The sequence below is a fragment of the Siccirubricoccus soli genome (assembly GCF_024178315.1).
Classification (GTDB): Bacteria; Pseudomonadota; Alphaproteobacteria; order Acetobacterales; family Acetobacteraceae; genus Siccirubricoccus; species Siccirubricoccus soli.
Genome location: NZ_JAMZIK010000067.1, coordinates 1 through 105353, shown reverse-complemented (window position 1 = coordinate 105353; position 105353 = coordinate 1). Strand labels below are relative to the sequence as shown.

87 protein-coding genes, 3 tRNA genes and 2 pseudogenes are annotated in these 105353 nt (G+C 71.0%); 58 read left to right on the top strand and 34 right to left on the bottom strand.

The window, feature by feature from the left end; translation table 11 throughout:
- Nucleotides 1–244: 244 nt before the first annotated feature.
- The 5 genes from trpC to NJ376_RS11455 form a co-directional block, all read right to left on the bottom strand.
- Nucleotides 245–1075, bottom strand: a complete 831-nt coding sequence (trpC, locus tag NJ376_RS11475; RefSeq protein ID WP_252953397.1) for an indole-3-glycerol phosphate synthase TrpC — start codon at nucleotides 1073–1075, stop codon at nucleotides 245–247.
- Nucleotides 1072–2082 carry an anthranilate phosphoribosyltransferase gene (gene trpD, locus NJ376_RS11470; protein WP_252953396.1) on the bottom strand — a complete coding sequence of 337 codons (1011 nt, stop codon included), beginning with the start codon at nucleotides 2080–2082 and terminating at the stop codon, nucleotides 1072–1074. Before trpD ends, trpC begins: the two co-directional genes overlap by 4 nt.
- Nucleotides 2079–2666: an anthranilate synthase component II gene (locus tag NJ376_RS11465; RefSeq protein WP_252953395.1), complete on the bottom strand. Its 588-nt coding sequence runs from the start codon at nucleotides 2664–2666 to the stop codon at nucleotides 2079–2081. Before NJ376_RS11465 ends, trpD begins: the two co-directional genes overlap by 4 nt.
- On the bottom strand, nucleotides 2663–2818 hold the full coding sequence (locus tag NJ376_RS11460; RefSeq protein ID WP_252953394.1) for a hypothetical protein: 156 nt from the start codon (nucleotides 2816–2818) through the stop codon (nucleotides 2663–2665). Before NJ376_RS11460 ends, NJ376_RS11465 begins: the two co-directional genes overlap by 4 nt.
- Before the next feature lie 212 nt (nucleotides 2819–3030).
- The gene (locus tag NJ376_RS11455) at nucleotides 3031–4617 is read right to left on the bottom strand and encodes a hypothetical protein (protein WP_252953393.1); all 1587 of its coding nucleotides are present in this window, start codon (nucleotides 4615–4617) and stop codon (nucleotides 3031–3033) included.
- A 168-nt stretch (nucleotides 4618–4785) separates the two neighbouring features.
- Here NJ376_RS11455 and NJ376_RS11450 point away from each other — a divergent pair, with 168 nt between their 5' ends.
- Nucleotides 4786–5490, top strand: coding sequence for a vWA domain-containing protein (locus NJ376_RS11450; RefSeq protein ID WP_252953392.1), 705 nt, complete (start codon nucleotides 4786–4788; stop codon nucleotides 5488–5490).
- Between the two features lie 9 nt (nucleotides 5491–5499).
- Nucleotides 5500–6198: a J domain-containing protein gene (locus NJ376_RS11445; protein WP_252953391.1), complete on the top strand. Its 699-nt coding sequence runs from the start codon at nucleotides 5500–5502 to the stop codon at nucleotides 6196–6198.
- 210 nt (nucleotides 6199–6408) lie between these two features.
- Here the strand turns inward: NJ376_RS11445 and NJ376_RS11440 are convergent, their stop codons facing one another.
- Together NJ376_RS11440 and NJ376_RS11435 are read right to left on the bottom strand one after the other, a co-directional pair.
- Nucleotides 6409–7746, bottom strand: a complete 1338-nt coding sequence (locus tag NJ376_RS11440; protein WP_252953390.1) for an MmgE/PrpD family protein — start codon at nucleotides 7744–7746, stop codon at nucleotides 6409–6411.
- Nucleotides 7747–7934: 188 nt separating this feature from the next.
- Nucleotides 7935–8900, bottom strand: coding sequence for a tripartite tricarboxylate transporter substrate-binding protein (locus NJ376_RS11435; protein WP_305879976.1), 966 nt, complete (start codon nucleotides 8898–8900; stop codon nucleotides 7935–7937).
- 226 nt (nucleotides 8901–9126) lie between these two features.
- Between NJ376_RS11435 and NJ376_RS11430 the strand changes: the two genes are divergently transcribed.
- The 6 genes from NJ376_RS11430 to NJ376_RS11405 all read left to right on the top strand — a co-directional run bounded on the left by NJ376_RS11430 (nucleotide 9127) and on the right by NJ376_RS11405 (nucleotide 13898).
- On the top strand, nucleotides 9127–9906 hold the full coding sequence (locus tag NJ376_RS11430) for an SDR family oxidoreductase (RefSeq protein ID WP_252953389.1): 780 nt from the start codon (nucleotides 9127–9129) through the stop codon (nucleotides 9904–9906).
- 13 nt (nucleotides 9907–9919) lie between these two features.
- The gene (locus tag NJ376_RS11425; RefSeq protein ID WP_252953388.1) at nucleotides 9920–10885 is read left to right on the top strand and encodes a Bug family tripartite tricarboxylate transporter substrate binding protein; all 966 of its coding nucleotides are present in this window, start codon (nucleotides 9920–9922) and stop codon (nucleotides 10883–10885) included.
- A 108-nt stretch (nucleotides 10886–10993) separates the two neighbouring features.
- On the top strand, nucleotides 10994–11707 hold the full coding sequence (locus tag NJ376_RS11420) for a class I SAM-dependent methyltransferase (RefSeq protein ID WP_252953387.1): 714 nt from the start codon (nucleotides 10994–10996) through the stop codon (nucleotides 11705–11707).
- A gap of 81 nt (nucleotides 11708–11788) precedes the next feature.
- Entirely contained in the window at nucleotides 11789–11986 is a 198-nt protein-coding gene (locus tag NJ376_RS11415) for a hypothetical protein (protein WP_252953386.1), read from the top strand.
- Between the two features lie 197 nt (nucleotides 11987–12183).
- Nucleotides 12184–13461, top strand: a complete 1278-nt coding sequence (eno, locus tag NJ376_RS11410) for a phosphopyruvate hydratase (protein WP_252953385.1) — start codon at nucleotides 12184–12186, stop codon at nucleotides 13459–13461.
- Between the two features lie 107 nt (nucleotides 13462–13568).
- Entirely contained in the window at nucleotides 13569–13898 is a 330-nt protein-coding gene (locus NJ376_RS11405; protein ID WP_252953384.1) for an FtsB family cell division protein, read from the top strand.
- A gap of 152 nt (nucleotides 13899–14050) precedes the next feature.
- On the opposite strand, the gene dps is transcribed toward NJ376_RS11405, so the two are convergent.
- Together dps and recG are read right to left on the bottom strand one after the other, a co-directional pair.
- Nucleotides 14051–14566 carry a DNA starvation/stationary phase protection protein Dps gene (dps, locus tag NJ376_RS11400; RefSeq protein ID WP_252953383.1) on the bottom strand — a complete coding sequence of 172 codons (516 nt, stop codon included), beginning with the start codon at nucleotides 14564–14566 and terminating at the stop codon, nucleotides 14051–14053.
- Between the two features lie 219 nt (nucleotides 14567–14785).
- Entirely contained in the window at nucleotides 14786–16882 is a 2097-nt protein-coding gene (gene recG, locus NJ376_RS11395; RefSeq protein ID WP_252953382.1) for an ATP-dependent DNA helicase RecG, read from the bottom strand.
- An 84-nt stretch (nucleotides 16883–16966) separates the two neighbouring features.
- Between recG and NJ376_RS11390 the strand changes: the two genes are divergently transcribed.
- Entirely contained in the window at nucleotides 16967–17320 is a 354-nt protein-coding gene (locus NJ376_RS11390) for a succinate dehydrogenase assembly factor 2 (RefSeq protein ID WP_252953381.1), read from the top strand.
- Entirely contained in the window at nucleotides 17317–20811 is a 3495-nt protein-coding gene (mfd, locus tag NJ376_RS11385; protein WP_252953380.1) for a transcription-repair coupling factor, read from the top strand. Before NJ376_RS11390 ends, mfd begins: the two co-directional genes overlap by 4 nt.
- 301 nt (nucleotides 20812–21112) lie before the next feature.
- Here mfd and upp read toward each other — a convergent pair whose 3' ends face one another.
- The 3 genes from upp to NJ376_RS11370 form a co-directional block, all read right to left on the bottom strand.
- On the bottom strand, nucleotides 21113–21742 hold the full coding sequence (gene upp, locus NJ376_RS11380; protein ID WP_252953379.1) for a uracil phosphoribosyltransferase: 630 nt from the start codon (nucleotides 21740–21742) through the stop codon (nucleotides 21113–21115).
- A 99-nt stretch (nucleotides 21743–21841) separates the two neighbouring features.
- The gene (locus NJ376_RS11375) at nucleotides 21842–23050 is read right to left on the bottom strand and encodes a URC4/urg3 family protein (protein ID WP_252953378.1); all 1209 of its coding nucleotides are present in this window, start codon (nucleotides 23048–23050) and stop codon (nucleotides 21842–21844) included.
- A complete protein-coding gene (locus NJ376_RS11370) occupies nucleotides 23047–24288 on the bottom strand; it encodes a GTP cyclohydrolase II (RefSeq protein WP_252953377.1) in 1242 nt (413 codons plus the stop codon). The genes NJ376_RS11375 and NJ376_RS11370 overlap by 4 nt, the downstream gene beginning before the upstream one ends.
- 126 nt (nucleotides 24289–24414) lie before the next feature.
- Here NJ376_RS11370 and NJ376_RS11365 point away from each other — a divergent pair, with 126 nt between their 5' ends.
- The 7 genes from NJ376_RS11365 (at nucleotide 24415) to NJ376_RS11335 (ending at nucleotide 38484) form a co-directional block, all read left to right on the top strand.
- Nucleotides 24415–25410 (top strand): Bug family tripartite tricarboxylate transporter substrate binding protein, encoded by a 996-nt coding sequence (locus tag NJ376_RS11365; RefSeq protein WP_252953376.1) that lies wholly within the window; start codon nucleotides 24415–24417, stop codon nucleotides 25408–25410.
- A gap of 227 nt (nucleotides 25411–25637) precedes the next feature.
- A complete protein-coding gene (locus NJ376_RS11360; protein ID WP_252953375.1) occupies nucleotides 25638–28094 on the top strand; it encodes a glycogen/starch/alpha-glucan phosphorylase in 2457 nt (818 codons plus the stop codon).
- Between the two features lie 260 nt (nucleotides 28095–28354).
- The gene (gene glgC, locus NJ376_RS11355) at nucleotides 28355–29623 is read left to right on the top strand and encodes a glucose-1-phosphate adenylyltransferase (protein WP_252953374.1); all 1269 of its coding nucleotides are present in this window, start codon (nucleotides 28355–28357) and stop codon (nucleotides 29621–29623) included.
- A 5-nt stretch (nucleotides 29624–29628) separates the two neighbouring features.
- A complete protein-coding gene (gene glgA, locus NJ376_RS11350; RefSeq protein WP_252953400.1) occupies nucleotides 29629–31071 on the top strand; it encodes a glycogen synthase GlgA in 1443 nt (480 codons plus the stop codon).
- A gap of 171 nt (nucleotides 31072–31242) precedes the next feature.
- A complete protein-coding gene (gene glgX, locus NJ376_RS11345; RefSeq protein ID WP_252953373.1) occupies nucleotides 31243–35229 on the top strand; it encodes a glycogen debranching protein GlgX in 3987 nt (1328 codons plus the stop codon).
- A gap of 151 nt (nucleotides 35230–35380) precedes the next feature.
- Nucleotides 35381–38158 carry a phosphoenolpyruvate carboxylase gene (locus NJ376_RS11340; protein WP_252953372.1) on the top strand — a complete coding sequence of 926 codons (2778 nt, stop codon included), beginning with the start codon at nucleotides 35381–35383 and terminating at the stop codon, nucleotides 38156–38158.
- Between the two features lie 110 nt (nucleotides 38159–38268).
- On the top strand, nucleotides 38269–38484 hold the full coding sequence (locus tag NJ376_RS11335) for a hypothetical protein (protein ID WP_252953371.1): 216 nt from the start codon (nucleotides 38269–38271) through the stop codon (nucleotides 38482–38484).
- 148 nt (nucleotides 38485–38632) lie between these two features.
- Here NJ376_RS11335 and NJ376_RS29295 read toward each other — a convergent pair whose 3' ends face one another.
- A complete protein-coding gene (locus tag NJ376_RS29295; protein WP_370288185.1) occupies nucleotides 38633–38848 on the bottom strand; it encodes a YodC family protein in 216 nt (71 codons plus the stop codon).
- Nucleotides 38849–39039: 191 nt separating this feature from the next.
- Complete coding sequence (locus NJ376_RS11330; protein ID WP_252953370.1) at nucleotides 39040–40500, bottom strand: ATP-binding protein; 1461 nt, start codon at nucleotides 40498–40500, stop codon at nucleotides 39040–39042.
- Between the two features lie 145 nt (nucleotides 40501–40645).
- On the opposite strand from NJ376_RS11330, the gene NJ376_RS11325 reads away from it, so the two are divergent.
- The 4 genes from NJ376_RS11325 (at nucleotide 40646) to NJ376_RS11310 (ending at nucleotide 44681) form a co-directional block, all read left to right on the top strand.
- A complete protein-coding gene (locus NJ376_RS11325; RefSeq protein WP_252953369.1) occupies nucleotides 40646–41263 on the top strand; it encodes a protein phosphatase CheZ in 618 nt (205 codons plus the stop codon).
- Between the two features lie 53 nt (nucleotides 41264–41316).
- Nucleotides 41317–41745 carry a nuclear transport factor 2 family protein gene (locus NJ376_RS11320; RefSeq protein ID WP_252953368.1) on the top strand — a complete coding sequence of 143 codons (429 nt, stop codon included), beginning with the start codon at nucleotides 41317–41319 and terminating at the stop codon, nucleotides 41743–41745.
- On the top strand, nucleotides 41742–42716 hold the full coding sequence (locus tag NJ376_RS11315) for a Bug family tripartite tricarboxylate transporter substrate binding protein (protein WP_252953367.1): 975 nt from the start codon (nucleotides 41742–41744) through the stop codon (nucleotides 42714–42716). The genes NJ376_RS11320 and NJ376_RS11315 overlap by 4 nt, the downstream gene beginning before the upstream one ends.
- A gap of 255 nt (nucleotides 42717–42971) precedes the next feature.
- A complete protein-coding gene (locus tag NJ376_RS11310) occupies nucleotides 42972–44681 on the top strand; it encodes a methyl-accepting chemotaxis protein (RefSeq protein WP_252953366.1) in 1710 nt (569 codons plus the stop codon).
- 248 nt (nucleotides 44682–44929) lie between these two features.
- Here the strand turns inward: NJ376_RS11310 and NJ376_RS11305 are convergent, their stop codons facing one another.
- The 8 genes from NJ376_RS11305 to NJ376_RS11270 all read right to left on the bottom strand — a co-directional run bounded on the left by NJ376_RS11305 (nucleotide 44930) and on the right by NJ376_RS11270 (nucleotide 52539).
- Nucleotides 44930–46348, bottom strand: a complete 1419-nt coding sequence (locus tag NJ376_RS11305; RefSeq protein ID WP_252953365.1) for an MATE family efflux transporter — start codon at nucleotides 46346–46348, stop codon at nucleotides 44930–44932.
- Nucleotides 46345–46884: a winged helix-turn-helix transcriptional regulator gene (locus NJ376_RS11300; RefSeq protein ID WP_252953364.1), complete on the bottom strand. Its 540-nt coding sequence runs from the start codon at nucleotides 46882–46884 to the stop codon at nucleotides 46345–46347. The genes NJ376_RS11305 and NJ376_RS11300 overlap by 4 nt, the downstream gene beginning before the upstream one ends.
- Before the next feature lie 422 nt (nucleotides 46885–47306).
- Complete coding sequence (locus NJ376_RS11295) at nucleotides 47307–47591, bottom strand: hypothetical protein (RefSeq protein WP_252953363.1); 285 nt, start codon at nucleotides 47589–47591, stop codon at nucleotides 47307–47309.
- Between the two features lie 32 nt (nucleotides 47592–47623).
- Nucleotides 47624–48073 carry a DUF2569 family protein gene (locus tag NJ376_RS11290; RefSeq protein WP_252953362.1) on the bottom strand — a complete coding sequence of 150 codons (450 nt, stop codon included), beginning with the start codon at nucleotides 48071–48073 and terminating at the stop codon, nucleotides 47624–47626.
- The gene (locus NJ376_RS11285) at nucleotides 48066–48956 is read right to left on the bottom strand and encodes a polyphosphate kinase 2 family protein (protein ID WP_252953361.1); all 891 of its coding nucleotides are present in this window, start codon (nucleotides 48954–48956) and stop codon (nucleotides 48066–48068) included. Before NJ376_RS11285 ends, NJ376_RS11290 begins: the two co-directional genes overlap by 8 nt.
- Nucleotides 48956–50203 (bottom strand): MFS transporter, encoded by a 1248-nt coding sequence (locus tag NJ376_RS11280; protein WP_252953360.1) that lies wholly within the window; start codon nucleotides 50201–50203, stop codon nucleotides 48956–48958. The genes NJ376_RS11285 and NJ376_RS11280 overlap by 1 nt, the downstream gene beginning before the upstream one ends.
- 72 nt (nucleotides 50204–50275) lie before the next feature.
- Nucleotides 50276–51385, bottom strand: coding sequence for a Bug family tripartite tricarboxylate transporter substrate binding protein (locus NJ376_RS11275; protein WP_252953359.1), 1110 nt, complete (start codon nucleotides 51383–51385; stop codon nucleotides 50276–50278).
- Complete coding sequence (locus NJ376_RS11270; protein WP_252953358.1) at nucleotides 51382–52539, bottom strand: NADH:flavin oxidoreductase/NADH oxidase; 1158 nt, start codon at nucleotides 52537–52539, stop codon at nucleotides 51382–51384. Before NJ376_RS11270 ends, NJ376_RS11275 begins: the two co-directional genes overlap by 4 nt.
- A gap of 104 nt (nucleotides 52540–52643) precedes the next feature.
- Between NJ376_RS11270 and NJ376_RS11265 the strand changes: the two genes are divergently transcribed.
- A complete protein-coding gene (locus NJ376_RS11265) occupies nucleotides 52644–53351 on the top strand; it encodes an SDR family oxidoreductase (RefSeq protein ID WP_252953357.1) in 708 nt (235 codons plus the stop codon).
- 115 nt (nucleotides 53352–53466) lie between these two features.
- Here the strand turns inward: NJ376_RS11265 and NJ376_RS11260 are convergent, their stop codons facing one another.
- The 9 genes from NJ376_RS11260 to NJ376_RS11220 all read right to left on the bottom strand — a co-directional run bounded on the left by NJ376_RS11260 (nucleotide 53467) and on the right by NJ376_RS11220 (nucleotide 62394).
- Nucleotides 53467–53868, bottom strand: a complete 402-nt coding sequence (locus NJ376_RS11260; RefSeq protein ID WP_252953356.1) for a hypothetical protein — start codon at nucleotides 53866–53868, stop codon at nucleotides 53467–53469.
- Nucleotides 53869–54019: 151 nt separating this feature from the next.
- Nucleotides 54020–54601: a DUF882 domain-containing protein gene (locus NJ376_RS11255; RefSeq protein WP_252953355.1), complete on the bottom strand. Its 582-nt coding sequence runs from the start codon at nucleotides 54599–54601 to the stop codon at nucleotides 54020–54022.
- On the bottom strand, nucleotides 54598–56103 hold the full coding sequence (locus NJ376_RS11250) for a L,D-transpeptidase family protein (RefSeq protein ID WP_252953354.1): 1506 nt from the start codon (nucleotides 56101–56103) through the stop codon (nucleotides 54598–54600). The genes NJ376_RS11255 and NJ376_RS11250 overlap by 4 nt, the downstream gene beginning before the upstream one ends.
- Nucleotides 56104–56505: 402 nt before the next feature.
- Complete coding sequence (modD, locus tag NJ376_RS11245) at nucleotides 56506–57360, bottom strand: ModD protein (RefSeq protein ID WP_252953353.1); 855 nt, start codon at nucleotides 57358–57360, stop codon at nucleotides 56506–56508.
- 16 nt (nucleotides 57361–57376) lie between these two features.
- Nucleotides 57377–58183 (bottom strand): molybdate ABC transporter substrate-binding protein, encoded by an 807-nt coding sequence (gene modA / locus NJ376_RS11240; protein WP_252953352.1) that lies wholly within the window; start codon nucleotides 58181–58183, stop codon nucleotides 57377–57379.
- A gap of 651 nt (nucleotides 58184–58834) precedes the next feature.
- Nucleotides 58835–59200 carry a winged helix-turn-helix domain-containing protein gene (locus NJ376_RS11235; protein ID WP_252953351.1) on the bottom strand — a complete coding sequence of 122 codons (366 nt, stop codon included), beginning with the start codon at nucleotides 59198–59200 and terminating at the stop codon, nucleotides 58835–58837.
- 226 nt (nucleotides 59201–59426) lie between these two features.
- On the bottom strand, nucleotides 59427–60464 hold the full coding sequence (locus tag NJ376_RS11230) for a response regulator (protein WP_252953350.1): 1038 nt from the start codon (nucleotides 60462–60464) through the stop codon (nucleotides 59427–59429).
- Complete coding sequence (locus NJ376_RS11225; protein WP_252953349.1) at nucleotides 60461–60895, bottom strand: response regulator; 435 nt, start codon at nucleotides 60893–60895, stop codon at nucleotides 60461–60463. Before NJ376_RS11225 ends, NJ376_RS11230 begins: the two co-directional genes overlap by 4 nt.
- A complete protein-coding gene (locus NJ376_RS11220) occupies nucleotides 60892–62394 on the bottom strand; it encodes a sensor histidine kinase (protein ID WP_252953348.1) in 1503 nt (500 codons plus the stop codon). The genes NJ376_RS11225 and NJ376_RS11220 overlap by 4 nt, the downstream gene beginning before the upstream one ends.
- 247 nt (nucleotides 62395–62641) lie before the next feature.
- Here NJ376_RS11220 and NJ376_RS11215 point away from each other — a divergent pair, with 247 nt between their 5' ends.
- The 31 genes and pseudogenes from NJ376_RS11215 (at nucleotide 62642) to NJ376_RS11065 (ending at nucleotide 95148) form a co-directional block, all read left to right on the top strand.
- Nucleotides 62642–65056: a 1-deoxy-D-xylulose-5-phosphate synthase N-terminal domain-containing protein gene (locus NJ376_RS11215; RefSeq protein ID WP_456309243.1), complete on the top strand. Its 2415-nt coding sequence runs from the start codon at nucleotides 62642–62644 to the stop codon at nucleotides 65054–65056.
- A gap of 267 nt (nucleotides 65057–65323) precedes the next feature.
- Nucleotides 65324–65408, top strand: a tRNA-Leu gene (locus tag NJ376_RS11210).
- 18 nt (nucleotides 65409–65426) lie between these two features.
- Nucleotides 65427–65870 (top strand): annotated as a pseudogene (locus tag NJ376_RS11205) (trigger factor); the annotation flags it as partial.
- Nucleotides 65871–66500: 630 nt separating this feature from the next.
- A pseudogene (gene tig / locus NJ376_RS11200) lies at nucleotides 66501–67292 on the top strand (trigger factor); the annotation flags it as partial.
- Between the two features lie 259 nt (nucleotides 67293–67551).
- Nucleotides 67552–68196 carry an ATP-dependent Clp endopeptidase proteolytic subunit ClpP gene (clpP, locus tag NJ376_RS11195; protein ID WP_252953347.1) on the top strand — a complete coding sequence of 215 codons (645 nt, stop codon included), beginning with the start codon at nucleotides 67552–67554 and terminating at the stop codon, nucleotides 68194–68196.
- A gap of 211 nt (nucleotides 68197–68407) precedes the next feature.
- On the top strand, nucleotides 68408–69664 hold the full coding sequence (gene clpX, locus NJ376_RS11190; RefSeq protein ID WP_252953346.1) for an ATP-dependent Clp protease ATP-binding subunit ClpX: 1257 nt from the start codon (nucleotides 68408–68410) through the stop codon (nucleotides 69662–69664).
- A gap of 162 nt (nucleotides 69665–69826) precedes the next feature.
- The gene (gene lon / locus NJ376_RS11185) at nucleotides 69827–72241 is read left to right on the top strand and encodes an endopeptidase La (protein WP_252953345.1); all 2415 of its coding nucleotides are present in this window, start codon (nucleotides 69827–69829) and stop codon (nucleotides 72239–72241) included.
- Nucleotides 72242–72438: 197 nt separating this feature from the next.
- Nucleotides 72439–72714 (top strand): HU family DNA-binding protein, encoded by a 276-nt coding sequence (locus tag NJ376_RS11180; protein WP_149537351.1) that lies wholly within the window; start codon nucleotides 72439–72441, stop codon nucleotides 72712–72714.
- 200 nt (nucleotides 72715–72914) lie between these two features.
- A tRNA-Val gene (locus NJ376_RS11175) sits at nucleotides 72915–72986 on the top strand.
- A 69-nt stretch (nucleotides 72987–73055) separates the two neighbouring features.
- A tRNA-Asp gene (locus NJ376_RS11170) sits at nucleotides 73056–73132 on the top strand.
- Between the two features lie 323 nt (nucleotides 73133–73455).
- Entirely contained in the window at nucleotides 73456–73824 is a 369-nt protein-coding gene (locus NJ376_RS11165) for an NADH-quinone oxidoreductase subunit A (protein ID WP_252953344.1), read from the top strand.
- A gap of 28 nt (nucleotides 73825–73852) precedes the next feature.
- Nucleotides 73853–74410, top strand: a complete 558-nt coding sequence (locus NJ376_RS11160) for a NuoB/complex I 20 kDa subunit family protein (protein WP_252953343.1) — start codon at nucleotides 73853–73855, stop codon at nucleotides 74408–74410.
- A 1-nt stretch (nucleotide 74411) separates the two neighbouring features.
- Entirely contained in the window at nucleotides 74412–75047 is a 636-nt protein-coding gene (locus NJ376_RS11155; protein WP_252953398.1) for an NADH-quinone oxidoreductase subunit C, read from the top strand.
- Nucleotides 75044–76324, top strand: a complete 1281-nt coding sequence (locus tag NJ376_RS11150) for an NADH-quinone oxidoreductase subunit D (protein ID WP_252953342.1) — start codon at nucleotides 75044–75046, stop codon at nucleotides 76322–76324. Before NJ376_RS11155 ends, NJ376_RS11150 begins: the two co-directional genes overlap by 4 nt.
- Nucleotides 76321–76953: a complex I 24 kDa subunit family protein gene (locus tag NJ376_RS11145; protein WP_252953341.1), complete on the top strand. Its 633-nt coding sequence runs from the start codon at nucleotides 76321–76323 to the stop codon at nucleotides 76951–76953. The genes NJ376_RS11150 and NJ376_RS11145 overlap by 4 nt, the downstream gene beginning before the upstream one ends.
- A gap of 4 nt (nucleotides 76954–76957) precedes the next feature.
- Nucleotides 76958–78271, top strand: coding sequence for an NADH-quinone oxidoreductase subunit NuoF (nuoF, locus tag NJ376_RS11140; protein WP_252953340.1), 1314 nt, complete (start codon nucleotides 76958–76960; stop codon nucleotides 78269–78271).
- Nucleotides 78272–78277: 6 nt separating this feature from the next.
- Nucleotides 78278–80302 carry an NADH-quinone oxidoreductase subunit NuoG gene (gene nuoG / locus NJ376_RS11135; protein WP_252953339.1) on the top strand — a complete coding sequence of 675 codons (2025 nt, stop codon included), beginning with the start codon at nucleotides 78278–78280 and terminating at the stop codon, nucleotides 80300–80302.
- A gap of 6 nt (nucleotides 80303–80308) precedes the next feature.
- Nucleotides 80309–81319 carry an NADH-quinone oxidoreductase subunit NuoH gene (gene nuoH / locus NJ376_RS11130; RefSeq protein WP_252953338.1) on the top strand — a complete coding sequence of 337 codons (1011 nt, stop codon included), beginning with the start codon at nucleotides 80309–80311 and terminating at the stop codon, nucleotides 81317–81319.
- Between the two features lie 8 nt (nucleotides 81320–81327).
- Entirely contained in the window at nucleotides 81328–81816 is a 489-nt protein-coding gene (gene nuoI / locus NJ376_RS11125; RefSeq protein WP_252953337.1) for an NADH-quinone oxidoreductase subunit NuoI, read from the top strand.
- Between the two features lie 12 nt (nucleotides 81817–81828).
- Nucleotides 81829–82515: an NADH-quinone oxidoreductase subunit J gene (locus tag NJ376_RS11120; protein WP_252953336.1), complete on the top strand. Its 687-nt coding sequence runs from the start codon at nucleotides 81829–81831 to the stop codon at nucleotides 82513–82515.
- A 1-nt stretch (nucleotide 82516) separates the two neighbouring features.
- Nucleotides 82517–82825, top strand: coding sequence for an NADH-quinone oxidoreductase subunit NuoK (gene nuoK / locus NJ376_RS11115; protein ID WP_252953335.1), 309 nt, complete (start codon nucleotides 82517–82519; stop codon nucleotides 82823–82825).
- A 5-nt stretch (nucleotides 82826–82830) separates the two neighbouring features.
- Nucleotides 82831–84741: an NADH-quinone oxidoreductase subunit L gene (gene nuoL / locus NJ376_RS11110; protein WP_252953334.1), complete on the top strand. Its 1911-nt coding sequence runs from the start codon at nucleotides 82831–82833 to the stop codon at nucleotides 84739–84741.
- A gap of 2 nt (nucleotides 84742–84743) precedes the next feature.
- Nucleotides 84744–86255 (top strand): NADH-quinone oxidoreductase subunit M, encoded by a 1512-nt coding sequence (locus tag NJ376_RS11105; RefSeq protein ID WP_252953333.1) that lies wholly within the window; start codon nucleotides 84744–84746, stop codon nucleotides 86253–86255.
- Nucleotides 86256–86259: 4 nt separating this feature from the next.
- Nucleotides 86260–87681, top strand: coding sequence for an NADH-quinone oxidoreductase subunit NuoN (nuoN, locus tag NJ376_RS11100; protein WP_252953331.1), 1422 nt, complete (start codon nucleotides 86260–86262; stop codon nucleotides 87679–87681).
- Nucleotides 87682–87728: 47 nt separating this feature from the next.
- The gene (locus tag NJ376_RS11095; protein WP_252953329.1) at nucleotides 87729–88424 is read left to right on the top strand and encodes a biotin--[acetyl-CoA-carboxylase] ligase; all 696 of its coding nucleotides are present in this window, start codon (nucleotides 87729–87731) and stop codon (nucleotides 88422–88424) included.
- A gap of 4 nt (nucleotides 88425–88428) precedes the next feature.
- The gene (locus NJ376_RS11090; RefSeq protein WP_252953327.1) at nucleotides 88429–89226 is read left to right on the top strand and encodes a type III pantothenate kinase; all 798 of its coding nucleotides are present in this window, start codon (nucleotides 88429–88431) and stop codon (nucleotides 89224–89226) included.
- Nucleotides 89227–89315: 89 nt separating this feature from the next.
- Nucleotides 89316–90986, top strand: a complete 1671-nt coding sequence (locus tag NJ376_RS11085; protein WP_252953326.1) for a ribonuclease J — start codon at nucleotides 89316–89318, stop codon at nucleotides 90984–90986.
- Nucleotides 90987–90992: 6 nt separating this feature from the next.
- Nucleotides 90993–91253, top strand: a complete 261-nt coding sequence (locus NJ376_RS11080) for a DUF1467 family protein (protein WP_252953324.1) — start codon at nucleotides 90993–90995, stop codon at nucleotides 91251–91253.
- 503 nt (nucleotides 91254–91756) lie between these two features.
- Nucleotides 91757–93067 (top strand): proline--tRNA ligase, encoded by a 1311-nt coding sequence (gene proS, locus NJ376_RS11075; RefSeq protein ID WP_252953323.1) that lies wholly within the window; start codon nucleotides 91757–91759, stop codon nucleotides 93065–93067.
- Nucleotides 93068–93176: 109 nt separating this feature from the next.
- Nucleotides 93177–94430 (top strand): lipoprotein-releasing ABC transporter permease subunit, encoded by a 1254-nt coding sequence (locus tag NJ376_RS11070; RefSeq protein WP_252953321.1) that lies wholly within the window; start codon nucleotides 93177–93179, stop codon nucleotides 94428–94430.
- Nucleotides 94423–95148, top strand: a complete 726-nt coding sequence (locus NJ376_RS11065) for an ABC transporter ATP-binding protein (RefSeq protein WP_252953320.1) — start codon at nucleotides 94423–94425, stop codon at nucleotides 95146–95148. The genes NJ376_RS11070 and NJ376_RS11065 overlap by 8 nt, the downstream gene beginning before the upstream one ends.
- On the opposite strand, the gene NJ376_RS11060 is transcribed toward NJ376_RS11065, so the two are convergent.
- On the bottom strand, nucleotides 95149–95562 hold the full coding sequence (locus NJ376_RS11060; protein ID WP_252953319.1) for a hypothetical protein: 414 nt from the start codon (nucleotides 95560–95562) through the stop codon (nucleotides 95149–95151).
- A gap of 209 nt (nucleotides 95563–95771) precedes the next feature.
- On the opposite strand from NJ376_RS11060, the gene dnaE reads away from it, so the two are divergent.
- Entirely contained in the window at nucleotides 95772–99212 is a 3441-nt protein-coding gene (dnaE, locus tag NJ376_RS11055; RefSeq protein WP_252953318.1) for a DNA polymerase III subunit alpha, read from the top strand.
- A 147-nt stretch (nucleotides 99213–99359) separates the two neighbouring features.
- On the opposite strand, the gene NJ376_RS11050 is transcribed toward dnaE, so the two are convergent.
- Both NJ376_RS11050 and NJ376_RS11045 read right to left on the bottom strand, forming a co-directional pair.
- Entirely contained in the window at nucleotides 99360–100124 is a 765-nt protein-coding gene (locus NJ376_RS11050) for an SDR family NAD(P)-dependent oxidoreductase (protein WP_252953316.1), read from the bottom strand.
- A gap of 219 nt (nucleotides 100125–100343) precedes the next feature.
- Nucleotides 100344–101678, bottom strand: a complete 1335-nt coding sequence (locus NJ376_RS11045) for an NAD(P)H-dependent oxidoreductase (RefSeq protein WP_252953315.1) — start codon at nucleotides 101676–101678, stop codon at nucleotides 100344–100346.
- Nucleotides 101679–102208: 530 nt separating this feature from the next.
- On the opposite strand from NJ376_RS11045, the gene ltnD reads away from it, so the two are divergent.
- The 4 genes from ltnD (at nucleotide 102209) to NJ376_RS11025 (ending at nucleotide 105167) form a co-directional block, all read left to right on the top strand.
- Entirely contained in the window at nucleotides 102209–103102 is an 894-nt protein-coding gene (gene ltnD, locus NJ376_RS11040) for an L-threonate dehydrogenase (protein WP_252953314.1), read from the top strand.
- 99 nt (nucleotides 103103–103201) lie between these two features.
- Complete coding sequence (locus NJ376_RS11035; protein WP_252953313.1) at nucleotides 103202–103381, top strand: hypothetical protein; 180 nt, start codon at nucleotides 103202–103204, stop codon at nucleotides 103379–103381.
- Between the two features lie 413 nt (nucleotides 103382–103794).
- Nucleotides 103795–104625, top strand: coding sequence for a flagellin (locus NJ376_RS11030; protein ID WP_252953312.1), 831 nt, complete (start codon nucleotides 103795–103797; stop codon nucleotides 104623–104625).
- A gap of 158 nt (nucleotides 104626–104783) precedes the next feature.
- The gene (locus NJ376_RS11025) at nucleotides 104784–105167 is read left to right on the top strand and encodes a flagellar biosynthesis regulator FlaF (protein ID WP_252953311.1); all 384 of its coding nucleotides are present in this window, start codon (nucleotides 104784–104786) and stop codon (nucleotides 105165–105167) included.
- The last annotated feature ends 186 nt before the right edge of the window (nucleotides 105168–105353 follow it).

The following is a 105353-nucleotide window of genomic DNA, read 5'->3' as shown; positions in this document are numbered from 1 at the left end:
TCGTCCTTGGCGGAGACATCCACCATGGCAGCGCGGCCGGCATCGTCGAAATGGGTCAGCTTGGGCATGGGGCCTTCCTTCGGGCCGAGAGGGGCGCCGCCCCTCTCGGGCTCACCCCGCCAAAGGCCGAAGGGCCTTTGGAAACCATGAGTTTGGGCGTGACGCTTCGAACAGCGGACTCAAGGGTTCGAAGGGCCTTTCAGCCCTCTGCAGAGAGTTTGAGAGGGGCAGCGCCCCTCTCAGATCACAGCGCGTGAACGAGGGCGCTTGCCGCCGCCGTCACATCCTGCTGCCGCATCAGATGCTCGCCTACCAGGATGCAGCGGGCGCCGGCCACCGCCATGCGCCGCACATCCTCGGGCGTGCGGATGCCGCTCTCCGCCACCGGGATGCGGTCCGCGGGCACCAGCGGGGCCAGCTTCTCCGTGGTGGCGATATCGGTCTTCAGCGTCTTGAGGTTGCGGTTGTTGATGCCGATCAGCCGGCTGTTCAGCCCGAGCGCCCGCTCCAGCTCCCGCTCGTCATGCACCTCCACCAGCACCGCCATGTCGAGGCTGTGGGCCAGGTCCTCCAGCTCCTTCGCCTGGGTATCGGCGAGCGCGGCCATGATGAGCAGCACGCAATCCGCGCCCATCGCCCGGGATTCGTAGATCTGCCAGGGATGCACCATGAAGTCCTTGCGCAGCACCGGCAGTTCGCAGGCGGCGCGGGCGGCTTTCAGATCCTCCGGCCTGCCCTGGAAATAGGGGGCGTCGGTCAGGACGGAGAGGCAGGTGGCGCCGCCCTCGGCATAGGCCTCCGCCAGGGCGGGCGGGTCGAAGGGGTCGCGGATCAGCCCGCCGGAGGGCGAGGCGCGCTTGATCTCGGCAATCAGCCCGACCCGGCCATCGGCGACGGCGCTGCAGAGAGCGCGGATGAAGCCGCGCGGCGGCGGCACGTCCCGCGCTGCCCGCTCCAGCTCCGATTGCGGCTGAACCTCGGCGCGCTGCCGCACCTCCTCGTACTTGTCGGCCAGGATCCGGGCCAGGGTGTCCGGCACCTCGAGTTCGGGAAAGGCAAGGTTGGGGGCGTTCATGGGGCGGTGGCGTCCTTCAGGCGGCCCAGTACGGCAGAAGCGGCGCCGCTGTCGATGGCCCGCGCGGCCAGCGCGGCGCCGGCGCGGAGGCTCTCGGCGCGCCCGGCCACGATGAGGGCGGCGGCGGCGTTGAGCAGCACGATGTCACGATAGGGGCCGGGGGCACCCTCCAGCAACGCCAGCAGGGCGGCGGCGTTCTCCGCCGGCTCACCGCCGCGGATCGCCTCGGGCGGGGCGCGCTCCAGCCCGGCATCTTCCGGCGCCACGGTGAATTCGCGGATGGTGCCGCCTTCCAGCGCCGCCACCTGGGTCTCGCCGCAGAGCGCGATCTCGTCCAGCCCCTGGCCGTGCACCACCCAGGCGCGCTCGGTGCCGAGCCGGCCGAGGGTCTCGGCCATCGGCCGCAGCCAGGCCGGGCTGAAGGCGCCGGTGAGCTGGCGCTTCACCCGCGCCGGATTGGCCAGCGGCCCGAGCAGGTTGAAGATGGTGCGGGTGCCGAGCTCGACCCGCGGCCCGGCGGCGTGGCGCATGGAGGCGTGGTGCCGCGGCGCCATCAGGAAGGCCATGCCGGCCTTCGCCAGCACCTCCTCCAGCCGCTCCAGCGGCACGTCGAGATTGATGCCGAGGGCGGCCAGCGCATCGGCGGCGCCGGATCTCGAGGAGAGGGCGCGGTTGCCGTGCTTCGCCACCGGCACGCCGCAGCCGGCGACGACCAGGCTGGCGGCGGTGGAGATGTTGAGGCTGCCGGAGCCGTCGCCGCCGGTGCCGACGATGTCGATGGCGCCGGGCGGTGCCTCGATGGCGGTCATCCGGGCACGCATGGCGCGGACGGCGCCGGTCAGCTCCGCCACCGTCTCCCCCCTGACGCGCATGGCCATCAGCAGCCCGGCGATCTGGGCCGGCGTTGCCTCGCCCGCCATGATGGTGCCGAAGGCGGCCTCCGCCTCGCTTTCCGCCAGGCGCTCGCCGGCGGCGAGGCGGGCGAGGACCGGCTTCAGGCTGTTCACGCCGGCACCTTGACCTTGGCCAGCGCCAGGAAATTGCGCAGCAGATCGTGCCCGTGCTGGGAGGCGATGCTCTCCGGGTGGAATTGCACGCCCCAGATCGGCTTGCTGCGATGGGCGAGGCCCATGATGAGCCCGTCCTCCGTCCAGGCGGTGGCTTCCAGCTCCGCCGGCAGGTCTTCCTGGCGCACCACCAGGGAATGGTAGCGGGTGGCGCGGAAGGGGCTGGGCAGGCCGGCGAAGACGTCCGTGTTGCGGTGGTGGACATCCCACACCTTGCCATGCACCGGCTCCGGCGCGCGGATGACGGTGCCGCCGAAGGCCTGGCCGATCGCCTGGTGGCCGAGGCAGACGCCCAGCAGCGGCACGCCCGCCGCGGCGGCGGCGCCGATCAGCGGCAGGCAGATGCCGGCCTCCTTCGGCGTGCAGGGGCCGGGGGAGAGGAGGATCGCCTCCGGCCGGAGGGCAAGCGCCTCCTGGCTCGTCAGCGTGTCGTTGCGCCTGACCTCGATCTCCACCCCAAGGTCGCCCAGGAAGTGATAGAGATTGAAGGTAAAGCTATCGTAGTTGTCGATCAGCAGGATCATTGCCGCGAACTTTCCGCCCGGTCAGCCGACTGGTCAAGCGAGGGCTCTTCCGCACGCGGCGGCTGCGGCGCCGGCGGCGTAGGCAGGGGACGGATGAGCGGCGGCAGGGACGGGCCGCTGATGACGTCGAAATCGAAATCGCTGCGCTGCATGTCAGGCTCCTGGGGTGGGGCCGTCACGCACACTGGCAGCAAGGGGTCCGGAAACACGAAAGCCGCCAGGAGGTGGCGGCTTGGTGATGGTCTCGATCTGCGCGAGGTCCTCAGGCCGCCGGTGTGTACCAGCGGTACCAAAATCGTGCAGTGGCGGGGACGGTCTCGCGCATGGGCGGGACCCTAGCAGGGGCGTTGGGGGCGGGCAAGGCTCATCGCGCCGTCACCGCCAGACCGAGTCTCTGCTGAAGTGCCGCCGGCCCCTGGGCGCCGAGCTCCGACACCTCCCGCAGCTTCACCGGGGCGGGCGGGCGCAGCACCAGCTCCACCTCCTGCGCCTGGCCACGCAGGAAGCGCTGCACGGCGGCGAGGGAGGGGGCGAGGGGACCGCTCGCCGCCGGGCCCAGGGCCTGGGCGGCCATGGTGGCGTATTGCTCCCGCAGCCGGGCTTCCGGCACGCGCTGCTGCCGCGCCTGGTCGGCCAGCAGCCGGCCATAGAGCGACTGGTCGAGATAGGTCAGCCGGGCGCCGAGCAGGCGCATCCGCTCGGCGCTTTCCGCCATCCGCCCCGGGTCGGTGCCCACCCCGTCGAGCTGCAGGGAGAGGCCGAGCCCGCCCATGCCGCGCGCCGCGAGGGTGAAGGAGGTCAGGTCCATCCGCTCCGCCGCCGGCTCCACCCGCGCTTCCAGCGCGATGTCGCCGGTGATCTCCGCGTAGCCCAGGCGGCGCATCCAGGGCTCCAGCGCCGGGATGGTGCCGAGCGTCAGCTCGCGCAGCGCCAGCCGGCCGGCCTGGCCGCTCCCCTCCGGCGCGTCGGCCGAGAGGCGGAAGCTGCCGAGGCTGCCGAGGCGCGTCCCGGCGAGGGAGGCGGAGAGGCCGTCCAGCTCGATCGCCACCGCATTGGCGGGCGTCGGCGGCGGCTGGCGGTCGATCGCGGCCTGCAGCAGGCCGGGCAGGTCGTAGCCCTCCAGCGCCAGCCGGCCGAGCTGCACCCGGTCGACCACCCCGGCTGTGCGGGCGAGGATGTCGAGTCCCGTCAGGCTGACGCGGCCGGGCCGGCCGGCGGACCATTGCTCCAGCCGCGCCTCCTCCGCCGAGACGGGCGTCTCCCCCTGCACCGCGAGCGCTTCCAGCACCAGAAGGTCCAGGCCGAGATCGCCCGGGGCGAGGGCCGCGCCGGGGGCGGGGCGGCGCAGGCGGAAGCCTTCCAGGGTGAGGCGGCCAAGCATGGCGGGCGTCTCGCCGCCCAGGGCGATGCCGGTGGCGGTGAGCTTGCCGATCCGGTCCTCCTCCACCCCGTCCAGCAGCATCTCCTCCACCTCGATGCGCTGATCCGCGCGGCGGAAGCTGGCGCCGGTGACGCGGGTGGAGCCGGTGCCGTCGGTGGTGGCCTCGCGGTAGGTCAGGCCGATATCGGCGCCAAGCATGGCGCGCAGCCGGCGCACCGCTTCCGGCGCATCGGCTGGCAGGGGCGCGACGGGCTGCGGGACGGTGGCCTGGGGGGGGCCGGGCTGCGGCGCGGCGCCCGGGGGGCTGCCGCCGGGAGGCGGGGCGAATTTATCCGGCACCGCGGCCTGGGGCGGCGGCGCGACGGGGGGCGGGGCAGCGAATTTGTCGGGCCGCGCGGCCGGGGCCGGGGCGGCTGGGGCAGGCTTGCCGCCCGGCTGGGGCGAGGCGGGGGCGGGCGGGGATTTGCTCTGCGCGAGGGCCAGGCCGGTGCCGAGCCCGGCCGCGACAATCCCCGCCGCCGCCATGCCCATTGCCGTCCGGGTCACACCACGGGTCACGCCTCGGCGCATGCCATCCTCCCTGTGCGGCCTCCACCCTATCAGCGATGAGAGGCAAGACGGAGGCGTTTGATGCCACCTCCGGTCGATGTCCGTGCCAGGGCGCACGGCATGGCGAGGCGAGACGGATGGGCGGCGTCGGCCCTGGCGTCGCGGCCGGCGCCTGCCCATGTTGCGGTCATGAGCAACCTGCCCGACCGGCCCGGCCGCTCTGCTGCCGTGGCAGCCTTCCTGCAGCAGGTGGCGCGGCTGCCGCAGGTGAAGCCGGCGAGCGGCCGCCGCGGCCGGCTGATCTTCGCGATCGACGCCACCGCCTCCCGCCAGCCGAGCTGGGATCGGGCCTGCCAGCTCCAGGGCGAGATGTTCCTGGCGACGCGGGAGATGGGCGGGCTCGAGGTGCAGCTCGCCTACTACCGCGGCTTCCTGGAATTCGCCGCGACGCCCTTCCTGGCCGATGCGGCGGAGCTGGCGCGGCGGATGACCGGCGTGCAATGCCTGGGCGGGCAGACGCAGATCCAGCGCGTGCTGGACCATGCGCTGGCGGAGACCAGGAAGGACCGCGTGCATGCGCTGGTCTTCGTCGGCGATGCGGTGGAGGAGCCGGTGGACCCGCTCTGCCATGCGGCGGGGCAGCTCGGCCTCTGCGGCACGCCGGTCTTCTGCTTCCACGAGGGCGGGGATCTGCGGGCGGGTCAGGCCTTCCGGCAGATCGCCAAGGTCTCGGGCGGCGCCTATGCGGTGTTCGATGCCGGCAGCGCTGAGGCGCTCAGGGCGCTGCTGCGGGCGGTCGCGGTCTATGCCGCGGGCGGGCGGGCGGCGCTGGCGCGGCTGCCGGGGGCGGCGGCCTCCCGCATCGCCGGGCAGCTGCCGGCGCCGAAGGGGTAAGGCCCGGCCATGCTCTGGCTGGCCCTCGGCGCCCTGGTGCTGCTGCTCCTGCTGCTGCTGGCGCAGGGCTTCGCCCGGGCGCGGGTGGAGACCATCCGGACCATCGCCATCGGGGTGGCGGCGGCGGCGGCGCTCGGCCTGGTGGCGCTGGTGCTGCTGAGCGGGCGCGCGATGAGCGTGCTCTGGAGCCTGCTGATGTTCGCCCCGGTGCTGCTGCCGCGGGTGCGGGGCTGGTGGGCCAATCAGCGCTTCCGCCGGCGGCCGGACGGGGCAGCGGGGGAGAGCAGCGTCGAGACGGCGACGCTCGCCATGCGGGTGGCGCTGGATAGCGGCGAGATGAGCGGCCGGGTGAAGCGTGGGCCGCAGGCGGGGCGGGAGCTGGCGGAGCTTGGCCTGGCCGAGCTGCTGGCGCTGCTGGCGGAGTGCCGGGCGAGCGACCCGGAGAGCGTGCCGCTGCTGGAAGCCTGGCTGGACCGGGTGGCGCCCGACTGGCGGCAGGCGGAGGAGGCGACGCCGCCGCCCGCCGGCAGGAGCGGGAAGATGACGCGGGCCGAGGCGCTGGAGGTGCTGGGCCTGGCCGAGGGGGCGAGCGAGGCGGAGATCCGCGCGGCGCACCGGCGGCTGATGCGCGGGGCGCATCCCGACCAGGGCGGCAGCGACTGGCTGGCGGCGCGGATCAACCAGGCGCGGGATGTGCTGCTGGGGTAGGGCGGGGTCGGCCGAGCAGGACTCGACCGAAACCGTGACTCACGCAACCGTCCTGCCCCGGTCGTTAAGAGCAGATTGCCGTAGGCGGCATCGCCCCGAGGCGTAAACCTGCGGTGCGAACAAAAGCGTAGAGCGTTTTCGGTGAACGCAGGTGAACCGAAAGCGCTCTAGCGCCGCGTCCATCCGGTCCGCGCCTTCGCCCCGCAGTGTTCAGGCCAGCAGCGCCATCAGCGGCCTGATGTCGGCGGCGGTCTCCAGCCCGCGGATGGCGGCGATCTGCGCCTCGGCGCGCTCGGCGAAGCCGCCGAGCGCGGCGTTGTCGCGGTATTTCGCATCCAGCGCCGCCTCGCTCAGCGGGTTGGCCTCGCTGCCGACCGGATCCGTCACCACCCGCTCCGCCGCGCTGCCATCGGCATAGCGCACGGTCACCCGCGCCGCGCCGCGGGGCAGGCCGGCATCGAGCTTCGCCGTGACCTTGGCGCGGAAGGCGGCGAGCACGGGGTCGTCCACCGCCGCCTGCTCGAACTCCGCCACGCCGGCGCGGCCCAGCACCAGGCCGAGCGCGGCGCTGTGATGGATGCTGACGCGGGCATCGCGGTTGTTGCGCACCGCCCGGTCGCCGCGCGCCAGCAGCAGCGCATCCCCGGCCACCTCCACCGCAGCGATCGCCTCCGGCGGCACCGGCCGCGCCGCGCGCAGGGCGAGACAGGCATCGATCACCGCATGGAAGACGATGCCGGCGGGATAGGGCTTGTAGGTGGTGCGGGCGATCTCCCAGCGCGTGCCGAGGCCTTCCGTGATGGCGGCGACATCGGGCTCGTCCCCCATGGCGCGCGCCCAGCCCAGCGGGCCCTCGATGGCGGCCGGGGCCGCCTCGTAGCCCGCCTCCGCCAGCAGCGCGGCGAACAGGCCGAGCCGCGCCGCATTGCCGACCGAGACGTTCTTCGCCGCGCTCGGCAGGTTCTCCACAGTGCCGGCCGATTGGCTGGAGGCGATGCCGAGGGCGTGCCAGCACTGCGTCGCCGAGAGGCCGAGCAGCTTCGCCGCCGCCGCCGCCGCGCCGAAGGCGCCGCAGGTGGAGGTGATGTGCCAGCCCCGCGCGTAGTGCCCCGGAGAGACGGCGTTGCCGATGCGGCACTCCACCTCGCCGCCCAGCAGGAAGGCGTGCAGCACCTGGGCGCCCGAAAGCCCGCGCTGCTCCGCCAGCGCCAGGCAGACCGGGGCGACCGGCGCGGCCGGATGGATGACAGTGTTCAGATGGGTGTCGTCATAGTCCAGCAGATTGCCGGCGATGGCATTGACGAAGACGGCGCCCATCGCGTCCAGCTTCAGCCCCTGGCCATAGACCGTGGCCGTGGGCGCGGCGGAGAGGCCGCGCATGACGCCGAGCGGGGTCAGCACCGCCGGATCGCGCGCCACGCCGAGGGCGCAGCCGATATGGTTGAGGATGGAGCGCACCCCCTCCTGCCGCAGGGCGGGCGGGATCGCCGCCCAGTCCGAGCCGGCGATGAAGCGGCCGAGCAATTCCCCGGCATAGGGCTGAGCCATGGCGTTCCTCTCTCGATCCTCGCGGGACCGGCGCCGCCCGGGGGCCGGTCTCGCCAGTGGTGTCGGGTGCGGGGTGGAAGCTTACCGCGCTTGGCGAAAGCTGCCGCCGCCTGTGGTCCTTCCGTGGCCTGACGGAAGGCTGTGTGAGATCTTGGGCCCCAGCGGCGCAGCGGTCTTCCCGAGCGGTCTCACTGCGCCTTGACGATCAGCCCGTCCCGCGCCGCCTGGGTCCAGCGCGCCTCCTCGGCGCGCAGCAGGGCGGCGAATTCCTGCGGGCCGAGCGGCGACAGATCGGTGCCGGTGGCGGCGAGCTTGGCGCGGATGGCGGGGTCGCGCAGCACGGTCGCGATCGCCTCCGACATGCGCGCGGCGATGGCGGGCGGCAGGCTGGCGGGCGCGAGCATGCCGTACCAGCCGGCGAATTCGTAGCCGGCGATGCCCGCCTCGGCCAGGGTCGGCACCTCCGGCAGCAGGGCGCTGCGCGTCGTGGTGGTGACGCCGAGCGCCCGGATGCGTCCGGCCTGGAGATGCGGCAGGGCGGCGACGGTGCTGTTCCAGCTCGTCGGCAGGTGGCCGGCGATGAGGTCGTTCAGCATCGGCGCGGCGCCGCGATAGGCGACCTCCACCATCTCGATCCCCGCCAGCCGGCAGAACAGGTTGCCGGCATAGGAGATGGCGGCATCCGAGGTGCCGAAGCCGATGCTCCGTGGCGCCGCCTTCGCCGCCGCCACCAGCTCGGCCGCACTCTTCCAGGGCGTGCCGCCGCCGACGGCGAGCAGGATGGGAAAGCGGGAGAGCAGGGCGACCGGGGTGAAATCCTGGCCCGTGCGATAGGGCAGGGCGGGCATGACGAAGGGGTTCAGGCTGTGGCTGCCGGTATCGACCAGGAAGACCTGGCCGTCCGGCTCCGCCCGCACCACGGCCTCTGAGCCGACCACGCCATTGGCGCCGGCCCGGTTCTCCACCAGCACCGGCTGGCCGAGGAGGGGGCGGAGGCCTTCCGCCAGGGCGCGGGCGAAGACATCCGTGCCGCCGCCGGCGGCATAGGGGACGATGAGCCGGACCGGGCGCTGCGGCCAGGGCGCCTGGGCCTGGGCCAGGGCCGGGGCGGCCAAGCTGGCGAGCAGCAGGGTGCGGCGGGGGAGACGGGGCATCGGGCGCTTCCGGAATTGGCCTGGCCGCGATCATCCGGGATCGGCGGCGCGTGTAAAGGCGGGCATCCGCGGCGCGGCGGCGTCCATGCCTGTCGATTACGCCCATCCCGGGGCAGGGCGGCTTCCCTTTGCGCGGGCCTGGCGCCCGCCCCGGCCTTCATCCCGTCGCCGCTGCCGGGCGGCGGGGCGATTCCGCCGGGCCGGGAAATGCTCTAGCCTCCGCCGCATGCAATCCTCTCCCGTTCTGCGCGGCCGCACCGCGCTCATCACCGGCGCGACCGGCGGCATCGGCCTGGCCTGCGCGGAGGCGCTGGCGGCCGAGGGCTGCGACATCCTGCTGCACGGGCTGGAGGAGCACGGCCCGGCGCTCGCCGCCGATCTCGCCGCGCGCTTCGGCATCGCCTGCCGCTACCATGTGGCGGACCTCGCCGATCCGGCGGCGATCGAGGCGCTGGCCGCCGCGGCGGGGGAGCCGGATATCCTGGTGAACAACGCCGTCACCCGGCATTTCGCCCCGGTGGAGGCAACCAGCCGGGCAGACTGGGACCGCGACATCGCGGTGAATCTCTCCGCCGCCTTCCACCTGATCTCCCTCAGCCTGCCGGCGATGCGGCGGCGGGATTGGGGGCGGATCGTCAACATGTCCTCCATCTATGGCCGCATCGGCACGCGGGGGCGGATCGGCTACGTCACCACCAAGACGGCGCTGATCGGCCTGACGCGCGGCGTAGCGCTGGAGACGGCGGGCACCGGCATCACCTGCAACGCCATCTGCCCCGGCACCACCCTGACGCCGAACATCGCGGCGCGGATCCGCGCCGCCGCCGCCGCCTCGGGCCGTGACGAGGAAGCCGAAGCGCGGCATTTCCTCGGCCCGAGGCAGCCGACGGGCCGATTCGTCGAGGCTTCGGCCATCGGCGCGATGGTTGCCTTCCTCTGCGGCCCCGCCGGCCGCGACATCACCGGGGCCGAGCTGCCGATGGACGGCGGCTGGTCCATCGCCTGAGGATCTCCCTTCCATGCGTCGCCGTTCCCTGCTCGCCGCACTCCCTGCCGCCGCGGTGCTGCCGCCCCTGTCCGCGCTGGCGCAGGGCTTTCCCAGCCGGCCGCTGCGGCTGATCGTCACCTGGCCGCCGGGCGGGACCACGGACATCCTGGCGCGGCAGCTCCAGCCGCAGCTCATGGCGAAGTTCGGCCAGCCGGTGGTGGTGGAGAATCGCGGCGGCGCCTCCGGCGCCATCGGCACGGTGGAACTCGCCCGCACCCCGCCGGACGGCCACAGCTTCGGCATGGTGACCAGCACCGTCATCTCGGCGGCGCTGCTCGGCCGCCAGGGCTATGACCCGGTGCGCGACCTGACGCCCATCCTGAACCTGGCGCGCGTCGCCAACATCCTGGCGGTGAACAAGGCGCTGCCGGTGCGGACGGTGCCGGAGCTGATCGCCTACGCCAAGGCGCGGCCCGGCCAGCTCAGCTTCGGCTCGCCCGGCATCGGCTCGGCGGTGCACATCTCGGGGGAGATGTTCAAGCTGGCGGCCGGGGTGGACATGGTGCACGTGCCCTATCGCGGCGGCGGGCCGGCGCTGGCGGATCTCGTCAGCGGGCATATCCAGCTCATGTTCGGCAATGCCAGCTCCACCCTGCCTTTCGTGCGGGATGGCTCGCTGCGGGCGGTGGCCGTCACCTCCGCCCATCGTGCGCCCTACCTGCCGGAGGTGCCGACCATCGCCGAGGCCGCGCTGCCCGGCTTCGCGATCGACGAATGGTATGCGGTACTGGGCCCGGCCGGGATGGCGGAGGAGCCGGTGAACCGCATCAACCAGGTGTTCCAGGAGATCATCACCGAACCCGCCGAGCGCGCCCGCCTGCTGGAGATGGGGGCCGAGGTGGTCGGTGGCAGCGCCGCCGAGTTCAGGGCCTTCTACCTGGCCGAGCTGGAGAAGATCGGCGTCGTGGTCCGCACCGCGAAGATCACGATGGAGTAGGCGCGGTCCGGCATGGGCCCGGGGAGGGGCACGCGGCGCCCCTCTCAACGCCTTCTTCATGTCCTGCCGTCACTCTCCGCCCTGGCTTGCCAGAACGGAGCCCCGCCCTTGACCCACCTCTCCGCCATCGCGCTGGACCCAGCGGACCGCACCGTCCGCACCGTGAAGCAGGTGCTGACCGAGGCGATGCAGGCCGAGATCGACCGCAGCCAGGGCATCTACGCCATCGAGGGCATGTCGGGAGGGCGCTACCGCCACTTCATCAACCATCTGGTCCGCGCCCTGCCGCAGCCGCGCTATCTCGAGGTCGGGTCCTGGATGGGCTCCACCCTCTGCGCCGCCATCCATGGGAATGCGGTGCAGGCCCTGGCGATCGACGATTGGAGCCAGTTCGGCGGGCCGAAGGAGGCCTTCCTGGCCAATGTCCAGGCGCATCTGACTCCGGAGGCGCAGGTGGGCTTCCTGGAAGGCGATTTCCGCCAGGTGCCCTTCGCCACCCTGGCCGCCCAGGCGCCGCCCTATGGCATCTACCTGTTCGACGGCCCGCATGAGGAGGCGGACCAGTATGACGGGCTGGCGCGCGCCCTGCCGGCGCTGGCGGAGCTCTTCGTCTTCATCTGCGACGACTGGAACTGGGCCCAGGTGCGCCGCGGCACCTGGCGGGCCATCGCCGATTCCGGGCTGGAGACGCTGTTCGCCGCGGAGATCCGCACCTCGCTCGACAATTCCCACGGCACGCCGGGCGGGAAGGAGAGCGACTGGCACAATGGCTACTTCATCTCCGTCCTGCGCAAGCCGCCAGCCTTCGCCCTGCCAGGCTGAAACCCGGGCTTGCGCGCCGCGGCCTGGCGATGCGATGAGCGGGCGGAACGGTCTCGCCACGGCCGTTGCGGAGATCCTGGCATGGAGGTCACCCCCCGCCGCATCCTCGGGGCGGCGCTGATCCTGCTCGGGGCCCTGGTCGGGCTGCTGGGCCTTGCCGGGCAGGCGCCGCCGGGCTGGGAGCAATGGAGCTACGTGGCCGCCGCTCTGCTGGCCGTGGCCGGCGGCGGGCTCTTCGCAGATCCCAACCAGGGCAGGGGCGATCTCGGGCTGGATTGAGCGGCCTGCCCCGGCCGGCGCCGCTGCGCCGCATGTGAAAGGCCGGGCGGCGCGCCGCCCCTTGCCGCCCGGGACGGGGACCGTATAAGCGCGGCCGGGGGCCGGCCGGCCCCCGGGCCCGCTGCGCGCGCGGCGCGGGCCTCACCCGAATTCCCGGCCCGGCTGCCCGGCGCCGGACCAGCCATGCCGGAGGCCCCATGTCCGCCATCGTCGACATCATCGCCCGCGAAGTCCTGGACAGCCGCGGCAACCCGACGGTGGAAGCGGAGGTGGTGCTGGACAGCGGCGCCACCGGCCATGCCCTCGTCCCCTCCGGCGCCTCCACCGGCGCGCATGAGGCGGTGGAGCTGCGGGACGGCGACAAGTCCCGCTATGGCGGCAAGGGCGTGCTGAAGGCGGTGGCGAATGTCGAGGGCGAGATCTTCGACGCCCTCTCCGGCATGGACCCGACCGAGCAGCTCCGCATCGACGAGACGATGATCGCGCTGGACGGCACGCCGAACAAGGCGCGGCTCGGCGCGAATGCGATCCTCGCCGTGTCGCTGGCGGTGGCCAAGGCGGCGGCGGCGGATCAGGGCCTGCCGCTGTTCCGCTATGTCGGCGGCGCCTTCGCCCGCACCCTGCCGGTGCCGATGATGAACATCATCAATGGCGGCAAGCACGCGGACAACCCGATCGACATCCAGGAATTCATGATCATGCCGGTGGGCGCCGGCACCATGGCGGATGCGGTGCGGATCGGCTCCGAGGTCTTTGCCCAGCTGAAGAAGGCGCTGCACGACGCAGGCCACAACACCAATGTCGGCGACGAGGGCGGCTTCGCCCCGAATATCGGCTCGGCCGACGAGGCGCTGGGCTTCATCGCCAAGGCCTGCGAGAAGGCTGGCCACCGCGTGGGGGAGGACATCCTCTTCGCCCTCGACTGCGCCTCCACCGAGTTCTTCCACGACGGCGTCTACAAGCTGGAGGGCGAGGGGAAGACGCTCGACCAAGCCGGCATGGTGGAGTACCTGGCGGCGCTCTGCGCCAAATGGCCGATCATCTCCATCGAGGACGGCATGGCCGAGGATGACTGGGCCGGCTGGAAGCTGCTGACGGAGAAGCTCGGGGCGAAAACCCAGCTCGTCGGCGACGACCTCTTCGTGACCAACACCGCCCGGCTGCGGGAGGGGATCGAGAAGGCGACGGCCAATTCCATCCTGGTGAAGGTCAACCAGATCGGCACCCTCTCCGAGACGCTGGAGGCGGTGGAGACGGCGCACCGGGCCAGCTACACGGCGGTGATGAGCCACCGCTCCGGCGAGACGGAGGATGCAACCATCGCGGATCTCGCGGTGGCGACCAATTGCGGGCAGATCAAGACCGGCTCGCTCAGCCGCTCCGACCGGCTGGCCAAGTACAATCAGCTCATCCGCATCGAGCAGACCCTGGGCAGCGCCGCGCGCTATGCCGGGCGGACCATCCTGAAGCGGTAATCGCCCACACCCTTCAGTATTCTCCACAGGATGTGCAGCTCCTGCTTGCCAAAGGGTGTCGTGCCTGATTCTCTTCGCCGGGGATCAGGTATGGGGGTTTGGGAGTCATGTCCTTCGGCCAGACGCTGAAGCGGAAGGCGCGGGAAGCGCTGCTGCCGCTCGGCTTCGCGGCGCTCTGCGGCTACTTCGCCTGGCACTCGATCCATGGCGAGTTCGGCACCATGGCGCGCGAGCAGCGGCAGAAGGACGTGGCCGCGGCGCGCGAGGTGCTGGCGCGCGCCATCGAGGAGCGGGACCGGATCGAGCGGCGGGTGAACGGGCTGCGCGGCACGGAGATCGACCGCGACCAGCTCGATGAGCGGGCGCGGACGCTGCTCAACCTCGTCGGCAAGGACGAGATCGTCATCCCCTATGAGCCGGGCCGGCGGCTGTACTGAGAGGCCGCAGCGCGGCGGGGGCGGATTCGCCGGCTTTCCACGGATCGGGATAGCCTTCCGCGGCCAGGCCGCGGAAGGCGGTGCAGGATTTCCGGCGTCCAGCGCCCCGGAGGCCCCCCCGAAACCGCGGAGCGGCTTCGTGGGGAGAAAGCTCAGGGCTTGGTGTCTTCCGCCAGGTGCGCTTCCAGCATCCACAGCATCTTGTCGGTGGCGCGGGACTGCTCGGTCAGCAAGTCGGCGGTGTCGGCATCCCCCGCCTCATCGGTGGCGTCGATGCCCTCCCGCAGGGTCTTCGCCACCTGGGCATAGCGGTCGGACAGCGCCCGCACATGGTCCATGCCGGCATGCATGTCGGTCGGGTAGGGCGGCAGCCGGGTGCCGCCGGCGATGGTCTGGGTGGTGCCGTTCGCCGTGCCGCCGAGCTGGACGATGCGCTCCGCGAGGTCGTCCGTCGCCGCGGCGAGGGCGGTGTAGAACTCCTCGAAGAGCTTGTGCAGCTGGCCGAAATGCTGGCCCTTCACGTTCCAATGCGCCTGCCGCGTGGCGTTGTAGAGGTCGACGCTGTCCGAAAGGCAGCCCTGCAGCACCTCGATCGAGACCTGCTTGGCGTTGCCCGGCACGTCGTTCCGGGTGGGCAGCAGATCCGACTTCCTATCCGATTTCGCCATGGTGTTCTCCTCTTTGTTGCACACCAGCATGTGGGACGGCCGGCGGCCAGGGCCAGTACTGTCGCCGTGATGCCTGCCATGCGCCAGCGCGGAACGACCGATGCCGCCGCATGACAAAGCCGTGAATATCGTCCCCCTGGCCGGTGCCGCCCGGCCCCCGATCTCCCCTGCTCCCAGGCGGCGGCGTCCTGCGGGAAGGCAGGACCGCGTGCCGCCGCCTCATCCCGCCCCCAGCGCCTGCATCGCCGGTCCCTTGCCGAAGAGGTCCAGCAGCAGCCGCACCGCCTGGCCGCGCGGGCCGGTGAGGAGCGGATCCTTTTCCAGCAGCAGGGCGGCGTCGCGATGGGCCATCAGGATCAGCCCCTCCTGCTTCTCCCCCTCCGGCAGGCCGAGGCGGAAGACCGGAGTGCCGCTCTGCCTGGTGCCCAGCGCCTCGCCACCGCCGCGCAGGCGGAAATCGGCATCGGCGATAACGAAGCCGTCCTCCGTGTCGCGGAGGATCAGCAACCGCTCGCGGGAGGCCAGGCCGAGCCCCTCATCGTAGAGGAGCATGCAGTAGCTCTGCCCCGCGCCGCGTCCGACCCGGCCGCGCAGCTGGTGAAGCTGGGCGAGGCCGAAGCGGTCCGCATGCTCCACCACCATGATGGTCGCCTCCGGCACGTCCACCCCCACCTCGATGACCGTGGTCGCCACCAGCAGCCGGGTGCGGCCGGCGGCGAAGTCGCGCAGCGCCGCCTCCCGCACCTCGGTCTCCTGCCGCCCATGGGCGAGGCCGACCAGGCCGGGGAAGCGCTCGGAGAGCTCGGCGAAGCGGGTCTCGACCGCGGCGAGGTCCACCACCTCGCTCTCCGCCACATGCGGGCAGACCCAGTAGACCCGGGCGCCGCGCTCCAGCGCCCGGGCGATGCCTGCCACCACCTGGTCGAGCTGCCGCAGGCCGTGCAGGGTGGTGGTGATGGGCTGCCGCCCGGCCGGCTTGCCGGAGAGGCGGCTGACCGCCATCTCGCCCCATTGGGTCAGCAGCAGGGTGCGGGGGATGGGCGTCGCCGTCATCACCAGCATGTCGGCGGTCTCGCCCTTCTCCGCCAGCATCAGCCGCTGGGCGACGCCGAAGCGGTGCTGCTCATCCACCACGGCGAGGCCGAGGTCGCGGAAGGCGACACCCTCCTGGAACAGCGCATGGGTGCCGACGACGATGTTGACGGCGCCGCTGGCCAGCCCCCCCAGCACCCGCTTGCGCTGGGCACCCTTCACGCTGCCGGCCAGCAGCTCCACCCGCACCCCGGCCGGGGTGCAGAGCCGGTCCAGCGTCCGGATATGCTGGCGGGCGAGGATCTCCGTCGGGGCCATCAGCGCCGCCTGGGCGCCGGATTCCACGGCGCGCAGCATGGCCAGCACGGCGACCAGGGTCTTGCCGGCGCCGACATCGCCCTGCAACAGCCGCAGCATGCGGTGCGGGGCGCCGAGGTCGGCGTCGATTTCCGCCAGCGCATGCGCCTGGGAGGGGGTGAGGGGATGGCCGAAGGCGGCCAGCGCCCGGCTGCGCAGCTCCCCGGTGCCCTCCAGGGCGCGGCCGGCGCGGTGGCGGACGCGGCGGCGGACCAGGGCCAGCGCCACCTGGCCGGCCAGCGCCTCGTCATAGGCCAGGCGGGCGCGGGCAGCGGGGGGCGGGGCCTCGCCCTCCGGCGCCTGCACGTCCCGGAGCGCGGCGGCGAAGCCGGGCCAGCCCTCCCGCCGCTGCAGCGGGGCGTCCAGCCATTCCGGCAGCTCCGGCAGCAGGGCCAGCGCCTCCTTCACCGCGCGGGCGACATGGCGCAGCGTCAGCCCCTTCACCAGGGGCCAGACCGGCTCCAGCTCCGGCAATCCCTCGGGCCCGGTGGCGGAGAGCGGGTTCACCATGGAGAACGCATTGCCCTCGACGCTGATCTTGCCGGCGAAGAGCCGCTCGGTCGCTTCGGGCAGAAGCTGCCGCAGCCAGTCGGCGCGGCCATTGATGTAGCGCACGAGCAGGCGCTTTCCGTCCGACTCGCAGCGGAACTCGACATAGGGCCGGCCGGTGCGGGAGCGGGCGAGGCGCATCGGCCCGATGAGGGCCGGCAGGATCACCTCCTGCTCCGGCGGCGCCGCCTGGGGGCCGGGCACGCGCAGCCGCCGCGCATAGCGTTCCGGCAGGTGGAAGAGCAGGTCCAGCACCGTCTTGCCGCCCACCGCCTCCTCCAGCCGCTTCGCGATCACCGGCCCCACGCCGGGCAGGCTCGCCAGCGGGGCATGGAGCGGGGCAAGCGGCTGAGGCGTCTCCGCCGGCGCTGCGGTCATGGGTCTGCGGCGGTGCAACCGCGCGGGGGGCTGCCGCGTCGGGCTGACAGGATTCCCATGGGGGCCTATATGCCATCCGGAGCGATGCCCGACACCCCCGACCCCCTCGATCCCCGCCGCCGCCGCCTGTTGTTCCGCGCCCGACACCGCGGGACGAGGGAGGCCGACCTGATGATCGGCGCCTTCACCGAGCGGCATATCGCCCGCTTCGCCGAGGCGGAGCTGGAGGAGCTGGAGGCGGTGCTGGAATACCCGGATGTGGATTTGGCGGACTGGCTCTCCGGCCGCCGCCCGATTCCGCCGGAATGCCGCAGCCCGATGCTGGACCGGATGGCGGTGGAATGCGCCGCGCCAGGGGCCGGGCTGCCTGAGGAGTTGCGCGACGGTGCACGGGATGTGCCTGGCGACGGCGCACGGAATACGGCGCGGCGGGGATGAGCGAGGTCCTGACCGCGCCGGGCCTCACCGTCCACGGGGCGCCGGAGGGATTCGACGCGCTGCTGCTGACACGGCGCCGCGCGGAGACCGCCGCGCCGGTCCTGCATGTCTGCCGCGACGATGCCCGGACCGCACGGTTGGCGGAGGCGCTGGGCTTCTTCGCATCCGGGGTGGAGGTGCTGCGCTTCCCTGCCTGGGACTGCCTGCCCTATGACCGCGTCTCGCCCAACCCGGAACTCGTTGCCGAGCGCGTCGCCACCCTGACGCGGCTGCTGGAGCCGAGCGATCGGCCGCGCATCCTGCTGACCACGGTGAACGCCCTGGTGCAGAAGGTGCCGCCGCGGGCGGCCTTCGCCGGCGCCACCATGGTGCTGAAGAAGGGCGGGCGGGTGCGGCCGGAGGCGCTGACCGCCTTCCTCGAATCCAACGGCTATGGCCGCACCGGCACGGTGATGGAGCCGGGCGAGTACGCCGTGCGCGGCGGCATCATCGACCTGTTCCCGGCCGGGGAGCAGGACCCGGTCCGCCTCGACCTGTTCGGCGACGAGATCGAGAGCCTGCGGCGCTTCGACACCGGCACCCAGCGCAGCGGCGAGGCGCTGCAGGAATTGTGGCTGCGCCCGGTGGGGGAGGTGTTCCTCGACGCCGAGAGCATCGGCCGCTTCCGCGCCGCCTATGTGGATCTGTTCGGCGCGGCGGCGACGGAGGATCCGCTCTATGTCTCCGTCAGCGCCGGGCGGAAGCATCCCGGCATGGAGCATTGGGCCGGGCTGTTCCATGCGGAGATGGAGACGCTGCTGGACTATGTCCCCGGCGCCTCCGTCAGCCTGGACCACCAGGCGGAGGATGTGCTGGCCGCGCGGCTGGAGATGATCGCCGACCATTACGAGGCGCGGCGGCACCCGGTGCGGGCGGAGGGGGAGGTGCCCTATCGGCCGGCGCCGCCGGGGCGGCTCTATCTGACGCGGCCGGGCTGGGACCGGATGCTCTCCGGCGGGCCGCTCTTCCGCTTCTCGCCCTTCGCACGGGCGGATGGGGCGGAGGGGATCGATGCCGGCGGCCGGCCCGGGCGGCTCTTCACCGAGGCGCGGGCGGCCGGGCAGAACGTCTTCACCGCCTATGCCGAGCATGCGGCGGCGATGGTCGAGAGCGGCCGGCGCCCGGTGCTCGCGGCCTGGACCCGCGGCTCCCGCGAGCGGCTGGCGAATTTGCTGCGGGAGAACCGTGTCGTCGCCCAGGCGGTGGAGAGCTTTGCCGAGTTGGCGAAGCTGCCATCCGGCGTCGTCGGGCTGGCGGTGGTGGGGCTGGAACGCGGCTTTCTGGCGCCGAAGGAGGCCACCGGCGCCGGGTTCGGGCTCTCCGTCGTCGGCGAGCAGGATCTGCTGGGCGAGCGTATCGCCCGGCCGCCGCGGCGGCGGAAGCGGGCCGACCAGTTCATCGCCGATGCCACCGGCATCGAGCAGGGCGACCTGGTGGTGCATGCCGACCATGGCATCGGCCGCTACGATGGCCTCGAGACCATCGAGGTGAATGGCGCGCCGCATGACTGCCTGCGGCTGATCTATGATGGCGGCGACAAGCTCTTCCTGCCGGTCGAGAACATCGAGGTGCTGTCGCGCTTCGGCACCGAGACGGCGGGGGTTGCGCTGGACAAGCTGGGCGGCACCAGCTGGCAGAACCGCAAGGCCAAGGCCAAGCAGCGCATCCAGGACATGGCCGGCCAGCTCATCCGCATCGCCGCCGAGCGGCAGTTGCGGGAGGGCCAGGCGGCGATGCCCCCGGAGGGGGCCTTCGACGAATTCTGCGCCCGCTTCCCCTTCGCCGAGACCGAGGACCAGCAGCGCGCCATTTCCGACGTGCTGGAGGATCTGGCGAGCGGCCGGCCGATGGACCGGCTGATCTGCGGCGATGTCGGCTTCGGCAAGACCGAGGTGGCGCTGCGGGCCGCCTTCGTCGTCGCCATGGCCGGGCTGCAGGTGGCGGTGGTGGTGCCGACCACGCTGCTGGCGCGGCAGCATTTCCGCACCTTCCGGGCGCGCTTCGAGGGGCTGCCGGTGAATGTGGCCCAGCTCTCCCGCCTGGTGACGGCGAAGGAGGCGGCGCAGGTCAAGGAGGGGCTGAAGGACGGCTCCATCAACATCGTCGTCGGCACCCATGCGCTGCTGGGCAAGGGGGTGGAGTTCGCCGAGCTCGGCCTCGTCATCGTCGATGAGGAACAGCATTTCGGCGTGGCGCACAAGGAGAAGCTGAAGGCGCTGAAGACCGATGTGCATGTGCTGACCCTGACGGCGACGCCCATTCCGCGCACCCTGCAGCTGGCCCTGACCGGCGTGCGGGAGATGAGCGTGATCGCGACGCCGCCGGTGGACCGGCTGGCGGTGCGGACCTTCATCATGCCCTGGGACGGCGTGGTGCTGCGGGAGGCGATCCAGCGCGAGCGGTTCCGCGGCGGGCAGATCTTCTGCGTGGTGCCGCGGCTGGAGGACATGGCGAAGGTCGCGGACCGGCTGCGGGAGATCGTGCCGGAGGCGCGGATCGTCGAGGCGCATGGGCAGATGGCGCCGACCCATCTCGAGAAGGTGATGACGGAGTTCGGCGACGGCAAGCACGACATCCTGCTGGCGACGAACATCGTCGAGAGCGGGCTCGACATGCCGGCGGTGAACACGCTGATCATCCACCGTGCCGACATGTTCGGCCTGGCGCAGCTCTACCAGCTGCGCGGCCGGGTCGGGCGCGGCAAGCAGCGCGGCTATGCCTACCTCACCTGGCCGCCGGCGCACCGGCTGAGCGCGGCGGCGCAGAAGCGGCTGGAGGTGATGCAGACGCTCGACAATCTCGGCGCCGGCTTCACTTTGGCCTCCCACGACCTCGACATCCGCGGCGCCGGCAACCTGCTGGGCGACGAGCAGAGCGGGCATATCCGCGAGGTGGGCATCGAGCTCTACCAGCAGATGCTGGAGGATGCGGTCGCCGATCTGCGGGCCGGGCAGGGCAGGAAGAAGAAGGGCGAGGCGGATTACGCCCGCGACTTCACGCCGAACATCAATCTCGGCCTGCCGGTGCTGATCCCGGAGGAGTATGTGCGCGACCTGCCGGTGCGGCTGGGGCTCTACCGGCGCATCGGCGCGCTGTCCGGCGAGGCGGAGATCGAGGCGATGGCGGCGGAGCTGGCCGACCGCTTCGGGCCGGTGCCGGAGGAGGTGGAGAACCTGCTGCAGGTGGTGGCGCTGAAGGCGCTGTGCCGTGCGGCGGGGGTGGAGAAGCTGGATGCCGGGCCGAAGGGCATCGTGCTGGGTTTCTTCCGCAACCAGCCGCGCAACCCGGGGGGGCTGGTGCAATGGGTGGCGGCGCAGAAGGGGCTGGTGAAGTTGCGGCCTGATCATAAGCTCGCCTTGCTCAAGGAGATGGAGCTGCCGCAGCGCATCCGGGTGGCGAAGGAGCTGGTGGGGGCGATCGCCAAGCTCTCGGGGACGGCGAAGGCGGCGTGAGGCGAGCATGCCGAGAGGGGCTTTGCCCCTCTCGGGCTCTCCGCGCCAAAGGCCGTAAGGCCTTTGGAAACCGTGAGTTTGCAGGCGGGCATTGTGCCGACCGGTGGCCGGCCACCGTCTGCGCCTCTCTCCCGCCAAGAAGATCAGCCAGGCTGCGCGGGACCGCGGCGCGCGGTGCGTCTTCGATGCCTGCCATTCAAGCCACTCGGCAGCATGCGGCTCGACAGCGCCATGGCGGCAAAGGCCTGGCGCATCAGCGGGGCTGCGCCGCCCTCTGCGACCCTCGTGCTCCGCTGCCTTGCTACCGCGTACCGAACATCCGGTCGCCGGCATCACCGAGGCCCGGCACGATATAGCCATGCTCGTTCAACCGCTCATCCACCGCCGCCGTCCAGATCGGCACGTCCGGATGCGTGCCGTGGAAGCGTTCCACCCCTTCCGGCGCCGCCAGCAGGCAGACCAGGCGCAGCTCGCGGCAGCCGCGCTCCTTCAGCCGGTCCACTGCGGCGACGGCGCTGTTGGCGGTGGCGAGCATCGGGTCCAGCACGATCACCAGCCGCTCCGCCACATCCGGCGGCGCCTTGAAGTAGTACTCCACCGCCTGCAGCGTCTGCGGGTCCCGGTAGAGGCCGATATGCGCGACGCGGGCGCTGGGCACCAGGTCCAGCATGCCGTCCAGGAAACCGACCCCGGCGCGCAGGATGGGGGCGAAGACCAGCTTCTTGCCGGCCAGCCGCGGCGCCTTCATCGGCGCCAGCGGCGTCTCGATCTCGACCTGCTCCAGCGGCAGGTCGCGCGTCACCTCATAGGCCAGCAGCATGCCGACCTCGTTCAGCAGCCGGCGGAAGCCCTGGGTGGAGCGCACCTCCTGCCGCATCAGGGTCAGCTTGTGCTGCACCAGCGGGTGTTTCACGACATGCAGTTGCCGCATCGGCCAGCTCCTGGTTTCCATAGGCCTTTCGACCTCTCGGGGATTGGGGGGTGAACGCACGGCGTTCAACGGGAAGGCGGCGCCTTCCCCAAGGGCGTCTCAGAACAGCGTCCCGTCCGAGAGGATCTTCAGGGGAGGTCCGCCATCCTCGCGCTTCTCGGCGGCCAGCCTGCGCCCCACCCACCAGGTCCCGCCCTCCAGCACCCGCGCCAGCGGGAAATCCGTCAGGCCCAGCCGCTCCCGCACCAGCGGCGCCACCGCATCCAGCAGCGCCACCGTCAGCGCCCGCCAGCCGACGACCAGCGGATCCCCCGGCGCATGCTCCCGGGTTGCCGCCTCCGGATCCTCCAGCGCGATCACCCCGGCATCGAGGAACAGCCCGCCATTGCGGTATTCCGCCAGGCCGGTCAGCGCATCCAGCCCCACCACCACCTGGCCCGCCGCCTGCAACGGCTCCACCAGGGAATAGGCCAGCCATTGCGAGAGCTTGTGGAAGGGAACCAGCCCCGCCGTCTCATCCGCCCGGCGGATGCCGGGATGCCGCCAGCAATCGCCGAGCGGCACGCCCTCCAGCGCCTCCCGCCCTGGCCAGATCGGGCCGAGATGGCGCAGCAGGGCGATGAGGATGGCGCGCGCCGGCACCTCGCCGCCCGCGGCCAGCAGGTCGAAGATCCCGCCGGGCCGGGCGCTGTCCGCGCGGGCGAAGACCTCCGGCGCGGCCAGCGCCACCTCGCCCAGCCGGCGCAGCAGGGCGGCGCGGCCTGCGAGGCCGATCAGCGGATTGGTCTCGCCCGCCTGGAAGCCGATGGCCAGCTCCGCCTCGGTGATCCGGGCGAGGCGCGCGGCATCGGCACGGGGGGAGACACCGTCCTCGGCGAAGGCGCCGGCGGCGAACATGGCGAGGCTCGCCACCGCCAGCCCCTCGGAGCGCCGCAGCACCTGGCCGGTGCCGGTTTCCGCATAGCGCCAGGCCGCGCCCGCGCCGGCATCGAGCAGCACGGAGAGGATGGCGAGGTCGAAGGCCGCCCGCGCCTCGGCCGCCGGGGACGGGAAATCCGCCAGGGCCCGCAGCGCCGCCCAGCGATCCACGCCGCCGACGGTGAAATGCCGCCAGCGGGCATGGAAGGGCACCTCCAGCGTCGGGTAGCGGCTGCGGATCTCGGCGGCGACGAGGTCGGCGCAGGCGGGCAGCGCCTCCGGATGCACGCGCCAGCCCGGCAGCCGGCCATCCAGCGCGGCGGCATAGAGCTCGGTGGAGCGTTCCCGCACCGCTTCCGGCGTCAGCAGGCGATAAGCGAGGGAGCTCACATCTCCCCCAGCGGGCGGCCGGTGGTGGAAAGGTCCGCGCCGCCCTCGGGGGCGTAGTAGCCGGCGGCCTTCTTCGCCTCGATCTCCACGCTGGCATCGGGCGGGATGCGGTCCGGCGGAATGGGCACGCGCTCGCCGACCTCGATGCCCTGCTCCACCATGGCGTCATGCTTCATGTTGGACATTGAGACGAGGCGGTGGATCTTCGTGATGCCGAGCCAGTGCAGCACATCCGGCATGAGCTGCTGGAAGCGCGCATCCTGCACGCCGGCAACGCATTCCGTGCGCTCGAAATAGGTGGCGGCCTGGTCGCCGCCCGCCTGCCGCTTGCGGGCGTTGTAGACCAGGAATTTGGTCACCTCGCCCAGCGCGCGGCCTTCCTTGCGGTTGTAGACGACGAGGCCGACGCCGCCCTGCTGCGCCGTGCGCACGCATTCCTCGATGCCGTGGATCAGGTAGGGGCGGCAGGTGCAGATGTCGGAGCCGAAGACGTCCGAGCCGTTGCACTCGTCATGCACCCGGCAGGTGAGGGGGGTGCGCCGGTCCGCCAGCGCCCGCGGCTCGCCGAAGATGTAGACGGAGATGCCGCCGATGGGCGGCAGGAAGACGTCCAGGTCGGGCCGCGTCACCAGCTCGGGGTACATGCCGCCGGTCTGCTCGAAGAGGGTGCGGCGGAGGTCGTGCTCCTTCACCCCGAAGCGCTCCGCGATGCCGGGCAGCCACCAGACGGGATCGACCGCCGCCTTGGTGACGGAGACGTCGCCGCCCGGATGCAGCACGCGCCCGTCCGGCACCAGTCGGCCGGCGGCGATCTCGGCGTTCAGCTCCGCCAGGTTGAGCCGCGCCCGGGTGATGGCGATGGTGGGGCGGATGTCGATGCCCTCGGCGATCGCCTCGCCGAATACCTCGGTCGCCAGATGGCCCCAGGGGTCGAGGGAGACGATCTTCCCCGGCGCCGACCATTGCGGGTAGGGGCCGATCTCCGCCACCGGATGGGTGTTCGCGAGGTCCGGCCGCTGCAGCGGCGAGAGCGTGCCGGAAGACACGGCCAGTGCCCGGTACAGCGAATAGGAGCCGCCATGGGTGCCGATGACGTTGCGGTCGGCGGGGCGGGTGACGGAGCCGATGACCGGCCCCCGGGCCACGGGTTCAGCCGCGCCCCAGCGCAACCGCCGGCGAAGTGCCTGGGGCTCGGGGTGGGAAGTCAGACGGATATGCCGCGGCGAATTGAGGCTCATGCGTCCCCGCTCGGGTTCCGGCTGCGAAACTCAACGGAACCGGGCAAGAGATCAAGAGGTTGCGGTTGCATTTGACAGCGGAGGGCGGGCCATGGCCCATGGAGGCAAGTACAAGGGGGCAACGAAATGATCGCGCGGCGGCATCTGATGGGGGCAGGCCTCGGCGGGCTGGCGCTGGCGGCGGGGGGCCGGGTCCAGGCGCAGCCCCAGGCGGCGGAGGAATGGCCTTCGCGCAACGTCACCATCCTGGTGCCTTTCGCGCCGGGCAGCAGCAGCGACATCATCGCCCGCGCCATGGCGCAGCAGATGCAGGCGGCGCTCGGCAAGCCCGTCACGGTGGAGAACCGCCCGGGCGCGACCGGGGAGATCGGCGCCCGCCAGGTGATCCGCAGCGCGCCGGATGGCTACACCCTGATGCACGCGCCGCTCAGCACCTGGGCGATCAATGTCGCGCTGCGGCCGAACCTGGCCTACGACCCCGTCACCCAGCTCACCCGCATCACCCAGACGGTGCGGACGCCGAATGTGCTGGTGGTCCACCCCGGTTCCATCCCGGCGACGGATTTCCCAGGGGTGGTGGCCTGGCTGAAGGCCAATGGGGGCAGGGCCTCCTATTCCACCAGCGGCGCCGGCTCCTCGGATCATCTTACGATGGAAATGTTCAAGCAGGTGACGGGGACGGAACAGGCGCATGTGCCCTTCACCGGGGGCGGGCCGGCCACCACCGCGCTGCTCGCTGGCACGGTGCAGCTTTCCTTCCAGAATCTCGGCTCCATCGCGCCGCAGATCCGCGACGGGCGGGTGCGACCCATCCTGATTACCTCGGAGACCCGGAGCCGGCTTCTGCCGGAGGTGCCGACCGCCGTGGAACTCGGGCTGCGGGATTTCGTCGTCTACTCCTGGCAGGGCTTCGGCGGGCCGCCCGGGATGGCGCCGGCGCTGCTGGCCCGGGTGCATGCGGCGGCCGTCGCGGCGCTCCGGCATGAGGACAGCAGGACCCGGCTGGAGGAGCTGGGCTTCGAGGTGGTGGCGAATGCGCCCGACCAATTCGCCGCCTTCCAGGAGGCGGAGATCGCACGCTGGAAACGGGTGGTCCAGGCCGGCGGCATAACCGCTGATTGAATATCTCCGCCTGGGCGCGCATAAGCACCCGCCGCCAGGGGCCGGTCCGGCCCGCCTCCGGAAGGACCGGACCCTGGCGGAAACCTCCGGCTCCGGCGGTCCGGCTCCCAGGTACACCCGTGGTTTAAGAAACGGGACACCAGGGGGTGAAATGGTCAGGGCAGAGTCGAGATGGCGCCGGCACTTGCTGCCGGCGCGCAGAAAGGACTGCGTGATCCGTGGACGTGATGCCGAAATCCGAAGCGACGACGCCGCAGGACGCCGCGGCGCTGAGCGAGGCCATCCTGCGCAAGCTGACCTACGACCTGGGCAAGAGCCGGGCCGGGGCGCGCGACCGGGACTGGTTCATGGCCACTGCCCTGGCGGTGCGGGACCGGATGGTGGATCGCTGGCTCACCCAGCTCCGCGCCTCCTATGAGACGGGGAAGAAGCAGGTCTACTACCTCAGCCTGGAATTCCTCATCGGCCGGCTGCTGCGGGACTGCATCAGCAATCTCGGCCTGAACCAGGAGGTGGCGGCGGCGCTCGCCTCGCTGGGGGTGGATTTCGAGCAGGTGCGGCAGGCCGAGCCCGATGCGGCGCTCGGCAATGGCGGCCTCGGGCGGCTGGCGGCCTGCTTCATGGAAAGCATGGCGAGCCTCGGCATCCCCGCCTTCGGCTACGGCATCCGCTATGAGCACGGGCTGTTCCGGCAGCTGGTGCGGGAGGGCTGGCAGCGGGAATACCCCGAGGACTGGCTGACCTTCGGCAACCCCTGGGAATATGCCAGGCCGGAGATCGCGCACGATATCGGCTTCGGCGGCTCGGTGGAGGCGGTGGCGGTCTCCGAGCTGCGGGTGCGGCATGTCTGGCACCCGGCCGAGACGGTGCAGGCGGTGGCCTATGACACCCCGGTGGTGGGCTGGCGCGGCCGGCATGTGAACACGCTGCGGCTGTGGTCGGCGCGTGCCATCGACCCGCTGAAGCTGGAGGCCTTCAATTTCGGCGACCATGTCGGGGCGCTGGCCGACCGCATGCGGCAGGAGAGCATCTGCAAGGTGCTCTATCCCTCCGACGAGACGCCGGCGGGGCAGGAGCTGCGGCTGCGGCAGGAGTATTTCTTCGCCTCCGCCGCGCTGCAGGACCTCGTCCGCCGCCATCTCCGCGTCTATGGCGATCTGCGCAGCCTGCCCGAGAAGGTGGCGATCCAGCTCAACGACACGCATCCGGCGATCGCCATCGCGGAGCTGATGCGCATCTGCGTGGACCAGCACGACATCGCCTGGGACGAGGCCTGGGAGATCACCAGGGGCTGCATCAGCTACACCAACCACACCCTGCTGCCGGAGGCGCTGGAAAGCTGGCCGGTGCCGCTGATGGAGCGGCTGCTGCCGCGCCACATGCAGATCATCTACCTGATCAACGCCCACCACCTGGACAGCGTGCGCCATGCGCATCCGGAGGACGGACGGCTGCTCTCCTCCGTCTCGCTGATCGAGGAAGGGCATGGGCGGCGGGTGCGGATGGGCCATCTGGCCTTCATCGGCTCGCACAAGGTGAACGGCGTCTCGGCGCTGCATTCGGAGCTGCTGAAGCAGACGGTCTTCGCCGATTTCCACGCGCTGTCGCCCGGCCGCATCGTCAACAAGACCAACGGCATCACCTTCCGCCGCTGGCTGCACCAGGCCAATCCGGGGCTGACCGGGCTGCTGACCGAGGCGCTGGGGCCGGAGGTGCTGGACCGGCCGAGCCTGTTGCCCGGCCTGGTGCCGCAGGCGGAGGATGCCGGCTTCCGCGGCCGCTTCGCCGCGGTGAAGCGGGCGAACAAGGAGGCGCTGGCGAGTGTCATCCGCCACCAGCTCGACCTGCGGGTGGACCCCGGGGCGCTGTTCGACGTGCAGATCAAGCGCATCCACGAATACAAGCGCCAGCTGCTGAACATCCTGGAGACGGTGGCGCTCTACGACGCGATCCGCGCCCAGCCGATGAAGGACTGGGTGCCGCGGGTGAAGATCTTCGCCGGCAAGGCGGCGGCGAGCTACCACCGGGCGAAGCTCATCATCAAGCTGGCGCATGACGTGGCGCGGGTGGTGAACAGCGACCCGACCCTGCGCGGCGCCCTCAAGCTGGCCTTCCTGCCGAATTACAACGTCTCGCTGGCCGAGCTGATCGTGCCGGCGGCCGATCTCTCGGAGCAGATCTCGACGGCGGGGATGGAGGCCTCCGGCACCGGCAACATGAAGCTGGCGCTGAACGGGGCGCTGACCATCGGCACGCTGGACGGCGCCAATGTCGAGATCCTCGAGCATGTCGGGGCCGAGAACATCCACATCTTCGGCCTGACGACGGAGCAGGTGGCGGCGCACCGCGCCGCCGGCACGCGCGGCGAGGCGGCGGTGGCAGCCTCGCCGCGGCTGGGCGAGGTGCTGGAGGCGCTGGAGTCCGGCGTCTTCTCCCCGGACGAGCCGGACCGCTACCGCGGCCTGGTCGCCTCCCTGCGCGGCGACGACTACTTCCTGGTCTCGGCGGATTTCGACCATTACTGGGAGGCCCAGCGGGCGGTGGATGCGCGCTGGCGCGACCCGGCAGCGTGGCAGCGCGCGGCGGTGCTGAACACGGCACATATGGGCTGGTTCTCCTCCGACCGCACCATCGCGGAGTATGCCGAGGACATCTGGCGCGTGCCCGTGGCCCATACGGCCTGACGGCGCGGCCGGGGCGCGCAGGCCCGGGCCGGCGCCCGGCCCCCGGGCCGGGGCCGGGGGCAGCGCCCCGATCCCGATGCCGGCCACCGCGATTGTCGGATACCTGAACAGCGATGCCACCTGCTGCGGCGGAACGAATGCGGGTAACCTCGGCGTTGTGGCTGCGGAGGGGGTGCCGGGCCACGGCCCGTCCTGCTCCGCCAGGCTGGCGCTGCCGCCCCTGGCCACCATCTTCCTGATGCCGGAGGAGGGAACGCTGCATGGGTGACAGTGGGGAGAGGCCGCCAGCACCGCTGGCGCGGACGGCCATGGCCTTCGTGCTGGCCGGCGGCCGCGGCAGCCGGCTGATGGAGCTGACGGACCGCCGGGCCAAGCCCGCAGTCTTCTTCGGCGGCAAGTCGCGGATCATCGACTTCGCCCTGTCCAACGCCATCAATTCCGGCATCCGGCGCGTGGCCGTCGCCACCCAGTACAAGGCGCACAGCCTGATCCGGCACCTGCAGCGCGGCTGGAACTTCCTGCGGCCGGAGCGGAACGAGAGCTTCGACATCCTCCCCGCCAGCCAGCGCGTCTCGGAACACGCCTGGTACCAGGGCACGGCGGATGCGGTGTTCCAGAACATCGACATCATCGAGGATCTGGCGCCGCGCCACATCGTGCTGCTGGCCGGGGACCACATCTACAAGATGGACTACGAGGCGATGCTGCAGCAGCACGTCGCCGCCGGGGCCGAGGTGACGGTGAGCTGCATGACCGTCCCGCGGATGGAGGCCACCGGCTTCGGCGTGATGGCGGTGGACGAGACCGGGCGCATCGTCGATTTCGTGGAGAAGCCGGCCGACCCGCCCGCCATCCCGGGCCAGCCGGACCTGGCGCTTGCCAGCATGGGGATCTACGTCTTCGAGACGCGCTTCCTGATCGAGCAGCTCCGGCGGGACGCGGCCCACCCCGGCTCCTCCCATGATTTCGGCAAGGACATCATCCCGCACCTCGTCGCCCGCGGCGGAGCGCTGGCGCACCGCTTCGAGACCTCCTGCGTCCGCTCCTCCATGGAGGCGAGCCCCTATTGGCGGGATGTCGGCACGGTGGACGCCTATTGGGAGGCGAATATCGACCTCACCGACGTCATCCCCGGCCTCGACCTGTTCGATCGGGACTGGCCGATCTGGACCTATGCCGAGATCACCCCGCCGGCGAAATTCGTGCATGACGTGGCGGGGCGGCGGGGCGAGGCCGTCGCCTCCCTGGTCTCGGGCGGCTGCATCGTCTCCGGCGCTTCGGCGCGGCGGTCGCTGCTCTTCACCAATGTCCACCTGCATTCCTTCGTGAAGCTGGAAGGCGCGGTGCTGCTGCCGGAGGTGGATGTCGGCCGGAATGCTCGGCTGACGAATGTGGTCGTCGACCGCGGCGTGCGGATCCCGGAAGGGCTGGTGGTGGGGGAGGACCCGGAGGCGGATGCGGCGCGCTTCCGGCGGACGGAGAAGGGCATCTGCCTCATCACCCAGGCGATGCTGGACCGGCTGGCGTGACGGCGCTGCGGCTGCTGGCGATCGCCTCCGAATGCTTCCCGCTGGTGAAGACCGGCGGGCTGGCCGATGTGGTCGGCGCGCTGCCGGGGGCGCTGGCGCCGGAGGGCATTGCCGCGACCACCCTGCTGCCCGGCTACCCTTCCGTGCTGGCGGCCATCCCCGGCGCCGTGAAACTGCGTGCCCTGCCGGAGCTGTTCGGCGGCCCGGCGCGGGTGCTGGCGGGGACGGCGCATGGGCTGGACCTGCTGGTGCTGGAGGCGCCGCATCTCTTCGACCGGCCGGGCACCCCCTACCTCGCCCCGGGGGGCGGGGAGTGGGAGGACAATGCGCTGCGCTTCGCCGCCCTCGGCGCTACGGGCGCGCTGCTGGCGCGGGAGGAAGGGTTCGACGCCGTCCACGCGCATGACTGGCAGGCGGGGCTGGCGCTGGCCTATCTGCGGCATGGCGCCGGGCGGCGGGTGCCCTCGCTCTTCACCATCCACAACCTGGCCTTCCAGGGGCAGTATCCCGCCACTCTCTTCCCCCGTCTCGGCCTGCCGCCGGAGGCCTTCGCGATGGCGGGGCTGGAGCATTACGGCCATGTAGGCTTCCTCAAATCCGGCCTCTGGTATGCCGACCGCATCACCACCGTCTCCCCCACCTATGCCGCGGAGATCCTGACGCCGGAAGGCGGGATGGGGCTGGACGGGCTGCTGCGCGGCCGGGGCGCGGTGGTGGACGGCATCCTGAACGGGCTCGACACCCTGGAATGGGATCCGGAGAGCGACGCGCGGCTGCCTTCCCGCTTCTCGGTGGCCGATCCCGGGCCGCGGGCGGCGAACAAGGCGGCGCTGCAGCACCGGATGGGGCTGGCCGAGGATGCCGCCGTGCCGCTCTTCGCCTTCATCGGGCGGCTGGCCTGGCAGAAGGGCGTGGATCTGGTGCTGGAGGCGCTGCCCGCGCTGCTGGAGGGCGGGGCGCAGCTCGCCATCCTCGGCAGCGGGGAGGCGGCGCTGGAGGCGCGCTGCCGCGCCGCCGCGGTGGAGCATCCGGGGCGCGTCGGCACCTTCATCGGCTTCGACGAGACGGTGGCCCGGCTGCTCTATGGCGGCGCCGATGCGGTGCTGGTGCCGAGCCGTTTCGAGCCCTGCGGCCTGACCCAGCTCTGCGCCCTGCGCTATGGCGCGCCACCCATCGTGGCGCGGGTGGGTGGGCTGGCCGATACGGTGATCGACGCCAATGAGATGGCGCTGGCGGCGGGGACGGGCACCGGGCTGGTCTTCGCCCCGGGCTCGGCGCAGATGCTGGCGGCGGCGATGCGCCGGGCCATCGCGCTGTGGCGGCAGGGCGAGCCCTGGCGGCGCCTCCAGACGAATGCGATGGCCTGCGACGTCTCCTGGCGGCGCTCGGCCGGGCGCTATGCGGCGCTGTTCCGGGACATGGTGCGGGCGGAGAGCATTGACGCGTGAGGCGTGCGGGGGCTTCGCCCCCGGGACCTCCGGTAGGGGCGCTGCCCCTGGCCGGGGCATGGGGGGCGGAGCCCCCACCCCCACCGCGCAGCAGGCAGGAAAGGACTGAGAGGATGGGGCCGGTACCCCAGCGATTTTGCTTGATCCGCTTCAGCGTTCCGCACCGGCTCCATGCCCCTGCTCACTGAAGGCTCGCCTGCCAGGCCCGGCGCCGCCGCCGATGCGGCGGGGCTGAACATCGCGGTGGTGGCGCCGGAGGCGACCGCCGTGCATCTCTGCCTCTTCGACCGTGCAGGGCGGGAGGAGCTGGCGCGTCACCGCCTGCCGGCGCGCAGCGGCGATGTCTGGCACGGCCATGTCGCGGGGATCGGCCCCGGCACGCGCTATGGGCTGCGGGCGGAAGGCCCGTGGGAGCCCGCCACCGGCCGGCGCTTCGATGCCGCCAAGCTGCTGCTGGACCCCTGGGCCCGGGCCATCGACCGGCCCTTCGCCTGGCACCCCGACCTCGCCCGCTTCGGCGCGGAGACGGCGCATCTGGTGCCGAAGGCGGTGGTGGTGCCGGAGGTGGCGCCACCCCTGGCGCCGCCGCCGCGCCCCGGCCCGCGGGTGATCTACGAGCTGCACGCCAGGGGCTTCACCCGGCTGCATCCGGAGATCCCGGAGGCGATCCGAGGCACCGTCGCGGCGCTCGGCCACCCCGCCGCCATCGCGCATCTCCGGCGCCTCGGCGTGACGCATGTGGAGATCATGCCGCTCGCGGCCGGCATCGATGAGCGGCATCTGGCGCCGCTCGGCCTGCGGAATTATTGGAATTACAATCCGGTGGCGCTGCTGGTGCCCTGTCCGCGCCTGGCGCCGGGCGGCATGGCGGAGATCCGCGCCGCGGTGGATGCGCTGCGGGCGGCGGGCATCGGCGTGATCCTCGACCTGGTGCTGAACCATACCGGGGAAAGCGATGCGGCCGGGCCCGCCCTCTCCCTGCGCGGCCTGGCCGATGCCGCCTTCCACCGGCTGCTGCCGGGCGGCGCCTATGCCAATGACACGGGCTGCGGCAACAGCCTGGCGCTGGACCGGCCCTGGGCGCTGCGCCTCGCCATGGATGCGCTGCGGCACTGGGTGGCGGAGACGGGGGCGGAGGGCATCCGGCTCGACCTCGGCACGACGTTGGGGCGGCGGGACAGCGGCTTCGACGCCGCCGCGCCGCTGCTCTCCGCCATGCGGCAGGACCCGCTGCTGCGGGAGCGGCTGGTCATCGCCGAGCCTTGGGATATCGGACCGGGCGGCTATCGCCTCGGCGAATTCCCGGCCGGCTGGGGGGAGTGGAACGACCGCTTCCGCGACACGGTGCGCAGCTTCTGGCGCGGCGACCCCGGGATGGCCGGGGAGCTGGCGACGCGCCTCGCCGGCTCCGCCGACCTGTTCCGCCCGCCACGGCGCGTGGCGGACAGCGTGAATTTCGTCGCGGCGCATGACGGCTTCACCCTGGCCGACCTCGTCAGCTACGAGCACCGCCACAATGAGGCGAATGGCGAGAACGGGCGGGACGGTCACGCCGGCAACCATTCCTGGAACCATGGCGTCGAGGGGCCGAGCGACGACCCGGTGATCCGGGCGAAGCGCGCGGCGGATGTGCGGGCGCTGCTGGCGACGCTGCTGGCGGCGCGCGGCACGCCGATGCTCGGCATGGGCGACGAGGCGGGGCGCAGCCAGGGCGGCAACAACAACGCCTATGCACAGGACAACGAGGTCTCCTGGCTCGACTGGGCGCGGCTGGATGCGGGGCTGTGCGATTTCGCGGCGCGGCTGGTGCGGGCGCGGCTCACCCACCCGGCGCTGACCGCGACGGCGCCGCTGACCGGGCGGCCGGCGGATGACGGCGGCATTCCGGACGTGGCTTGGCGGCAGCTCGATGGCCGGTCGAAGCAGGAGGAGGATTGGGGCCGGGCGCGGGCGGTCGTCGCAGTGTTCTACGCGGCGGGGGACCGGGTGGCGGTGGCGCTGCATGGTGGCGAGGCGCCGGCGGAGCTGGTGCTGCCGCCGCCCCGGCCCGGCCATGGCTGGCGGCTGCTGGCGGACAGCGCCGATCCGGCACGGCAGGGGAAGGTCGGGGAACGCCTGCCCGTCTCGCCGCGTAGCGTGCTGCTGGTGGCGGAGGAAGGCATGGGCGGACACCAGGACATGGACCCGGCCCTGCTGGGCGAGCTGGCGGAAGCGGCGGGCATCGCCCCGGAGTGGCACGGGCTGGACGGCAGCGCGCATCGCGTGCCGGAGGGGACGCTGCGGGCCATCCTCGGCGCGCTCGGCCTGCCGGCGGAGAGCGCGGCGCAGGCGCGGGAGAGTCTGGAACGGCTGAAGGCGCCGTGCGCCCTGCCGGCGGCGGCGAGCTTCCGCCTGGGCGAGGCGGCGACCCTGCCCTGCGCGGCGGAGGGCTGGCTGACCCTGGTACGGGAAGACGGAGAGACGCAGCCGCTGCAGGCGGAAGGGCCCTGGGATCAGGCGCCGGGCCGGCCACCCTGCCGCCGCTTGGCACTGCCGGCGCTGCCGATCGGGCGGCACCGGATCTTTCCCGAGGGGCAGCCGGAGCTGGGCTGCGAGATCACCGTGGCGCCGCCGGCGGGCTTCCTGCCGCAGGCGCTGGCGGGTGGCGGCAGGGGCTTCGGCGTCGCGGTGCAGCTCTATGCGCTGCGGCGGCCCGGCGACCAGGGCATCGGCGACTACACCGCACTGGCCGAGGCGGCGCGGCTGGCGGGGGCGGAGGGGGCGATGCTGCTCGGCCTTTCCCCGCCCCATGCCCTGCCGCCGCTGGAGCGGTCGCGGGCCAGCCCCTACCAGCCCTCCGACCGGCGCTTCCTGGAGCCGGCCTTCATCGATCTGGGGGCGATCCCCTTCGGCCCGGCAGCGCCGGTGCTGCCGGAGGGGGCGCTGGTGGACTACCCGGCGGTCTGGGCGGCGAAGCGGGCGGGGCTGCTGGCGGCCTGGCGGGATTTCCCCGAGGCGCATCCCTGGCGGGCGGAGCTGGCGGGTTTCCGGGCGCAGGGCGGGGCGGCGCTGGAGCGCTTCGCCGCCTTCAACGCCATCGCGGCGCAACGGGGCAGCACCGATTGGCGGCGCTGGCCGGCGGAGCTGGCGCGGGGGGATGCGGAGGGCGTCGCTGCCTTCATCGCCGCGCATCCGGAGGAGATCGGCTTCGAGGTCTTCCAGCAATTCCTGGCCGACCGGCAGATGGGCGAGGCGGCGCAGGCAGGGGCAGGGCTCTACCGCGACCTGGCCGTGGGGGCGGCGCCGGATGGGGCAGAGCTGTGGTCCGGCGACGCTAGGTTCCTCGACGGGCTCTCCATCGGCGCGCCGCCGGATGCCTTCGCGCCGGAGGGGCAGGTCTGGGGCATTCCGGCGCCCGCCCCCACGGACGATGCCGGCTTCGCCGCGCTGCTCCGGGCCAATATGCGGCATGCCGCGGCGCTTCGGATCGACCATGTGCTGGGGCTGACGCGGCTGTTCCTGGTGCCGGATGGGGCGCGGGGCGGCGAGGGGGCCTATCTGCGCTATCCGCTGAAGGACCGGCTGGCGACGCTGGCGCTGGAAAGCCACCGCGCGCGCTGCCTGGTGGTGGGGGAGGATCTCGGCACCGTGCCGCCCGGCCTCCGGGCGGAGCTGGCCGCCGACCGGGTGCTCTCCTACCGCGTGCTGTGGTTCGAGCGGGAGGGCGAGGGCTTCGTCCCGCCCGCGCGCTGGCCCGCCCTGGCCGCGGCCTGCGTGGCGACGCATGATCTGCCGACTCTGCTCGGCTGGTGGCAGGGCGAGGACATTGCGGAGCGGGAGGCGCTGGGCATCGGCGATGCCGTGGCCGCACGCGCGGGACGGGAAGCAGAGCGGGCGGCGCTGCGGCGGCTGCTGGAGGCGGAGGGGCTCTGGCCGGAGGATGAGGCGGAGCTGCCGGCCGCGGTGCATGCGCTGGTGGCCCGCACGCCTTCCGCCCTGCTGCTGGTCCAGGCCGAGGATCTGGCCGGGGAGCTTGTGGCGGTGAACCTGCCCGGCACGGATTGGCAGCGCCCGAATTGGCGCCGCCGCCTGCCGCTGCCCGTGGCGGCGCTGTTCGCCGACCCACGCGCCCGCGCCATCCTGGATGCCGTGCGCCGGGAAGGCCGCGCCGCCGGCTGAACCCACCGGCCCAAGCCCAGACCGGGGTCCGGGGCCAGGTCCTGGCCCCGGCGGGGTGCAGGGGCAGAGCCCCTGCCGGGGCTTGGGGGCGGCGCCCCCGCCCACGCAAACCCCTGGCGCCCCCCGCCTTCGCAGGTGCAACATGCGTGGCATGCCGGACAGCGCCCCCGATCCCCTGCAGGACCTTCTCCTCCGGCTGCGCGAGGCCCGCGATGCCGCCGCGCAGGACCCGTTCGGCGACCCGGTCCTGCTGGTGGCCCTGGCGATCAGCCGCCGCCTGGATGACGGGACGCTGGATCTCGGCGTGGTGGAGGCGCTGGTGCAGCGCCTGGCGGATGCCGCCGCCGCGGACCGGGCCGGGCGCCTCGCCCGCTATGTCGGGCTGGAGCAAGGGGTGCCGAGCCTCGACGCCCTGGCGGCGCGGCTGGTGCGGCCGGACCCGGATGACAGCCCCATCCCCTTCGCCCGCTACTGCGCGCTGGTGGAGCAGCCGCGCTTCGCCGCCGTGTTCACCGCGCATCCGACATTCTCGCTGCCCTATGCCACGGCCGTCGCCCTGGCCGAGGCGGCGAGCGGCGCGGCACTGCCGCCGGGGCTGGCGCATCGGCCGCCCGCCCCGACGCTGGAGGAGGAATTCCGCCAGGCGAATGAGGCGATCCGCCGCGGCCGGGATGCGCTGGACGGGCTCTCGGCGGCCCTGCTGCGGGCGGCGCAGGGGGTGTGGCCGGATCGCTGGGCGCGGCTGGTGCCGCGGCCGGTGCTGCTCTCCACCTGGGTCGGCTATGACACGGATGGCCGCACCGATATCGGCTGGTGGGACACGTTGCGGTTGCGGTTGGTGATGAAGCAGCGGCAGCTCGAAAGGCTGGCGGGGCAGGTGGCGCCGCTCGGCAGCTGCGCCGCACCGCTGCTGGCGCGGGTGCAGGGCGCGGTCGAGGCCGTGGCGGCGCAGATCGCCGCGGTGCCGGAGACGCCGGAGCCGTTGAAGGTGCAGCACCTGGCCGCGCTGATGGTGGGGGAGAGGGAGGCGGCGCTCACCTCCACCGCGCCCCTGCTGGCGCTGTTCGCGGATGCGGTCGCCGCCGCGCCGGATGAGGCGGCGCGGCTGGCCCTGGCGGTGGCGCGGGCTGGGCTGGTGGCGCATGGGCTGGCGCTGGCCCATACCCATATGCGGCTGAATGCGGCGCAGGTGCACAATGCGGTGCGGCAGCGCCTGGAGCTGACCATTTCCGCCGACGACATGGCGCAGCGCCGCGGGCTGCTGGCCGCCATCAACGCCGCCCTGGCCGAAGTGGAGGCGCAGCCCGTGGATTACGGCGCGTTGATCGGCGAGCCGGCGAGCGCGGTGCGGCTGATGCTGCTCTGCGCGCAGATCGCCAAGCATGTGGATGGCGACACGCCGATCCGCTTCCTCATCGCCGAGACGGAGACGGGCTACACCCTGCTGGCGGCGCTGTGGCTGGCGCGGCGCTTCGGCGTGGACCATGCGGTGGAGCTCTCCCCGCTGTTCGAGACGGCGGAGGCGCTGGACCGCGGCGAGCGGGTGCTGGAGGAAGCGCTGCGCAGCCCGCATTACCGCGACTATCTGCGCCGGCATGGCCGCATCTGCCTGCAATTCGGCTATTCGGATTCCGGGCGGTATGTCGGGCAGCTGGCGGGGAGCTACCTGGCCGAGCGCCTGAAGCTGCGGCTGGTGGAGCTGTTGCGGCGGCACAAGCTGGACGGCATCGAGGTGGTGCTGTTCGACACCCATGGCGAGAGCGTCGGCCGCGGCGGGCATCCGGACAGCCTGGCGGATCGCCTCGCCTATCTCTCCCCGCCGCTGGCGCGGACGGCGCTGGACAAGGCCGGGCTCAGGCTGCGGGAGGAGACGGCCTTCCAGGGCGGCGACGGCTACCTGCTGTTCGGCACGCAGAAGCTGGCGGAGGCGACCATCGCCGGCATCGCCAGCCACGCCTTCACCCCGCCCGGGGAGGGGAGCGACCCGGTCTATGCCGAGGCGGATTACGTCGCGGATTTCTTCGCGACCGTCAGGCGGGAGATGCAGGCGCTGGTGGCCGACCCCGGCTATGCCGCGCTGCTCGGCGCCTTCGGGCCGGGGCTGCTGGACCGCACGGGCAGCCGCCCCGCGGTGCGGCAGAGCGACGGGATGGGCGGGCCGGTGCGGATCAGCCATCCCTCCCAGCTACGGGCGATCCCGAACAACGCCATCCTGCAGCAATTGGGATGGATGGCGAATTCCATGCATGGGCTGGGGGTGGCGGCCTCCGCCAACCCGGATGCCTTCGCCGAGCTGCGGACGCGTTCCCCGCGCTTCGCCCGGGCGATGCGGCTGGCGCAACGGGCGGTGGCGTGCAGCGACCTCGGCGTGCTGCGGGCGGTGGTGGATACGCTGGACCCGGGGCCCTGGCTGGACCGCGCCGGCTTCACCCGGCGGCCGGGGCGGCGGGAGGAGCTGCTGGCGGTGGCCGGGGCGGTGGAGAAGCTGGACCTGGACGCGCCGGTGCGGCGGCTGTTCCGCCGGCTGCAGGCGGACCATCTGGCGCTGAAGGCCGCGTGGCCGGAACTGCCAGCGATGAATGACCGGCTGGTGCTGCTGCACGCGCTGCGCCTGACGCTGATCCACCGCATCTGGCTGCTGGCGGCGGCGATCCCGGATTTCTCGCCCCGGCATGGGGCGACGCGGGAGGCGCTGGTGCTGCGGCTGTTGCAGCTGGATGTGGAGCCGGCGCTGGCATTGCTGGCGGAAGTGTTCCCGGCGGCGCCGGGGGCGGTGCTGGGGCTGGATTTCCATGAGAAGCCGGCGCCGCGGGAAGGGCTGAGCTATGCGGCGGAACACGCCGCGCTGTTCGGGCCGATGGGGCGGTTGTTCGGGTTGGTGCGGGCGTGCGGCGCGGCGATCACGCATGAGGTGGGGGCGTTTGGTTGAAGCGCCCGCCGAAGCGGCCTAGCTACGGCAAGGGCGAGAGGGGCGCCGCCCCTCTCGCGCTCGCCCCGCCAAGGGCCGAAAGGCCCTTGGAACCCTGGAGTTTGGCAGCCATGGGCACCCTGATTCCGCGTGAATTGCTGGAGGCGTACAGCGGGGGGGCGATGACCCGGCGGGAGACCAGCGAGCGGATCGGCGCCGAAATTCCGTTCGGCGCGCTGTTGGTGCAACTCGTCGAAAACGGGCTGAAGCTGCCTTGGCTTTCAAGCAACCCGAACTCTCCGGGCGCTGCGCTGGTACGCGCGTTGGTAGCGCGGTCCGTATTTTAAGAAGCAAGGCGATGAACCTATAGTGGTGACCTGTTCTTAATTGTCCAAACTCCCGCGGTCGGTACAAAGGGCATTCGTATATTGCCGAACTGTGCTTGTATAATCTAGCATCTTCTTTAATGTGGCTAAATTTTATCGCAGCAAAATGCTAGCGAATTATACGCCTGACAGCTATTGCGTGGCGCTCAAATTTTTTAAGTGTTGCTGCTGGGAAGTCACCGGATTTCTGAACGTTCTTCTTACCGACGTCCTCAAACCAGATGCATACGACCGCACGATCATCATACTGCGTTCCTATGTGAGAGACAGTCATTTTCGGGCCGCCTGACTTCAAGACGACAACATCGCCGGGTTCAAAGCTCATTTTGCGCCCTCCATCCGATCATATCGTAACGATAACGTGTGCGGTTGTCGGTCGCCAGGGTTATGTGTCTCGGTAAAATCGGATAACTCTGTAAGCGACCATTGGCAGCGGCTTCCCTTTGGTGCGGTCAAGGCGCCCCGTGCGGGCTGAAAGGGAGACGGACCTGCTTGCGGCAATCTCTCCAATGAAATCTAAGAAATGCCCGTCTCCCACCCCGCCCCCACAACCGCCACCACCCGCCGCCCCTGCCCATCCTCCCGCACCACCACCAGCCCGGCTTCCTCGATGAAGCCCACCGCCCGCCGCGCCCGTCCGACGCTCCGCGTGCCATAGGCGCGGGCGATCTCCTCATCCCCCGGGCAGGGCGCCCCGGCCAGCGCCGCGGCGGCCAGCTTCAGGAAGACGCCCTGCAGCTCCTCCGGCAGCGTGGCGGCCATCGCCTCCGCCTGCGGCCATTCCTCGCGCGCCGCCACCTCCTCGGGCACCTCCGCGCGGCCCACCGCCAGCAGGCGGCGGAACTCGGCCAGATCGGCCAGCGGGCCGGGCAGGGCGGCGATGCGGCAGCGGACCAGGAAGTCCTGGTACAGCACGGAGGCCGGGCGGAACGCCGCCTCCTCCTCCGCCAGCACCGCCCGCACCATCCCGGCCAGCGCCCGGGCACGCTCGGCCAGCGCTTCGGGGGAAGGCGGCGCGGCCGGGGGCGGCGGTGCCGCTGGCCGGGCGGCCGCCAATTGCGCCAGCACATCGGGCGGGGGCGGGGGCGGCGCCCGCCGCACCGGCCGCAGCATCTCGGAGGGCGGCGGGGCGGCCAGGATCAGCGCCGCCGCATCCTCCAGCGGCGCCGCCGGCAGCGGCGTCAGCTTCGGCCCGGCGCCGCGGCTTTCCGTCTCCACCTGCCCCACCACCACCCGCACCGGCCGCCGGCTCAGCGCCGGGCCGAGGGCCATGAACTGCCCGCGCGCCAGGTCGCGGAACATCTCCGCCTGGCGCCGCTCCATCCCCAGCAGGTCGGCGGCGCGGGCCATGTCGATATCGAGGAAGGTCCGCCCCATCAGGAAGTTGGAGGCCTCGGCGGCGACGTTCTTCGCCAGCTTCGCCAGGCGTTGGGTGGCGATCACGCCCGCCAGGCCGCGCTTCCGCCCGCGGCACATCAGGTTGGTCATGGCGCCGAGCGAGGCGCGGCGGGCCTCCTCCGCCACCTCGACGGCACCGGAGGGGGCGAAGAGCTGCGCCTCATCCACCACCACCAGCAGCGGCGTCCAATAGTCCCGCGGCGCGTCGAACAGCCCGTTGAGGAAGGCGGCGGCGTGGCGCATCTGCCCCTCCGGGTCCAGCCCCTCCAGGTTCAGCACCACGGAGACGCGGTGGCGGCGGGAGCGGTCCCCGGCCAGGACCAGCCCCTGCTCGGTCTGCGCCGCGGCGTCGATGACGAGGTGGCCGAAGCGGTCGGCCAGGGAGGTGAAATCCCCCTCCGGGTCGATCACCACCTGCTGGACCCAGGGGGCGCTGCGCTCCATCAGCCGGCGCAGCAGGTGGGATTTGCCGCAGCCGGAATTGCCCTGCACCAGCAGGCGGGTGGCCAGCAGCTCCTCCAGATCCATCACCGCCGGCGCGCCGCCTTCCGCCGCCCCCAGATCGATCGCGACCGTCATCCAGCCCCTGCTGCCCCCATGGACGGGGCCTCTACCCCGTCCCGGCCCGTCGCGGAAGCGCGGGCTGCGCCGCGCCTAACCCGGTCTTCACACTCCCCGTGCCATGTCCGGAGGACTGCCCTGTCGCTCGCCCGGAGGCCGCCGCATGCTGCTCGAGACCAGCTCCCCCCTGCCGGATCAGATGCGGGCCGGGCTGCGGGCGGAATTGCTGCCGATGTTCGAGGAATTGCGCAGCTTCCTCGACCGCCGGATCCATGAGGTGAGCGCCGAGGTGGCGGCGACCGTCCAGCTCATGGATTTCTCCGAGGAGAACATCACCGGCCAGCTCGGCAAGATCCATGAGCAGATCGTCAAGCTCGTCGCCATCCCGGCCGCCAACAGTCGCAACAGCGGGCTGGAACTGGAAGCGGTGGTGCAGGCGACGGAGGCGGCGGCCAACACCATCATGGAAGCCGCCGAGGCGATCCAGGACTGGATCAGCAGCGGCTGCCACGATTCCGATTCCGTCCGCGTGCTCTCGGACAAGGTGAATTCGATCTTCGAGGCCTGCTCCTTCCAGGACGTCACCGGCCAGCGCATCCGCCGCGCCATCCAGCACCTGCAGCAGGTGGAGACGATGCTGGAAGGCATCGTCCCCGCCATTGCGGCCCCCCCGCCGGAGGAGAGGCTGGAGGTGAAGCAGGTGATGCACACCGTCCCCGAAGCGGCGAAATCCAGCCCCGACCTGGCGCAGGAGGAGATCGACCGCCTGCTGAACGGTTGACAGGGACGGGCCCCGCCGCGGAGCCTCCCGCAGGGAAGAAAATGGGGGAAACGATGCCGTCCGCGCTGGAGGACCGCGAGGCCATCCGCGAATTGCTGGCTGCCTACTGCTTCGCCCTGGATGAGTGCCGGTTCGAGGCATTCGGCGCCCTTTTCGCCGAGGATGCCGAATGGGGCCCGAAGCGCATCCCGCAGAAGGCGCGCGGGCCGCGGGAGATCGCGGAGCTGGCCCGCAGCATCGTGCCCGTGGCGGGGGAGGGGCCGAAGCGGCGCCATCTGACGACCAATATCGTCATCGCGCTGGAGGGCGACCGGGCGCGGGTGAAGTCCAATTTTCTGATGGTGCGGGAGAGCGAGGGCGGCCCGCTGCTGGCCATCGCCGGCACCTACGAGGACGAGGTGGTGCGCACCCAGGCCGGCTGGCGCTTCCGCCACCGGGAGATCCACAACGACATCGCCGGCGAGCTGGGGCTGAAGCGATGATCCGCCGCCGCGCCGCCCTGGCGGCTCCCTTGGCCCTGCCGCTCCTCGCCCCGGCGCCGGGCCGGGCGCAGGCACGCTTCAACCGCCCCATAAGGCTGATCGCGCCCTTCGCCCCGGGCGCGACGGTGGACCTCATGGCCCGCGCCATCGCCGGGCCGCTGGGGGAGGGACTCGGCCAGCCCGTGCTGGTGGAGAACCGCGCCGGCGCCGGCGGCAATGTCGGCATCGACGCAGTGGCCAAGGCGCCGAAGGACGGGCATGTGCTCGGCCTTTGCACCCCCGGGCCGCTTTCCATCAACCCGCATCTGATGCCGGCCATGCCCTTCGATCCGGCGACGGAGATCGCGCCGGTCTCCCTGGTCGCGCTCGGGCCCAATGTGCTGGCGGTGGCGAAGGATCTGCCGGTGCGGGATGTCCCGGGGCTGGTGGCGCTGGCGCGCAGCCGGCCGGGGCAGCTCAGCTTCGGCTCCTCCGGCGTCGGCAGCACCAACCACCTGGCGGGCGCCGCCTTCGCCGCGGCAGCGGGGGTGGAGCTGGTGCACGTGCCCTATCGCGGCAATGCCGAGATGGCGAACGATCTGCTGGCCGGGCGACTGGACATGGTGTTCTCCGGCCTGCCGCCCCTGGTGCCGCTGCTCTCCGTCGGCACCTTGCGGGCGCTGGCCGTCACCGGCCCGGCACGGCTGCCCAGCCTGCCGGGCGTGCCGACCATCGCCGAGGCAGGCCAGCCCGAGGCGGCGGCGACCATCTATTACGGGCTGGTGGCGCCGGGCGGCACCCCCGCCCCGGTGCTGGCCGCCCTGGCGGAGGCCGCCCGCCGGGCGCTGGAGCGCCCGGAGATCCGCGCGGTGTTCGAGGGCTTCGGCACCCCGGCCCAGCCCTCCACGCCCGAGGAATTCGCGGCGCTGATCGAAGCGGATTCCGTCCGGTGGCGCGGCGTGATCCGCCGCTTCGACATCCGCGCCGGCTGATGCCTGGCGACCGGACCCGACGTTCCGGGCCGGATCCTGCGCGCAGGGTTGGCGTGGCGGCTGCGCCTCGGACTCGAGGACAGGCCGGCCGTGGCCCTGGACCGGCAGTGGCCGGCCCGCCGCCCGACCGGCATGAGCCGGCCGGGCGCGCATGACGGCATCGTCACGCGGCGCGCCGCGCGGCGCTCACGGGATCTTCAGGCCTTCTGCATAAACCCGGCCCGGGCCGCTGCCGGCGGCCGGGGAGCCATGGCCATGCAGGGATCGAAGGGTGCGGTCGGGTGGGGCGCGAGGCTGCGCATCCGCGAGAAGCTGGGCGGGACGCTGCTGCTGCTGGTGCTGCTCAGCGGCCTGATCGGCGCGGTGGCGATCAGCCGCTTCCAGGCGCTTTCCTCCACGATGCAGGAGGTGAGCCGGGTCTGGATGCCGAGCATCGCGGCGATCAACGACCTCACCCGCTTCACCCAGCGGCACCGTGCCGAGCTGGCGCTGCATATCCTGAACACCGACCAGGGCCGCATGGCCAGCATCGAGGTCAACCTGGCCCAGCACCGGCAGGCCCTGGAGCAGGGCATGGCGGCCTATCAGCCGCTTGTCAGCTCCCCCGAGGAGCGCGCGTTGTTCGAGGAATTCCGGCGGCGCTGGGCGGCCTACCTTGCCGATGTGCCACAGATCCTGCAGCATTCCCGCGCCTTGCAGAATGAGCAGGCGATCGAGCTCTTCCAGGGCCGGGTCTGGGCGGCGTTCGGCGAGGCCCAGCGCATCCTGCTGCGCCTCGTGGAGCTGAACAGCGCCGGCGCCCACGCGGCGGGGGAGCGGGCGGAGGCGATCAGCGCCAGGGGCTTCGCCATGATCCTCGGCCTGATGCTGGCGGCCATCCTGGCCGGCATCGGCGCCGCCATCTGGATCCTGCGGGGCGTCGGCCGGGACATCGCCGCCGTCGCCCTGCCGATGGAGAGGCTGGCGGCCGGCGACCTGACGGCGGAGATCCCGCCGCTCGCGCCGCGGACCGAGATGGGCGGCTTCGCCCAGCGCCTCGGCGTGTTCAAGGCGGCGCTGGTGGCGAAGCAGGAGGCCGATGCGGCGGCGATGGCCGAGGCCGCGGCCAAGGCGAAGCGCGCCGAGGACATGGCCCGGCTGGTGGTACGCTTCGATGCCGATGCCAGCGGCGCCTTCCGTACCGTCGCCTCCGCGGTGACGGAGCTGGAGGCGATGGCCGCCAGCATGACGGAGACGGCCCGGCGCGGGCAGGAGCAGGTGGGCGGCGTCGCCACGGCGGCGCAGCAGGCCTCGGGCTCGGTCGGCACCGTCGCGGCGGCGGCCGAGGAGCTGGGCGCCTCCATCGCCGAGATCACCCGGCAGATCAGCCAGACCGCGACCGTGGCGCGGGAGGCGGCGGGGACCGCGACGGCCACCAACGCCTCGGTGCAGGAGCTGGCGGAGGCGGCGCAGCGCATCGGCGACGTGGTGCGGCTGATCAACGACATCGCGGCCCAGACCAACCTGCTGGCGCTGAACGCGACGATCGAGGCGGCCCGCGCCGGCGATGCCGGCAAGGGCTTCGCCGTGGTGGCGAGCGAGGTGAAGACGCTCGCGGCGCAGACCGCCCGCGCGACGGAGCAGATCAGTGCCCAGATCGGCGCGGTGCAGGCGCAGACCACCGCCTCCGTTACCGCCATCGGCGACATCGCCCGCACCATCGCACAGGTGGAGAGCATCGCCATGCAGGTGGCCGCGGCGGCGGAGGAGCAATCCACCGCGACGCAGGAGATCATCCGCGCCGTCAGCAGCGCGGCGGGGGGAACGGAGGAGGTCTCGCGCTTCGCCGGCGGGCTGGCGGAGGGGGCGACGGCGACCGGCGCGGCGGCAGCGCAGGTGCGTGGCTCGGCGGGGGAGCTGGCGCGGGAGGCGGAGCAGCTGCGGCGGCAGGTGGATGAGTTCCTGTCGCAGGTGCGGGCGGCCTAGGCTTCCCCAAAAACCGCTGCGCGGCTCCGTGGGCACCCGGATTTACTGGATCCCCCAACCCTTGCGCGGCCTTCCGCGGCCAAGCCGCGGAAGGACAATGGGTGGCGGGACGATGCTCCGCCCCTGCGCCCCGCCGGGCGGTGGACCATCCCCGGTCTGGGGTTCAAGTCCAAGGGGGACTCGGACCGGGGCCCGGGGCCAGGTCCGGGCCCCGGCGGGGGCTTGGGGGCAGAGCCCCCAATCTTCTTTCAGCCCCGCTCGCGAAACCACACCCCGGCGCCCACCAAGCTGGCCAGCAGGGCGCCATAGGCCACCAGCGCCACGGCGAGCGCAGTGAAGACGCCGGTCAGGCCGAGCCCGAGCCAGAGCGCCAGCAGGCCGCCCATCACCGCCACCACCAGCCGCAGGAAGCCGGTCGCCAGCGGCCAGAGCAGCCGGCCCGCGCCCTGGGAGGCGAAGTACAGGGCGAGGCCGATGCCGAAGAAGCCATAGGCCGGCCCGACCAGCCGCAGATAGGCGCTGCCGGTCTCCAGCATCGCCGGGTCGGTGCCGAACAGGCCGAGCCAGGCGCGCGGCCAGATCGCCGCCGCCACGCCGACGGCCTCCGAGGCCAGGAAGGCGATCCCGCCCCCGGTCATCGCAATGCGCAGCGCGCGCTGCCGCTGCCCGGCGCCGATATTCGTGCCGACCAGCGCCACCAGCGGCGCCCCCAGGCCGAAGACCAGCGGGATGAGCAGATATTCCAGCCGGCTGCCGGTGCCGTAGCCGGCCACCGCATCCGTGCCCCCGGCATGGGCAACCAGGGCGGTGGTCAGCGCCACCGTCGCCGTCGTCTGGAAGGTGCTGACGGAGGCGACGGCACCGACGCGGAGAATGTCCATGAACAGCCGGGCCTGCAGCCGCGTGCGGCGCGGCCGGGCGATGCTGCGGCCGGTGAAGACCGCCCAGCCCAGTAGTGCGGCGGTGACGGCGGAGGCGATCACCACCGCCCAGCCCGCCCCCGCCACGCCGAGGGCCGGCACCGGGCCTAGGCCGTAGATCAGCAGCGGCGAGAGCGGCAGCAGCAGCACCACGCCGAGGATGATGGCGATGGAGGGCAGGAGCATGTTGCCGGTGCCGCGCAGCACGCTGGCGAAGGCATTGCCCAGCCAGACCAGCACCGCCCCGGCGAAGACCACGTCGGAATAGGCCAGCGCCGCGTCGAGCGCCGCGCCCCCGCCGCCCAGCGCCTGGTAGAACTCCCGGCCGAACAGCAGGAAGAGCGCGCTGAAGAACAGGCCAAGCCCGCCATTGATGAGCAGGGCGTGGGAGACGAGGGCATCCGCATCCGCCCGCCTGCCGCCGCCGAGGGCGCGGGCGATGGCGGAGGAGATGCCGCCGCCGATCGACCCGGCGGAGAGCATCTGCATCAGCATGTAGCCGGGGAAGACCAGGGCGAGCCCGGCCAGCGCATCGGTGCCGAGATGCGAGACCCACCAGGTCTCGATCAGCCCGACCGAGGCCTGGGCCAGCATGACCAGGGTGTTGGGCCAGGCGAGCCGCAGCAGGGTGGGGAGGATCGGCCCTTCCAGCAACAGCCGGGTGCGCGGGTTCATCCCGCTCTGCGACTGTGCCGGCGCTGCGGTTGTGGCGGCGGCGGCGGCGGGGGCGGGGGTGACGGCGTTCATGCGGCGGATCCTTCCGGGCCGGGCCCGGCGGGGCCGGTGCTGGCTTGGGGGGCGGCCTGGCTGCGGGCGAGGCGGCGGTGGGTGGCCTCGCCGGCGGCCGGGCCGGGGACGATCCGGAAGGCGGGGCCGTCCACGGGCAGGCCGGTGGCGCGGTCCACCAGCACCGGGTCGGCCAGGGCGCCGCTCTCGGCATGGATGAGCTGCACGCTGGCCCCTTCCGGCGCGAAATGCCGGTTGCCCCAGGCGAGCAGGGCCAGCAGGACCTGGCGGAAATCCCGGCCGCGCTCGGTCAGCAGATAGTCATGGCGTGGCGGGCGGTCCGAATAGAGGCGGCGCTCCAACAGGCCGGCCTCCACCAGGGCGTTCAGCCTGCGGGTCAGCATGTTGGGGGCGATGCCGAGGCTGGCGCGGAACTGCTCGAACCGGGTCATGCCGGCGAAGGCGTCCCGCAGGATGAGGATGCTCCACCACTCGCCGACCCGGTCGAGGCTGCGGGCGATGGGGCAGGGCATGGCGGCAAGGCGGGTGTGCTGCATGCGCGAAGGCTGGCGCAGCAACTATCATGATGCAACTGACTCTTTGGCATGACTGGCGGCGCAAGTCCCGCGTGGGGCGCAGGGCTTCCTGGTCCGGGGATGGCAAATGGGTGGGTGTGCGGGGCCGTGTCCGGGGCGGGCTCTGCGCCCCGGGCGCACGCCGCGACCGCGCCGCAGCGCGATCGGGTGCGGGCCGGTCTCCCGGTCAGGGTCGGAGGTGCCCGGTCCGCCTATACCCGCCGCGCGAAATGCCGGCCGATCCCAATCCACAGGCGCGCGCCGGTATGTCTTCGAGTCTGGCGCGGAGCCACCACACCAACCCTGCGCGCGATACCAGGCCCCGTCACATCCGGCCGTGCAGGGCGCCGCGCCCCAGGCACCTCCCAGGGTTCATGCAGTCGCGCCAGCGGCTTCAGAGAGACCTAAACGAATTGGCCGCGGAGAAAGCCGAGGGCGGGGAGGGGGGTCCATTTCCGCGGCAGGTCGCTGCGGCGGATGGGCGCGACGCTGTAATGCGGCAGGGGCTGCTTGGTGCGCGCCAGGAAATCGGCGTAGGCGCTGACCTGCTGCGTCCGCCACTCCCGGTCCGCCAGGGCCGCGGCCCGGCTGCGGAAGATCTCGGCGACGCGATGGGTGCGCCCCACCGTCGCATAGACGGCCCAGAGCGTATCCTCGTCGCCGCCCCTGACGCTGACAAGGTCTCTCACGGGCCCCAACTTTGCCAGCCCGGCCGGGCAGGTCAAGCGCCGTATGTCGCCGCCACGCGCCGGGATCGCTTCAGGTAGAGCCACCAGGCCAGAACGAAGGCGGCCGTCCGGGCGGTGTCCTTCAGCCCCTCCAGCAGCATCGCCCGGGTCCCGTCCTCCGGCAGCCCGGCCAGGCCGGCCATCAGGAAGGGGCTCGCCAGCCGCCAGCCCAGCAGCGCCAGCAGGAAGCGCCGCGCCCGCGGCAGCGCGCCGGGCGAGACCCGCCACAGCGCGATGCCGGTGCCGATGGCGTAGAGATTGACCAGCACCTCGCCGCAGATTGCCGCCCAGAGGGCGTAGGCCAGGCGGGGGAACAGCTCCAGCAGCGCCGGCTCCGGCCAGCCGCTGAAGTTGGCCACCAGGGTCGCCAGCGGCATCAGCACCGTCAGCGTCAGGCAGAGGAAGAGCAACCAGCCGCCGACGCCGCGCGGCGGCTCAGCCATTCTCGTCCAGCGCCGTCCGCGCCGCGGCCAGCGCCGCCAGCTCGGCCGCGCCGGGCTTCGGGTAGTGCAGGTCCAGCCCCTCCAGCGTCGCCGCCAGCGCCTCGGCCACCACCAGCCGGGTGAACCATTTGTTGTCCGCCGGCACCACGTACCACGGCGCCTCGGCCGTGGCGGTGGCGCGGATCGCCGCCTCATAGGCCGCCTGATAGGCGTCCCAGTGGCGGCGCTCGGCGAGGTCGCCGGCCTCGAATTTCCAGTGCTTCTCCGGCTCCTCGATGCGCTTGAGGAAGCGGCGGCGCTGCTCCTCCGGGCTCAGATGCAGGAAGAACTTCACCACCTTCACGCCCTGGCGGCCGAGATAGCCCTCGAAGCCCGCGATATCGGCCAGCCGCTCCTCCCAGATATGCTTGCTGCGCACCGCCTCGGGCAGCTTCTGCCCGGTCAGGATCTCGGGATGCACCCGCACCACCAGCACCTCCTCGTACCAGGAGCGGTTGTGGATGCCGATCATGCCGCGGGCGGGCAGGGCGGCGACATGGCGCCAGAGGAAGTCATGGTCCCGCTCCACCGGGCCCGGCGCCTTGAAGCTGGCGACGTGGCAGCCCTGCGGGTTCACCCCGCTGAAGACATGCTTGATGGCGCTGTCCTTGCCCGCCGCATCCATCGCCTGGAAGATGCAGAGCACCGCCCAGCGATCCTGGGCGTAGAGCTTCTCCTGCATCGTGGAGAGGTACTCGACCCCCTCCTGCAGCAGGGCGGTGGCGGTGGGCTTGCCGAGGTCGTAGCCGGCGGTGTCGCCCGGGTCGTGGTCCTTGAGCTGGAAGCCCTTGCCCTTCTCCACCCGGTAGCGGGAGAGCAGCTTGCGGCGGGTCTTCGGGTCCATCAGCGGCCTCGCAACAGCCAGAGCACGGTCAGCACCTGGCCGGCGAGGGTGATGCCCAGCGCCCAGCCATAGCCGGCCGGGTCCCAGCCCCCGGCCGCGGTGCGCGGCCAGAGGTCGAGGATCCAGCCGATCAGGTTCTGCAGCAGGAAAACGAGCGCCAGCATGCTGCCGTTCAGCGCGGTGGCGACGCGGCCGGTCAGCTCCGGCGGGAAGCGCTGGGCGAGCGCGGCATAGGCCACCGGGCCGCAGGAGCCGACGCAGGCGAAGAGGAACCACATGAGGTGGAGCGCCGGCAGGCTGCGCGGCCCGGCGATCAGCAGCGCCTGCAGCAGCATCATGGCGCCAAGGCCGAAGAGCGGCACCGCCATCGGGTTGCGCCCGCGCGCCTGCAGCCAGGACGCCACCTGGCCGCCGAGCAGCTGCCCGAACATCATGCCGAGCGCATAGGTCAGCAGCACCTGGGCCCGCGGCAGGTCGCCCAGCCCGCCGACATCGCGCAGCCAGGGCCCGGCCCAGAGCCCCTGATAGGTGAAGACCAGGCCGGAGAGCAGCGCCATGGCGGGCATGTTCCGGACGAAGACGGGGTGGCGGAAGATGCGGCCGAATTCGCCGATCTCGACAGCGAGGCGCCGCCGCTGCGCCGGCTTCGCCCCCGGCGCCCGGTTGGGCACGGAGAGCAGGATCCAGGCGGAGACCAGGGCGGACAGCAGGGCGAGCAGCAGGAAGACGTTGCGCCAGCCGAAGAAGGGCAGGGCCCATTGCACCGGCACCGTCGCTGCCAGCCCGCCCGCCGCGCCGAGGAAGACGCCGGCGCCGGTGACGGCGGCGACCCGCGCCGGCGGGTACCACTGCACATTCGCCTTGATGACGCCGATCAGCGCGCCGGCGATGCCGATGCCGGTGACGAAGCGGGCGATGCCGAGCACGAAGGGGTCCGGCGCCAGGGCGCAGAGCGCGAAGCCCAGCGCCGCGACCAGCGCCAGCGCCGCCTGCACGTGCCGCGGCCCCCAGAGGTCGATGGCGAGGCCGACCGGCAGCTGCGTCGCCGCATAGGCGAAGAAGAACACCGCGGCGAGCGCGCCGAGGCCGCTGGCGGAGAGGCCGAATTCCAGCGCCATGGCCGGCCCCACCGTGGCCACCACGCTGCGCGCCGCCTGGTTCAGGAAGCTCATGCCCACGAAGGGCAGGACGATGCGGAGGAAGCGGTGGCGGATGCCATGGGCGGCGCCCTGGACGATGGCGCTCATGCGGGCGGCCCGGCTGCCGCGAGGCGCCGGCGCCCCGCCCCTGCCGGTCGGCCGCGCGGGCCGGCGGCGGCGTCACACCGGCTCGAAGCGGGCATAGCGCAGCAGGGCGGTGTTCTTGGCGACGTCGGCGGCGATATAGGCCTCGGTCGCGGCGAGGCTCTCGGTCACCGGCTCGCAGACCAGGGCGGTCAGGCGCTGCACCACGGCGGGATCGGCGAAGCCGGCGGCAAGCGCCGCATGCAGGCGCTGGACGATTTCCGTGGAGACGCCGCGCGCTGCCCAGACCCCGTACCAGGAGGCGAATTCGAAGTCCGGCAGCCCGGTCTCGGTCGCCGTCGGCAGTTCGGGCGCCAGCGGCGTCCGCTCCCGCGAGGCGATGGCGAGCGCGCGGACATTGCCGGTGCGGGAGGGCGGCAGCAGGGCGAAGGCGCTGTCGAACATCAGCTGGATGTTGCCCGCCTGTAGGTCGGTCAGCGCCGGCGCGGTGCCGCGATAGGGGATGATCTCGATCCCCGCCTCGGTCGCGCGGTTGAAGGCGATGGCGGCGAGATGGCCGGAGGCGCCGAGGGAGGAGACGCCGAAGCTCCACTCCCTGGGCCGCGCCTTGGCCGCCGCGACCACCTCCGGCAGCGTGCGTTGCGGCCGCTTCGGATCCATCACCAGCAGGGCCGGCGCCCAGGCGGTGCGGGCCACCGGGCGGAACTCCGCCAGCGGGTCGAAGCCCGGGGATTTCAGCACCAGATGGATCAGCACATGGGTCGAGGCGCTGCCGAGGATGGTGTAGCCATCCGCCGGCGCCTGCAGCACGGCGGCGGTGCCCACCACGCCATTGCCGCCCGGGCGGTTCTCCACCACCACGCTCTGCCCCACCGCCTCGCCGATCTTCAGCGCGGCGAGGCGGGCCATGGCATCCGTGGCGCCGCCCGGGGTGTAGGGCACGATCATGCGCAGCGGCCGGTTCGGCCAGGCGCCCTGGGCCCAGAGCGAGGGCGCCGCCAGCGCCGCCCCGGCGCCGAAGGTCGCGGCCAGGGCGGCGCGACGGCCGGGCCCGGCTGCTGCCCGGCGCCCGGCCCGGGGCTGCCCAGGCCCGGCCTGCCCGGTCCGCGGCTGTCCGGCCTCGGAGCATCCGTCCGGACCCGGCCCGCCGCCATCCCGCCCCTGGCCGCCGTGCCGCGGGCTCATGCGCCGAGCTTCTCGCGGAAGGTGCTCGGCACCAGCTCCTTCACCTGCCGGGCGCGCTTCTCCAGCCAGTAGGATTGCGGCGACGGCACCAGCGAGAACTCCGCATCGACGCCGAGCTTCTGCGCCGCGTCCATCGGCCAGTTCGGATTGTAGAGCAGCTCCCGCGCCAGGGCGATCAGGTCGGCCTCGCCGCGCCGCAGGATGCCCTCCGCCTGGTCGGCATGGACGATGAGGCCGACCGCCATGGACATGATCTCCGCCTCCCGCCGCAGCTTGGCCGCATAGGGCACCTGGTAGCTGTAGGTGACCGGGCCGGCCGAGACCACCGGGGAGCCGCGCATGCCGCCGGAGGAGCAGTCGATGACATCGACGCCCTTCGGCTTGATGAGCTTCGCCAGCCTGACGCTCTGGTCCGGGTCCCAGCCGGCGTCGTCATCCACCGAGAAGCGGACAAACAGGGGTTTCTCCGTCGGCCAATGGGCGCGGACGCTCTCCACCACCTCGATGCAGAAGCGCATGCGGTTCAGCTCGGAGCCGCCGTAGTCGTCGTTGCGCAGGTTGCTGAAGGGGGAGAGGAATTGGTGGATGAGGTAGCCATGCGCCGCATGGATCTCCAGCACCTCGTAGCCGGCTTCATGCGCCCGGCGGGCGGCCTGTCCCCAGCGCTCAATCACCTCGGGGATCTCGTCCCGCGTCAGGGCACGGGGGGTGGGGTCGCTCTCCGGGCTGTTGACGGCGGAGGGGGCGACGAGCTCCCAGCCCTCCCAATCCTCCACCCCCGGCCCGTTCACCAGCGGCTTGCCGCCCTCCCAGGGGCGGAAGCGGCGGGCCTTGCGGCCGGAATGGCCGATCTGCAGGCCGGGCACCGCGCCATGGGTGCGGATGAACTCGACGATCCGGGCATGGCCGGGGATGTGCCCGTCTTCCCACAGGCCGAGATCGCCGACGGTGCCGCAGCCGCGCCGCTCCACCTTGGTGCTCTCGACGATGACGAGGCCGGCGCCGCCGGCGGCGTAGCGGCCGGCATTCATCAGGTGCCAGTCGGTGGCGAAGCCGCGCACCGCGGCATACTGGTGCATGGGCGCCACCACCACGCGGTTCTTCAGCCGGACCCCGCGCAATTCCATCGGGGTGAAGAGCAGGGGCTGGGCCATGGCGGTTTCCTCTTTGCGCGTCGGTGTCCATGCTACAGCGCAATGCGTCGGCGGGAACCCTGGCTACACCGTATCGGTTGATGCAGTCAGCGGAGGAGGCCAGGATGGCAGGGCAACAGCGTGTGGCGCTGGTCACCGGGGGCGCGCGCGGCATCGGTGCGGCCATCGCCGCCCGGCTGGCGGCCGGGGGGTGGCGGGTGGTCGTCGCCGATCTCGACCCCGCCGAGGCGCCGCCGGGCGGGCGGGCGGCCATGCTGGACATCGCCGATGAGGGCGCGGTCAGCGACCTCGTCCATGGCATCCATGAGGCGGAGGGGCGGCTGGACGGCCTCGTCTGCAATGCCGGCGTCATGGTGCGCAAGCCGCTCGGCGCGCTCACCCTCGGTGAATGGAACCGGGTGCTGGCGACCAACCTGACCAGCACCTTCCTGCTGGCGCGGGCGGCGGAGGCGATGCTGCGGGCGGCGCATGGCGCGGTGGTCACCATCGCCTCCACCCGCGTCCGGCAATCGGAGCCGGATACCGAGAGCTACGCCGCCTCCAAGGGCGGGCTGGTCGCGCTCAGCCATGCGCTGGCGATCAGCCTCGGGCCGGATGTGCGGGTGAACTGCATCAGCCCGGGCTGGATCCACACCAGCGGCAGCGCGCCGCGGCCGGAGGACCATACCCAGCACCCCTGCGGCCGCGTCGGCCGGGTGGAGGATGTGGCGGCAATGGCCGCCTGGCTGCTGGGGCCGGAGTCGGGCTTCGTCACCGGCGAGGAATTCGTCCTCGATGGCGGGATGACGCGGAAGATGATCTACGCGGAGTAGGCCGCCGGCCCCGGGGCACCACACGGCCCTGCCGCCACCGCACCGCTTCCGGCTGCCCCGTCGTCAGGCCCTGCCTGTCGCCGCCTGGCGGAACGGGGCCCGGTGGCGCCCTCCTTCACCACCGCTGCTGCTGCAGCCAGGCACAGGCCATCTGGTTGCGGTCGAGCTGGCAGGTGGTGTTCGCCCGCAACAGGGATACATAGAAATTGCAGGCGTTGGGGTCACCCCCATAGCAATTGCGCCCGAGGCTGTAGAGGCGGCAGGCATCGGCGAAGCCGCGGATCTCGCATGCGTTGCGATGATACGGGGCGCAATTCTCCAGCCTGGCGGTGGTCATGCAGGCGCCTTCCAGATTCGCTCCGGGATCCGGCCTGTAGCATTGCAGCGGATAGCCATTCTGGTCGCGCCCGCAGGGGGCGCCCGGGTCCTGCGCGAAGGCGCGGCCCATGGGCGGCGCGTCCGGCACCGGCAGGAGGAGAAGGACGAGAAGGGAAAACAGGACCGCTCTGCTGCCCATTCCTGCGCTCCTTCCGCGGCGGCCACCGACGCCTGTGTACCGGAGCGCAACATGTCCCGTGCCATGCAACAAGGCGGCATCGAGCAACTATGCTTCCCGCCTGCGGCGAAGCCCGCCCAGGCCGGGCCGTTGGCCGGGCCGGCGGCCCTGGCTACCAGCGCCGGGCCGGGCCGCAATCCAGATGGACGAAGCCGTCCCGGCGGTAGAGGCCGACGCCGCCGATCTGCAGCTCCGCCGCCTGGCGCGCCAGGGCGTAGCTGTCCCGCCCCGGCAGCCGCACATCCGCCGCCATGCCGGACATGTGCAGGGATTGGCGGGAGACCCGCCGGCTCCGCTGCGCATTCGCCGCATTGGTCTCCGGCGCGCGGTAGCCGCTGATCACCTGGTAGCCCTCGGTGGCGTCCAGCCGCTGCGCCATGGTGAACAGCACGTCGAAGAGCCGCGGGTCCATCGGCGTCGCCTCGTCGCGCGAGGGGTCGCGCAGCACCCAGTTGAGCTGGTTCAGCGCGTCCCGGTCGTAGCGGCCATCCTGCCAGTAGATGCCGTCGAAGCTCTCATTCGTCACCATGCGCTGGATGGCCAGGCGCCGCGGCGCGCCGCCGGTGATGAGCTGTGCCATGGCGGCCGGCGGCAGCGCCGCCGCGGTGGCAAGGCCGAGCGCCGCGGTCAGCAGGCCGCGCCGGCGCAGGCCCGGCGCCTCGCCGGCGCAGCAGGGGCAGCGCCACCCCATCATCGCTGGGCGACCCGGGCGCGGGTGGCATCCATGGCGCGCAGATAGGCTTCGTCCAGCCCGTAGATGTCCGGCCGCAGCTTCACCTCATCCCCCTCCACGACGGCGGTGCTGTAGAACAGCCGCACCGGCAGGCTGCGCGGCGCGGCGATGGCGGTGGTCTGCCGGCTGTCCAGCACCCGCTGCACCCGTGCCCGGTCCCAGCCCGCCGCGCCCTCCAGGACGATGTCGAGCAGCTCCAGCGGCCGCTCCAGCCGGATGCAGCCGGAGGAGAAGGCACGGTCGGGACGGCGGAAGAGGTGCCGGTCCGGCGTGTCGTGCATGTAGATGTCCTCGCCATTCGGCATGACGAATTTGATCCGGCCGAGGGCATTCGCATCCCCCGCATCCTGGCGGATGATGTAGGGGAAGCGCTCCGGGCTCACGCTGCGCCAGTCGATCGTGGTCGGGTCGATCTCGACGCGCTCGCCCTCCACCATGCCGAAGACACGGAAGCCCTTCTCCATCATCGCCCGCGGGTCGCGGCGGAAGCGCGGCAGCAGATCCTCCCGCGCATTCCGCACCGGCACGCCCCAGGGCGGGTTGAACTGCACGCTGGTCAGCCTCACCCGCATCATCGGCGTGGCGCGGGCCGGCTTGCCGACGATGACGTTCATCGCCAGCAGGGTGCGGCCGGCCTCGACCACCGCCAGGCGCTGATGCGCGACATTCACCTCGATCCGCCGCTCGCGCGGCTCGGCGGCGGCGGCGCGGCGCATGTCCAGCGCGACGCGGAGCTGGTTCACCTTGGCCTCGGCCGGGCGGTTCAGGGCGAGGAAGGTGAGGCGGCCGATGCGCCCATCCGGCTCCAGCCCCTCCGCCGCCTGGAAGCGCTGCACCGCGGCGACCAGCTCCGGGTCGTAGGTGTCGCTGCCATTCAGCGCCACCTGCGGGTCGCCGGCGGACAGGCGGGCGCGGAGCGCCGGGACCCGGACGGGGTCGATGGCGCCGGGCTCCAGCGTCTCGTTGCCCGCCGGCGCGGGCACGGCGGGCCAGCCGCCGGCGGCGACGCGTGCCCGGGCGGCGGCGAGGGCCCGCTTCAGCGCCGCGGCCTCGGGCGGCAGCAGGGCGGCACGATCGATGAGGGTGGCGGGCTCCGGGCTTGCCGCCAGCTCCGCCAGCCAGGGGCCGAGGGGGAGGGCGGCGGTGTCGCGCCGCAGATCCGGGCGGTTGGCGAGGCTGGCGACGCGGCCATGCAGCAGGTCGGTCAGCGCCAGGATGGTGGCGCGGGCCAGGGCGGACTGGTAGCCGGCGGGGTCGGCGAGAGCCTGGGACTCCTCCGGAATGGCGTAGAAGCGGGGCTCCAGCCCGTCCTCCTCCAGCCGGCGCAGCCGTTCGGCCAGGCGATGCCGTGCCTCCGCCGGCGCCGCGAGCAGCGTGGCCGGGGCGGCCGGGGGTTCGGCGAGGGCCGGGGCGGCGGCGCCGAAAAGGGCCAGGGCGAGGCCGAAGGCAGGGAGCGTGCGCACGCGGCCTTGATACCGAAGCCCCGCCAGGGCGCCAAGCATTTGCCATCCGGCCGGGGCCCGTCCGGGCGGTGGCGTGGCCGGCGCGCCGCAGCCCCGGCCCTGCCGGGCGGCGGGTTGGCTGGCGGTCGCTGCCCTATGCTGTCGGTGGCCGGGATGGCGGGCGACCGCAGTCCCGTTCGGCTGGCCTTGGCGCGGCCGCAGTTCCGCCCTGCGGGACAGGGTCGGCCGGCGGGCCGCGATCCCCTTGCCGGCGCGAGCCCGACCGGTGGGTGCGGAGCAGATACCGCCCGGGGCCCGTGCCTAGAGCATTTTCGGTTCACATGCGTTCACCGAAGGCGCTCTACACCTTTGTTTGCAAAGAAAATTCATGCCTCCGGGCGATGCCGCCTATGGCGATCTGCTCTAGCGATCCACGGCGCTCATCGTCACCGCCACATCGGCGGGTGGCGCGGCATAGGGGGCGGAGGTGACCAGCAGATCCGCCCCGGCGGCGGCATAGGCGGCGGCATTCGCCGCATTCACCCCGCCGGTCGCCACCAGCAGCGGCCGGCGCGCCATGCCGGAAAGGGCGCGTGCCACCGCCCCCACATCCTCGGGAGGCAACTTGTCCAGTTGCAGCGTATCCACCCCGGCATGGGCAAATTGCAGCGCCAGGTCGATGCTGTCCGCTTCCACTGCGATCTTGCGCTCCGGCTGCGCTGCCCGCAGCGACGCCACCCAGAGATGCGGCGGGGTGCGGCCGAGGAAGGCGCGGTGCTCCGGAAAGACCAGCACGCTGTCCGAGAGCCCGAGCCGGTGCGGGATGCAGCCGCCGGCGGCGATGGCGCGCAGCATCACATCCTTCGCCCCCGGCAGATGCTTGCGGGTGCAGGCCACGGCGATGCCCGGCCGGGCGCTGCGCGCCGCCTGCACCATGGCATGCGCGCGGCTGGCGATGCCGGAGGCGATCTCCACCAGCACCTGCGCGACCTTCGCCGCGCGGTGCAGCGCGGCGGCCGGGCCGGCGGCGCGCAGCAGCTCGCCCCCCGCCTCAACCTGCGCGCCGCTCGCCGCGTAGCGCCGCGTCTCGGCGCAGGCGGCGAGCTGGAACAGCCGCTCCGCCTCCTCGATGCAGGCAAGCGTCATGGTGTCGCGGGCGCGCAGCACCAGCCGGCCGGGACGCTCGCCGATGCCGAGGCCGGCGGTTGTCAGGTCACCATGCGGCGCGTCCTCCGCCAGCATGGCGGCAAGCCGGGCATCGGGCAGGGGATAGCTCATGGCAGGCCCATAACGCTCAGGGGGCGCGGACGGTGAAGCCGAAACGCTGCCAGGCGGCGGCGGCGGGCGGGCCGGCCAGCCAGGCGAGCAGCGCCCGCGCCGCGGGGTCCTGCGCCGCGCGGGTGGTGACGGCGAAGGGGTAGCTGACCGGCGGATGGCTTTCCGCCGGGAAGATGCCAAGGCGCTTCACCTTCTGCGAGGCGGCGGCATCCGTCGCATAGACGATGCCGAGCGGCGCCTCGCCGCGCTCCACCAGCAGCAGGCCGGCGCGTACCGATTCGGCCCGGGCGAGGCGGGGCTGCAGCGCCTCCCACTGGCCCATCCAGGTGAGCGCCGCGCGGGCATAGAGGCCGACCGGCACATGCGCCGGGTCGCCCACCGCCAGCCGGCCCTGGGCGCCAAGCAGTGCCGCAAGATCGGTACCGCGGCCGAGGGCGAGGGGCGCGGCCGGGCTGTCCGCCGGGGCGATCAGCGCCAGGGCGTTGCCGAGCGGGCTGACCCGGGTTTCCGGCAGGATGAGCTTCCGCTCCGCGAGGTAGTCCATCCAGGGCTCGTCGGCGGAGAGGAAGAGGTCGGCCGGTGCCCCCTGCTCGATCTGCCGGGCGAGGCTGGAGGAGGCGGCGAAGGAGAAGCGCAGCGGCCGGTTGCCCGGGGCGGCGGCGCGCCAGGCCGGCTCCAGCGCCCGCAGCGCATCCTGCAGGGAGGCCGCGGCGAAGAGGGTGAGGGGCCGGTCGGCGATGCCCTGGGCATGGGTTGCGGCAGGGGCGAGGGGAAGGCCCGGGACCAGCCCCAGGGCGAGGGTGGCGAGATGGCGGCGTCGCATGGCGGTTCCTTCTTGCGAAGGCGATATTGCCGGATGGTGATAACGCGGCCAAGGGCCATGGTTGCCCCGGGCCAGGCAAGGCGATGGGCGCGGCCCGCCAGGCGCCTGCCGGCCAAAGCAATATCCGACTTGATGGATCGCGGCGTGATCCATCAAGTCGGAGATAAGCTGCCCTGGATCTGGCGTTTTCCGGAGCGGGAAATCCGATCGGGTGATTCCACCTGAGCGGATATTGCTCAAGGCCGGGACCGGGGAAGGTCCGGGGCGTGCCCTTGTCGCGCGCGTCCTGGCCGGCGCTGGGCGAGCCCTCTCGGGCACGCCCCGGCCAGCCCAGGGAGGCGGCAGGGCGCCCGGCCATGGCAGGGCGCGCGCAGCATCGGGCAGGCGGGAACGCGGCCGGATGATGACTCGGCCGATTGCGGGGCAGCGGGCCGGACGACCCGTCCGTCCGGGTCGGACCGGTTCCGGCCTGAGCAGGCATCAACCGGCGGGGCGCCGTGTGGCGTGCCGGCATGTCGGTCGCTGCCGCCGGGCTTTGCGGCTGGCCGCTAGAGCGTTTTCGGTTTACATGCGTTCACCGAAAACGCTTCAAGCCTCTGTTTGCAGAGCAGATTCACGCCTTCGGGCGATGCCGCCCTACGGCGATCTGCTCTAGCCGGCCGTGCCGCCCTTGCCCGCCGCGCCGGCCGGCAGCGGCCCGGCCGCCGCCTGGGCTGCCGCCTCCACCTCCCGGTAGCGGGCGATCAGCGCCAGCCCCGCCGCCGTCAGCACCGCGCCGCCGCCCCGCTGCCCGCCTGGCGCACGGGTGACCGCGGCCGTGGCCAGCGCCTCGTCCAGCGCCTCCACCAGCCGCAGCGCGCGGGGATAGGACATGCCCAGTTCCCGCGCCGCGGCGGCGATGGAGCCGGTCCGGGCAATGGCTTCGAGCAGGGCGATCTTCCCGGGCCCGATCCGGCCGCCGGTGGCGAGATCGAGCCGCAGGCTGACCCTGGCGGCTGGCTGGGGCGGGGCACTCATGCCGGCATTGAAGCCTGACGGGCCCGGGCTGTCAGCCGGTGCGGCGAGTCGGCTCCGTCGCCGCCCCTCCCCCCGGGCGTGCGGTGCCCCGGCATCGCGCGCCGGGAATGCTGACCGATATCGGTCCACGGGCGCGGCCGGCATGTCCCTGGTTCCGGCGCGCAGCCGCCACACAACCCTGCGCGCGATATCCGGCTCGGAAAGTCATGAGTTTCCGAGCCGGGTATCAGTCCAGCGCGAAGCGCACGCTCACCCGCGTGCCGCCGGGGCCGGTCACATGCTCCACCGTGCCGCCGATGCCGGCCGACAGCGCCTCCACGATCCGCCGGCCGAGCCCGGTGCCGCCCGGGGCGCCGGCCTCCGTGCCGACCCCGTCATCCTGCACCGCCATCTCCCCGCCCTCCGGCGTGCAGCGGAGCTGCACCCGGATCGGCCCCTGGCCGGCCTCCGGATAGGCGTATTTCATCGCATTCGTCACCAGCTCGGACAGGATGACGCCGAGCGAGACGGCGCGGTCGGTCGAGACCACCAGCGGCTCCGCCTCCAGCGAGATGGCGTGGTTGTCCGCCGCGCGGGCGAGTTCCTCGATCAGCCCGGCCATGTAGTCGTGCAGCGCGACGCTCTGCACATCCTCCGAGGTGTAGAGCCGGCGATGCACCTGGGCGACCGCGGCGATGCGGTTGCGCATCGCGGCGAGCGCGCCGCGCGCCGCCGGATCCGCCACCGCGCCCTCCTGCAGCCGGGCGAGGGAGCCGATGAGCTGGAGGCTGTTGGCGACGCGGTGGTTCACCTCCCGCAGCAGCACGGCGCGCTGGCGGGCCAGGCTCTCCGCCCGGTCCCGCGCCTCGCGCACCGCCGCCTCGGCGCGCTGATGCGCGGCCCGCAGCGCGGCGCGCTCGATCGCCGCCTCGATGGCCGAGCGGAGCAGGACGAGGAAATCCTCCCCCGCCTCCTTGATGACGTAGTCCGCGGCGCCGGCGCGCAGCGCGGCGACGGCGAGGCGGCCGTCATCGGCGCCGGTGACGAAGATGACCGGCGGCGGCTCCGGCAGGGCGCGCAGCCCGGCGAGCGTCTCCAGCCCGTCCTGGCCCGGCATGTAGTGATCCAGGCAGACGCAGTCGAAGCCGCCGGTCTGCGCCTGGGCGAGGCCGGCCTCGCCATCCGGCGCGGTCTCCACCGTGTAGCCGTGGCGCTGCAGGTCGCGCTGTACCAGCCGGCGCAGCCCCGGCTCGTCGTCGATATAGAGGATGCGGTGGCCGGTCATGGGGGCGGCGGTACCTGGATGACGGCGAGGAACAGGCCGAGCTGGCGTACCGCCAGGGCGAAATTCTCGTAATTCACCGGCTTGGTGATGTAGACGTTGCAGCCGAGCTCGTAGCCGCGGCGGATCTCCCGCTCGTCATCCGTCGTGGTCAGTATAATGACCGGGGCCGGGCGCAGCACCGGGTCGTCCTTGATCTTGGCCAGGATGTCGAAGCCGCTCATGTCCGGCAGGTTGAGGTCGAGCAGGACCAGCAGCGGCCGCTGCGCCGGCCGCCCGGGGCCGAGCAGGTAATCCAGCGCCGAGGTGCCGTCGCCGAAGTGCTGCACCTCGTTGTACACGCCGGCGCGCTGCAGGTTCTTCTCGATCAGCCGGGCATGCCCCTCGTCATCCTCGATCATGACGATGGTCACGGCCTGTGGCGCGGCGGTCATGGCGGGCTTCCTTCGGGGATGGCCGGTTGGGCGCTCAGGATGGCGGGCAGGGTGAGGCGGAATCGGGACCCCACGCCCGGGGTGGATTCCAGCGTTACCTCGCCGCCCATGCGCCGTGCCAGGGCCCTGACATGGGCCAGGCCGATTCCCTCTCCCTTCTGATCCTGCCGGCCGGAGCGTCGGAAGAGTTCGAAGACCCGGTCATGGTCCCGTGGATCGATACCGCGGCCATTATCTGCGACTTCCAGCGTCACCTGCCGGCCGCGGCGGACGCCGGAGACGGTAATCCGGCCGGGCCGGGAGGGGTCGAGGTACTTCACCGCGTTGTCGATCAAATTCCCGAGGATCTGTTCAAGGGCTAGCCTGTCCGTCACCAGCTCCGGCAGGCCGGGCTCCGCCGTGGCGGTGGCGCCTGCGGCGTCGAGCTGGTGCTGCAACGAGCCGATGATGGTCTCGACCATCGCCGCCACCGCCACCCGCTCCGGCCGCAGCGCCCGGCGACCCTCCCGCGAGAGGCGGAGGATGGCGTTGATCAGCCGGTCCATGCGCTCGGTGGAGGAGCGGATGAAGCCGATCGCCTCCGGCAGATCCTCCTCCACCGTCATCTGGGCGCCATCCGTCACCAGCGCGGGCGCCTCCGCCTTCGCGCGCTGCAGCAGGCTGCGCAGCTCCGCGAGGCCGCTTTCCAGCTCGGCGGTGAAGCCCATGACGTTGACCAGCGGCGCCCGGAGGTCGTGCGAGACGATGTAGGCGAAACGCTGGATCTCGGCATTGGCGGCGGCGAGGGCAGCGGTACGCTCGGCGACCCGTGCCTCCAGCCCCTCATTGGCCTCCCGGGTGGCACGGTGGGCCGCTTCCAGCTCCCGCAGATAGCGATGGCTGACCACCGCGGCACCGACCGCGACGAGGAACATCAGACCGAGGACGAGGGCGGCGCCGAGCAGCAGCATGCGGCCGTTGCGCTCGAGCGCCGCGCTGCGGCCGGCGAGGCGGGCGTCGCTGCGGCGCTCGAGGCCGTCGATCTCGGCGCGGATCTCGTCCATGGATTGCCGGCCGCGTTCGCTGCGGACGGCGGCGAGCGCCTCCTGCCGCTGGCCAGCCTCGAACAGGGCGATGGTCTGGGCCAGTTCCGCCAGCTTCTCCCGCGCCTGCTGCTCCAGCGCCTGGACCGGCCCAGGCACGCCGCCATCGGCGATGACCCGGGCGGTGAGGTCGGGCAGCGCCTCCGGCAGGGCGGCGACGGCGGCGTTGTAGGGCTCCAGGTAGCTGCGCTCTCCGGTCAGCAGATAGCCGCGCTGGCCGGTCTCGGCGTCCTGCAGCAGTGACAGGACACGGAGGGAGGCCAGCCGGACATTCTGGGTGGCGTTCACCGCATCGGCGAAGCCGCGGGTGCTCTCCACCAGCCAGATCAGGCTGGCGCCGATGGCGATCAGGGCCGCGAAGCCCGCCGCCATCAGCACCAGGGTCAGGCGGCCGAACAGGGTTCTGGTAAGAGGCAAGCCATCCTCGTGCAGTGCCGTCCCCCGCTAACGGCTCCCGCCGCGGAGGGCAAGCCAGAGCCGCGTGATGGCGGCAGCGGGAACCCCGATGGTATCGGCGGGAGGGCGGGCGGGCGCGCGCCGGGCATGGCGCCTGCGCGCGCGGTGCCTGCAATGGAAGCCGGGGAGACGGCGGCGCGGCGTGCCCTTGCCGAACCCGCCCCATCGGGGCCAGATGCCGGGAGCGGCAAGGCGGGAGGGCCCCCAGGTGAACGTCCTAACGAACGGCACGGCGGAGCTGCCGGCATCCGGCCAGGATGCCGATCCGGAACGGCTTGCCCTGCTGCATGCGCTGGAGCGCAAGCTGCTCTGGCTCTCCGCCTGGATGATCCACCATGCGAACCATGTCCGGCCCAATCGGGACGGGCTGAAGGTGGGCGGGCACCAGGCCTCCTGCGCCTCCGTCATCTCCATCATGGCGGCGCTCTACTTCGAGATGCTCAAGCCCGAGGACCGGCTGGCGGTGAAGCCGCATGCCGGGCCGGTGTTCCACGCCGCCAATTACCTGTTCGGCCGGCAGGACCGGGCGAAGCTGGAGACGCTCCGGCAATTCGGCGGCATCCAGCCCTATCCGAGCCGGGTGAAGGACGGGGCGGAGGTGGATTTCTCCACCGGCTCGGTCGGTCTCGGCGTGGCGCTGACCAGCTTCGGCAGCCTGGTGCAGGACTATGTGAAGCTGCACAAGCTGGGCCGGCAGGAGATTCCGGCAGGCCGCCACATCGCCATCGTCGGCGATGCCGAGCTGGACGAGGGCAATATCTACGAGGCCCTGCTGGAGGGCTGGAAGCACGACATCCGCAATGTCTGGTGGGTGGTGGACTACAACCGCCAGAGTCTCGACAGCGTGGTGCAGGACCGGCTCTTCGGCCGGATTGAGGGCCTGTTCCGCGACATGGGGTGGAATGTCGTCACCCTGAAATACGGCCGGAAGCTCCAGGCCGCCTTTGCGCGGGAGGGGGGCGAGTCGCTCCGCCGCTGGATCGACGACTGCCCGAACAGCCTCTACTCCGCGCTCACCTTCCAGGGCGGTGCCGCCTGGCGCGCGGCGCTGCTGACCGATCTGGGGCGCGAGGAGGGGATCCGGGCGATCATCGATCCGCTCTCGGATGCCGAGCTGGGCGCGCTGATGACCAATCTCGGCGGCCATGACGTGGCGACGCTGCTGGAAGCCTTCCGCGCCCAGGACGTCGCCGGCGACCAGCCCACCTGCTTCATCGCCTACACCATCAAGGGCATGGGCCTGCCCTTCGCCGGGCACAAGGACAACCATGCCGGGCTGATGAGCAAGGAGCAGATGGCCGGCTTCAAGGCGGAGATGAACATCCGCGACGGCCATGAATGGGACCGGTTCGAGGGGCTCTGCCTCCCCGAGGCGCGGCTGCAATCCTTCCTCGACAGCGTGCCCTTCGCCCGCAAGCTGGCGCCGGAAGGCAGGCGGCTGGCGGCGCCGGCGGTGCCGGTGCCGGGCCAGGCCAGCTTCCCGCGGCCGCGCGTGCCGGCCGGCCGCAAGCTCTCCACCCAGGCGGCCTTCGGCGAGGTGCTGGCGGAGCTGGGGCGCGGGCAGGGGGAGGCGGCGGCGATCGCGCAGCGCATCGTCACCACCAGCCCGGACGTCACCGTTTCCACCAATCTCGGCCCCTGGGTGAATCGCCGCGGCGTCTTCGACCGGCACCTGAAGAACGACGTCTTCCGCGACGCCAAGCTGGCCAGCGCGCAGCGCTGGGGCATGTCGCCGGAGGGGCAGCATATCGAGCTCGGCATCGCCGAGCAGAACCTGTTCCTGCTGCTCTCGGCGCTGGGCCTGGCGCACGACCTCTACGGCGCGCGGCTGCTGCCGGTGGGAACGGTCTACGATCCCTTCGTCAATCGCGGCCTCGATGCGCTGATCTATGCCTGCTACCAGGATGCGCGCTTCATGCTGGTCAGCACGCCGAGCGGCCTGACCCTGGCGCCGGAAGGCGGCCAGCATCAGAGCGTGAACACGCCGCTGATCGGCATCGCCCAGGACCGGCTGGCGAGTTTCGAGCCGGCCTTCGCCGACGAGCTCGCCATCCTGATGCGCTGGGGCTTCGAGCATATGCAGAAGCCGGAGGGCAGCGCGGTCTGGCTGCGGCTCTCCACCCGCGGGCTGGAGCAGCCGGCGCGGGAGCTGGACCCGCGGGGGGTGATCGCGGGGGCGCATTGGCTGGTGCCGCCGGCGCCGGGGGCGCGGATCGCCATCGCCTACCAGGGGCCGGTGGCGCCGGAGGCCATGGCCGCCTTCGAGGAGCTGCGCGGCGAGGAGCCGGGGGCGGGGCTGCTGGCCATTACCTCGCCGGACCGGCTGCATGCGGAATGGCTGGCGGCGCGGCGCAAGGCGCGCCAAGGGGATGGGCATCGCTTCGGTGCGCCGAGCCATGTCGAATCGCTGCTGGCGCCGATGGCGCCTGGCTCGGCGCTGGTGACGGTGCTGGACGGGCATCCGGCGGCGCATGCCTGGCTGGGGGCGGTGCGCGGTCAGCGGGTGGTGCCGCTCGGCGTCGATCATTTCGGTCAGGCGGGCGACATTCCCGACCTGTATCGGGAATACGGGCTGGACAGCGACGCCATCCTGGACGCCTGCGCCCAGGCCCTGCTGGGCTGAGGCCAGGGCTTCAGGGGCGACGGGCGGCGATCCGCCGCGGCCGGCTGGCGCCTGGGGCGGGCCAAGGGGCTGCCGGGCCGGGCGGCACCCGCCGCCGCCTGCGGCGCGGACCCTGCCGGCGCACGGCCGGCGGGAAACGGCGCCGGGCCGGATGCGCGCGCTGAGGCCCCCTGGGGCCGGCGACAGCGGCTGATACGGGGCCGGGCGCCTTTCAAACCGGGCGCGGCTGCGCTACACGCGCCCTCTTGCATGCCGCGGGCTGGCGGCGCGGGCGTGGTGGAACTGGCAGACACGCTGGATTTAGGTTCCAGTGGCGCAAGCCGTGGGGGTTCAAATCCCTCCGCCCGCACCAGCATGGCCAGCCTCCTAGATGTCTGGATTGGGTGGAACGAAGATGCAGGTGACCGAGGTCGCGAACGAGGGGCTCAAGCGGGGCTTCAAGGTGGTTGTGCCCGCGGGCGATATCGCGGCCCAGCGCGACAAGCGCCTGGCCGAGCTCGGCCGTGACCTGCGCCTGCCCGGCTTCCGCCCCGGCAAGGTACCGGTGAAGGTGGTCCAGCAGCGCTACGGCCAGGCGGTGCTGAGCGAGGTGCTGGAGCAGTCGGTGAGCCAGGCCACCGACCAGATCGTCACCGATCGCGGCCTGCGCCCGGCGCTGCAGCCGAAGGTCGAGCTGGTGAATTTCGCCCCCGATGCCGACCTCGAATTCAAGGTCGATCTCGAGATCCTGCCCGAGATCCCGATGCCGGACTTCGCTGCCATCAGCCTGGAGCGGCTGAAGGCCGAGCCGGATGAGGAGCAGGTGCAGAAGACGCTGGAGCAGATCGCCAGCCGCAACCGCAGCCTGGAGGAAGTGGCCGAGAGCCGCCCGGCGGTGAAGGGCGACATCCTGGTCTGCGACTTCGTCGGGCGGCTGGCGCCTGAGCCGGAGAATCGCCTGCGCAACCCGGGCGGCGCCGCGGCGCCGGGCGCGACGGAGGGCGCGCTGCCGGAGCATTGGCTGGCGCAGATGAAGGCGGCGGCCGAAGTGGTGGGCCGCGGCGAGGGCAGCGTTGATATCCGCGTGCATGGCGAGGAGGCCCTGAGCAACCAAGTGCTGAATTTCGACTCGCTGAAGGAAATTCCGGCACGGCCCGGCAGCAGCTGGGCTGCCTCGGCACTCATCACCATGGTGGGGGGCAGCGCCGAGGGGCTGAAGAGCCTGGCGCTGCGCGTCCGCGGCGGGAAGGCGGATGGCGGTTCGCTGGACATCGTGAGGGGCGAGGAAGTAGCGCCGGCCCTGGCCGGCGGCTCGGCCGTTCCCGTCAGGGTCGAGGCCACGCTGCAGGACGCAGAGACGGCTGCTGTCAGCGCCGGCCTGGTCTTCGCCAGCACCGGCCCCTTCGACGTGACGCTGCGCATCAGCGAGGCGAAGCTGGTCGAGCCCGGGACCGCGACCGGTCCCGGCGAGGCCTTCCCCGGCGGCACCGCGACCGACGCCCCGGTCGAGGTTGCCGGCCCCGGCTTCATTCCGGGCTTCAGCGAGCAGCTCGAGGGGCTGGCGCCGGGCGAGACCCGGACCATCGCCGTGACCTTCCCGGCCGATTACGGCTCCCGCAACCTCGCCGGCAAGGCCGCCACCTTCGAGGTGACGGCCAAGGGGCTGAAGAAGGCGGTGCTGCCGGCGATCGACGACGCCTTCGCCGCGACCCTCGGCTTCGAGAGCCTGGACAAGCTGAAGGAGGTCATCCGCACCCAGCTCCAGGGCGAGTTCGACGGCCTCTCCCGCATGAAGGTGAAGCGGGCGCTGCTGGACGGCCTGGCCGACCAGGCCAGCTTCCCGGTGCCGGAGGGCATGGTGGAGCAGGAATTCAGCCAGATCTGGCAGCGGATCGAGGCCGACCTGAAGGCCGGGCGGCTGGACGAGGAGGACAGGGGCAAGGACGAGGCGGCGCTGAAGGCGGAGTATCGCGGCATCGCGGAGCGCCGCATCCGCCTCGGCCTGCTGCTCTCCGAGATCGGCCGGACCAACAACATCACCGTCACCAATGAGGAGCTCTCCCGCGCCATGCGGCAGGAGGCCGCGCGCTACCCGGGCCAGGAGCAGCAGGTGATGGAGTTCTTCCGCAAGAACCCACAGGCGGCGGAGAATCTCCGCGCCCCCATCTTCGAGGAGAAGGTGGTGGATTTCATGCTGGAGCTGGCCCAGGTGACCGAGCGGGTGGTGCCCCCGGCGGAGCTGACCGCGGCGGCCTGAGCCGGTGACGGGGGAGGGAGGGGGCAGCCCGTCTCTCCCTCCTCGGGGCGGTCCTTGCGGGACCGGGCCCCGCCGAACGGGGGGGCTTCCGCCCCTGGCAGGGCTCGCCCACATTAAGATTCCCGGGATAGGTTTCGGGCATGGTCGGGGTTGGCCGGGGCGGCCCCCTGGCAGGCCCAAGGGGGGAGCCCGACCGGGAAGGCCCAAAAGGGCGGCAGGCCGCGGCGCGGCCCCGTCCGGTGGAGTGAAAGGCACGATCATGCGGGACCGCGATCCGGTCGAAGTCTACAACAATACCCTGGTGCCCATGGTCGTCGAGCAGACGGCCCGCGGCGAACGGGCCTTCGACATCTATTCCCGCCTGCTGAAGGAGCGGATCATCTTCCTGACGGGCCCGGTCTTCGACCAGGTCTCGGCGCTGATCTGCGCCCAGCTGCTGTTCCTCGAGAGCGAGAACCCGAACAAGGACATCGCCTTCTACATCAACAGCCCGGGCGGCGTCGTCTCCGCCGGCCTCGCGATGTACGACACGATGCAGTATATCCGTTCCCCGGTCAGCACGGTCTGCATCGGCCAGGCGGCTTCCATGGGCTCCCTGCTGCTGACGGCGGGGGAGAAGGGCAAGCGCTTCGCCCTGCCGAACAGCCGGATCATGGTGCACCAGCCCTCCGGCGGCGCCCAGGGCCAGGCCACGGATATCGAGATCCAGGCCCGCGAGATCCTGAAGCTGCGCGAGAAGCTGAACCTGATCTATGTGAAGCACACGGGTCAGCCCCTCGAGGCGATCCAGGCGAAGCTCGAGCGCGATACCTATATGTCGGCCGAGGAGGCCCGGGATTTCGGCCTGGTGGACCAGGTGGTGGACCAGCGCCCCACGGCCCCCGGCACCGAGGCCAAGAGCTGACCCCCGACCCCTTCCCCCGCTCCGGCCGTAACAATGGCCGGAACTGGCCGCTTTCCGCGTCGTTGCGGAGGGGACGGCCCGGTGCGGAATGCTTCCCCCTTGATGGCAAGGGGGCTACAGTCGATGGAACCAGCCCCCCCTGGCTTCGGGGGGAGGGGGCCTCGGGCGCGCCTGCCGGCGCCCCCGGCCACCCCATACAGGCGGAGTGCCCATGAGCAAGTCCGGCGATTCCAAGAACACCCTCTACTGCTCGTTCTGCGGCAAGTCGCAGCACGAGGTCCGCAAGCTCATCGCCGGACCCACCGTGTTCATCTGCGACGAATGCGTCGAGCTGTGCATGGACATCATCCGCGAGGAGCATAAGACGCACCTCGTGAAGTCGCGCGACGGGGTGCCGACGCCGAAGGAGATCTGCAAGGTCCTCGACGACTACGTCATCGGCCAGGACCATGCGAAGAAGGTGCTCTCCGTCGCAGTGCACAACCACTACAAGCGGCTGGCGCACGGGGCGAAGAACAACGACGTCGAGATCGCCAAGTCGAACATCCTGCTGCTCGGCCCGACCGGCAGCGGCAAGACGCTGCTGGCGCAGACGCTGGCGCGTATCCTCGACGTGCCCTTCACCATGGCGGATGCGACCACGCTGACCGAGGCCGGCTATGTCGGCGAGGATGTCGAGAACATCATCCTCAAGCTGCTGCAGGCCGCGGACTACAATGTGGAGCGCGCCCAGCGCGGCATCGTCTATATCGACGAGGTCGACAAGATCAGCCGCAAGTCGGACAACCCGAGCATCACGCGGGATGTCTCCGGCGAGGGCGTGCAGCAGGCGCTGCTGAAGATCATGGAGGGCACCGTCGCCTCTGTGCCGCCGCAGGGCGGGCGGAAGCATCCGCAGCAGGAATTCCTGCAGGTCGATACCTCCAACATCCTCTTCATCTGCGGCGGCGCCTTCGCGGGGCTGGAGAAGATCATCGGTGCCCGCGGCAAGGGCAGCGGCATCGGCTTCGGCGCCGAGGTGCGCGACCCGGATGAGCGCCGCGCCGGCGCCATCCTGCGCGAGGTGGAGCCGGAGGATTTGCTGAAGTTCGGGCTCATCCCCGAATTCATCGGCCGCCTGCCGGTGGTGGCGACGCTCGAGGACCTGGACGAGAAGGCGCTGGTGGAGATCCTCACCAAGCCGAAGAACGCGCTGGTGAAGCAGTACCAGCGTCTCTTCGAGATGGAGGGGACGAAGCTGACCTTCACCGAGGATGCGCTGCGCTCCGTCGCCAACCGCGCCATCCAGCGCAAGACCGGCGCCCGCGGCCTGCGCTCCATCATGGAGGCCATCCTGCTCTCCACCATGTTCGACCTGCCAGGGCTCGACGATGTCGACGAGGTGGTGGTGAACCGGGAAGTGGCGGAAGGCCGTGCCACGCCGCTCTACATCTACGGGGAGCGGGCGGCGGAGCAGAGTTCCGCCTGATCCTGGCGTGCCGGCCATTTCCGGCTGGCCCCGGCGGCGCCGCGTGCAGCCGGGGCTTGTGGCCGGGGGCCGCGCTGCCCATCTGGATTGCATGCCCGTGACGCGGGGGGCGTGCCTCGACAGGGCGTCTTCCGCGTCGACTGTCCTTTCGTGAGGTCCATCATGGCGGATAAGCCTGAAACACTGCGCGGCGAATTGTTCCCCGTCCTGCCGCTGCGCGACATTGTCGTCTTCCCCCACATGATCGTACCGCTCTTCGTCGGGCGGGAGAAATCTGTCCGCGCCCTGGAAGCGGTGATGCGGGAGGACAAGCAGATCCTCCTCGTGGCGCAGAAGAATGCGGCGCAGGATGATCCGGCGGCGGAGGATCTGTACCAGGTCGGCACCGTCTCGACAGTCCTGCAGCTCCTCAAGCTGCCGGACGGCACGGTGAAGGTGCTGGTCGAGGGCGGGCGCCGCGCCCGCATCGTCGCCTTCAAGGAGACGGAGAGCCATTTCGAGGCCTATGCGACCACGATCGAGGAAGCCGCGCCGCCGGCGGCCGAGACCGAGGCGCTGGCCCGCACCGTGGTCGGCCAGTTCGAGCAGTACATCAAGCTGAACAAGAAGATCGCGCCGGAGGTGCTGGTCTCGATCAACCAGATCGACGACCCGACCAAGCTGGCCGATACGGTCGCCGCCCATCTCTCCCTGAAGATTCCCGAGAAGCAGGAGCTGCTGGAGACCCCGTCCACCACCGGCCGGCTCGAGCGCGTCTTCGCGCATATGGAATCCGAGATCGGCGTGCTGCAGGTGGAGAAGCGCATCCGCAACCGCGTCAAGCGGCAGATGGAGAAGACCCAGCGCGAGTACTACCTGAACGAGCAGCTCAAGGCGATCCAGAAGGAGCTGGGCGAGGGCGAGGACGGCAAGGACGAGGCCGCCGAGCTGGAGGCCAAGATCAAGGCCACCAAGCTCTCCAAGGAAGCCCGAGAGAAGGCGATGGCGGAGCTGAAGAAGCTGCGCACCATGTCGCCGATGAGCGCGGAGTCGACGGTGGTGCGCAACTACCTCGACTGGATGCTCTCCATCCCCTGGAAGAAGCGCAGCAAGGTCCGCAACGACATCGTTGCGGCGGAGAAGGTGCTGGACGCCGACCACTACGGCCTGGAGAAGGTCAAGGAGCGGATCATCGAATATCTGGCGGTGCAGTCGCGCTCGCCGAAGATCAAGGGCCCGATCCTCTGCCTCGTCGGCCCGCCCGGCGTCGGCAAGACCTCGCTCGGCAAGTCGATCGCCAAGGCCACCGGCCGCAACTTCGTCCGCATGTCGCTGGGCGGCGTGCGGGATGAGGCCGAGGTGCGCGGCCACCGGCGGACCTATATCGGCTCCATGCCGGGCAAGGTCATCCAGGGGATGAAGAAGGCGAAGACCTCCAACCCGCTCTTCCTGCTCGACGAGATCGACAAGCTCGGCGCCGACTGGCGCGGCGACCCGTCCTCGGCGCTGCTGGAGGTGCTGGACCCGGAGCAGAACGGCACCTTCGCCGATCACTACCTGGAAGTGGATTACGACCTGTCGGACGTGATGTTCGTCACCACGGCGAACTCGCTCCGCATGCCGCAGCCGCTGCTGGACCGCATGGAGATCATCCGCATCCCCGGCTACACCGAGGATGAGAAGGTGGAGATCGCCAAGCGCCACCTGATCCCGAAGCAGACCGAGGCGAACGGGCTGAAGCCGGGCGAGTGGAGCATCTCCGACGAGGCGCTGCGCGACCTGGTGCGCTACTACACGCGCGAGGCCGGCGTCCGGAACCTGGAGCGCGAGATCGGCGGGCTGGCCCGCAAGGCGGTGCGCGAGATCGTCTCCAAGAAGGCGAAGAAGGTCACGATCACCGTCAAGAACCTCGACAAATTCGCCGGCGTGCGGAAGTTCCGCTACGGCGAGGCGGAGGCGGAGGACATGGTGGGCGTCGTCACCGGCCTCGCCTGGACCGAGGTGGGCGGCGAGATCCTGACCATCGAGAGCGTGACGGTGCCCGGCAAGGGCAAGGTGCAGACCACCGGCAAGCTCGGCGACGTGATGCAGGAGAGCGTCTCCGCGGCGATGTCCTATGTCCGCTCCCGCGCGACCAGCTTCGGCCTGAAGCCGACGCTGTTCGACCGGCGCGACATCCATGTGCACGTGCCGGAGGGCGCGACTCCGAAGGATGGCCCGAGCGCGGGCATCGCGATGGCGACCAGCATCGTCTCCGTCCTCACCGGCATTCCGGTGCGGAAGGATGTGGCGATGACGGGCGAGATCACGCTGCGCGGCCGGGTGCTGCCGATCGGTGGGCTGAAGGAGAAGCTGCTGGCGGCGCTGCGCGCCGGCATCACCACCGTCTTCATCCCGAAGGAGAATGAGAAGGACCTGGCCGAGATCCCGGACAATGTGAAGAAGGGGCTGAGCATCATCCCCGTCTCGCATGTGGACGAGGTGATCGGCACGGCGCTGACGCGCAAGCCCGAAGCCATCGAATGGACGGAGCCGCCGGAGGCGCCGGCGCCGATCCCGGCCGAAGGCGACGGGGCAGCGACGACGCGGCCGCATTGAGCATTCCCCCTCAGGCCGGGCGCAAGCCCGGCCTGAGGCTTTTCCGGTGCCACGGATGCGCAGAAAATGGCGGATAACCGCCGCGAATCGGGCATCCCGCGATTGACGCACGAGAATCCCGCCCCCTACAGTCGGCCCGGTTTCTGGTCCGGAATCCTCCGGTCGGTGAATGGTGACCTCAGGGAAGGGGGAGCTGCATGGCAAACAAACAGGATCTGGTGGCGATCATCGCCGAGACCGGCGATCTGCCGAAGGCGAAGGCCGGCGAGGTGCTGGACGCCGTCTTCGAGGCGATCACCAAGTCGCTGAAGAAGAAGCAGGATGTCCGCCTGGTGGGCTTCGGCACCTTCAGCACCAGCAAGCGCAAGGCCGGCAAGGGCCGCAACCCGCGCACCGGCGAGGAGATCAAGATTCCCGCTACCACCACCGTTCGCTTCAAGGCTGGCAAGGGTCTCAAGGACGCTGTGAACTGAGGCCGGGAGGCGGGCCGGGAACCGCGCCCGGGCCGGGCTAGGGACCGGGCCTTCCGGGCTGCTTTGAGGGCTGGCGGCGACGCCGGCCCTTTTTCTTTTTCCGCTTGCCTTTTCCGGCCGGCGCGGCTTGGAAGCCGTGCTGGCCGCCATTGCGGGCGGTCGCATCCCCGCCGGGGCCGCAGCCGCGGTGGGGGCCGAGAGGGCGCTTAGCTCAGCGGTAGAGCGCTTCGTTTACACCGAAGATGCCGGGGGTTCGAATCCCTCAGCGCCCATTCCTGAAACCGCATGTCATGCGGTTGACAGCCACGGTGCCGGGCCCTATTCCCCGGGCCACGCCGCAAGCGGGTGTAGCTCAGTTGGTTAGAGCGCCGGCCTGTCACGCCGGAGGTCGCGGGTTCGAGCCCCGTCACTCGCGCCACGCGGCGGCCCCCGAAGGGGGCTCGGCCGGAACGGTCCCTCCCCCGGTATTTTCGGTTCCTTGTGCCTGGTGGCGCAGCCCTGGTTGCCTGGTGGCGCAGCCCTGGCGATGGCCGGTGGCGTTCCCCCTCGGCCCTGCATCCGCCTGGCGCAAAATCTTCCTTCCGGGCCTGGGATGGGTAGCTTGCCCCCTATGGCCACTGGCGCAGGGGGCGGCTAATGTCCGGCCGCGTTGCGCTGCGGCAGGCCGCCGCGCCGCGCGCCGAGGGTGCGGCCTCGCGCCCCCGGAGCCCTCTCAGGGCGCCAAGAAGGGCGGAGCACCGAATGACCCAGCCGCTGCTGGCAGAGTACTTCCCGATTCTCGTCTTCCTCGCCATCGCTGGCGGCATCGCCCTGGCCATGGTGGGGGGCAGCCTGCTGCTGGCGCGGCAGAAGCCGAATGCCGAGAAGCTCTCGGCCTATGAATGCGGCTTCGAGCCTTTCGATGACACGCGCCGGCGCTTCGACGTGCGGTTCTACCTGGTGGCGATCCTGTTCATCATCTTCGACCTGGAAGTCGCCTTCCTCTTCCCCTGGGCGGTCGCCCTCGGCGGGATCGGCTGGTTCGGCTTCCTCTCGATGATCGCCTTCCTCGGCGTGCTGACCGTCGGCTTCATCTACGAATGGCGCAAGGGCGCCCTGGACTGGGAGTGACGGCGAGACCGTCCGACCGGAGAGACCCATGAGCGGAAATACCGACAGCCTGGCCTGGAACCGTGAGCACCTGCCGCCGGGCCCGGCGCAGGACGCCGTGGTGAAGGGCATCACCGGCGAGATCGAGGACAAGGGCTTCGTCGTCGCCAACCTGGACAAGGTGGTGAACTGGGCGCGCACCGGCAGCCTGTGGCCGATGACCTTCGGCCTGGCCTGCTGCGCCGTGCCGATGATCCACGCCTATATGGCACGCTACGACCTCGACCGCTTCGGCACCATCCCGCGCGGCTCGCCGCGGCAGTCGGACGTGATGATCGTGGCCGGCACCCTGACCAACAAGATGGCCCCCGCGCTGCGCAAGGTCTACGACCAGATGAGCGAGCCGCGCTGGGTCATCTCCATGGGCAGCTGCGCCAATGGCGGCGGCTACTACCACTACTCCTACAGCGTGGTGCGCGGCTGCGACCGCATCGTGCCGGTGGATGTCTACGTGCCGGGCTGCCCGCCGACGGCGGAGGGCCTGATCTACGGCATCCTCCAGCTGCAGAAGAAGATCCGGCGGACGGGGACCATCCTGCGTGGCTGACATCTCTCAACTGGCCGAAGCCGTCGCGGCGGCCTTCCCGCGGGACAGCGTCAGCGTGGAGCGCGGCGCCGAGGTGGTGCTGCGCCTGCGGCGCGAGGCGCTGCCCGACTCCATGCGGCTGCTGCGCGACGACCCGCGCTTCGCCTTCGAGCAATGCATGGACATCTGCGGCACGGATTGGCCGGAGAAGCCCGAGCGCTTCGAGGTGATCTACAACCTCCTCAGCCTGACGCTGAACCAGCGTCTTCGCGTCGTGGTCAGCACGGATGCAGCGACTCCGGTGCCCTCCGTCGTCGAGGTCTGGCCGACCGCCACCTGGTATGAGCGCGAGGCCTGGGACATGTACGGCATCGTCTTCGCCGGCCAGACCGACCTCCGCCGCCTGCTGACGGATTACGGCTTCGAGGGCCATCCGCTGCGCAAGGACTTCCCGCTGACCGGCTATGTCGAGGTGCGCTACGACGAGGAGCGCAAGCAGGTGGTCTATGAGCCGGTGAAGCTGACCCAGGATTTCCGCAACTTCGACTTCCTCAGCCCCTGGGAAGGCCTGACCACCCTGCCGGGCGACGAGAAGGTGCATCTGAACCGCATCGAGGGGCCGAAGCCCTCCCAGGCGGATGAGGGGGTGAAGCCATGAGCAGTTCTTCCGCCATGGCCTCCGAGGCGGGGCCGCTCTCCGTCGCCGCCGATCCGCGCCAGGTCGCCTCCGCCAGCGGGGCGGAGGAGGGGACCCGCACGGTCGAGGTGGACAGCCACACCATCAATTTCGGCCCGCAGCACCCGGCCGCGCATGGCGTGCTGCGCCTCATCCTGGAGATGAAGGGCGAAGTGGTGGAGCGCGCCGATCCGCATATCGGCCTGCTGCACCGCGGCACGGAGAAGCTGATCGAGTACAAGACCTATCTCCAGGCGATGCCCTATATGGACCGCCTGGATTACGTCAGCCCGATGTGCATGGAGCACAGCTACGTGCTGGCGGTGGAGAAGCTGCTGCGCATCGAGGACCAGATCCCCGAGCGGGCGCGGGTCATCCGCACCATGTTCGCGGAGCTGACGCGCATCCTGAACCATCTGCTGAACGTCACCACCTACGCGCTGGATTGCGGCGCCATCACGCCCTCGCTCTGGGGCTTCGAGCAGCGCGAGCACCTGCTGGAATTCTACGAGGCGGCGGGCGGCAGCCACTACCACGTGAACTACTTCCGCGCCGGCGGCGTCTCCCGCGACATCCCGAAGAGTCTCGAGGACCGCATCGCCGGCTGGTGCGAGCAATTCCCGAAATTCGTGGACGACCTCGAAGGGCTGCTGACGGAGAACCGCATCTTCAAGCAGCGCACCGTGGATATCGGGGTGATGAGCGCGGAGCAGGCCATGGAATGGGGCTTCTCCGGGCCCTGCCTGCGGGCCTCCGGCGTGCCCTGGGATCTGCGCAAGTCGCAGCCCTACGAGATCTATGCCGACCTCGATTTCGAGATCCCGGTCGGCCGCCATGGCGATTGCTACGACCGCTACCTGGTGCGGGTGCAGGAGATGCGCCAGAGCCTGAAGCTGGTGCAGCAATGCCTGGCGCGGCTGAAGCCCGGCCCGGTGAAGATCCAGGACAACAAGATCACGCCGCCGAAGCGCGGCGAGATGAAGCGGTCCATGGAAAGCCTCATCCACCATTTCAAGCTCTACACCGAGGGCTACCACGTGCCGGAAGGCGCCACCTACACGGTGACCGAGGCGCCCAAGGGCGAATTCGGCGTCTACCTGGTGGCGGACGGCACCAACCGGCCCTATCGCTGCAAGATCCGCGCGCCGGGATTCGCGCATCTCCAGGCCATGGAGGTGCTCTCCAAGGGGCATATGCTGGCCGATGCGGTGGCAGTCATCGGCTCGCTCGACATCGTCTTCGGGGAGATCGACCGTTGACCACGCCAGACACCCCGGTGGCCTTCGAGCAGCCCGAGAGCTTCGCCTTCGATGCGGAGAGCGAGGCGGCGATCGAGAAGATCATCAAGCGCTACCCGCCGGGCCGGCAGGCCAGCGCGGTCATCCCGCTGCTCTATGTGGTGCAGCGGCAGATGAAGCGGCAGACCGGCAGCGCCTGGGTGCCGGAGAAGGGGATGGATGCCGTCGCGGCGCGGCTCGGCATGGCGCCGATCCGTGTCTATGAGGTCGCGACCTTCTACTTCATGTTCAACATGAAGCCGATCGGCACCTACCACCTGCAGGTCTGCGGCACGACGCCCTGCTGGCTGCGCGGCTCGGACGAGGTCTTCCGCGCCTGCAAGGACGCGGCCCAGGTCTCCGGCTATGGCCAGACCAGCGCGGACGGGATGTTCACGCTGAGCGAGGTCGAGTGCATGGGCGCCTGCGTGAACGCGCCCATCCTCTGCGTCGATGACGATTATTACGAGGATCTGGACTACGCCCGGACGGTGGCGCTGATCGAGGCGCTGCGGCGCGGCGAGCGGCCCAAGCCGGGCTCCATGATCGGGCGGCAGACCAGCGCACCGGAAGGCGGCCCGCTGGTCCTGACCGAGATCCCGGGAGAGTGATGCGATGGCGCTGAGCGACAAGGACCGCATCTTCACCAACCTCTACGGCCTGCATGATTGGCGGCTGGAGGCGGCGCGCAAGCGCGGCCATTGGGATGGCACCAAGGCGCTGCTCGAGAAGGGGCGCGATTGGATCATCGAGGAGGTGAAGAATTCCGGCCTCCGCGGACGGGGCGGGGCGGGCTTCCCGACCGGCCTCAAATGGTCCTTCATGCCGAAGCAGAGCGACGGGCGGCCGCACTACCTGGTGGTGAACTCCGACGAATCGGAGCCCGGCACCTGCAAGGACCGCGACATCCTGCGGCATGACCCGCACACGCTGGTGGAGGGCTGCCTCATCGCCGGTGTCGCGATGGGCGCGCATGCCGGCTACATCTATGTCCGCGGCGAGTACTACAACGAGCACCTGGTCCTGCAGGCCGCGATCGACGAGGCCTATGCCGCGGGGCTGATCGGGCCGAATGCCTGCGGCAGCGGCTGGGATTTCGATCTCTACGTGCATCGCGGCGCCGGCGCCTACATTTGTGGCGAGGAGACGGCGCTGATCGAGTCGCTCGAGGGCAAGAAGGGGATGCCGCGGCTGAAGCCGCCCTTCCCGGCGGCCGTCGGGCTCTATGGCTGCCCCTCCACGGTGAACAATGTCGAGACCATCGCGGTGGTGCCGACCATCCTCCGCCGCGGCGCCGCCTGGTTCGCCGGCTTCGGCCGGCCGAAGAACAGCGGCACCAAGATCTTCTGCATCCAGGGCCATGTGAACAAGCCCTGCAATGTGGAGGAGGAGATGTCGATCCCGCTGCGCGAGCTGATCGAGCGGCATGCGGGCGGGGTGCGCGGCGGCTGGGACAATCTGCTGGCAGTGATCCCCGGTGGCTCCTCCACGCCGATGATCCCGAAGAGCGTCTGCGACGACGTGCTGATGGATTTCGACGCGCTGCGCGAACACCGCACCGGCCTCGGCACCGCGGGCGTGATCGTGATGGACAAGTCCACCGACCTCATCAAGGCGATCGCCCGGCTTTCCGCCTTCTACAAGCATGAGAGCTGCGGCCAGTGCACCCCCTGCCGCGAGGGCATGGGCTGGGTGAAGCGCATGATGGACCGCATGGTGGAAGGCCGTGCGGAGGTCGCGGAGATTGATGTGCTGGAGCAGGTGACGCGGCAGATCGAGGGCCACACCATCTGCGCCCTGGCCGATGGCGGCGTCTGGCCGGTGCAGGGCCTCATCCGGCATTTCCGCCCGCTGATGGAAGAACGCATTGCCGCCTACAAGGCCGCGAAGGGCTCGCCCGAGCCGACGCTGCCCATGGCCGCGGAGTAAGCCCCTATGGCGAAGGTCACGGTCGATGGCATCGAGGTGGAGGTGCCGAACGGTGTCTCCGTCCTGCAGGCCTGCGAGGCGGCGGGGAAGGAGATCCCGCGCTTCTGCTACCATGAGCGGCTGAGCGTCGCCGGCAATTGCCGGATGTGCCTGGTGGAGGTGGAGAAGGCGCCGAAGCCCATCGCCTCCTGCGCCTATCCGGTGGCGGATGGCATGAAGGTCTTCACCGACAGCGAGATGGTCCGGAAGGGCCGCCGCGGGGTGATGGAATTCCTGCTCATCAACCACCCGCTGGACTGCCCGATCTGCGACCAGGGCGGCGAGTGCGACCTGCAGGACCAAGCCATGGCCTATGGCCTGGACAAGAGCCGCTACAAGGAAGAGAAGCGGGTCGTCACGGACAAGTACATGGGTCCGCTGATCAAGACGATCATGACCCGCTGCATCCAGTGCACCCGCTGCGTCCGCTTCGCCACGGAAGTGGCCGGCGTGCCGGAGCTCGGCGCGACCAATCGCGGCGAGAACATGGAAATCGGCACCTATGTCGAGAAGGCGCTGACGACCGAGCTTTCCGGCAACCTCATCGATATCTGCCCGGTCGGCGCGCTCACCTCGCGCCCCTATGCCTTCGTCTCCCGGCCCTGGGAGCTGCGGAAGACGGACAGCGTCGATGTGCTGGACGCGACCGGGACGAATATCCGCGTCGATGCCCGGTCCGGCGAGGTGCTGCGCATCCTGCCGCGGACCAATGACGACGTGAACGAGGAGTGGATGGCCGATCGCGGCCGCTTCTCCTTCGACGGGCTGAAGCGCCGGCGGCTGGACCGCCCCTGGGTGCGGAAGGACGGCAAGCTGCAGCCGGCGAGCTGGGGCGAGGCCTTCGCCGCCATCGCCGCCCGGCTGAAGGGCGTGCCGGGCGAGAAGATCGGCGCCGTGGCCGGGCCGCTGGCGGATGCCGAGGCGACGCTGGCGCTGCGCGACCTGATGGGCGCGCTCGGCAGCCGCAACCTCGAATGCCGCACCGATGGCGCGGCGGTGGACGCCTCGCGACGCGATTTCTACACCTTCAACACCGGCATCGCCGGCATCGAGGATGCGGATGCGCTGCTGATCATCGGCGCCAATCCGCGGACCGAAGCGCCGGTGATCAATGCCCGCATCCGCAAGCGCGTGGTGGCGGGCGGCTTCCCGGTGGGCTTCGTCGGGCCGCGCGGGCTCAATCTAACCTATGCCCATGACTGGCTGGGGGAGGGCGGTGTCACGCTGCGCGCCCTGGCCCAGGGCAGCCACCGCTTCAACGAGGTGCTGCGGGCGGCGAAGAAGCCCATGCTGATCCTCGGCCGCGGCGCGCTCACGCGGCCGGATGGGGCGGCGGTGCTGGCGGCGGCCTGGAAGATCGCCGCCGAGAACAACATGCTGCAGCCGGAGTGGCACGGCTTCAACCTGCTGCACCATTTCGGCGGCCAGGTGGCGGCGCTGGACCTCGGCTTCACCGGCGGCATGGCGGCGGGGCTGGAGGTGCTGTTCCTGCTGGGCGCCGAGCCGACGCAGCTGCCGGATGGCGCCTTCGTCGTCTACCAGGGGCATCATGGCGAGGCGGCGGCGGGTCGTGCCGATGTCATCCTCCCCGGTGCCGCCTATACCGAGAAGGATGCCACCTGGGTGAACACCGAGGGGCGGGTGCAGCATGGGCGCCTGGCGGTCTACCCGCCGGGCGAAGCGCGGGAGGATTGGAAGATTCTGCGCGCGCTGTCCGAACTGCTCGGCCGCAGGCTGCCCTATGACACGCTGGACGCGCTGCGCGCGAAGCTGGCCGAGGCCAACCCGGTCTTCGCCGGGCGCGGCTTCGTGCCGCATGGCTGCGCGGATAGCAGCGGCCCGGCCGGCGATCCGGCTGCGGTCAGCGATGCGCCCTTCGCGCTGACGGTGACGAATTACTGGCAGGCGGACCCGATCAGCCGCGCATCGCCCACCATGGCGGAATGCGCGAGGGTCTATGGCGCGCCGCAGGCGCGGCTGGCGGCGGAGTAAGCGGCGATGGACGGCTTCCTTTCCACGCCCATCGGGGTGTTGGCCATCACCGTGGCGCAGACCCTGGCGCTGCTGGTGCCGGTGTTGATCGCCGTCGCCTATCTGACGCTGGCGGAGCGCAAGGTGCTGGCGGCGATGCAGCTGCGGAAGGGCCCCAATGTGGTCGGCCCCTTCGGCCTGCTGCAGCCCTTCGCCGATGCGCTGAAGATGCTGATGAAGGAAACCATCGTGCCCTCCGGCGCGAACCGGTTCCTCTTCATCCTGGCGCCCATGCTGCTGTTCATGCTGGCCATGCTGGCCTGGGCGGTGATCCCGGTGAATGATGGCTGGGCGATCGCCGACATCAATGTCGGCATCCTCTACCTCTTCGCCATCTCCTCCCTCGGCGTCTACGGCATCATTATCGCCGGCTGGGCCAGCAACTCGAAATATGCCTTCCTGGGCGCGCTGCGCTCGGCGGCGCAGATGGTGAGCTACGAAGTCTCCATGGGCTTCGTCATCGTCACCGTGCTGCTCTGCGTCGGCTCCCTGAACCTCAGCGATGTGGTGCGGGCGCAGCGGAATGTCTGGTTCTTCATCCCGCTCTTCCCGATGTTCGTCATCTTCTTCGTCTCCATCCTGGCGGAGACGAACCGGGCGCCCTTCGACCTGCCGGAGGGCGAGAGCGAGCTGGTGGCGGGCTTCTTCGTCGAGTACAGCTCGATGACCTTCGCCCTGTTCTTCCTCGGCGAATACGCCAACATGATCCTGATGTCGGCGCTGACCACCATCCTGTTCCTCGGTGGCTGGCTGCCGCCGGTGGCGGTGGAGCCCTTCACCTGGATCCCCGGGCCGATCTGGTTCGCGCTGAAGATCTGCCTCTGCCTCTTCGTCTTCATCTGGGTGCGGGCGACCTTCCCGCGCTACCGCTACGACCAGCTCATGCGCCTCGGCTGGAAGGTGTTCCTGCCCTTCAGCCTGGTCTGGCTCGTCATCACCGCTGCCGTCCTGAAGCTGACCGGCTGGCTGCCGGCCTGAGGGGAACCATGGCTACGCTCGATCGCCTCGCCCGCAGCCTGCTGCTGACGGAGCTCGTCTCCGGCATGGCGCTGACCTTGAAGTATTTCTTCAAGCCCAAGGTGACCATCAACTACCCCTATGAGAAGGGGCCGCTCTCCCCCCGCTTCAAGGGGGAGCATGCGCTGCGCCGCTACCCGAACGGGGAGGAGCGCTGCATCGCCTGCAAGCTGTGCGAGGCGATCTGCCCCGCCCAGGCCATCACCATCGAGGCCGAGCCGCGCGAGGATGGCAGCCGCCGCACCACGCGCTACGACATCGACATGGTGAAGTGCATCTATTGCGGCATGTGCGAGGAAGCCTGCCCGGTGGATGCCATCGTCGAGGGGCCGAATTTCGAGTTCACCACCGAGACCCGCGAGGAGCTGCTCTATGACAAGCAGAAGCTGCTCTCGAACGGCGACCGGTGGGAGCCGGAGATCGCCCGGCGCCTCGAACTCGACGCCCCCTATCGCTGAGGCGGGACGACCATGATCGCTGCTCTCGCCTTCTACCTTTTCGCGGCCATCCTCATCGCTTCCGCGGTGATGGTGGTGACGGCGCGGAATCCCGTGCACAGCGTGCTCTTCCTGATCCTCGCCTTCTTCAACGCCGCGGCGCTCTTCCTCATCGCCGGGGCGGAGTTCCTGGCGATGATCCTGGTCATCGTCTATGTCGGCGCCGTCGCGGTGCTGTTCCTCTTCGTCGTCATGATGCTGGACATCGACTTTGCCCGGCTGCGGGAAGGGTTCCAGCGTTACGCGCCGATCGGCGCCATCATCGGCGGCATATTGTTCCTGGAGCTGCTGCTGGTGCTGAGCGGCTGGTCCTTCGCCGACCAGGCGGATGATCTCCGCCTCTCGCCCAACCCGGGCGGCGGCGTCACCAATGCCGCGGCGCTGGGGCGTATCCTCTACACGGATTACGTCTACCTCTTCCAGATCGCGGGCCTGATCCTGCTGGTGGCGATGATCGGTGCCATCGTGCTGACGCACCGCGAGAGGCCGGGCACCAGGCGGCAGAACATCGCCGCCCAGGTCGCCCGCAGCGGCTCCGTGGTGCTGGAGGAGGTGCCGGTCGGCGCCGGCATCGGCACGCTCGGCATCCGCCGCCCGCCGGAGCCGGAGGCCGAGCCGCCCAAGGTCACGCATGATGCGCATCACGGGGGGCATCACTGAGATGACGATCGGCCTCGCCCATTACCTGACCGTCAGCGCCATCCTGCTGGTGCTCGGCGTCTTCGGCATCTTCCTCAACCGGAAGAACGTCATCGTCATCCTGATGAGCGTCGAGCTCATCCTGCTCTCGGTGAACCTGAACTTCGTCGCCTTCTCGTCCTTCCTGGACGATCTGGCGGGGCAGGTCTTCGCCATGTTCGTCCTGACCGTCGCCGCGGCGGAAGCCGCGATCGGCCTCGCCATCGTCGTCATCTACTTCCGCAACCGCGGCAGCATCGAGGTCGAGGACATCTCGACCCTGAAGGGCTAGGGGGCATGTTCGTCGGCGCCATTTTCTTCCCCCTGCTCGGGGCCTGCATCAGCGGCTTCTTCGGCCGCTGGATCGGGGACAAGGCCGCGCAATGGTCCACCGTCATCTGCATGGCGCTGGCGGCGGTCTGCGGCAGCCTCAGCTTCGCCCAGGTCGCGCTCTCCGGTCATCCGGTGACGGTGGAAATCGTCACCTGGATGAATGTCGGTGGCCTCGATTTCGCCTGGGCGCTGCGCTACGACACGCTGGCGGTCGTCATGGTGGCCATGGTCACCTTCATCTCGACGCTGATCCACCTCTACTCGGTGGGTTACATGTCGCATGACGAGACGCCGTCGCGCTTCTTCGCCTATCTCTCCCTCTTCACCTTCATGATGCTGATGCTGGTGACGGCGGACAACCTCGCCCAGCTCTTCTTCGGCTGGGAGGGCGTCGGTCTCGCGAGCTACCTCCTCATCGGCTACTGGTACGACCGGGAGAGCGCGAACCGGGCGGCGATGAAGGCCTTCATCGTGAACCGCGTGGGCGACGTGTCCTTCATGCTGGGCGTCGCGCTGACCTTCTACGTCTTCGGCAGCATCGAATTCGACACCATCTTCGCCGCCGTGCCGCAGCATCTGGAGGATCGCTTCGGCGGCATCCCGGCGCTGGAGCTGATCGGCGTGCTGCTTTTCATCGGCGCCTGCGGCAAGTCGGCGCAGCTCGGCCTGCACACCTGGCTGCCGGATGCGATGGAGGGGCCGACGCCGGTCTCCGCCCTCATCCATGCCGCCACCATGGTCACGGCGGGCGTCTTCCTCGTCTGCCGCATGTCGCCGATCTTCGAGTATGCGCCGACGGCGCTCGCCATCGTCACCGTGGTCGGCGCCTCCACCGCCCTCTTCGCCGCGACGATCGGCTGCGTGCAGAACGACATCAAGCGGGTGATCGCCTACTCCACCTGCTCGCAGCTCGGCTACATGTTCTTCGCCGCCGGCGTCGGCGCCTACCAGGTGGCGATGTTCCACCTCTTCACCCACGCCTTCTTCAAGGCCCTGCTCTTCCTCGGCGCCGGCAGCGTGATCCACGCCATGTCGGATGAGCAGGACATCCGGAAGATGGGCGGCATCTGGAGCAAGATCCCGATCACCTATGCGGTGATGTGGATCGGCAACCTGGCGCTGGCTGGCATCCCCTTCTTCGCCGGCTACTACTCGAAGGACGCCATCCTCGAGGCCGCCTTCGCCAGCCATAGCGGCGTCGGCATGTATGCCTTCCTCTGCGGCATGATCGCCGCCTTCCTGACCGCCTTCTATTCCTGGCGGCTCCTTATTCTCACCTTCCATGGCGCCCCGCGGGCGGACCACCACACCATGGAGCATGTGCATGAGAGCCCGGCGGTCATGCTCATCCCGCTGCTGCTGCTGGCGGTGGGCGCGGTGCTGACGGGCTACGTCTTCGCACCGCTCTTCATCGGCGAGCATGAGCACGGCTTCTGGCACGGCTCTATCGTGAACGCCGCGCACAACCACATCCTGCATGCGATGCACGAGGTGCCGGCCTGGGTGCCGCTGGGGCCGACGGTGATGGGTGTGGGCGGGATCGCGCTGGCCTATGTCTTCTACATGCTGGCGCCGGACCTCCCCGGCAGGCTCGCCACCGCCTTCCGCGGGATCTACCTGTTCCTGCTGAACAAGTGGTATTTCGACGAGCTCTACGACGCGATCTTCGTCCGTCCGGCCCGCCGTCTTGCCGCGGTGTTCTGGAAGACCGGCGATGCGCAGATCATCGACGGCATGCCGAACGGCGCGGCCAGCCTTGCCGTCGGCGTCGCCCGCGGCGCCGTCCGCATCCAGACCGGGCGGGTGGCGAACTACGCTTTCGCCATGATCATCGGCCTGGTCGTCTTCGTCTCCCTCTTCCTGATCGGGCGCTGAGCATGAACGCCGCCGGTTTCCCTCTGCTCTCGCTGCTCACCTTCCTGCCGCTGGCCGGCGCCGCCATCATCCTCTTCGTGCGCGGGGAGGAGGCGGTGGTTGCCCGCAACGCGCGCTGGACGGCGCTCTGGACCAGCCTGCTGGTCTTCCTGCTCAGCCTCATCCTCTGGGTGAAGTTCGACATCTCCTCCGCCGGCTTCCAGTTCGAGGAGAAGCTGAGCTGGCTGCCGGAATTCGGCGTCGGCTACCATATGGGCGTGGACGGCATCTCCGTCCTCTTCGTCCTGCTTTCCACCGCGCTCACGCCGCTCTGCATCCTCGCCTCCTGGGAGGCGATCGAGACGCGGGTGCGCGAGTACATGGTCGCCTTCCTGATCCTCGAGACGATGATGGTCGGCATGTTCGCCGCGCTCGACTTCATCATCTTCTACGTGTTCTTCGAGGCGGTGCTGATCCCGATGTTTCTCATCATCGGGGTCTGGGGCGGGCCGCGGCGGGTCTATGCCGCCTTCAAATTCTTCCTCTACACCCTGCTCGGCAGCGTGCTGATGCTGCTGGCCATCCTGTACCTCTGGTACAATGCCGGCACGACGGACATTCCGGAGCTGTTCGAGTACCAGGTGCCGCGCGCGGCCCAGACCTGGATCTTCTTCGCCTTCCTCGCCTCCTTCGCGGTGAAGGTGCCGATGTGGCCGGTGCATACCTGGCTGCCGGATGCGCATGTGGAGGCGCCGACGGCGGGCTCCGTCATCCTGGCCGGCGTGCTGCTGAAGATGGGGGCCTATGGCTTCCTGCGCTTCACCCTGCCGCTGTTGCCGGAGGCGAGCGCCGAATTCGCGCCGCTCATCTTCGTGCTGTCGGTCGTCGCCGTGGTCTACACCTCGCTGGTGGCACTGGCGCAGGAGGACATGAAGAAGCTCATCGCCTATTCCTCCGTAGCGCATATGGGCATCGTCACCATCGGCATCTTCACCATCAACGCCCAGGGGCTCTCCGGCGCGCTCTTCACCATGCTGGCGCATGGCGTCGTCTCCGGCGCGCTCTTCCTCTGCGTCGGCGTGCTGTATGACCGCGTCCATAGCCGCGACATCCTGCGCTATGGCGGGGTGGCGAAGATCATGCCCTCCTACGCCATGGTGTTCATGCTCTTCACCATGGCCTCGGTCGGCCTGCCGGGCACCGCCAATTTCGTGGGCGAGTTCCTCGTCATTGTCGGCGCCTGGCGGATCAACCCCTGGGTCGCCTTCGGCGGCGCGCTCGGCATGGTGCTGGGGGCGGCCTACATGCTCTACCTCTATCGCCGGGTGATCTTCGGGAAGATCACCAAGAAGGATCTGCGGGCGCTGCTCGACCTCTCGCCGCGGGAATACGCGGTCTTCGCGCCGCTCATCCTCCTCGCCCTCTGGATGGGCGTCTATCCGCAACCCTTCCTCGATTTCTTCGAAGCCTCCGTCGCTGCCCTGGTGCAGCGGCATGAGGCGGCGATGAGCGTCAGCCGCCTGGCGGGGATGTAAGACGATGACCTGGACCCTTGCCCTGCCGGAGCTGGCGCTGGCCTGCGCCGGCCTCGTCATCCTCGTCGCCGGCGTGCTGCCGAAGCAGGAGACCTTCTTCCCGGTCAGCATGGCCTGCATCGGCGCGCTGCTGCTCGCCGCGGTGCTGGTGCTGGGCCAGCCGGAGGGCACCGCCCTCGGCGGCCATTACGTGGCAGATGCCTTCAGCGGCTTCATGAAGCTGCTGGCCATCGCGGCCGCCGCCATCGGCATCCTGCTCTCGCTGGACTACAACGCGAAGGAGGGGCTGGGACGCTTCGAATTCCCCCTCCTCATGCTGCTCGGCACGATCGGCATGATGGTGATGATCTCGGCGAACGACCTGCTCTCGCTCTATCTGGGGCTCGAGCTGCTCTCCCTGCCGCTCTACGTCATCGCCGCCTTCAACCGGGACAATGCGCGTTCCGCCGAGGCCGGGCTGAAGTATTTCGTCCTCGGCGCGCTCGCCTCCGGCCTGCTGCTCTATGGCAGCTCGCTGGTCTATGGCTTCGCCGGCACCACGAATTTCGACCGGCTGGCGGATGCCTTCTCGGCCGATTCGGGCGTGACCGCCGGCGTCATCGTCGGCATCGTCTTCGTCATTGCCGGCCTCGCCTTCAAGGTTTCGGCCGTGCCCTTCCACATGTGGACGCCGGACGTGTACGAGGGCGCGCCCACGCCGGTGACGGCCTTCTTCGCCGCCGCGCCCAAGGTGGCCGCCATCGCGCTGCTGGCTCGCGTGCTGATCGGGCCCTTCGGCGACCTTGCGGCGCAGTGGCAGCAGGTCATCACGCTGGTCTCGCTCGGCTCGATGATCCTCGGCGGCTTCGCCGCCATCGGCCAGCGCAACATCAAGCGGCTGATGGCCTATTCCTCGATCGGCCATGTCGGCTATGCGCTGATGGGCCTGGCCGTTGCCAACGATATCGGGCTGCGCGGGCTGCTGGTCTACATGGCGATCTATGTAGCGATGAATCTCGGCACCTTCGCCGTGCTCATCGCCATGCGCCGGCGCGGCCGGGCGGTGGAGCAGGTGGAGGACCTCGCCGGGCTCGGCCGCACCGATCTCGGCATGGCGGTCTGGATGGCCATCTTCATGTTCTCCATGGCCGGCATCCCGCCGCTCGCCGGCTTCTTCGGCAAGCTCTACGTCTTCCTCGCCGCGGTGCAGGCGGGCTTCTGGACCCTCGCCGTGGTCGGCGTGCTGACCAGCGTGGTCTCGGCCTATTACTACCTGCGCATCGTGAAGGTGATGTTCTTCGATGCGCCGGCCGGTGAGCTGGACCCGGCGCCGGCCAGCCTGACGGTGGTGATGGCGGCCTCCGGCCTCTTCACCCTGTTCTTTGTCCTCTGGCCGGCGCCGCTGCTGGCCGCGGCCCAGGCGGCCGCGGCGGCGCTGCTCGGCTGAACGCCCCGCTGCCGGGCCGGGGCGCGCCGCCCTTCTGGCGGCTGGAGGTGCATGCCGAGCTCGGCAGCACCGCCACCCTGCTGCGGGAGAGGGCGGAGGCGGGGGAGGCGGAAGGGCTCGCCATCCTGGCCCGGGAGCAGACCGCGGGGCGCGGCAGGGAAGGGCGCCCCTGGCGCTCCCCGCCCGGCAATCTCTACCTCTCCGCCCTGCTGCGCCCGCCCGTCCCGGCGCGGCAGGCCCCGCAATGGGCGCTGCTCGCCGCCGTGGCCCTGGCGGAGGCGGCGGCGGAGTGCGATGCGGAGCCCGCCGCGCTGCGGCTGAAATGGCCGAACGACCTGCTCCGCCATGGCGCCAAATGCGCCGGCATCCTGACCGAGACCGCCCTGGCGCCGGATGGGAGCCTCGCCTGGCTGGCCTATGGCATCGGGGTCAATCTGCGCCATGCTCCCGCCTTGCCAGACCGGCCCACCGCCTGCCTGGCCACCGCCGCCACCCCGGAGGAATTCGCCGCCCGCCTGCTCGCCCGCCTGCTGCGTTGGCGCGACACCCTGCTGCAGGAGGGCTTCGCCCCCATCCGCGCCGCATGGCTGCAGCGCGGCCCGGCCCTGGGGACTACGTTGACCCTCAGCGCCGGCCCGGTTACTGCCGGCGCCTTCGCAGGCCTCGCCGAGGATGGTGCGCTGCTGCTGGAGGCCGGCGGCACCCGCCACCGGATCCTGTCGGGCGAGGTGGGAGGATCGTGAACCCATGCTGCTCGCCATCGATGCGGGGAACACCAATGTCGTCTTCGCCGTGCATGACGGCACGGAATGGCGCGGCCGCTGGCGCATCGCGACGGAGGCCGGCCGCACCTCCGACGAATACGCCGTCTGGCTGCTCGCCCTGCTGCAATATGCCGGGTTGAAGCCGGCCGAGATCGACCGCTGCGCCATCGGCACGGTGGTGCCGGCCGCGCTCTACAACCTCCGCCGCCTGTCGCGGGAATGGTTCAATGTCGAGCCGCTGATCGCCCGCTCCACGGTGGAATGGGGCTTCGAGATCCGGGTGGACCGGCCGCAGGAGGTGGGCGCCGACCGGCTGCTGAACTCCCTTGCCTCCCATCACCACTACAAGGGGCCGCTCATCGTCATCGATTTCGGTACCGCCACGACCTTCGACGTGGTGGATGCGGATGGCGCCTATCTCGGCGGCGTCATCGCCCCCGGCATCAACCTCTCGCTGGAGGCGCTGCACCAGGCGGCGGCCCGGCTGCCCCGCATCGGCATCGGCCGGCCCCAGGCCGTGGTGGGACGGGACACCGTCGCCGCCATGCAATCCGGCATCTATTGGGGCTATGTCGGGATGATCGAGGGCATCGTCCGGCGCATCCAGGCGGAGCAGGAGGCGCATCTCAAGATCGTCGCCACCGGCGGCCTCGCCCCGCTCTTCGCGGAAGGGACGGAGGTGATTGAAACCATCGACCCCGATATCACGCTGGAAGGGCTGCGCCTGTTGGCGGAACGCAACCCCGTCCCCATCTTGAACCGGACCCAGGCAAGGGATTGAGGCGGCGGGGTCGGCGGGATGTGGCCGGCTGCGCTATACTCGTCCCGAGATTGCCCGACCCTGCGAGGCCGACACCAGAAGATGAGGGAATGAACGATTTCTTGCCCGCGGCTCTGCCCGATGCCGCCGATGACCTGGCTTTCATCCCCCTTGGCGGCACCGGCGAGATCGGGATGAATCTGAATGTCTACCGCTGCGACGGCAGGTTGCTGGCGGTGGATTGCGGCATCGGCTTCGGTGGGCCGGAGCAGCCCGAGGTGGAGGTGATGGTCCCCGACGCCACCTGGCTGGCGGAGCGGCGCGACTGGCTGGAAGGCCTCGTCATCACCCATGCGCATGAGGACCATGTCGGGGCCGTGGCGCATCTCTGGCCGCAATTCCGCTGCCCGATCTATGCCAGCCCCTTCGTTGCCGCCGTGCTGCGGCGGAAGCTGGGCGAGGCGGGGCTGCTGGGCGAGGCGAAGATCCACACCATCCCCCTCGGCGGCCGCTTCCGCCTGGGGCCCTTCGATCTCGAATTCCTCCGCGTCGCCCATTCGGTGCCGGAGGCGCAGGCGCTGGCCATCCGCACCCGGCATGGCCTCGTCGTCCATACCGGCGACTGGAAGCTGGACCCGGACCCGCTGATCGGCGGCCCGACCGACGAGGCCGCCTTCGCCCGGCTGGGCGAGGAGGGCGTCCTCGCCATGGTCTGCGATTCCACCAATGCGCTGGTCGAGGGCCATTCCGGTTCCGAGGCCGAGGTGCGGCGGAATCTGACGGCGATCATCCGCGGCCTGAAGGGCCGCGTCGCCGTCACCTGCTTCGCCACCAATGTGGCCCGCGTCGAGAGCATCGTCCGCGCCGCGGCCGCGGCGGGGCGGCAGGTCTCGCTGTTCGGCCGCAGCCTGCGCAATGCGGAAGCGGCGGCGCGGGAATGCGGCTACCTCAGAGACCTTCCGGAACTGGTGCCGGAGGAGGAGGCGGGCTTCATCCCGGATGACAACCTCCTCATCATCTGCACCGGCAGCCAGGGGGAGCCGCGCTCGGCGCTGGCCAAGATCGCCGCCGACACCCATCCCAGCATCGCGCTGGGGGAGGGGGATACGGTCATCTTCTCCTCCCGCATGATTCCCGGAAATGAGCGCGGCATCCTGCTGCTGCAGGACCAGCTCGCCCGCCGCGGCTGCCGGGTGATGACGGCGGATGACCACATGGTCCATGTCTCCGGCCACCCGGCGCGGGACGAGCTGAAGCGGCTCTACCAGCTGGTGAAGCCGAAATACGCCGTGCCGGTGCATGGCGAATGGCGCCATCTGTCCGAGCATGCGGCGCTGGCGAAGTCGCTGCAGGCGATCCCGGTGCTGGTGGAGGATGGCGACGTGCTTCGCCTGTCCCCGGGCCGACCGGAGGTGGTGGAGGGCGTGCCGACCGGCCGTCTGGCGGTGGACAATGGCCGGCTGCTGCCGCTCTCCGGCGGGGTGCTGGCGGCGCGCAAGCGCATGCTGTTCAACGGCGTCGTCATGGCCTCGCTCGCCGTCGATGCCGGTGGGCGGGTGGTGGGCCAGCCCCAGGTTTCGGCGCCCGGCCTGTTCGACGGCGACACCTCCGAATCCGTCCAGCTCGCGGCCGATCTGGCCCGGGCGGTCGGGGAGTTGCCGAGCGCCCTGAAGCGGGAGGACGATGCGCTGCGCGAGGCGGCGCGCAGCGTGCTGCGCAAGGCGGTCGGGCGGCGGCTGCGCAAGCGGCCGAATGTCGAAGTTCACCTGTTGCGGGTCTAGCCGCCCATGGGCTGGTTCAACGGCGTCGTCGTCTATTTCCTGATCTGGTGGCTGACCCTCTTCGCCATCCTGCCGATCGGCACCGCACCGCGGCCGGAGGGCGATGCCACCGGCGGCTGGCGCGGCCTGCCGGACCGGCCGCGACTCCTGATGAAGGTGGGGCTGACCACGCTGGTGGCGGCGGTGATCTTCGCCGGAGCCTATGCGTTGATCACCAGCGACTGGCTGAGCTTTCGGAGCGGCTGGCTGGCCCTGCCTGAAAAATGAGCGACTTTCCCGGGATTGGTCCGGGTGTCGCCTTATCTTGTTGCAGACGCTGTCTGAACGCCGTTTTTTTCGGCTATGGCGGCAGCCTTTGGCGTTGTGCGGTGTTGTTGGTCCGCGCCACCATGCCTGAAGGAAGAGGGTTGGTCCTCTTCCTGCCGTGTGACTGGCGTTTCCTCCCTAAACTCGGGCCGCGCCCTGACGGGTGCGGCCCTTTTTTTCGTCTAGCCGAAGGGCGGCCGACCGCCAAGCAATTTCCGCGAAGCCGATCCCTGGCGGCGTGTTCGATTATTCCCATCCTGCCGCGGGAGTGGATGGTTTGGCGTGGCATGGGTGCCACTTGGCCCTGGCCGTTCCCAGCCGGGACGCCGCAAGCTAGTGTCCGCCGCAGCCCGGGGCAGGCGGCCTTCGCCTCCCGCTTCGGGCAGATGTCTGACCGCGTGAGTTCCGCTTCCGGTCGCCTTCGGCCGCGGGCGATCACGCTCTAGCCCGACCAGGAGCCCGCCTTGCGCCTCTCCCGCGCCTTCCTGCCGACCCTGAAGGAAACCCCGGCCGAGGCGCAGATCGCCTCCCACCGCCTGATGCTGCGGGCAGGCATGGTCCGGCAGACCAGCGCCGGCATCTATGCCTGGCTGCCGCTGGGCTGGCGCGTGCTGCAGAAGGTGGAGCAGATCGTCCGCGAGGAGCAGGACGCCGCCGGCGCCCAGGAAATCCTGATGCCGACGATCCAGACCGCGGATCTCTGGCGCCAATCGGGCCGCTACGACGCCTACGGCCCGGAAATGCTCCGCCTCAAGGACCGCCACGACCGGGAGATGCTCTACGGCCCGACCAATGAGGAAATGGTCACCGAGATCTTCAAGGGCTACGCCAAGAGCTACCGCGACCTGCCGCGCAACCTCTACCACATCCAGTGGAAGTTCCGGGACGAGGTCCGCCCCCGCTTCGGCGTGATGCGCGGCCGCGAATTCCTGATGAAGGACGCCTATTCCTTCGACCTGGACTACGCCGGGGCGCAGAAGAGCTACCGGCAGATGTTCGTCGCCTATCTGCGCACCTTCGCCCGCATGGGGCTGAAGGCGATCCCGATGCAGGCCGATACCGGCCCGATCGGCGGCAACCTCTCCCACGAATTCCTCATCCTGGCGGAGACCGGGGAAAGCCAGGTCTTCCTGCACAAGGACCTGCTGGACTTCGATGTGCTCTCCCAGCCCGTGGACTATGATGGCGACCTCTCGCCCATCGTCGATTTCTGGACCAGCCGCTACGCCGCGACCGACGAGAAGCACGATCTGGCGGCCTGGGAGGCGATTCCCGAGGCGCAGCGCGTCTCCGCGCGGGGCATCGAGATCGGCCACATCTTCTACTTCGGCACCAAGTACAGCGCCTCCATGGGCCTCACCGTCTCCGGGCCGGATGGCAAGCCGGTGGCGCCGGAGATGGGCAGCTACGGCATCGGCGTCTCCCGCCTGGTCGGCGCCATCATCGAGGCGAATCACGACGAGAACGGGATCCGCTGGCCCGAGGCGGTGGCCCCCTTCAAGCTGGCGGTGCTGAACCTGAAGCAGGGCGATGCCGGCACGGATGCGCTGGCGGGCCGGCTCTACGAGGCCTTCGCCCCCGACGCCCTCTATGACGACCGGGAGGAGCGGGCCGGCGTGAAATTCGCCGATGCCGACCTCATGGGTTATCCCTGGCAGGCCATCATCGGCCCGCGCGGCGCTGCTGCCGGCAAGGTGGAGCTGAAACGCCGCGCCACCGGGGAGCGGGTGGAGCTCTCCGTGGAGGACGCCATCGCCCGGGTGAAGGCCGGCTGATGCGCCGCGCTGTCTCCCTCCTCCGCGCGGCGGGGGAGGGCCGGGGCCGGGCTGCCTGCGCGCCCGTGCCCGGCCGCGTCCGCGCCCCGGCGGCGGAGGGAGGCGCCTGATGTTCAACGCCTTCGAACGCGCCGTCGCCTTCCGCTACCTGCGGGCGCGGAAAGGGGAGCGCTTCGTCTCCGTCATCGCCATCTTCTCGCTCGTCGGCATCGCCCTCGGCGTGGCGACGCTGATCATCGTGATGAGCGTGATGAACGGCTTCCGGCAGGAGCTGCTGGGGCGGATCCTCGGGCTCAACGGCCATCTCGGGGTCTTCTCCCTCGATGGCCGCCCGCTCTCGGATTACGACGAGATCACCGAGGCCATCCGGCGGGTCCCCGGCGTGACCGCGGCCAACCCGATCATCGAGGGCCAAGTGCTGCTGACCAGCGAGGCGGGCGGCGCTGCCGGCGGGCTGGCACGCGGCATCAAGCCGGAGGATCTCCGCGCCAAGGGGATCATCGCCAACAACATCCGCCGCGGCAGCCTGGCGGAATTCGGCGGCGACGATGTCGTCGTCATCGGTACCGGCCTTGCCAACCGCATGCGGATCACGGTGGGCGACCGGCTTTCGCTGGTTTCGCCCCAGGGCCGCACCACCGTCTTCGGCACGGTGCCGCGGGTCCGCGCCTATCGCGTCATCGCCCTCTTCAACGTCGGCATGAACGAATACGACAGCAGCTTCGTCTTCATGCCCATGGAAGCGGCGCAGATCTACTTCCAGACCGGCAATGCGGCGACGCAGATCGAGGTCTTCGCCCAGGACCCGACACGCATCCGCGCCCTGAATTTCGAGATCCGCCGCGCCCTGGGCCAGCGCCAGCTGCGGATCGTCGATTGGCAGGATGCCAACAGCAGCTTCTTCAACGCGGTGCAGGTGGAGCGGAACGTGATGTTCCTGATCCTCACCCTCATCATCATCGTCGCCGCCTTCAACATCATCTCCAGCCTCATCATGCTGGTGAAGGACAAGGGGCGGGACATCGCCATCCTCCGCACCATGGGGGCGACGCGGGGCAATGTGCTGCGCATCTTCCTGCTCTGCGGCGCCTCCATCGGCTGCGCCGGCACGCTGATCGGCTTCGCCCTCGGCCTCGCCTTCTGCATCAACATCGAGCATATCCGCCAGGCGCTGCAGGCGCTGACGGGCACGGAGCTGTTCAGCCCGGAGGTCTACTTCCTCTCCCAGCTTCCGGCGGTGGTGGATCCGCATGAGGTGATGCAGGTGGTCGGCATGGGCCTCGGCCTCTCCCTGCTGGCGACCATCTATCCGAGCTGGCGCGCGGCGCGGCTCGACCCGGTGGAGGCGCTGCGGAATGAGTAGCGTCCTGGGCGAGGAGCGGCACGTGACCCGCAATGGCGAGAATGCGCCCGCCCTGCGCCTGGCGGGCGTCGAGCGGCGCTACCGCACCGAGGCCGGCGAGCTGCCCGTACTGGTGGGGGCGGAGCTGGAGCTGGAGGCGGGGGAGATCGTGGCCCTGGTCGCACCCTCCGGCACCGGGAAATCCACCCTGCTGCACCTGGCCGGGCTGCTGGAACGGCCGGATGCGGGGGAGGTGTATGTGGCCGGCCGCGCCGCCGGCACCCTCTCCGATGATGGCCGCACGGCGATCCGCCGCACCACCATCGGCTTCGTCTATCAATTCCATCACCTGCTGCCGGAATTCACCGCGGAGGAGAATGTGGTCCTGCCGCAGATGGCGGCCGGCGCCAGCCGCAACCAGGCGCGGGAGCGGGCGCGGACGCTGCTCGCCGGCTTCGGCCTGACGGGGCGGGAGCATCACCGGCCCGGGCGGCTCTCGGGCGGGGAGCAGCAGCGCGTCGCCATCGCCCGCGCCCTGGCCAATGCCCCGCGCATCCTGCTGGCCGATGAGCCGACCGGCAATCTGGACGTGGCGACCTCGGACCTCGTCTTCGCCGAGCTGCTCGCGGCGGTGCGGGGGCAGGGGGTGGCGGCGCTGATCGCCACGCATAACCCGGCCCTGGCGGCGCGGATGGACCGGGTGGTGACGCTCAGGGAGGGGAAGGTGGTGCCGGGCTGATCACTCGGCCGGCAGCAGCGCCGACTCCGCCTCCGTCGCCCTGCGGCCCAGCATCAGCAGCACCAGCCGCGCCAGGAAGAGCAGCGCGCCGGCGAACCAGACCATGGCGGCGAGGATCGCCAGCATGGGCTGCTGGTGCTCGATGGAGAGGTAGATGCCGGCGGGAAAAACCACCGCCGAGCCGGCGGACAGACCGTATTGCGCATAGGCGGCGACGCGGTTCGCCTCCAGCACCGGCCAGGCGCGGTAGGTCAGCCCCATCAGGGCCAGCGAGGTCCAGCCGAGCAGGTTCAGATGCGCATGCACCGGCGCCAGGTGGAAATCATGGGCGATGCCCATGGCGATCCCCATGGCCACGCCGATGACGAGGCAGAGCGCGGCGGTGGCGAGGAAGAGCAGAGGCAGGCGGGACATGGGCGGCTCCTGTTGTCCGGGCCGCGACATAGGCCATGCGGCCGGCAGGGGCTGTGACCTGCGTTACCGTTCCGAGGGAGGCTCTGCCTCCCCGTCCAACCCCTCCGCCAAAGGCCGAAAGGCCTTTGAAAGCCAGGAGTTGGGTCTCGCGGTTCAGCCGCGAGGGCACCAGCGAAGCCAGCGCCCCTCCGCGATGCTAGACTGGCCGGATGAGCGACTCCGCCGGCTTCATCCATCTCCACGTCCATTCCAGCTATTCCCTCAGCGAGGGCGCCATCAAGGCGGAGAAGCTGGCGACGCTGGCGAAGGAGGCCGGCATGCCCGCGGTGGCGCTGACCGATAGCGCCAACCTTTTCGGCGCCCTGGAATTCTCCCAGGGCTGCAGCGGCAAGGGCATCCAGCCCATCATCGGCTGCCAGCTCTTCCTCTCCCGTTCAGCCAGCGATGAGCGGCCGGAGGCGGAGCGCCTGTCACCCGACCCCATCGTTGCCCTGGCCATGAACGCCCAGGGTCTCGACAACCTCCAGCGCCTCTCCTCCAAGAGCTTCCTCGGCAACGACCCCTCCGGCCGCCCCTGCCTGAAGCTGGCGACGCTGGCGGAGCATGCCGAGGGCATTATCCTCCTCACCGGCGGCACCTTCGGCCCGCCCGGCAGGCTGCTGGCGGAGGGCCGCTTCCCCCTGGCGAAGACGCTGCTCGCCCGGCTGAAGGAAAGCTTCGGCGACCGGCTGGTGGTGGAGCTGAACCGCCACGGCCTGGAGGTGGAGCGCATCGTCGAGCCCGGCCTGCTGCGCCTGGCCGAGGAGCTGGAACTGCCGATCGTCGCGGCCAACGACGTCTATTTCGCGACGCCCGACATGCATGAGGCGCATGACGCCCTGCTCTGCATTGCCGAGGGCCGCACCATGGCGGAACCGGACCGCCGCCGGGTGACGCCGGAGCACTGGTTCAAGCCGCCCTCCGTCATGCGCGCCCTGTTCGCCGACCTGCCCGAGGCCTGCGACAACACCCTCGCCATCGCCCGCCGCTGCGCCGTGATGGCGGAGACGAAGAAGCCGGAGCTGCCCATCTGCCCCAAGGTGCAGGAAGGCAAGACCGAGGCGGAGACGGTGCAGGACATGGCGTGCCGCGGCCTGGAAGCCCGGCTCGATGCGCTCGGCGTCACCGACCGCGAGGTCTACCGCACGCGGCTCGCCTATGAGCTCGGCGTCATCGAGCAGATGGGCTTCTCCGGCTACTTCCTCATCGTGGCGGACTTCATCCAATGGGCGAAGGAGAAGGGCATTCCGGTCGGTCCCGGCCGCGGCTCCGGCGCCGGCTCCGTCGCCGCCTGGGCGCTGTCGATCACCGACCTGGACCCACTCCGCTTCGGCCTGCTCTTCGAGCGCTTCCTGAATCCGGAGCGCGTCTCGATGCCGGATTTCGACATCGATTTCTGCCAGGACCGGCGCGACGAGGTGATCGACTATGTCCGCCGCGAATACGGTGCGGACCGGGTTGCGCAGATCATCACCTTCGGCAAGCTGCAGGCCAAGGCGGCGGTGCGCGATGTCGGCCGGGTGCTCGGCATGCCCTATGGCCAGGTGGACCGCATCGCCTCCCTCATCCCCTTCAACCCGGCCAAGCCCGTCGCCCTGGCCCAGGCGATCGAGGGTGAGCCGCGGCTGCAGCAGATGCGCGATGCCGATGAGCAGGTGGCGCGGCTGCTGGAGATCGCCAACCAGCTCGAAGGCCTCTACCGCAACGCCTCCACCCATGCCGCCGGCGTCGTCATCGGCCGCAAGCCGCTGCTGGACATCGTCCCGCTCTACCGCGATCCGCGCAGCGAGATGCTGATCACCCAGTACTCGATGAAGTATGTCGAGCAGGCGAGCCTGGTGAAGTTCGACTTCCTCGGCCTGAAGACGCTGACGGTGATCCAGCAGGCGCTTGCCATATTGCGCAGCCAGGGCCACGACATCGACATCGCCGCCATCCCGCTGGACGACGCGAAGACCTACGAGATGCTGCGGAAGGGCGACGCCGCCGGGGTGTTCCAGTTCGAAGGCCAGGGCATGCGGGACTGCCTTCGCCAGATGAAGGTGGACCGCTTCGAGGATCTGATCGCCGCCGTCTCGCTCTACCGCCCGGGCCCGATGGCCAACATCCCGGCCTATTGCGCCCGCAAGCATGGCGAGCCCTGGGAGAGCCCGCATCCGAGGATCCACGATATCCTGGCCGAGACCTACGGCATCATGGTCTACCAGGAGCAGGTGATGCAGATCAGCCAGGTGCTGGCGGGCTATTCGCTCGGCGGCGCCGACCTGCTGCGCCGCGCCATGGGCAAGAAGATCGCCAAGGAGATGGAGCAGCAGCGCGCCATCTTCACCGAGGGCGCCGTGAAGAACGGCATCGATCCCGGCAAGGCGACCGAGATCTTCGACATGATGGCGAAGTTCGCGGAATACGGCTTCAACAAGTCGCACGCTGCTGCATACGCTCTGGTCTCCTACCAGACGGCCTGGCTGAAGGCGAACCACCCCGTCGCCTTCCTCGCCGCCTCCATGACGCTCGACCTCGACAAGACGGAGAAGCTGGCCGGGCACATGCAGGAGGCCTCGCGCCTCGGCATCGCCGTGCTGCCGCCGGATGTGAACAGATCGGGCGCCGACTTCCTGGTGGAGCGGACGGAGGAGGGGAAGGACGCCATCCGCTTCGCCCTGGCGGCGGTGAAGCGCGTCGGCGCCCAGGCGATGCGGGACATGGTGGCGGCGCGCGACCAGGGCGGGCCCTTCGCCTCCATCGCCGATTTCGCCGCGCGGGTGGACCCGAAGCTGCTGAACAAGATGCAGATCGAGAACCTGGCCAAGGCCGGCGCCTTCGACAGCCTGGAGCCGAACCGCGCGCGGCTGGTGGCCGGGGCCGAGACCATCCTCCGCCGCGCCCAGGCGGCCGCCGAGGACCGCGCCAGCGCGCAGATCGCCCTCTTCGGCGGCGCCGGCGCGAAGCCCGACCCGCTGCGCCTGCCGGAGATGCCGGATTGGCCGATGCTGGAGAAGCTCAGCTATGAGGCGGAGGCGGTGGGCTTCCACCTCTCCGCCCATCCGCTCGATACCTACAAGCCGGTGCTGGCGCGGCTGGGGGTGACCCCGATCATGCGCGTGGCGGAGCGGGCCAAGGGCGGCGTCGGCCGGGTGAAGCTGGCCGGCACGGTGGTCAGCAGCAAGGAACGCCCCACCCGCACCGGCAGCCGCATGGCCTGGGTCGGCCTTTCCGATGCCAGCGGCAGCATCGAGGTGACGCTGTTCAGCGAGGTGCTCTCCCGCTGCCGCGACCTGCTGGCGGAGGGCACCGCCATCCTCGTCACCGCCGAGGTGCGGCTGGATGGCGAGACGCTGCGGCTGACGGCCCAGGAGGTGGAGGGGCTGGAGAAGGCGGCCCAGGGCGTCGGCCAGGGCATCCGCCTGTGGCTGGAGAACATGGCGGCGGTGGACACCATCCACGCCATGCTGACGCGGGAAGGGCGCGGCAAGGGCCGCGTGACGGTCATCGCGCGGACAGGGGAGGGGCAGGAGGTGGAGCTGGCCCTGCCCGGCGGCTTCAACGTCTCCCCGAAGCTGGTGCAGGCGATGAAGGTCGTGCCCGGCATTGCCGATGCGGAAACCGTTTAGCACGGCCGCGTGCTGACCATGCCGGCGTGAACCGCGCCGGCCTGTCCTGTCGCCTGATCCGGGCCGCCCGGCCTGACCATGCCGCCCCTGCGCCTTGGTGTCGCCGAAGGCGTTCCCCGCGCCTTCGGCCGAAGGGCAGGGGCCGGCTCAGTGGATCGTGTAGCCCCCGTCGATCAGCAGGTCGTGGCCCTGGATGTAGCCGGTCTCGCAGGTCGCCAGGAACGCCACCGCCTCCGCCACCTCCTCCGGCCGCCCGAACCGCCCCGCCGGCACGCGGGAGGTCATCAGCTCCGTCCGCCCCGGCATCCGTCCATAGCTCTCGATATTGTACTGCGTCGCGATCGGCCCCGGGCTGACGGAGTTCACCTGGATGTTCTCCTTCGCCAGCTCGAAGGCCATGTTGCGCGTCAGCTGCAGCAGCGCCGCCTTGGCTGCCCCGTAGAGCGCATTCTCCTCCGCCGCCACGCGGCCCATCTGGCTGGCGATGTGGATGATGCGCCCGCCGCCCTGCCGCCGCATCGCCGGCAGCACCGCCTGGCTGGCGAAGAAGGCGGCTTCCAGATCCACCGCCAGCAGCGCCCGGAACTCGGCGCGGGTGAAGCTGCCGAAGGGCTTGCGGCAGCGTATGCCGGCATTGTTCACCAGCACGTCCAGCCGGCCGAACCGCGCCAGGGCCGCGGACACCATCGCCTCCGCCGCGCCCTCCGCCGCCAGGTCGAAGATGGCGGAGACGGCATCCGGCGCGCCGGAGGCGCGGCAGGCGGTGGCGGCCCCGGCCAGCTCCTCCGCCGTGCCCTCCGCCGCCAGGAACAGCGCGAAGCCGCGCGCCGCCAGTGCCAGAGCGATCGCATGGCCGATGCCGCGCGAGGCGCCGGTGACGAGCGCGACCTTCGGGGCGGTGGGATCAGACATCTCGACGGCCTCCATCAGCAGGGCCGCCAGCTTAGGGCAGCCTCCAACCTGATGGATCACGCCATGATCCATCGGATCGGAGATAAGCGGCTCTGGATATTGCTCCAGGCGGAATGCGGCCGGCCCCATCGCATCGTCGCGCGCAGGCCGGGGTCAGGGGAGGGGGCGCTGCAACCCCCGGCGGGCGGGCAGAGCGCCCTCTGCCGGCCGGGCCGCCTGCTACTCCGCCGCCTTTGCCGGCATCGCCGCCGCCGCTTCCATCGCGCGCCGCAACCTCACCGCCTCCGCCGTCTCGTCCAGCGCCACGTCGGCGTAGCTCAATATGGCCCCCGCCTTCACCGCCCGAGTCAGCGTCACGCCATGCGCCAGCCCGATGGGCAGAGCCCCCAGCGCCAGGGAGCGCGCGGCAGGGATGCATTTGCCCCACACCATCGCCCCGCCCTCGCCATCCAGCACCTCGCCCGGCGCCAGGTCGCGCTTGGCCGTCGCCGCCACGTCGCCGCGCCAGGCCTCGGCGCAGCCCGTCGGCTCCTTTCGCAGCGCCGCGGAGGCCACGGAGATGCCGAGCTCCAGCCCGATGAAATGGTAGGGCCGCCACAGCGCCGCGTAGCGGCCGGAAGGGTCGGTTGCCACGCCATATTCGGCGAAGCAGCGGCGGACATACTCCGTCTCGCCCTCGAACACCGCATAGACGCCCCAGCGCAGATCGCCCGCCACCGGCCTGCCATCCCGCTCCAGCGAGGAGATCACCTCCACGCGCCCGCTGCTGCCGGCGAAGACGCGCGGCAAATCCTGCACGCCGCAGGGCGGGAAGGCGAGCCCGTCCTCCGGCGGCGCCAGGCCCGTGGCATTGGCGATCGCCGCCATCTCGATCGCCGATTTCGTGCCGTCGAGGAAGGAGTTGAACATCTGCGGGTTCATCCCGCCGAGCCGCGCCTGCTCCTCCGTCAGCCCGTAATGGCCCCAGACGGTGGCCGGCGTGCTGGCATGATACTCGGGCAGGTATTTCGTGCCCTTGCCGGCGGCGACGACGGTGAAGCCCTCGGCCCGCAGCGTGTCCACCATCTCGCAGACCAGGGCCGGCTGGTCGCCATAGGCCATGGAATAGACCACGCCGGCGGCGCGCGCCTTCTCCGCCAGCAGCGGTCCGGCCAACACATCCGCCTCCACATTCACCATGACGATATGCTTCCCCGCGGCGATGCAGGCAAGGGCGTGGCGGATACCGGCGGCGGGGTGGCCGGTGCACTCCACCACCACCTCGATGCGCGGGTCGAGGATCAGCGCCGCGCTGTCCTCGGTGAGGAAGGTGCTGCGACCGGCGAAGGCGGCGTCCAGGCTGGCGGCGCCGTAGCGCTCCGCCGGCCAGCCAATCCGGGCCAGCGCCTCCCGCGCGCGGGGCAGGGCGAGGTCGGCGATGCCGGCCACATGCAGCCCCGGGCTGCGCGCCGCCATGGCCAGGAACATGGAGCCGAATTTGCCGGCGCCGATGACGCCGACGGTCACGGGGCGCCCGGCCGCCGCGCGGGCCGCCAGCATCCGATGTAGGTTCATGGGCTTTCCTCCTGCCGCAGCATAGCCGGCCCTGGCCGGTGGCGTCGCCTTCCGAGGGGGGCGGAGCTGGTCCGTCGCGGTGGCCTGCTGCGCGGCGGGACAGGAGGACCGATCCGCCTCGGCGGCCATGGGGGCCACCGGTAGCCTGCTGCGCGGGCAGGGCAGGGGCGTGCCGTCCGCCGCCAGTTGCGGCCGATCCGCCCATGCGGCGCCGTGCGACAGGCAGGCCACCTGGCGGCCCCGGATCACGGGGCGCAAGCCTTGCTCGCCGGCGCGGCGGCGAAGGGCCGGGCCTCCCCGCCTGCGCGCCGCATCCCTCCCGCATCCGGCGGGGGAGGGCTAGAGCGTTTTCGGTTTACATGCGTTCACCGAAAACGCTCTACGCTTTTGTTTGCAGAGCAGATTCACGCCTTCGGGCGGTGCCGCCCTACGGCGATCTGCTCTAGGCTGGGGCGGCACGGCCCAGGCGGCGGAGGCCAGGGCGGGCGCCATCCCTGGCCCCGCCCCGCCGGGCCGGGGAGGAACATCGGATGCAGGTCGCGGTCATCGGTCTCGGCAGCATGGGCATGGGCGCCGCCCTGAACTTGGTGAAGGCGGAGGGGCTCAGCGTCGCCGGGGTGGATCTGCGCGATGCCGCCCGCGCCGAATTCGCCGCCGCCGGCGGCCTGCCCGCCGCCAGCGGGGCGGAACTGCCGCCGGGCGCCGAGGCCGTCCTCGTGCTGGTGGTCAACGCCGTCCAGGCGCGGGAGGCGCTGTTCGGCCCGCTCGGCGCCGCGCCGCGCCTCGCCCCTGGCGCGGTGCTCATCGTCTCCTCCACCATGTCCCCCGCCGAGGCCCGCGCCCTGGCGGCGGAGGCGGAAGCCCGCCAATTCCTCTACCTCGATGCCCCCGTCTCCGGCGGCGCCGCCGGGGCCCGGGCCGGGGCGCTGACCGTCATGGCCTCCGGCAGCGCGGCGGCCAAGGCGAAGGCCGCGCCGGTGCTGGACGCCATTGCGAAGAAGGTCTGGGATCTCGGTGAGGCGCCCGGCCTCGGCGCCACCATGAAGGTGGTGCATCAGCTCCTCGCCGGGGTGCATATCGCCGCGGCGGCGGAGGCGATGGCGCTCGGCATCAAGGCCGGGCTCGACCCGGAGACGCTCTACGGCGTCGTCACCGGCGCCGCCGGCAATTCCTGGATGTTCGAGAACCGTATGCGCCATGTGCTGAACGGCGACGAGACGCCGCGTTCGGCGGTGGACATCTTCGTCAAGGATCTCGGCCTGGTGACGGAGCTGGCGCGGGCCGAGGGCTTCCCGGCGCTGCTCGCCGCCCAGGCGCAGCAGCTCTTCACCGCGGCCAGCGCCATGGGCCATGGCGGCAAGGATGATGGCTTCGTCATCCGCGCCTATCAGGCGCTGACCGGGATCCGGCTGCCGAAGGACTGAAACCGGCCCTCCCGGGCCCGGAAAGCCGCCTTGCCCGCCGAGAACAAATGACGCACATTAACCCTTGCGCAAGGGTTCGGTTTTTGTTCTAGTCGGGGCATGTCGAACCGCAATTTCTCGGCGCATGCCCACCTCGTCATCCCGCTGCCGCCCTTGCGGCCGCGGCGACGCCTTGGCGGCACGGGCCTCGACCCGGTGCAGGAGGCATCGCTGGTCGGCATCGTCTCGCTGGCCGGGTTCTGGGGATTGGCGGAGCTGGCCTTCCTGCTCTTCGGCTGAGGCCTCCGGTGCCGGCTGGCCGGGCGGTGCCGCCGCGGCTTGCCCGGGCTTGGCCTGCCAGGGCGGTGCGATGCGTCGGGGCGACCCGCCCTCCGCGGCCGCCGCGCCCGGGGGATGTGGCCGCCACCGTGGCGCCGTGAAGCATGATGGCGCCGCCGCGGGCCACGCGGCGGGAATGCCAGTGGAATGCCCTGGTGCCGGCCCGACAGGTCCGGGGCCGGGGCGATGATCCGTCGGGCTGCCGGGGCGGCAGTCTGGCGGGTCGCCGGGCCGGGGCGGTGCCGGGGGGCATCGCCTCGGTTGCGGCGCCGCATGTGATTCTCCCGCCACTTTAACCTCCCTTTCACCCGAGGCCCTCAGACTTGCGGGTGGTCCCGGACGACCTGGGGCCGTGCATCGGAGGAAAAGCCGATATGCCCTTGAACTCGGTCAACACGAATATCGGCGCCAAGGTGGCGCTGCACTCGCTCAACCGCACCACCACGGAATTGGAGGCCACGCAGAAGCGCATCTCCACCGGCTACCGCGTGGCCGATGCGCAGGATGACGGCGCGGCCTTCGCGGTGGCGGAGCGGGTGCGCGGCGACATCGCGGCCACCACCTCGGCCAATGAGCAGCTCGGCGGTGCCAAGGGCCTGCTCGATGTCAGCAACGCCGCGCTGGAGAACGTCTCCTCCTCGCTGCAGAAGCTGAAGACCCTGACGGTGAAGCTGGCCGACGGCACGCTCACCGACGACCAGCGCACCCAGTACCAGGCCTCAGTGAAGGAAATCACCAACAACATCAAGTCCTTCATCAATGATGCCAGCTACAATGGCACCAACATCACCGACGGCACCAAGACCTCCATCGACGTCATCACCAACGGCCAGGGTGACCGCTACACCATCACCGGCTTCGATGGGCTGACCAGCATCTTCAACGCGGTCTCCGGCTTCAACGCCTACACCGCGGGCAGCGCCGCCGCGGCGCTGACGGCGACCGGCGTGCTGACGAACACCATCGCCACCACCCTGACGCAGCTCAATAATTTCGGCAGCTACTCGAACTACATTGAGGCGAAGATCGACTACAACAAGGCGAAGATCGACGCCCAGGAAGGCGGCCTCGGCGCCTTGGTGGATGCCGACCTGGCCAAGGAATCGGCGAAGCTGCAGGCGCTGCAGATCCGCCAGCAGCTCGGCACGCAGGCGCTGAGCATCGCGAACCAGGCCCCGCAGACCCTGCTGAGCCTGTTCCGCTAGGCCGGCGCCGCGCGCCGCAGGCAAGGCAGCCCGCGTCGCGGCGACGGCACAAGGCGAGGTCGGCAGGAGGCCGGCCGGTGCCCCTCACCCGGCAGCTCCCGCATCCCCGGTCGAGCGCCTGGACGAACGGCACCGAACCCCAGGAAGGACCGCACCGCATGTCCAACGTCATCGACACCTCCGCTTTTTTCGGCGCCGTCGCTTCCCCCCAGCCGAGCGCCTCCGGCGCCGCCGCCTATCGCCGCCGCCTCTCCGCCAAGCAGATGGAGGCCGAGGTCTTCGCCCGCGCCACGCGCTCGATCCGCGAGCTCGAAACCGGCGCCAGCCCGCTCGCCCGCGCCCGCGCCGCCGCCGACAACCGCCGCCTCTGGACCGCTGTCCACCGCGCCGTGCTGGACCCGACCAACTCCCTGCCGCCCGAGCTGCGCGCCCAGATCGCCAGCGTCGCCCTGGCGGTGATCCGGGAATGCGAGGGTGAGGCACCGGATTTCGGCTTCATCGCCGAGATGAACGAGCATTTCGCCGCCGCCCTCTGGCGCTGAGGACCCCGCCATGCTGAGCGACAGCCTGACGCCCGAGCCCCTGGCCAACCGCCTCGCCGGCCGCGCCCGCACCCTGCTCCGCCAGCGCCGCCCGGAGGAAGCCCTGCCGCTGCTCGACCGGCTGGAGCGCCTGCCCGGCGAGGCCGCCGGCGCCGCCCTGCTGCGGGCCGAGGCGCTGCTCGGCCT

What these genes read in the sequence shown, in the direction of transcription:
- trpC (WP_252953397.1), bottom strand. Translation starts at nt 1,075, where the DNA reads ATGAACGCCCCCAACCTTGCCTTTCCCGAACTCGAGGTGCCGGACACC.
- NJ376_RS11465 (WP_252953395.1), bottom strand. Translation starts at nt 2,666, where the DNA reads ATGATCCTGCTGATCGACAACTACGATAGCTTTACCTTCAATCTCTAT.
- NJ376_RS11460 (WP_252953394.1), bottom strand. Translation starts at nt 2,818, where the DNA reads ATGCAGCGCAGCGATTTCGATTTCGACGTCATCAGCGGCCCGTCCCTG.
- NJ376_RS11455 (WP_252953393.1), bottom strand. Translation starts at nt 4,617, where the DNA reads ATGCGCCGAGGCGTGACCCGTGGTGTGACCCGGACGGCAATGGGCATG.
- NJ376_RS11450 (WP_252953392.1), top strand. Translation starts at nt 4,786, where the DNA reads ATGAGCAACCTGCCCGACCGGCCCGGCCGCTCTGCTGCCGTGGCAGCC.
- NJ376_RS11445 (WP_252953391.1), top strand. Translation starts at nt 5,500, where the DNA reads ATGCTCTGGCTGGCCCTCGGCGCCCTGGTGCTGCTGCTCCTGCTGCTG.
- NJ376_RS11440 (WP_252953390.1), bottom strand. Translation starts at nt 7,746, where the DNA reads ATGGCTCAGCCCTATGCCGGGGAATTGCTCGGCCGCTTCATCGCCGGC.
- NJ376_RS11435 (WP_305879976.1), bottom strand. Translation starts at nt 8,900, where the DNA reads ATGCCCCGTCTCCCCCGCCGCACCCTGCTGCTCGCCAGCTTGGCCGCC.
- NJ376_RS11430 (WP_252953389.1), top strand. Translation starts at nt 9,127, where the DNA reads ATGCAATCCTCTCCCGTTCTGCGCGGCCGCACCGCGCTCATCACCGGC.
- NJ376_RS11425 (WP_252953388.1), top strand. Translation starts at nt 9,920, where the DNA reads ATGCGTCGCCGTTCCCTGCTCGCCGCACTCCCTGCCGCCGCGGTGCTG.
- NJ376_RS11415 (WP_252953386.1), top strand. Translation starts at nt 11,789, where the DNA reads ATGGAGGTCACCCCCCGCCGCATCCTCGGGGCGGCGCTGATCCTGCTC.
- eno (WP_252953385.1), top strand. Translation starts at nt 12,184, where the DNA reads ATGTCCGCCATCGTCGACATCATCGCCCGCGAAGTCCTGGACAGCCGC.
- NJ376_RS11405 (WP_252953384.1), top strand. Translation starts at nt 13,569, where the DNA reads ATGTCCTTCGGCCAGACGCTGAAGCGGAAGGCGCGGGAAGCGCTGCTG.
- dps (WP_252953383.1), bottom strand. Translation starts at nt 14,566, where the DNA reads ATGGCGAAATCGGATAGGAAGTCGGATCTGCTGCCCACCCGGAACGAC.
- recG (WP_252953382.1), bottom strand. Translation starts at nt 16,882, where the DNA reads ATGACCGCAGCGCCGGCGGAGACGCCTCAGCCGCTTGCCCCGCTCCAT.
- NJ376_RS11390 (WP_252953381.1), top strand. Translation starts at nt 16,967, where the DNA reads ATGCCCGACACCCCCGACCCCCTCGATCCCCGCCGCCGCCGCCTGTTG.
- mfd (WP_252953380.1), top strand. Translation starts at nt 17,317, where the DNA reads ATGAGCGAGGTCCTGACCGCGCCGGGCCTCACCGTCCACGGGGCGCCG.
- upp (WP_252953379.1), bottom strand. Translation starts at nt 21,742, where the DNA reads ATGCGGCAACTGCATGTCGTGAAACACCCGCTGGTGCAGCACAAGCTG.
- NJ376_RS11370 (WP_252953377.1), bottom strand. Translation starts at nt 24,288, where the DNA reads ATGAGCCTCAATTCGCCGCGGCATATCCGTCTGACTTCCCACCCCGAG.
- NJ376_RS11365 (WP_252953376.1), top strand. Translation starts at nt 24,415, where the DNA reads ATGATCGCGCGGCGGCATCTGATGGGGGCAGGCCTCGGCGGGCTGGCG.
- NJ376_RS11360 (WP_252953375.1), top strand. Translation starts at nt 25,638, where the DNA reads ATGCCGAAATCCGAAGCGACGACGCCGCAGGACGCCGCGGCGCTGAGC.
- glgC (WP_252953374.1), top strand. Translation starts at nt 28,355, where the DNA reads ATGGGTGACAGTGGGGAGAGGCCGCCAGCACCGCTGGCGCGGACGGCC.
- glgX (WP_252953373.1), top strand. Translation starts at nt 31,243, where the DNA reads ATGCCCCTGCTCACTGAAGGCTCGCCTGCCAGGCCCGGCGCCGCCGCC.
- NJ376_RS11340 (WP_252953372.1), top strand. Translation starts at nt 35,381, where the DNA reads ATGCCGGACAGCGCCCCCGATCCCCTGCAGGACCTTCTCCTCCGGCTG.
- NJ376_RS11335 (WP_252953371.1), top strand. Translation starts at nt 38,269, where the DNA reads ATGGGCACCCTGATTCCGCGTGAATTGCTGGAGGCGTACAGCGGGGGG.
- NJ376_RS29295 (WP_370288185.1), bottom strand. Translation starts at nt 38,848, where the DNA reads ATGAGCTTTGAACCCGGCGATGTTGTCGTCTTGAAGTCAGGCGGCCCG.
- NJ376_RS11330 (WP_252953370.1), bottom strand. Translation starts at nt 40,500, where the DNA reads ATGACGGTCGCGATCGATCTGGGGGCGGCGGAAGGCGGCGCGCCGGCG.
- NJ376_RS11325 (WP_252953369.1), top strand. Translation starts at nt 40,646, where the DNA reads ATGCTGCTCGAGACCAGCTCCCCCCTGCCGGATCAGATGCGGGCCGGG.
- NJ376_RS11320 (WP_252953368.1), top strand. Translation starts at nt 41,317, where the DNA reads ATGCCGTCCGCGCTGGAGGACCGCGAGGCCATCCGCGAATTGCTGGCT.
- NJ376_RS11315 (WP_252953367.1), top strand. Translation starts at nt 41,742, where the DNA reads ATGATCCGCCGCCGCGCCGCCCTGGCGGCTCCCTTGGCCCTGCCGCTC.
- NJ376_RS11310 (WP_252953366.1), top strand. Translation starts at nt 42,972, where the DNA reads ATGCAGGGATCGAAGGGTGCGGTCGGGTGGGGCGCGAGGCTGCGCATC.
- NJ376_RS11305 (WP_252953365.1), bottom strand. Translation starts at nt 46,348, where the DNA reads ATGAACGCCGTCACCCCCGCCCCCGCCGCCGCCGCCGCCACAACCGCA.
- NJ376_RS11300 (WP_252953364.1), bottom strand. Translation starts at nt 46,884, where the DNA reads ATGCAGCACACCCGCCTTGCCGCCATGCCCTGCCCCATCGCCCGCAGC.
- NJ376_RS11290 (WP_252953362.1), bottom strand. Translation starts at nt 48,073, where the DNA reads ATGGCTGAGCCGCCGCGCGGCGTCGGCGGCTGGTTGCTCTTCCTCTGC.
- NJ376_RS11285 (WP_252953361.1), bottom strand. Translation starts at nt 48,956, where the DNA reads ATGGACCCGAAGACCCGCCGCAAGCTGCTCTCCCGCTACCGGGTGGAG.
- NJ376_RS11280 (WP_252953360.1), bottom strand. Translation starts at nt 50,203, where the DNA reads ATGAGCGCCATCGTCCAGGGCGCCGCCCATGGCATCCGCCACCGCTTC.
- NJ376_RS11275 (WP_252953359.1), bottom strand. Translation starts at nt 51,385, where the DNA reads ATGAGCCCGCGGCACGGCGGCCAGGGGCGGGATGGCGGCGGGCCGGGT.
- NJ376_RS11270 (WP_252953358.1), bottom strand. Translation starts at nt 52,539, where the DNA reads ATGGCCCAGCCCCTGCTCTTCACCCCGATGGAATTGCGCGGGGTCCGG.
- NJ376_RS11265 (WP_252953357.1), top strand. Translation starts at nt 52,644, where the DNA reads ATGGCAGGGCAACAGCGTGTGGCGCTGGTCACCGGGGGCGCGCGCGGC.
- NJ376_RS11260 (WP_252953356.1), bottom strand. Translation starts at nt 53,868, where the DNA reads ATGGGCAGCAGAGCGGTCCTGTTTTCCCTTCTCGTCCTTCTCCTCCTG.
- NJ376_RS11255 (WP_252953355.1), bottom strand. Translation starts at nt 54,601, where the DNA reads ATGATGGGGTGGCGCTGCCCCTGCTGCGCCGGCGAGGCGCCGGGCCTG.
- modD (WP_252953353.1), bottom strand. Translation starts at nt 57,360, where the DNA reads ATGAGCTATCCCCTGCCCGATGCCCGGCTTGCCGCCATGCTGGCGGAG.
- modA (WP_252953352.1), bottom strand. Translation starts at nt 58,183, where the DNA reads ATGCGACGCCGCCATCTCGCCACCCTCGCCCTGGGGCTGGTCCCGGGC.
- NJ376_RS11235 (WP_252953351.1), bottom strand. Translation starts at nt 59,200, where the DNA reads ATGAGTGCCCCGCCCCAGCCAGCCGCCAGGGTCAGCCTGCGGCTCGAT.
- NJ376_RS11230 (WP_252953350.1), bottom strand. Translation starts at nt 60,464, where the DNA reads ATGACCGGCCACCGCATCCTCTATATCGACGACGAGCCGGGGCTGCGC.
- NJ376_RS11225 (WP_252953349.1), bottom strand. Translation starts at nt 60,895, where the DNA reads ATGACCGCCGCGCCACAGGCCGTGACCATCGTCATGATCGAGGATGAC.
- clpP (WP_252953347.1), top strand. Translation starts at nt 67,552, where the DNA reads ATGCGGGACCGCGATCCGGTCGAAGTCTACAACAATACCCTGGTGCCC.
- clpX (WP_252953346.1), top strand. Translation starts at nt 68,408, where the DNA reads ATGAGCAAGTCCGGCGATTCCAAGAACACCCTCTACTGCTCGTTCTGC.
- lon (WP_252953345.1), top strand. Translation starts at nt 69,827, where the DNA reads ATGGCGGATAAGCCTGAAACACTGCGCGGCGAATTGTTCCCCGTCCTG.
- NJ376_RS11180 (WP_149537351.1), top strand. Translation starts at nt 72,439, where the DNA reads ATGGCAAACAAACAGGATCTGGTGGCGATCATCGCCGAGACCGGCGAT.
- NJ376_RS11165 (WP_252953344.1), top strand. Translation starts at nt 73,456, where the DNA reads ATGACCCAGCCGCTGCTGGCAGAGTACTTCCCGATTCTCGTCTTCCTC.
- NJ376_RS11160 (WP_252953343.1), top strand. Translation starts at nt 73,853, where the DNA reads ATGAGCGGAAATACCGACAGCCTGGCCTGGAACCGTGAGCACCTGCCG.
- NJ376_RS11150 (WP_252953342.1), top strand. Translation starts at nt 75,044, where the DNA reads ATGAGCAGTTCTTCCGCCATGGCCTCCGAGGCGGGGCCGCTCTCCGTC.
- nuoF (WP_252953340.1), top strand. Translation starts at nt 76,958, where the DNA reads ATGGCGCTGAGCGACAAGGACCGCATCTTCACCAACCTCTACGGCCTG.
- nuoG (WP_252953339.1), top strand. Translation starts at nt 78,278, where the DNA reads ATGGCGAAGGTCACGGTCGATGGCATCGAGGTGGAGGTGCCGAACGGT.
- nuoH (WP_252953338.1), top strand. Translation starts at nt 80,309, where the DNA reads ATGGACGGCTTCCTTTCCACGCCCATCGGGGTGTTGGCCATCACCGTG.
- nuoI (WP_252953337.1), top strand. Translation starts at nt 81,328, where the DNA reads ATGGCTACGCTCGATCGCCTCGCCCGCAGCCTGCTGCTGACGGAGCTC.
- NJ376_RS11120 (WP_252953336.1), top strand. Translation starts at nt 81,829, where the DNA reads ATGATCGCTGCTCTCGCCTTCTACCTTTTCGCGGCCATCCTCATCGCT.
- nuoK (WP_252953335.1), top strand. Translation starts at nt 82,517, where the DNA reads ATGACGATCGGCCTCGCCCATTACCTGACCGTCAGCGCCATCCTGCTG.
- nuoL (WP_252953334.1), top strand. Translation starts at nt 82,831, where the DNA reads ATGTTCGTCGGCGCCATTTTCTTCCCCCTGCTCGGGGCCTGCATCAGC.
- NJ376_RS11105 (WP_252953333.1), top strand. Translation starts at nt 84,744, where the DNA reads ATGAACGCCGCCGGTTTCCCTCTGCTCTCGCTGCTCACCTTCCTGCCG.
- nuoN (WP_252953331.1), top strand. Translation starts at nt 86,260, where the DNA reads ATGACCTGGACCCTTGCCCTGCCGGAGCTGGCGCTGGCCTGCGCCGGC.
- NJ376_RS11090 (WP_252953327.1), top strand. Translation starts at nt 88,429, where the DNA reads ATGCTGCTCGCCATCGATGCGGGGAACACCAATGTCGTCTTCGCCGTG.
- NJ376_RS11085 (WP_252953326.1), top strand. Translation starts at nt 89,316, where the DNA reads ATGAACGATTTCTTGCCCGCGGCTCTGCCCGATGCCGCCGATGACCTG.
- NJ376_RS11080 (WP_252953324.1), top strand. Translation starts at nt 90,993, where the DNA reads ATGGGCTGGTTCAACGGCGTCGTCGTCTATTTCCTGATCTGGTGGCTG.
- NJ376_RS11070 (WP_252953321.1), top strand. Translation starts at nt 93,177, where the DNA reads ATGTTCAACGCCTTCGAACGCGCCGTCGCCTTCCGCTACCTGCGGGCG.
- NJ376_RS11065 (WP_252953320.1), top strand. Translation starts at nt 94,423, where the DNA reads ATGAGTAGCGTCCTGGGCGAGGAGCGGCACGTGACCCGCAATGGCGAG.
- NJ376_RS11060 (WP_252953319.1), bottom strand. Translation starts at nt 95,562, where the DNA reads ATGTCCCGCCTGCCTCTGCTCTTCCTCGCCACCGCCGCGCTCTGCCTC.
- dnaE (WP_252953318.1), top strand. Translation starts at nt 95,772, where the DNA reads ATGAGCGACTCCGCCGGCTTCATCCATCTCCACGTCCATTCCAGCTAT.
- NJ376_RS11050 (WP_252953316.1), bottom strand. Translation starts at nt 100,124, where the DNA reads ATGTCTGATCCCACCGCCCCGAAGGTCGCGCTCGTCACCGGCGCCTCG.
- NJ376_RS11045 (WP_252953315.1), bottom strand. Translation starts at nt 101,678, where the DNA reads ATGAACCTACATCGGATGCTGGCGGCCCGCGCGGCGGCCGGGCGCCCC.
- ltnD (WP_252953314.1), top strand. Translation starts at nt 102,209, where the DNA reads ATGCAGGTCGCGGTCATCGGTCTCGGCAGCATGGGCATGGGCGCCGCC.
- NJ376_RS11035 (WP_252953313.1), top strand. Translation starts at nt 103,202, where the DNA reads ATGTCGAACCGCAATTTCTCGGCGCATGCCCACCTCGTCATCCCGCTG.
- NJ376_RS11030 (WP_252953312.1), top strand. Translation starts at nt 103,795, where the DNA reads ATGCCCTTGAACTCGGTCAACACGAATATCGGCGCCAAGGTGGCGCTG.
- NJ376_RS11025 (WP_252953311.1), top strand. Translation starts at nt 104,784, where the DNA reads ATGTCCAACGTCATCGACACCTCCGCTTTTTTCGGCGCCGTCGCTTCC.